Below are 114,332 nucleotides of genomic sequence, written 5' to 3' on the forward strand. Positions count from 1 at the left end.
CATACAGCCAAGATCTTCAAACCGGATATCTTCCTCGTTGACAAAGAGCCCACCGGGCTGCGTGGAGAGATCAAGCCGACGCTGGAGCATCTGAAGACCACAGACACCCGTCTGATTCTCGGGCTGCGTGACGTTCTGGATGATTCAGAACAATTACAGGAAGAATGGACGCGGAAAGGTGCCTTTGAGGCACTCAATCTTTATGACGATATCTGGGTCTACGGCCTGTCTTCCATCCATAACCCCCTCGAAGGGACCGAAGTCACACAGAGCACCTATGACAAGGTTCTTTATACAGGTTATCTGAAACGCGGGCTGATCCGCTCTTCCGTTCCTGATGAACCCGATCCGTTTGGTGGCGATCCCTTCATTCTTGTTACACCAGGCGGTGGCGGCGATGGTGTTGAGCTGTGCGATTGGGTCATGCGGGCCTATGAAGCCCGCGAAGCGCCGCTCTATCCTGCCCTTCTGGTCCTCGGCCCATTCATGGATACCGATCATCAGTCAGAATTTGAACGTCGCGCCCAGGAGCTCCGCAATGTGAAGGTCATCCGCTTCACGCCCAACATTGAGCTGCTGATGCAGAAGGCCATGGCGATTGTCGGCATGGGTGGATACAACATTTTCTGTGAAATCCTGTCCTTCAACAAACCGACTGTACTGGTTCCCCGTGTTGTCCCCCGCAGAGAGCAGTCCATCAGGGCCGCACGGGCCAAGGCAGCAGGTCTTGTCAATGTCCTGCCTATCGATGCCTATCCGGATGTGGAACCCATGATCGAGGCTCTGGTTGGTCTTCCTCAACAGGCCCCCCCGCTTTCATCAGGCCTGAATGGACTGATGAACGGTCTGGATGTCATCAACCAGGAAACAGCTCGTATTCTGGAAACCCGGCAGCAATGTGCAGCCCAGTAACATCGTTTGGCAACCTGGTCCGCCTCAGAAGAATTCCAATCGAAAGCAAGACGCTATGAAACGTATCGCAGTTGTGGTCAAAGGCTACCCCCGCCTGTCGGAAACCTTTATCGCACAGGAATTGCTGGGCCTTGAGCAACGCGGTTTCAAGCTGCTTATCGTCTCGCTTCGTCATCCCACGGACCCTGCAATCCATGACCTTCACCGGGAAATCAAGGCGGATGTGCTCTATTTGCCTGAATATCTGAAAGATGATCCGAAGCGGGTCCGCGCTGCACGCAAATGGGCTGAGGCACAGCCGGGCTACAAGGCACTCGAGAAGGTTTTTCAAGAGGATCTGTCACGGGATAAGACAGCCAACCGCTGGCGTCGGCTGGGTCAGGCCTGTGTTCTTGCTCATGAATTGCCCGAAGATATCGAATGGATATACACCCATTTCCTTCATACGCCCTGTTCTGTGGGGCGTTATGCGGCCATGCTACGCGGTATGCAATGGTCCTTCGCCGCTCATGCCAAGGATATCTGGACATCCCCCGAATGGGAACTCAGGGAAAAAATACAGGACTGTGCCTGGGGCGTAACCTGCACCCAGGTCAATACGGACTACCTCAACAGCCTTGCTGATCGCCCGGACAAGGTGGAACTTGTCTATCACGGGCTGGAACTGGATCGCTTTCCCGACCCTAACATCCGCCCACAGAAGAACGCGGCAGACACGAATGAGCCCTTCCGCATCCTGTCTGTTGGTCGTGCCGTGGAGAAAAAGGGATATGACGACCTGCTCCGGGCGCTTGCAAAGCTGCCGGGAAACCTCAACTGGCATTTCGACCATATCGGCGGTGGTGCACTGAAGGACAAGCTTAAAGCGCAGGCTGAGAAACTGGGTATCGATCAGAACATCACCTGGCATGGCTCGAAAGACAGAGACTTCGTTATCGATTCCTGCAGACAGGCGGACCTGTTTGTTCTGCCAAGCAGGATCATAAAAAACGGCGACAGGGACGGCCTTCCCAATGTTCTGATGGAAGCTCAGGCCGTCGGGCTCTGCTGTCTGTCCACATCTGTGTCGGCTATTCCGGAACTCATCATTGATGGAGAGACAGGCAGGCTCTGCCCGGAGCGGGATTCGAAAGCTCTGGCCGAGACGATGGAAGAGCTGATGACCGACCCCAAGATCCGCATCCGTCTTGGCCTAGCCGGGTCCGCGCGCCTGAGACAATCCTTTGCCTCAACACCCAACCTGGATCGTCTGACACAGAAGTTCGAAGCAAGTCTGGCGGAGGTCCGAAATGGCAGGCTGAAATCGGCCTGAGTTCGGTCTGAGTTCGGCCCGACCCCAGCATGACGCAAACCCGGAAGACAGGCCATGCGCGCCGCATTCTATGCTCCACTCAAACCGCTTGATCACCCGCAGCCATCCGGCGACAGGGAAATCGGACGGCTAATCAAAAGAGCCCTGACAGATAACGGTGTTGATGTGGAGATTGCCTCCCGCCTGCGAAGCTGGATGCGCTCCCCCGACACAGAACAATATCGGCCCCTGAAAAATGAAGCCACGCGGGAGGCATCAGGCCTTATAGAGCGCTGGCGACCCTCACCGCCGGATGTCTGGGTAACCTACCATCTCTATCACAAGGCACCGGACTGGATTGGCCCAGCAGTATCAAAGGCGCTCGGCATTCCCTATGTTGCGATAGAAGCCAGCCGATCATTGAAACGTCAGAACGATGGCTGGGCTCAATGGTTCGAAGATGCTGATATCGGCATCCATCATGCAGATACCCTAATCTGTTTTCACGACAAGGATCTGAATGGCCTGAAAACAGCTGTGCCAGCATCTCGCCTGCACAAAATTGCTCCGTTCATCGATACAGAACTGTATAGGCCGCGGACGCGGAAACCAGGGACATCCCGATCAATTCACCTCATCACCGTGGCCATGATGCGCGAGGGAGACAAGGCGGCCTCCTATCGCTGTCTGGCAGAAGCTCTTGCGTCCCTCCAGGATCTGGACTGGTCTCTGACCATTATCGGCGACGGCCCGGCTCGTGCCAATCTGGAGCCCCTTTTTCCGAAAGGTCGTTGCCAGTTTCTGGGCGCCCGCTCGCCCGAAGACATCCCCGATCTCTTGCGTCAGGCAGATCTGTTCATCTGGCCTGCAATCAATGAGGCATTTGGCATGGTCTTTCTGGAAGCTCAGGCCGCAGGGCTCCCTGTTCTTGCAGGCCGGACGGGAGGCGTGCCGGATATTGTCCGAGACGGAGAGACCGGTTTTCTATCCGCTGTCGGTGATGCAGATGCACTTGCAGCCAATCTGCGAAAACTGATCAGTGAGCCTGACACCCGCAACAGGCTGTCACACAATGCCATAGATCATATCGAGGATAATCACAGTCTGGCGACCACCGGCCGCACCCTCGCCGACTGCATCAAAGGGAGTGCCTCTGTCTGATGCGCGTCTATATCCATGTTCAGCATCTGCTCGGCACCGGCCATGTGGTCCGGGCTGCCGCTCTCGGTCGCGCTCTTGTGGAGGCAGGGTGCCAAGTCCGCCTTGCGTCGGGAAATACAATTCCGCCAACAGTGGATCTGACTGGTCTGGATGTTTATCTACTGCCTAAAGCCCGCAGCGCCGATGCCCATTTTTCGGCCATTCTGGACGAAAATGATGACCCGATTTCCGAGGATTGGAAAGCCGCACGGAAGGACAATCTCCGGTCTGATGTCCTTGCCTTTCAGCCTGACATTCTCCTGACTGAGACTTTTCCATTCGGACGTAGGGCTTTCCGTTTCGAGCTTCTCCCCCTGCTTGAAGAACTCAATGCGCAAGCAAATCCTCCGCTGATCGCCGCCTCAATCCGCGATATCCTCGTGCGCAAGGATGATCCCAAAAAAGAACGCGGTATGGCAGAGCTGTTTCTCAAGCACTATGATCTGCTGCTTGTGCATAGCGATCCAGCCTTTACACGGCTCGAAGACAGCTTTGCAGCAACAGATCTGATCTCCGACAAACTCGCCTATACAGGCTATATTCACGGAGCTTCCTCCATACCAGCCCGAAACGAAGACGGCTCGGATGAAATCCTCATTTCCTGTGGTGGTGGTGCCGTCGGTCTCAATCTCCTGAAGACAGCACTGGTTGCCAGACAGCATTCAAAGGCAGCCTGCGACAAGACATGGCGCCTGCTGGTCGGCAAGGATATCCTGGACGCTGATCTTGCGGCCCTGCGAACCGATGCTCATGAAGGACTGATCGTTGAACGCGCGCGCCCTGACTTCCCCGCCTTGCTACACCGGGTTGCCCTGTCGGTCAGCCAGACCGGTTACAACACAGCCCTCGATATTCTGGCGGCGGGATGCCGCGCGCTTTTCATTCCGTTTGCAACAGGTGATGAAACCGAGCAGACACAGCGGGCGGAAGCGCTTTGTGCCCGGGGCTTCAGCCATCTGTTGCCTGAGACCTCGCTGACGCCGGTCACCCTGGCATCGGCCATCGACAAGGCTCTTGCCGCACCGGTGAAAAAGGCCCATCTGGATACCAATGGCTCTGAGAAGAGTGCCGAGATCCTGATCCGTGCCAGAGAAAACCAGCGCATCCAAGCAAAAGGCTGACCAACCGAATGACTGACCAAGTGACCAGCCGCCAAGCCTTTGAATCATTATTGTCAGACCTGCTCAACAGAGCAAATCATCCCATAATTCTTTGGTGGCGGGATGATGATGCCATCGAAGATACGGATACTCTTCAAACCATGTTGGCCCTGCAGGAACGGCACGCGGTTCCTCTGGGTCTCGCAGTTATTCCAAAGACAGCGACCCAATCACTGGTCGACAGTATAAGAGACAGAAATCAGGTCACGGTTCTCCAGCATGGCTGGCAGCATGTGAACCACGCGCCCATTACCGAGAAGAAACGGGAACTGGGCCTGCACCGCGGGCTGGACGCAGCCATCAGCGATCTGCACGAGGGCAAGAGCCGGCTCAGCAGGATGTTCGGTGATCAGTTCGCCCCTATCCTGACACCGCCATGGAACAGAATTTCAGAAGAGGTCGTGCAAGCCGCAGAAAGTACTGTCGGTCTTCCAGGCCTCACCACGTTCAACAAGGCACCCCCTCACAAGCCCCATCAATGCAACACCCATGTGGACATCATTGACTGGCGGGGATCCCGTGGCTTTGTCGGCTGGCAGGCACTAGCAGATATCATGACGCGTGAGATTGAGGATCGGATGGTTTCAGGTTCTGACGAGCCGATCGGCATCCTGTCCCACCATCTGGTGCATGATGACGGATGCTGGCAGGCGCTGGATGCAATTTTCTCTGTCGCCCGGAGGCACGGTACTGTCAGCTTCCCCGATATCCCAACACTCTTCCAGCTCTGAAGCCTACTTGTATGGGTCTGCTGCGTCCCGCAATCCGTCACCGAGGAAGTTGAAGGCAAGCACCACAATGATGACCGGGATAACCGGTGCCATCAGCCACGGATAGATGGTCACAACCGTCAGATTCTGGGCTTCATTCAACAGAACGCCCCAGCTCACAGCCGGACGCCGCAGGCCGAGATCAAGGAAAGACAGGGCCGTTTCCCCAAGGATCATGCTTGGAATGGACAGCGTCACACTGGCAATCACATGGCTGGCAAAACCAGGCAGCAAATGCTTGCGGATAACGCGACCGGGCTTGGCACCCATCAGCACCGCAGCTTTCGCATATTCCTCTTCCCGCAAGGCCAGCAGCTTTGACCGGACCGCCCGGGCAAGGCCCGGCCAGTCGAGCAGCCCCAGAATAACGGTGATGCCGAAATAGATCTTGATCGGGCTCCAAGTCACAGGAAGCGCTGCAGACAAAGCCATCCACAAGGGCAGCTCGGGCAAGGATCTCAGAATTTCGATCATCCGCTGAACGGCAGAATCAATCAGGCCACCGAAGTAACCTGCAATCCCGCCAAAGAACAGACCCAGCACCAGGCCAATGGTCACCCCGACAAGGCCGATGGTCAAAGACAGACGCGCACCATAGACGATGCCGGACAGGAGATCCCGTCCAAGGCGATCTGTTCCGAGCAGATAGAGCGTTCCCCCTTCCGCCGGGCACATCAGGTGGAAGCTGGCATCAAACAATCCCCAGAAGGAATAGGTATCCCCCTGGCAGAAAAAACGGATCGGATAGACCTTGGTCCGGTCTTCCACATAGTTCCATTTCAGAATCTCAAGGTCCACCGTACCGCGGGTGCCATAGACAAAGGGACCGACAAAATCCCCGTCATGGAACAGGTGAATAGCCTGTGGCGGCGCATAGAGGTTTTCGTTGTCCCGCGTATTGGCTTCATAAGGTGCAATCACCTCGGCAAACGGAACTGTCAGGTAGAGAAAGAACAAGACAACAGCAGACCAGACAGCCAGTTTGTGGCGCTTGAGCTTCCACCACATAATCTGCCATTGCGACGCGCTGTAATACCGCTCCTGCTCCTCTGTCAGCGCTTCAATGGAATGCGCGTCAAATGGAGCCGGATTGACGTAATGTGCCGAACGTTCGCGATTGTCTTCTGTCATACGTATTACCTTATCGCGCAGCCTCGGCACCCAGACGGATGCGTGGATCAAGAACAGCCAGCAGAAGATCGGAAATCAGCATCCCGATCAGGGTCAGAACAGCCACAAACAAGAGAATGAACCCGGCAAGGAACTGATCCTGAGATTGCAAGGCTGTCAACAGGATGGGCCCGACCGTGGGCAGGTTCAGCACCACAGATACAATCACAGAACCGGACACCAGGGACGGGATCAGGTTGCCGATATCAGCAACAAATGGATTGAGCGCCATCCGCAAAGGATATTTGAACAGAAGCTTGCCATTCGACAACCCCTTGGCCTTGCCTGTTTCCACATATTGCTTGTGAAGTTCATCCAGCAGGTTCGCCCGCAGACGACGGATCATACCTGCGGTCCCTGATGTGCCGATAACGATCGTTGGAATAATCAGATGCAGCAGAATGGACTTGAACTTGTCGAACGACATGGGCTGGTCGATATATTTCGGATCCATCAGGCCACCGACAGACAGACCAAAATATCGGTTGGATATGTAAAGCAACACCAGTCCAAGCAGGAAGTTCGGTGTCGCCAGCCCCAGATAGCCAATCAGCGTGAACCCGTGATCCCCCCAGCTGTACTGGCGGGTTGCGGAGTAAATGCCGATTGGAAAGGACATGATGTAAACAAACAGGATGGTCGCGAAATTAAGCACCACCGTCAGGATCAATGTGGACCCGACAACATCGAGAACCGGCTGGTCAAACTCAAACGACCAGCCGAAATTACCCTGCAGGAGCCCGGAGAATCCGTTGGGTCCTGGCCAGGCTCCAATCCAGATCAGGTAACGTTCAAAAAACGGCCGATCGAGCGCAAATTCCTTTTTCAGAAACTCGATCTTCGCAATACTGGCTTCCTCACCCTGAGCCCGGAGCTGCGCAATCTGGTTGCTCAGATAATCACCAGGCGGCAGTTCGATAATCAGAAATGTCAGAAAGCTGATCACCAGCAAAGTGGGGACCATGGTCAGTATGCGACGGCCGATATAGATCCACATAGAGTTACCTTATTGCCGGACGTCGTCGGCCAACACTTCAAGTGCGCCTTCAAGCCAGAATTCATCCATTCGATGCAATCCGAAATGTGCCCCCGGATCCCAACCATAAATCCCTTCCACAGGGACGTTCTTTAGCCGGTTGGACGCAACGACAGGCTGTCTGACAAGACTGACCAGACCAATCGAAAACGTATTCTCGGCATGTATTTCAAGAATGTCATGCCAGATCCGCATGCGCATTTCATCACCGGTCGCCAGTTTCCACTCTTTATAGAGCTCGACCAGCTTCACAGCTTCTTCCAGATCCGGCTTTTCACCACGTGTTCCGTGGCTTTCAAAATACTCGCCCCAACGCGGCCAGTAGAGCGCTTCACTGGAGATCGGAACCAGTTCGCCCGGATCAGACGCCGGCGTCGGAATACCATTGTCATAGCCGGACCAGACCGACATCACCAACTGACCAGAGAACGCCCTGTCCCGCATGACATCTCTCTGGGATGGCTTGGCAAAAAGCTTGACACCGATATCCCGCCAGGTCTCGCCGATCAGAGCCAGAATATCGATCTGCTCCTTGCTCTCGCCTGCTGTCTCCACAATGATTTCAAGCGGTTCGCCATTTGGCAAAAGACGGATTCCATCGCCGCGCCGTTTGTCCAGACCCATTTCATCCAGAAGCCTGTTGGCGGTTTCTTTGTCATAACGGGCCCAGCGGTCGCGATAGTCATCCTTGTAGAGCGGGCTCTGCGGCAGAACCGTATTGTTTGATTCCGTGGCAAGGCCGAAGAAAAGCAGCTGATTGATCATTCTCCGGTCGATACCCAGAGACAATGCATGCCGGAAGCGTTTGTCACGTACCAGCTCGCGCCACACAGGATTAGACGTGGTCAGATTGGGATAGAGGGCAATATGAGCGCCCTTTGCGATCGGCCACAGTCGGGTCTTGTATTTGTGCTGCGCCTCACCGGACTTGAGCACAGTGACATCAGAAAACGCCAGGCTCCTTGCCTGCAAGTCCACCTCACCAGCCTGGGACTTTGTCGCAATCAACCGACCATCAGCAACCGTCATGATGACTTTGTCGACATAGGGAAGCTGCCGACCCTTGGTATCAACACGGTGATAATAGGGGTTCCGGATCATCACGAACCGACGGCTTTTCTTGCCGCTTGTGGTGATCCAGGGCTGCAGGCTCGGCAGGTCAGGATTGATAGCGCGATACATCCGGTCCAGATTGTGATGGACAGCTGTCCACTTGCTGGATTTTTTCTCTTTCACCAGCTTGGCAATATAGTCCGGATCTCCATAGTTGATATGGAACTGCTTTAGATAGTGCGCAGGTCTGTAGATAAATGGCGGGCGTGCCTGCGCCAGAGTCTGCAGGAAGACCGGATTTGGCTTTGACCAGGAATACCGCACACTTTTCGGCGACAGCACTTCAAACGTTGCCACTTCACCATCAACCCGCAGGAAGGATTCAGGTCCCGGAGGCGTCAACTCTTTGTTGTTGACGATGTCTTCCCAATAATACCGGAAATCCTCAGCCGTGAACGGATGTCCATCAGACCATTTATGGCCCTCGCGCAAATGAAGCGTAAAGATACGCCCCTCTTCCACCTCGACGTCCTTGAGAATATCCGGCTTGAGATTGAGTGCCTCGTCATAACCGACCAGTCTGGCATAACCCCAGACATTGATCAGGCGTGCATCCTTCGATTTGGGGATCAGCGTACGGATATCACCGCCATGCTTTCCGGCTGACCGGCCACGTCGGGACAGATCAACCACCATGGGCTCGGACGGCACCCGTTCTTCAACACCGGGCAGTTTCGCAGTGTCATGCGTCCTGGATAATGTGGGTGTTTCCTGCAGCTCCACCGCATAGGCAGCAGCAGAAAGCCCCGCCAATAATCCAACAGCCCCCAAAAGTCTTGAGGGCAGAGCAAAAAGCGAACGTATAGGGACCATCATGCGGCCTTTCCGTTGTAGCTGTCAGCGCTCGCCCCCGGCGCGCAAACAAAGTGATCATCACCAACCTGAACCAGATTGGGCACCGTATCGTTATCAAGCCTGTAAGGATCCGGCCACTCATCGGGCTCAGACCCACCACCGGCTTTCAAGGCATCAAAATCAAGCGGATTATCCAGATCCGCCTCAGGAACCGCAGACAGAAGAGCCTTTGTGTAAGGATGCTGCGGATTGTTCACGATTGCTGCAGACGGCCCAACTTCCACCAGCCGACCGCGGCACATCACAGCGATCCGGTCTGCGATGTAGTCAACCACGGCAAGGTTGTGACTGACGAAAACATAGGTCAGGCCGAGCTTGCTCTGGAGATCCTTCAGCAGGTTCAGGATCTGTGCCTGAACCGATACATCAAGCGCCGAAACAGGCTCGTCACAGAGGATCAGTTCCGGCAGCAGCGCCAGGGCCCGCGCGATGCCGATCCGCTGCCTCTGACCACCGGAAAAAGAATGCGGGTAGCGACGGAGGAATCTCGGGTCAAGACCAACCAGAGACATCAGCTCCTTGATCCGCTCATTCCGCTCCTTTTCCGTGCCGATATTATGCACAACAAACGGCTCGGACAGGATTTCATAGATTGTCATGCGTGGATTGAGCGATGAAAACGGATCCTGAAAAATCAGCTGCACCTGCTTTCGATAGTCCAGAAGGGCCTCTCCCTCCAGATCCAGAATATTCCGCTCGGTCTCTCCTCCGTGATAGTGGATGGTCCCGGAATCAAGCTCAATAGCCCTCAGCATGGCCTTGGCGGCTGTCGTTTTGCCAGAACCTGATTCCCCGACAACACCCAGACATTCCCCGCGGCGCACAGTCAGGTTGATCATATCAAGCGCTTTGGTGACATTATCCTCACCGCCGCCAAACCAACCCGAATTCCGTTGCCGGAAAGTCTTGCAGACATTCTCGAGCTTCAGCAACGGTGTGCCAGCTGCACTGAGCACCCTCTTCTCAGCCTCAACAAAAAGGCTACCGTCTGTATTCGGCTTAACCGGGCGAATGGGAATAAGTCTTTCGCTGTCTCCCATGTCAAACCGGGGAACAGCATTCAGAAGCGCCTTCAGATAATCATGCTGCGGATCACGGAAAATAGTATCAACCGGACCGGATTCCATGATCTCGCCGTGATAGATCACCACCACATCATCAGCCACATTGGCGACAACGCCAAAATCATGGGTGATCATCAGGACAGACATATCCAGCTCATCCTGAAGTTCCCGTATGAGCTTCAGAATTTCAGCCTGAATAGTGACATCCAGCGCGGTTGTCGGCTCATCTGCAATCAACAGGGCCGGACGACAGATCAGGGCCATGGCTATCATGGCTCTCTGCCGCAGCCCGCCCGACAATTCGAACGGATACATGCTCAGCGCACGATCAGGATTCGGGAATCGCACCAGGCGCAGAATCTCGGCCGTCAGTGCAAGGGCCTCCTTGCGCCCCATGCCACGATGCAGTCTGGCGGCTTCTGAAACCTGATCGCCGATTGTGTGAAGCGGAGAAAGGGACGTCATCGGTTCCTGAAAAATAATACCGATGCGGTTTCCCCTGAGCGCCCGATAATGATCACTGTCCTGGGGTAATTTTGTCAGATCAGTCACATCGCCCGGCGTTGCCGGGTCGGCAAAGAGCATCTGTCCCCGGGTAATCTGCGCCTTGTCCGGCAAAAGCCCCATAATGGCCTTTGATACCACAGTCTTGCCGGACCCTGATTCCCCCACCAGGGCCACAGTCCGCTTGCGATGGACGTCAAACGATATTCCGTTGACAGCACAGACACGCCCTTCATCAGACAGAAAGTCTATGGCCAGGTCTCTGACTGATAGAAGTGTCAAGCCTTCCTCCAGAAGCGATGCGAATATCAGGGCTTATCTTATCTGCGTAGCAGGTGAATGATACACTGCCGACGACACATATGATAAAAAAAATGTGTCTGAGGCAACACCACAGGGAACGTTTTCGAGAGCATAAATAAGCTATTCAGTCTCCAGGCCGTTTTCCTGAAGCGAATAGAGGCGGATCGGGGCCGATCGCCCTCGTAAAGACTGGGTGCCGAGGCACTGGACATCAGAAGCTGTAATGCCTGATTTTTCAAGCGTGTCTTCGCTGATCATGACAGCTATTTCCTGCCCGTCCAGAAGCGAGCGACCCGCATCCTGGATACGCTGGCAGACATTCACAGCATCGCCAACGATCGTGTAGTTCACACGGCCTGGCGCACCGATATTGCCAACCGTTACCGCACCGGAGTGAAGTCCGATACGCATCCTCAAGGCTGGCAAACCTGCAGCGACGCGACGCTTGTTTCGCTCTTTGACAGACTTAATGATCTGACGTGCGGCAGCGATAGCCTGCACAGCATCATTATCCACACGGTCAGGCGCTCCCCAAAAGGCCATCAGACCATCACCCATGAACTTGTCGACCGTGCCCTGATGCTGTTCAATCGCCTGACAGAGATCACTGAAATGCTGATTGAGAATATCCGCTGTTTCCAGCGCGCTCAGATTTTCTGACAGGGTTGTAAACCCGACAATATCGGTGAACATGATTGTCAGGTCTCGTTGCTGGAACTGTACCCCTTCATGGCGTCCCTGGCCGACAAGCTGATGAACGAGACGGCGTGGCACATAGGTCGAGAAAGCCCTGAGACCATCGACCATGCGGTTAAATGCAATAGCCTGGTCATCAAATTCCCGAACACGGCTGCGCGGCAGCATATCCACCTTTTCAAGCTCAAGGCTGGATACCTGCTGGGCATTCTCAGCCAGCGTTCTGATTGGTCGTGAGATCCGCTTCCCGAGAACCCAGGCGACAACGATGGCTGCCAACAAGGCCGCCAACCCGGCCACGAACGACAGCATCAGCCGTCGGACCTCTTCTCCGGCCTGCCCCCGATTAAGATAGCCTGCCACGGTCCAGGGCTGGGTATCAAACCCCCGGATATCCGTACTGATGACAATGAGAAAACCATCTTTCTCCCGCTCGATCCGCCGAACATTGACGCCGAATTTGGCTGCGAATTCAAAGCCATCCACGTCTCCCTGACGATCAAAGTCACGAAGCACGGGATCCTTGTAGAGCCGTCGGTCCACCAGGCCAAAATAAGTTTCCCCTGGCTCCTGGAGCAATTCATTGACGCCAGATGTGGCAATAACCGCACCATTATCCCGAAGCAGCAACATGGTTGCTTCAGTGGTCTCTGACACAGCCTTCAGCTCTTCAGCGAGAATTGACACGGGGATCGCTGCTACAACAAATCCGCCTAACTGGCCGTCGCGCTCCAGGCGTGCTGCCACCGTGACAAATGTCGCAGGCCCGGCCTGCAAGAAGCCGCCCCATTGAATAGGCTTGTCTGCAACTGCCAAAGTCTTCAAGAGCACTTTGGCGCGTTCCGGAACAGCGAGATCAGGGGCCAACGGGACAACCGTGTTTGCCTCGCCAAGATAAAGCCCCTGATGCCTGAACTGCGTATCAAAAACCATCAGCACAGCCGTCGACGTGTCAGCTCCGATTGCACCACGCAGGATGTGATCAAGCGCTGCATTCTTTTGGTTGATACCAAACGTGTCGCGCTCATAAAGCTCAGACAGATATTCAACGGTTCGCTGTGCCTGCATAAGCCGGGAGGTCAAGCGAGTGTTCACATTGTCAATTAGCAACAATGATGTCTGGTTGAGCAGAGAGAATGTGTTGGAGACATTGGCAGACAACGAAACAGCCAGAACAAGCCCCACAGCCACGGTTACGAGCGCGCTGATACTCCCGATAAGCACTGTCTTGATTGATGGCCGGAAAAGCCAACCAAGACTCAGAAATGACCTGATAAATTTGGATGGCATTTGCAAGTCCGGCTTCCAGTCTCATAAACAATCACGTCTTGTGATTGCGAGATCGGACACTAGAACGGACAGGCCTCCGCAGGCAAGACATCCTTGCAGCTGGAACTGCGTCGGAAATCATCTACATGCAGGGTCCAGGGTATCTCATTACCCTCCCGATATGGCCCAACCTTGAAATACTGGTTTGGTCCAAGATTACGATGTCCGATAGCCCCGGTTACGGTGGCAATATGCTTGCCGTTGGTAAAAAACTCAATGCGTCCATTCCCCTCAGGATCCGGTTCAACGTAGACAGAGTAATCAACCCAACCGGATTCTGCGTCAGGAATCTCGAAACCGTTCCTGCTCACCGTAACCTGATCGGTGCAGGCAGAATATTCATCAAGGCGCATCAGATACATGGCAGGATTAGCTGCAACAAAAATCCTGGACTGTCCGTCTTCCGGGCGATTCCAGATTCGCGCTTCTCCGGGGTCGCAAACACGTTTGATGGACCCATCGGGATTTTTCAAAGGCTCCAGCAGATGTGTCTCTGCTGTTGCGTAGATAATACCTTCACGCATCCGTATGGCAAAGAAGGGACTGCTGTTGCGTCCTGATGGCCTGTCAATCGCCCTCTTCCACTGCGCAAGAACATGACGAATGTTATCCTTCGGCACAGGCTTTGCCACATTGATGCTGAAGCCGTACCAGGTGCCGGTTCCATAAGGCAGACGCAGGTCATTGCGCTCCCATAGTTCTGCCCGTTCACTGCACCCCTTGTCATGGTCAGCGCATCGTTGTTCGACCATCAGGCTGATCGACTGCTTTCCAGATCGAACAACCTTGCTCTGGAATTCATATCGCCCGGCACGCTGCTCTTCGTTATCCTTGTAGAAAAGTACACCGTCCGGAGTAAAGCCTGTGCCCTCAAATGTTTCATGCAGCACGTCAGAGTGACCCGTGCCCGGAAAAATGCTCAAAAGCGATAATCCGAAAGTCAGACCAAGACACAATTTTCCGAGGCGTGAAACATGCTTTTTCATTGAGACCTTCCGTCAAATATGAACGATGGAGAAAAGCAAACCTGTTATCCGATGAATTTAGTTAGCACGCACATAGACATAAACGAAGAGTTGGGAAGATTGATGACAATCTTTTTACAAGACGAAACCGACAGGAAACTCCTCGCCCTGCTGCGGCTCAATGCGCGTGAATCCACGGCATCCCTCGGTCGAAAACTGGGTATCGCCCGATCAACGGTTCAGGATCGGATCAACCGGCTGATCGACCGCAACGTCATTGAAGGCTTCACAATCCGCGAAGCCCCCCGAACCGACGAAACAGTTCGTGCCCATGTTGGCCTCAGTGTCGACCAGAAACAATCCGGCCAGGTCGTTGCAGAACTGAAGACTTATCCCGAGATCACCGTGTGTCATGCGGTCAGCGGGCGCTACGATCTTTTTCTCTCTGTTGAAGCCGAGACCCTGGAGCGGCTGGACGATGTGCTGGATCGAATCTCAGCAACCCCGGGGATAGAACGCTCGCATTCGTGGATCGTCCTAGCTTCCAAGTTTTCTCGTCAAAACAACGGCTAATCCGTTATTATTACGAATTATCCTATTTAAACCGTCAATCAGGTTACAGAATCCGCGTTCCTCCGACCCTATCCTTACAGAAGCACCTGTTTTGGAGAGGGGAATATGATCAAAACCAATGTTCTGTTGATTGGAGCCGGCAAAATCGGCCAGATGATTGCCAGCCTGCTCGTCAACACTGGCGATTACAGTGTCACTGTCATTGATGCGAACAAAGCCGCGCTCGATAGTTTCAAACGGATTGGCTGCAATACAGTCCAGTGTGATGTAGCAGACGATCAGTCGCTTACCGCGCTCATGGCCGATTATCAGGTGGTTCTGAATGCCACCCCCTTCCATCTGACGGCCACAATCGCCAAAGCGGCCGCAGCCTCTGACGTACATTATTTTGACCTGACAGAAGATGTGGCCAGCACCAGGCAGGTCAAAGCCTATGCCGCCGAGAGCAAGCGGGTCTTCATGCCGCAATGCGGATTGGCTCCGGGCTTCATTTCCATTGCCGCCGCTGATCTGGCTCACCGGTTTGAAACACTGGATTCACTTCACCTGCGTGTTGGCGCGTTGCCTCTCTATCCGACCAATGCTCTCAAATATAACCTGACCTGGAGCACGGACGGCCTCATCAACGAGTACTGCAATCCGTGTGAAGCCATTGTCGACGGACATCAGGTCTCGGTTGCCCCTCTTGAAGGCGAAGAGCATTTCTCTCTGGACGGCGTGGAATATGAAGCGTTCAACACGTCAGGCGGCCTTGGTTCCCTCTGCGAAACTCTAGACAGCAAGGTGCGAGCCCTTGATTACAAGACAGTTCGCTATCCCGGACATCTCGAGATATGTCGCCTGCTGGTCAATGAACTGCGCCTGAAAGATCGGCGTGATATCCTGAAGGATGTTCTTGAAACAGCGGTCCCCATGACCCGTCAGGATGTTGTTCTGGTCTTTGTGACCGCCTCAGGCCACAGAGACGGACGTTTCGAGCAGGAGAGCTTCACAGTCAAGGTCTATGCCGACGAGCTATACGGCGAAGTCTGGAGCGCTATTCAGATCACAACAGCGGCAGGCATCTGCGCGGTTATGGATATGGTCGTCACAGGTATCCTGCCCGGCCAGGGCTATCTGAAACAGGAAGATGTTCCGCTCGATCTGTTCCTGCAAAACCGGTTTGGCCGTCTCTATCAGACCGAAATCTCATCTGAAGAGTTGCCCATCGCTGCAGAATAGATCTCATATACCAGTCAAACGGCCACCAAAAAGCCGGGGTTCTGAGAACCCCGGCTTCTTCATTTCAACAATCCGGCTAAAGCATGTTGGATGAAATCCATTGAGCTCAACTTGCTTTAATGCCCGATGTCAGACAGCAGCATCCACTGCCCTCTTAGCCATAACAGTGACCAGATTGGCACGATATTCCTGGGTTCCATGGATATCCCCAAGCATGTCATCTGCTGAAACAGAGAAAGATGCAATCGCATCCGCTGACCAGTTGGCGGCAAGTGCTGCTTCCATTTCAGCAACGCGGAACACCCCGTCATTGCCGGCACCGGTAACAGCCACGCGAACCGAACCATCTGCAAGCTGTGCGACGAAGACGCCGGTCATCGCGTAACGGGAGGCCGGGTTTGGAAACTTCGCGTATCCGGCCCTTTGCGGTTTGGCAAAGGTGATGGATTCGATGATTTCATCCTCATCCAGAGCCGTTTCGAACAGACCTGAGAAGAACTCATCAGCAGCAATGGTCCGCTTGTTGGTGTTCACAGACGCATTCAGCCCGAGAACAGCCGCTGGATAGTCTGCAGCCGGATCGTTATTGGCCACAGATCCGCCAATCGTACCGCGATTGCGCACATGTGGGTCACCAATCCCCGCAGCCAGACACGCCAGAGACGGAATGGTGGACTGAACACCATCATCGGACGAGACCGACGCATGAGTCGCCATGGCGCCGATGGTCACGCTCGTCCCATCAGACGAGATGTTATCCAGGCCATCAATCCTGCCGAGATCAACCAGGTCTGACGGAGCCGCCAGACGCTGTTTCATTGTGGGGATCAGGGTCTGGCCACCTGCAAGCAGCTTGCCGTCATCTGAGCTTGTGAGCTTCGAGGCCGCATCCGCAACCGAAGAAGCCTTGTGATATGTGGTTTCATACATAAGTCAGCCTCCCGATTATTCCGCAGCGGCCTTGGCCGCACCGACAGCCTGCCAGACCCGCATGGGCGTAGCCGGCATGTTCAGATCATTAATGCCGATGGCATCCGTGATAGCATTGATCACAGCAGGCGGCGAGCCGATGGCTCCCGCTTCACCGCAGCCTTTCATCCCAAGCGGGTTACCCGGACAGACCGTTTCCGTGGTGGAGACCTGGAAGGATGGCAGATCATCTGCACGCGGCATGCAGTAATCCATGAAAGAGCCGGTCAGGAGCTGACCGCTTTCCGGATCATAGGAGCAGCCCTCCAGCAGCGCCTGGCCGATACCCTGTGCCAGACCACCATGAACCTGACCTTCCACAATCATCGGATTGATGATCGTGCCAAAGTCATCGGCTGCCACAAACTGGATGATTTCGGTTTTACCGGTCTCCGGGTCCACCTCCACTTCACAGACATACGACCCTGCCGGGAAGGTGAAGTTAGTCGGATCATAGAACGCGCCTTCCTTGAGGCCTGGCTCCATGCCTTCCGGCAGATTGTGGCCGGTATAAGCAGCCAGAGCCACCTCATGGAAACCAAGAACCTTATCCGTTCCGGCAACCTTTACCTCACCGCCTTCAATGACGATATCGGCTTCTGAGGCTTCCAGCAGATGGGCGGCAATCTTCTTGGCCTTGGCTTCCACCTTGTCGAGTGCCTTGGAGATGGCAGACATACCCACGGCACCGGAACGGGAGCCATAAGTTCCCATACCGAACTGAACCTTGTCCGTATCCCCATGCACGATCTGTACATTGCCTGTCGGTACGCCAAGACGCTGAGACACCAGCTGGGCGAAGGTCGTTTCGTGTCCCTGCCCGTGGCTGTGAGAACCGGTCAGAACCTCAATCGTGCCAACCGGGTTCACCCGCACCTCAGCCGATTCCCAGAGACCGACACCAGCCCCCAGAGATCCGACCGCCTGAGACGGAGCAATACCGCAGGCCTCGATATAACAGGAAAGGCCGATACCGCGCAGTTTGCCACGCCCTGCCGCTTCTGCCCGACGGGCCGGGAAACCGGCATAATCAGCAGCAGCAAGTGCAGAATCGAGCGAAGCATCATAATCGCCAGCGTCATAGCACATGATCACCGGTGTCTGATGCGGGAAGGATCGGACGAAGTTCTTCCGTCGCAGGTCCGCAGGATCAACACCAAGCTGACGGGCCGAGGTCTCCATCATCCGTTCAACCACATAAGTGGCTTCCGGACGTCCTGCACCACGATAAGCATCAACCGGTGCCGTATTGGTGTAGACCGCCTGCACTTCTGCATGGATATTCGGGATATTGTACTGTCCCGACAGAAGCGTCGCATAGAGATAGGTCGGCACGGATGACGAGAATGTCGACATGTAAGCGCCGATATTCGCTATCGTGCTGACCCGCAGACCGGTGACGATATTATTGGCGTCAAAGGCCATCTCTGCCTTTGTGACATGATCACGGCCATGGGCATCAACCAGGAAGGCTTCCGTGCGGTCTGCCGTCCATTTGACCGGACGACCGCCGATGCGTTTGGACGCCCAGAGACAGGCTGTCTCTTCGGGGTAGATAAAGATCTTGGAGCCGAAACCACCGCCAACATCCGGAGCCACAACGCGCAGCTTGTGTTCAGGTGCAATGCCGACAAAAGCAGAGAGCACCAGACGGGCCACATGAGGGTTCTGGGATGTATTGTAAAGCGAATAGGCCTCTTCAGCCGGGTCATAAGACCCGATGGCCGCCCGTGGCTCCAGAGCATTCGGAACAAGACGGTTGTTCAGAATATCCATGGAAACGATATTAGCAGCAGACGCAAACGCTGCATCTGTTTCAGCCTTGTTGCCGATTTCCCAGTCATAGATCAGATTGTTGACAGCTTCTGGATGAATCTGCGGTGCACCAGCTGCCTGAGCCTGGGCCGGATCAACCACAGCATCCAGCTCTTCATAGTCGACCTCAACCAGCTCTACGGCATCCCGTGCCTGCGCTCTGGTTTCGGCAATCACCATGGCAACCTGATCACCCACATGTTTGGCAACATCAGCGGCAATCGCCGGATGCGCTCCCGCATGCATGGGGGTGCCATCCTTTGAGTGGATCATCCACCCGCAGATCAGTCCGCCAATCTGGTCATTGGCCAGATCACGTCCGGTCAGAACAGCAATAACGCCCGGTGCCTCCAGTGCGGCACTGGCGTCAATCGACCTGATCTTCGCATGCGCATGGGGTGAACGGACAAAGGCCGCATGGGTCGTATCTTTCAGTTCGATATCATCCGTATACCGACCACGGCCTGTAATGAATCTCTTGTCTTCCTTTCGGAGCACGCGCGCTCCGATGCCTTCAGCACTCATGGTATCCTCCCGATGAATGGCTTCGGTTCGCGATTATTCAGCAGCAGCTGCAGGAGCCATTTCGGCAGCAGCGGCTTGAATGGCTTTGACAATATTGTGGTAGCCGGTACAGCGGCAGATATTGCCTTCAAGATTGTCGCGAATGGTTTCCTCGGTCAGCGATGATCCGTGTTTGGCAATCATCTCTGTGGCCGCCATGATCATGCCCGGTGTGCAGAAACCGCACTGCAAGCCATGATGCTCGCGGAAAGCCGCCTGCACCGGATGCAGGTTATCACCATCAGCCAGACCTTCAATCGTCGTGACAGACGTGCCATCAGCCTGAGCAGCCAGAGCTGTACACGACTTCACCGCTTGCCCGTCAATGTGGACCACACAGGCCCCGCACTGGGATGTATCACATCCCACATGGGTTCCGGTCAGTCCAAGGTTTTCACGAAGAAACTGAGACAGAAGCGTGCGGTCCTCAACGTCCGCCGACACCTCTTTCCCGTTCACGGTCATAGACACGTGAGCCATCATTGTCCTCCCATTTCCACTCTCTTAAATGCGGCGCTGGCTTCCAGGACAAGCGCCACACTCTCACAATCATTAAACTCCTAAATGAAGATGGCCAGAAGCACGACCAAAGCAGCAATTGCAATCCAGCCCCACATCATGCTTCCGCCCAGAAAACCTTTTGCAGCAGCCACTTCGGCCTTCTCCTCAAGATCTTGTGCCGCATGCACGACTGTTTCCACTACGCCTTCTTCATGCGCCGTTTCTGACGTGTCGCTCTCATCCGCACCGCCCCCGGCTGCCGCTTTCTTGGCAACGATACGGCTGAATTCGCTGAAAAACTGATCCGCCATCTTCTTGGCTGTTGAGTCGATCAAACGTGACCCGAGCTGGGCGAGCTTGCCCCCGACCTTGGCATGCGCCTCATAGGTCAGAATGGTCTCATGGCCATCTTCCGCAAGACGCACCGTTGCTCCACCATTGGCAAATCCGGCTACGCCGCCTTTTCCCTCACCTGAGATAACATAACTTTCCGGCGGATTAAGCTCTGACAGGGTAACCGAGCCTTTGAACTTGGCTTTTACCGGGCCGATTTTCGATGTGACATCCGCCTCAAGCTCGGTATCAGAAACCTTGTCCAGTCTCTCGCATCCCGGAATGGATGCGCGCAAAACATCCGGATCATTCAGAGCATCCCAGACCGCCTCACGGCTTGCCGGAATTCTGTATTCCCCCTTCATGTCCATGTCTCAAAGTCTCCCCGACACTCATGGAGCGCTTCTTGCGAGCGCGTAATTTCAATCAACACGTCAACATATTAGACTGTCGGACAAATTTAATGACCCCCGACCTTTTGGCATAGAGTGGAACATGATTGCCAAAGCCCGACAAGGGTTGATAGACAGCATGCAGAATTATTGCAGGAACCGGGAGCAATGATGCAGCACGGTGGAGATTTGGCAGCGGCCAGTTTGACATATGGTACGCCGGAGCAGGGCTGGCTTGACCTCTCGACCGGGATCAGCCCACACAGCTATCCCTTTTCAAGCGACTGTCTTTCAGAGGCCCTTATCCGGGAGCTGCCGGATTCCGGTCCTTATCAACGGCTCGCAGAAACCGCCGCCCGGACTTATCAGGCCAAAACCTCGTCACAGCTTGCCCTGGCATCCGGATCTCAGGGCGTCATTCAGACGCTTCCGTCCATACTGCCCGGCAAGAACATCATCATCCTCTCCCCAACCTATAACGAGCATGCAAAAGCCTGGGGAAAAGCAGGGTGGACTGTCAAACCGGAGCCTGATCTGGAACCGGAACCCGACAGCGATGTGATTCTGATCGTCAATCCGAACAATCCCACCGGCAGACTGTTCAACCAGACAGACCTCCTCTCTCTGGCGGATAAGCTCACCGAAAAAGGCCGCTGGCTGATCATTGATGAGGCCTTTGGTGATCTGGTCCCCGACCAAAGTCTCGTGCCACATGTAGCTGGACGAAACCTGATTGTGTTGAAATCCATCGGCAAGTTCTATGGCCTTGCAGGCCTGAGGGTTGGCTTTGCTGTTGCGGACGAATCCATCGTGGAGCAGCTGAAAGACAGGATTGGCCCATGGCCCATAACAGGGCCATCACTTGTTCTGGCCGAACAAGCCCTGTCCGATCATGGTTGGCAGGCAGAACAGTCTACCCGCCTGCGGATATTGAGAGAGCGCCTTGATACCATTCTGGATCGGCACGGCCTCTCTCCCATCGGTGGAACCGACCTGTTTCAACTGATTGAGACAGACGGGGCAAAAACACTGCATGACCATCTGGCCAGACGCGGCATCTGGACCCGCATTTTCGACTATGCACCCACATGGATGCGGATTGGTTTGCCGGATGAACGTCAAAACGGCTTTGATCGGTTTGAGCAAGCCTTGAGCGAATGGAGCAGCACCCATGCTTCTTGACCCGACAATCCTCTGGATGGTTCTGGGGGCCATCGCACTGGATGCCTGGCTCGGCGAACCACCCTGGCTCTGGTCGCGACTATCCCATCCTGTTGTTATCATCGGTAATCTGATCGACAGACTGGATAAACGGTTCAACACAGCGCGGTTTTCTCAAACAAGGCGCAAGCTGAATGGCATCCTGACCCTATTGACGCTGATTACGATCTCTCTTGTTATCGGCGGCGGGCTCCATGCCCTGTTTGACGACGGGCTGATCGGCATCATTCTGGGCAGCATGGCTGGTGCAACACTGATTGCCCAGAGAAGTCTCTATGACCATGTAAAAGCCGTTGCCGATGGTCTCGATCGAGGCCTCAGCGAAGGACGCCACGCTGTTTCCATGATCGTCGGTCGCAATCCGGATAAGCTGGACAAGGCCGGTGTCTCTCGTGCAGCGATTGAATCCTGCGCCGAGAATTTTTCTGATGGCGTCACCGCCCCGCTGTTCTGGTTCGCGCTTCTGGGATTGCCCGGCCTTATTCTCTACAAGGCCGTCAACACCGCCGACAGCATGATCGGTCATCGCTCAGACAGGTATCGCAAATTCGGCTGGGCGTCCGCACGGTTTGATGATCTGCTGAATTACGTGCCATCCCGGCTGACCGGCCTGCTGTTTACGCTGCTTGCGCCATTGCATGGAAAATCTCCGCTGACGGTTCTGTCCGTTATGCTGCGAGATGCGCCACGGCACAAATCCCCCAGTGCCGGATGGCCGGAATCCTCCATGGCCGCCCTGCTCGGTCTGGCGTTGGCCGGCCCCCGCCAATATGGCTCCGAGCTGGTCGACGATCCCTATATGAACGATGGTGGAAAACGCGACGCCACAGCCCTGGATATCCGGCGGTCGCTCAAAATCCTCGTCCAGACTGCCTGCCTGATCACTGGTCTTGTTGGAAGTCTTCTGTTGCTAACGGCTTGAGGCAATCCGGATTAGCGCGTCCACATCCAGATGCGCTTCCACATGCTCTGCCAGACGGTCCAGTGTGTCATCAACAGTCTGCTCATAGGCGAGATCAGAGGCGACACCCGGTTTCAATCCGTTCAACACATGGCGCCGCAGAGCATCGTCCCCGAAAAAGCCGTGCAGATAGGTACCGACAATCCGTCCATCTGCAGATATGGCCCCGTCGGATATCCCTGCAATCTCGGCAACAGGGCGCGCGCAGTCCGGCCCTGTTGTCTCACCAAGGTGGATTTCATAACCCTGAACGGCCAGACCACTCGGACAATGAACACCTGAGACCAGCCGGGTCTGCTTTGTCTCAGTCAGTTCGGTCTCAACATCCAGAAGTCCCAGTCCTTCAGTGCTGCCAGCAGGGCCTTCAATCCCGTTCGGATCGTGGATCATGCGACCAAGCATCTGATAACCGCCACAAAGTCCCAGCACTGCGCCACCACGGCGGGCATGGGCTTTGATATCAATATCCCATCCTGCTTCTTTCACGGCGTTGAAATCAGCAATTGTCGACTTCGAACCTGGCAGAATGATCAGGTCGGTATCGGCAGGAATGGGGTCACCAGCCTCAACCAGTGTCACGCTCACATTATCTTCCAGATGAAGCGGGTCCAGATCATCGAAATTGGCAATACGGGGCAAGCGCGGCACGGCAATACGGAACGTCGCATGCGCCTTTTCCCGACTTGTATCCAGATCCACCGAATCCTCAGCAGGCAATTTTCCCGCAGCCGAAAACCAGGGCAGAACACCAAGGTTATCCCACCCGGTCCGCTCACTGATAAAAAGCGCGCCCTCATCAAACAACGTCGGGTCACCACGAAATTTATTGATGAGAAAGCCCTTGATCAGCGCCCTGTCACTGTCCGAGACAATACCATGGGTGCCCACAAGACTGGCAATCACGCCCCCCCGGTCAATATCGCCGATCAGAACAACCGGCACCCGGGCGGCTTCCGCAAAACCCATATTGGCAATGTCACCGGCTCGGAGATTGACCTCGGCAGCGCTGCCTGCACCCTCAACCACGACGATGTCAGCCCCGTCTGACAGCGTTTCAAAGGATTCGAGGACAGAAGACAGCAACTGTCCTTTGTTGCGGAAATAATCCCGCGCCTTCATAGTGCCGAAGCGTTTGCCCTGAACAATAACCTGCGAACCCTGGTCACTCTCAGGTTTCAGCAGAACCGGGTTCATATGCACATTGGTGGGAATGTTGCAGGCGCGAGCCTGAAGAGCCTGCGCCCGGCCGATCTCACCACCATCATCAGTGGCAGCCGCATTGTTCGACATGTTCTGCGGCTTGAACGGACGCACGTTGTAGCCGCGCTTCAGCAAGGCCCGACAAAGCCCGGCAACCAGCATGGACTTGCCCACATTGGAGCCCGTCCCCTGCAACATGATCGCCGGAACCTGTTTCATAGTTCTGAGCCTTCAAAACCTAGAATTCAATCCCGGCCTGGGCTTTCACACCAGCACGGAACGGATGCTTGACCAGGGTCATTTCGGTGGCCAGATCAGCGATCTCGAGCAGCTCATCCTTGGCGTTACGGCCCGTGATCACCACGTGGGTGTTTTCCGGCTTCTGATTCTGCATGAAATCAATCACCTCGTTGATATCCACATAGTCATAACGCAGGGCAATATTCAGCTCATCCAGGAGCACCATCTTGATGCCCGGATCGAGGATAAGTTCCTTGGCCTTTTCCCACGCGGCCTGAGCCAGTTCAATATCCCGTTCCCGGTCCTGGGTCTCCCAGGTAAACCCTTCGCCCATGGCGTGGAACTCGCAGAGATGGGAGAAATGCTCCTTGATCAGGGCCTTCTCGCCCGTATCCATGCCGCCCTTGATAAACTGCACCACGGCAGACGGGAACTCATGAGCAATACAGCGGAAGACCATTCCGAAAGCAGCCGTCGACTTGCCCTTGCCCTTACCGGTGTGAACGACCAGAAGGCCTTTCTCATCGATCTTGGTGGACATGATCTTGTCGCGGGCTTCTTTCTTCTTCTTCATCTTCTCCGCATGGCGGGCATTGGCCTCTTCTTCCGTCATTTCACGCGCCATTCGGTATTCCTCCCTGTTTCAGTTCCATCAAAAGACCATAGGCCGAATTCCGTCTCGGTGCCCAGAGGTCCCTGTCAATTGCTTCAAGAAAACGATCAGTCATTTCGACCAATGCCGGTGGATTCTCACGGGCAATAAAGTCCCGCACCTCCTCATCATCCAGATAGGCCTCAAAGAGCTGATCGTAATGATGATCTTTCACCGCATCTGTGGTCGCCGAAAATGCAAAAAGATAATCAACCGTCGCCGCCATCTCGAACGCACCTTTGTAGCCATGGCGCATCACACCGGCGATCCATTTCGGGTTTGACGCCCTGCCGCGCACCACCCGCGCAATCTCTTCCTCAAGAGTGCGGATAACCGGCCGTTCAGGGCGAGAATGGTCATTATGATAGCTCTTCGGCGCAGAGCCTTTCAGATGCGAGACAGTCGCTGCAAGACCACCCTCAAACTGATAGTAATCATCTGAATCGAGCAGGTCATGCTCCCGGTTATCCTGGTTTTGAACCACCGCGTCCACTGTCTTCAGACGATCTTCCAGAAGACCGCGGGCTTCATCCCCTTCAGCACCCGCCCCATAGGCAAAACCACCCCAGGAGAGAAAAGCATCGGCAAAATCGGATTTGTCAGACCAGATCTTCTCATCAATCAGGGCCTGCAGCCCTGCACCATAGGCACCAGGCATAGAACCGAACACACGGAATGCGGCGCGCTTGTCTGCTGCAGTCTCTTCAATCCCTTCCGCCTTCAAGCGTGCCCGCTCTTCTTTGACACGCGCTGCAATCGGGTTGGCATCGTCCGGCTCATCCAGACCGGCAATCATCCGCACTGCGCTGTCAAACAGGTCAATCTGATGCGGGAAAGCATCCCGGAAGAAACCGGAAATCCGCAAGGTCACATCAATACGGGGCCGTTTCAATTCGGACAGAGGAATAACCTCAAACCCTGTCACGCGCCCCGATCCGGCCTCCCAGACCGGCTTTGCACCGATAAGAGCCAGCGCCTGAGCGATATCATCGCCGCCGGTGCGCATATTGGACGTACCCCAGGCCGTCAGGGCGATGGAGCTTGGCCAATCCCCTTCATCCTGGAAATACCGTTCGGCCAGACGTTCCGCCGACAGTCTGCCAAGCGCCCAGGCACTTTCGGTCGGCACAGACCGCACATCGACGGAATAGAAATTCTTGCCTGTTGGCAACACTTCCGGCCTGCCGCGGGTCGGTGCCCCGGACGCTCCCGGAGGCACAAACCGCCCGCTCAATCCGGACAGCACGGCTTCAATCTCAGACCTGCCGGATTGATCGACAGACGGCGCAAAGCGGGTCTGGACTTCCTGAAGAACGGCCTGCGTCGCGGCCCAGTTTTCATCTGGCTCTGAATCGCCTGAAACCAAAGCCGTCGCAAGTACTTCAACCCGTTCAACCGTATCACCATTGGACCGCCAAAGGCTGTTATCCAAAGACGCCAGTGCCTCGGGCTTGGGACCGCTATAGGTTTCAGCCATCTCACAATCGAGCGGATCAATGGACAGACCAAGGTCCAGGGCAATTGCCCGCTGCAGAGACTGGTGACGCGGATCATCACCGGGGCGTGGAACACGCGCAATCGCCGTCAGCAAATCACGGCGCTGAACACCGTCAGGGGAACTGCCGAGAATATGCAGACCATCCCGGATCTGCAGCTCTTTCAGGTCACAGAGATGCGCATCGATCTTCTGAAGCTGATCGTCTTCATCCTCATCACGCTCAATCCCGCAATCCAGATCAAGCCCGTGACGGGCTGATAGGTTCAGAATTTCCTTCCGGAGATAAGCCACCCGACGGGGGTCGACACCAGTCGCCAGATAATATTCATCCAGCAGAGCTTCGAGCTCCAGAGCGGGTCCATGAGCCTCTGCCCGGGTCATCGGCGGTGTCAGATGGTCAATGATGACAGCAGAAGTCCGGCGCTTGGCCTGGGTCCCCTCGCCCGGGTCATTGACGATGAAGGGATAGAGATGGGGCACAGGGCCCAGCATCGCCTCAGGGAAACACGTATCCGATAGGGCAATCGCCTTGCCCGGCAGCCATTCCAGATTGCCATGCTTACCCACATGCACAATGGCATGGATGCCAAACTGCTCTCTCAGCCAGATATAAAAGGCAAAATAATTGTGCGGAGGCACCAGATCCGGCGAGTGATAAGTCTCTTTTGGATCAATGTTGTAGCCACGGGCAGGCTGGATGCCGACCACCGCATTGCCAAACCGATGAATGGCCAGCCGGAATCGACCATCAACCACAAACGGATCTGCGTCCGGTGTACCCCAGCGCTCGGTCATGCGGTCTCTGACATTCACTGGTAGCGCATCAAAAGCCACCTGATACGCATCCAGAGACAATTCAGCGTCACCATTAATCCGCTCACCAAGCGCATTGGTCGGACCGGCCATCAGCCTGTCCATCAGCGCCTTGGCATCATCCGGTCGACCAGTGGTATCATACCCGTTCTCAGCCAGAGCATGGAGGATGGACACGGCACTGGCTGGCGTATCAAGACCGACACCATTGGCGAGGCGTCCATCCTTGTTCGGATAGTTCGCCAGCACCAGCGCCACACGCCGCTCATCAACCTCGGCATGGCGCAGTTTTGCCCAGTTAGCAGTCAGTTTCGCGGTAAAGGTGATCCGGGTCGGTTCCGGTTTGTAGGTCACAGGGCGGGATTCCGTCAGCGGATCAAGATCCCCCTGCTCCTTAAACGATACAGCACGGGTCAGAACCTTGCCGTCAAGCTCCGGCATAACCACATTCATGGCCAGATCGCGGATGGACAATCCCCGGTCACTCTCCGCCCATGCCTCCCGGTCAGTACCGGAAAAGACAATCTGCAGAACCTGCGCAGCAGTGGCATCAAGTGGTGTCGGCTGATGTTCCGCACCCGCCTTGGACAGTGCAAAACCGGTGCTGTTCAGAACCACAGCCGGATCAAGGGCCTGAAACAGACCGTTGACCAGACCGGCAGACACATCTTCCTTCAGGCTTGAAACAAATAGGGGCAGCGCATTGATGCCTTCATCCCGCAAGGCACCGACCAGTTCATCAACCGGGTCAAGAGAACCACCCTGCATAAGAGCCCGGTAGAAGATGATAACCGCAACCGGAGCATCCTGGAGCCATCGCGCCTGAATGTCTTCAAGCTTCACCTGCCCGGCACCCGGCCAGTAGATCCCGGCCTTGTCCAAAGGTTGAGGCTCAGGCAGATCATCATTCGACGGGTAACCGATCAGACCAGCCATCCGCCTCAGAGCATTGGCAAGATTGTTTGGACCACCATGCACGCAATAGGACCAGAGCGCGTCTGTTGCCTCGTCATCCAGCGTCGAATAGGTTTTCAGAACCGGATCAACCTTGTCATCACCCGGTACGATTGCCAGTTTGAAGGCACCGCCACGGGCAAGCTCGGACAGGCGCTCAATACCGTAGGTCCAGTAGTTGACCCCACCAAGAACCCGAACAAAAACGAGCTTTGCTCCGCTCAAGGTCTGATCCGCATAGAGATCGACCGAAAACGGGTGGTTGAGCGTCATCAGATTGGCAAGGCGAAGGGATGGAAACCCGTCCTCCATGCCAGTCCGCACCTTGGAGAAACCGGCAAGCTCAGTATCGGCCGCCGACAGGATGACGATATCACCGGGAGACTGACCGAGATCAACAGCCTCGTCGCCAGCATCAATCCGTCCACCCTGGGCCTGAAGAATATGCACGGGTCAGTCTGTCCCTATGCAGCCAGCGTGGCCTGGATGGCAGACCGGTCAAGTCCACGCAGGCCGATCACCACCAGATGCGGCTCACGCTGCTCCACAACGCGATCAAAATAGGTCTCCACACGCGCACCCACGGCCTGGACAACCAGTGGAGCGGCTTTGCCATCCACTTTCACAAGGCCCTTGATCCGCAGAACACCAGGCAAGCCCATGGCCTTCTCAACCCGTGCCTTCATATTGGCAGGATCATTCTTGTTGCCGGGGCGCACAATGAAGGTCTCAAATTCATCATGATCGTGGTCATGATGATGGTGGTGATGATCATCGTCGTCATGATAGTCATCATCATGGTCGTGGTGGTGTTGCTCGTGATGGCTTAGACGTACTGCGATATCGTCCTCAGCACCTGCCTCAATTCCGAGAACCACACTCGGAGACAGCGTGCCTTTGTGAGATGTCACAATCCGCACACTCGAACGGGTTTCACCGTCAAGTCTGGACCGCAGGCCTTCCAGAACCTCAGGGCTGACCAGATCAGACTTGTTGACCACCACAAGGTCAGCACAGGTCAACTGATCTTCAAACAGCTCCTCAATCGGGCTTTCATGATCCAGCGCCTCGTCCTCGGCACGCTGCTTTGCGACCGCCTCCTCATCAACAGCAACCCTGCCTTCTGCAAGAGCCGCTGCATCAACGACCGTTACGACACCATCAACAGTCACACGGGTCTTGATGGTCGGCCAGGAAAAGGCACGCACGAGCGGCTGCGGCAGTGCAAGACCGGATGTTTCGATGATGATATGCTCTGGCGCTTCATCCCGATCGAGCAGCTTTTCAATAGTTGGCAGGAAATCATCCGCAACCGTGCAGCAGATACAGCCATTGGTCAGCTCGACAATATCATCTTCACCGCATTTCGGGTTGCCACAGGCTTTCAGCATATCGCCATCAAAGCCCAGATCTCCAAATTCGTTGACGATCAGCGCAATACGGCGGTCCTGAACATTGGTCAGCAGAGACCGGATCAGAGTGGTTTTTCCTGCTCCAAGAAAACCGGTCACAATCGTTGCCGGAATTTTTGACCCTAGACTCATGGTATGATCTCCGCATGCGGTTGAGGCTTGATCTGAAGCGGTTGTCCGGCGACCACCAGCACAACACGTTCACAAACCTCTGCAATTAAACGATTAACGCGCCCCTGGTTGTCACGAAACCGACGGGCAAGCGCATTTTCCGGGACAATGGACAGTCCCACTTCATTACTGACAAAAACGACCGGACCGGCAAGCTGAGGTATAGCCTCACACAAATTGCCAACAGCCTCATCAAATATGATGTCCTGTTCCATCAGATTGAACAGCCAGAAGGTCAGACAATCCACCAGAAACACCTTGTCCGACGCTGTTTGTTCTTTCAGGGTTTTAAGGAGGTTGATCGGTTCTTCGATCGTGTGCCACTCGGCCCCGCGTCTGTCCTTGTGCAGCTTGACCCTTTCAGCCATCTCACCATCGCCAACCGTACCTGTTGCCAGATAAACAGGCGACAGACCGGATCTCAAAATGAGATCTTCGGCAAACTGGCTCTTGCCGGACCGGGCACCCCCGAGCACAAGTGAGGACTGGATCAAGCCCTTCTCCCTTCAAACGCGTTACCGGCGGACATAAGCCGGATCAACAAGGCTTACAAGCTCAATTCCACAGGATCGAACCCGGAACAACACCTTTTCGGAACAAAGATATGAGCGCGCCAGTGCTTGCTGTCTGGTTTCACGATCATCCACAGATCAAGGCCCGGATTTCCGCCACATGGGAATTTTGTCACAAAACGATTGCAAAAAGGACTTGGCAAGCGGTGAAAGCCTCTGCTATACGCTCGCCATCGCTAACGCGGTACCGAGTTTTCCCCGGTAGCTCAGTTGGTAGAGCAAGCGGCTGTTAACCGCTGGGTCGCTGGTTCGAGTCCGGCCCGGGGAGCCATAATCAAACGGTCAGAACTTTCGAGTTCTGGCCGTTTTGTTTTTCCAGGCATAGCCACATGAAGAAAAGCCCCGACATGACTGTCAGGGCTGCATAATTGGCCAAACCGGTTCCCACTTTGGCGCAGTACGCTTTAATCACAAAACATGTCGTAAACCAGAGCAAGCATCCGCTCGACCTTCGGGTCACTGATGCGATAATAGAGCGTCTTGCCATCCCGACGATAATCCACCAGCCCATCCAGGCGCAAACGAGACAGCTGCTGGCTCACCGCAGACTGCCGCGTCGCCAGAAGTCTCTCAAGCTCTGTTACTGATTTCTCTCCTGAAACCAGATGACAGAGAATCATCAGTCGCCCTTCATGAGTCAGAGCTTTCATGAACTCGGTCGCCAGTTTGGCATTCGCCGTCATGCGTCCAAGTTCAGCCTCGTCCATTGAAGGGAGAAGTCTTTGCAACTCCATAAGAATCGTCCCGCTTTCCCTTGCCCTGTCTCATTTAACCGATATGACACGGGCGGCGAAACAAACACCGGTTCACAGTACCGCGATGAGATTGTGAAGGCTGGATGTAAAAAGCACATCCATATCGCGGCGCGATTGATGAACCGAATCGATAAAATTTTAACGATTCCCTAGGAAACTGGTCTCTCTTGTATTGAGTATCGGAGACTGGGTCATGTCAGTGTTGAGTCTGCCCCGTAATGCCCGCCGCCGCCTTGCTGTTCTGGGAATAGCTGCCATTGCTCTGGGGTCGTGTTCCTCCCTGCCCGGATCCGGCTGGTTCAGCTCTTCATCCCGCGTAGCCTATAACGACACCAAATGGTGTGTGCCATCGAAACTGAAACGCGTTGTGGAACGGGTAGCAGACCGGTTTGGGCCCGTGACCGTGACCTCAACCAACAGATGGTGGCTGGAAAACTGGTGGAAAGGTGGCGCATCAAGCTCCTATCATCTGGATTGCGAGGCCGTTGATTTTGTCGTGCGCGGCAACCCGAAAGAGGTGGTCGCTTTCCTGAAATCCCAGCCTGCGGTCGGTGGTTACAAATATTACAGATCCGGTCACTACCACATTGATGTGGGCCCGCGCCGAACCTGGTAATCAGGAACACGCATTTTTCGCGTGTCTTTTCTGAGCAAATCCCGGCCTTCCCCTTGCAGGCGACGACGGCACCTATTAGCTTCGTGAGACAGTTCACAGGGAAGCGGAACACCGTCGAATCATGACCATTCGTGCAAGCGTTATTGAAGCCATTGGCAACACGCCACTTATTCGCCTGAATGCCGTCTCGGAAGCCACCGGCTGCGAGATCTACGGCAAGGCTGAATTCATGAACCCGGGCCAGTCTGTGAAGGACCGTGCCGCCCTCTCTATCATCCAGCATGCCGTCAAATCCGGAGCGCTGCAGCCAGGTGGCGTGATTGTTGAGGGCACAGCGGGCAATACCGGCATTGGCATTGCGCTGGTTGGCAACGCCCTCGGGTTCAGAAGCGTCATCGTGATTCCCGAAACCCAGACCCAGGAAAAGAAAGACATGCTGCGTCTGGCAGGCGCAGAGCTTGTCGAAGTGCCTGCGGCTCCCTATCGCAATCCGAACAATTATGTACGCCTTTCCGGCCGTCTCGCCGAACAGATCGCCAAATCCGAAGCCAACGGTGCCATCTGGGCCAACCAGTTCGACAATGTGGCCAACCGTCAGGCCCATATCGACACCACGGGCCCGGAAATCTGGGATCAGACAGACGGCAAGATTGACGGTTTCATCTGTGCTGTTGGCAGCGGCGGAACACTCGCCGGTGTTGGCATGGCGCTGAAAGAGCGCAACAAGGACGTCAAGATCGGCATTGCAGACCCAATGGGCGCAGCTCTCTATAATTTCTATGCCAATGGCGAGCTGAAAGCCGAAGGGTCTTCCATCACAGAGGGCATCGGCCAGGGCCGTATTACCGCGAACCTTGAAGACGCCCCGGTTGATATGCCATTCCAGATCCCGGATGCAGAAGGCATTCCATACGTCTTCGACCTTCTGGAAAAGGAAGGCCTCTGTCTGGGCAGCTCGTCCGGCATCAATGTTGCCGGTGCCGTCCGCATGGCCAGGGAAATGGGACCAGGTCATACCATCGTGACCGTGCTCTGTGACTATGGCACCCGCTATCAGTCGAAACTGTTCAATCCCGATTTCCTCAGATCGAAGAATCTGCCCGTGCCGGCCTGGCTCGAGCGCCAGAGCGATATCAGCGTTCCATTCGAGGCCGTTGACTGACATGGCATTTGAGACAGATCCGCTGTTCCGGGATGACGCCTATCTGAGGAGCTGTGAGGCCACTGTTGCAGCCGTGAACGAGCGGAACGGCATCATTCTGGATCGCACGATCTTCTATGCAACCGGCGGCGGGCAGCCAGGAGACACCGGCGAGCTGGAACTGGCCGACGGAACCCGCATTGCTATCGCAACCACCGTTTACGGCGAGGACAAATCAGAGATTGTCCATGTTCCTGCTTCCGACGAGCACATGCCAAAGGCAGGTGACAAGGTTGTCGTCCATGTGAACTGGGCCCAGCGCTATGACAGGATGCGGATGCACACAGCTCTGCACCTCCTGTCAGCCATTCTCCCCTACCCGGTCACCGGCGGACAGATTGGTGATGGCAGCGGGCGACTTGATTTCGATGTCCCCGAAGCCACCCTGGACAAGGCGGACATTACCGAAAAGCTGATGGCCCTTGTCAACGGTGCTCATGAGACAGCAACCCGCTGGATTACCGATGAAGAGCTTGAGGCCAATCCGGGGCTCGTGAAAACCATGAGCGTCAAGCCTCCGATGGGTTCGGGCAAGGTGCGCCTTGTTTCCATTGGCAATGACAGTGTCGACCTGCAGCCATGCGGTGGCACCCATGTGGCGAATACGCAGGAAATCAGCGATATCTACGTCTCCAAGATCGAAAAGAAGGGACGGCAGAACCGACGGGTCCGCCTTACCTTTGGCACACCTGCCTGACAGATTGACAAACCCTAGAGGAAGCAGCCGGTATGACATCACGCGACCAGAACCTCGTTTCAACCGAATGGCTTGAAGATCATCTGGACGCTCCGGATGTGATCATTCTGGATGCATCATGGTATCTGCCGACCGAGGAGCGCGACGCTCAGGCGGAGTATCGACAGGAGCACATCCCTGGCGCAGTCTTCTTTGACATTGACGCGCACAGTGACCGCAGCTCCGATCTGCCGCATATGCTGCCAAACACCGTTGCCTTCTCAAGTGCCATGCGAAAGCTGGGCGTCGGCGATGGCCAGAAAATCGTGATCTATGATGGCGCAGGTCTTTTCTCCGCAGCACGCGTCTGGTGGACCTTCAAGACCATGGGCGCATCGGATGTTGTTGTTCTTGATGGCGGTCTGCCGAAGTGGAAGGCCGAAGGCCGGGCACTGGACAGTGGCACTGAGAAGAAGATGGAACGCCATTTCACAGCCCGCCTTGATCATGGCCGCGTTCGGGATCTGGGAGAAATGAAACGGAACGTGGAAACCACCCGGGAGCAGGTCATCGATGCCCGCCCCGCAGCCCGTTTCAAAGGCGAGGCAGCGGAGCCACGACCAAATACACGTTCCGGCCATATGCCAGGCAGCATCAACATACCCTTCAACCTGCTTCTTGATGACCAGCGTTGCTTCAAATCAAACGCAGATATCAAAGCGGTCTTTGATGGTGCGGGCGTTGACTTGTCCAGGCCGATCACGGCCTCCTGCGGGTCTGGTGTCACTGCCGCGGTTCTGGCTTTGGGGCTGGAGCTCATCGGGATCGATTCCTACGGGCTTTACGACGGCTCCTGGAGCGAATGGGGACAGGACAACCTCGATACACCGGTCGTCACCGGATAGCCCCGAAGGGCGGAACAGGATGGAAGGCATGCGGCGAAGGCTCAGATCATACCTGGCAGTGGCGCTTGCTTCTCTTCTGCCCGGCGCTGCAATGGCCCAGGTTCTGACCAGCGATCAGATTTTCAATCGGCTCAATACGCCCGTTGAGGTCCATGTGGACCTGTTTGATGACCGTCTCTATTCCGCAGACGATATCAAACGGGACTGGCGCATCCGGCGGCATCTGCCCAATGTGAATCTGAACACCATCAATTTCGAATTCAATTCCAGCAGCATCCCCCGTGAAGAGCGCAGAAAGCTAAGACGACTGGCACGCGCACTGGACCGTTTCCTTCTGCGCAATCCAGACGAGGTCTTTCTGATCGAAGGACATACGGACGCAGTGGGCGATGCCCATTACAATCGCGAACTTTCAGAGGACCGGGCTTATCAGGTTCGCCGCGTCCTTGTGGAGTTTTTCGACATCCCGCCCTACGCGCTTGAGACGGCAGGTTATGGCGAGGAGTTTCTGCTGATCCAGACCGGCGACGAAGACTGGCGCAACCGCCGCGTCACCGTTCGACGTCTGACAGAGATCGTCTCGCGCTCCCTCTCCCGCCCGGACAGGCTGGACGATGACACAATCTACGATCTGGACGACATCCCCAGATCCAGCGTGACGGTGGATTAGCAACTCTTCCCATACATACAAAAAGGCGGCCCGGAAGCCGCCTTTCTATCTCGGGAACAGAGCCTGCTATGATTAGTGCAGGATCTGGCTGAGGAACAGTTTCGTCCGCTCGTGCTGCGGATTGGTGAAGAACTCTTCCGGCTCGTTCTGCTCAACAATCTGGCCTGCATCCATGAAGATCACCCGGTTGGCCACCTGGCGTGCAAAGCCCATCTCGTGGGTCACACACAACATGGTCATGCCATCTTCCGCCAGACCAACCATGGTCTCCAGCACTTCCTTGATCATCTCAGGATCAAGTGCTGATGTCGGCTCATCAAACAGCATGATGCGCGGGTTCATGCAGAGCGAGCGGGCAATGGCCACACGCTGCTGCTGACCACCGGAAAGCTGACCTGGATATTTCAGTGCCTGCTCAGGAATTTTCACCCGCTCAAGGAAATGCATCGCGATTTCCTCGGCTTCCTTCTTCGGCATCTTGCGCACCCAGATCGGCGCCAGGGTGCAGTTTTCCAGAATGGTCAGATGCGGGAACAGGTTAAAGTGCTGGAACACCATCCCCACTTCCCGGCGCACTTCATCAATCTTCTTGAGGTCAGAGCTCAGCTCGATACCGTCAACGACGATCTTGCCTTCCTGATGTTCCTCAAGACGGTTGATGCAGCGGATCATGGTGGATTTACCCGAACCGGATGGCCCGGCGATCACAATACGCTCGCCCTTCTGAACTTTGAGGTTGATATCTTTCAGAACGTGGAACTCACCGTACCACTTGTTCATGCCGGTAATTTCAATGGCGACCTCATCAGACACGTGCATCTTGGCACGGTTGGCGTGAAGGTCTTTTGCGTCTACTGCATTCTCAGACATGATTTTTCCTTTGCAGCACGATTAGCGTTTGTGGCCGGTGTCGAGCTTCCGCTCCAGATACATGGAGTATCGGGACATCGGGAAACAACACAGGAAGAAGAACAGCGCAACGAAGCCATAAAGCTCCACCACAATACCGTTCCACGCCTGATCGGCACGAATGGGAGTGATGATACCGAGCGGATCGAGAAGACCGATCACGGACACAAGGGTTGTATCCTTGTAGAGACCGATAAACGTGTTCACGATACCCGGGATCGAAATCTTGAGCGCTTGCGGCATGATGATCAGCCGCGTTGCCTGCCAGTAGTTGAGGCCGAGAGCATCAGCCGCCTCGTACTGGCCTTTTGGCAGAGCAGCGAGACCGCCGCGGATCACTTCCGCCATATAGGCTGAAGCAAACAGCGTCACCATGATCAGAACACGCAGGATGATGTCAAACGTTGTGCCCGGTGGCAGGAAGTAGTTCAACAGAGTTGACGCCACAAACAGCAGGGTGATCAGCGGAACGCCACGGATGAACTCGATAAAGCCCACACAGATCGCTTTGATGAAGATCAGGTTCGACTGACGGCCAAGCGCCAGAAGAATTCCTATCGGCAGTGACATGGTAATGCCGGTCACACCGATGATCACCGTCAGCAGGAAACCGCCAAACCGGTCCGAAGCCACAGGTTCCAGTCCCAGGCCGCCCCACAGCAGGAAGAAGGCCACGATCGGATAGGCAAGCGAGAACAGCAGAAGCGGTTTTCTGAACGGCACATGCTCAAACAGAACAGGTGCAATTGCCACAACCATCAGGATGAAGGCCAGATTAGGCCGCCAGCGCAGATGTTCCGGATAGAAGCCATAGATAAACTGCGGCAAACGCTCGTTGATCACAGCGAGGCAGGCACCTTCGCGGGAAATCTCCCGGCACTGCTTCAGGGAATCGGCATTCCAGACCGACTTGAACAGAAGCCAGTCAGCAATACCCGGAAGTGTCCAGGCCAGAAACAGCAAGGACAGAAGGGTCAAGGCCGAGTTCAATGGCGATGAAAAGAGGTTGGCACGTGCCCATCCCACAAAGCCGGTCGTATTGGCCGGTGCCGGCCGCGCTGGCAGATCCTCTTTGGCGATATAGTGAATGCTGGAGTGTGTATCTGTCATATCAACGCTCCACCAGTTTGACACGTTCATTATACATGTTCATCACCCCGGAGATCGTCAGGGAAATCAACAGATAGAACGCCATCAGCAAAAGGATACATTCCATCTCACGACCGGTCTGGTTCAGGGTGATGCCACCCAGAGTGCCTGTCGCATCCATGTATCCGACCGCAATCGCCAGAGACGAGTTCTTGGTCAGGTTGAGATACTGGCTGATCAGCGGTGGAATGATAACCCGAAGAGCCTGCGGCAGGATAACCAGGTTCATCGTCCTTTTCGGGCGAAGTCCCAACGCATATGCCGCCTCGGTCTGTCCATGGCTAACGGCAAGAATACCAGCACGGACGTTCTCGGCAATAAAGGCACCAGTATAGACAGAAAGAGCCAGCCACAGAGCAACAAGCGAGTTTCTCGCGTGAAGACCACCTTTGTAGTTGAAGCCCTTCAATTCCGGATATTCAAGGCTGATCGGTGAGCCCATTGCAAAGAAAGTCAACAGGGCCGGCACAATCAGAATACCAAGTGAAATCCACAGCGTCGGCAACTGCTGCCCCGTCGCCATCTGTCGTTGCTTCGCCCACCGTCTGAACACGACCGTTGCAACAATCGCAATCAGCAGAACAATACCGACAACTCCAGAACCATTCTCGTAGACAAAGGACGGAATGTAGAAACCACGGTTTGTCGGAACAAGAGCTCCGCCAAGCATGGCTTCTGCCTGACGCGGTGCAGGAAGCACTTCAATGAAGATCGCGTACCAGAGCAGAATCTGGATAAGCAGCGGGATATTCCGGGTGCCCTCGATATAAACCGCCATAAGACGGGATACGATCCAGTTCTTGGACAGGCGTAGAACACCTGCTGCCACCCCGATAAAGGTTGCTGCAATACATCCGAGAATAGCAATCAGCAGAGTATTGAGAATACCGACCAGAGCCGCTTTCCAATGTGGAGAACGTGAGGTGTATTCGATCAAACGCTGATTGATATCATAAGATGCCGGGTCTTTTAGAAACCCGAAATTGAAGTCTTTTCCAAGGGCTTCCAGATTCTGGATCGTATTACTGATCAGCCAGGCGAAAACCAGCATGAAAATGAAAAGCGCGATAACCTGAATGGTCGTGGACCTGTATCGCGTATCGGACAGGAGCATACCAATCCGAAACGCCTCGCTATTGGAAGGCGTAGCAGCAACACTCATAGGAATGTCCGCCTTTGTCTGAACACATCGGGGAACAGAGATGTGGTTTCCCGCCCCGGCAGTGCGATAAAACCAATCCGGAGGAGCCGCACCGTTTTGTGATGCTCGTCAAAACTCCGGCATTTGTTATGACAGGAGCGCGCCTCGTTTACGAAACGCGCTCCCGAGTTCGCCTAACTCATCCGATCAACGGAACGGAGGAGAATACAGCAGACCACCTTTGGTCCACTGAGCGTTCAGACCACGCTCAAGACCAATATCGGTGTTCTTGCCGAGATTGGTCTCGAACAGCTCACCATAGTTGCCGCCAGCTTTAATGGCATGCACAGCCCAGTCTTTGCTCAGACCAAGCATTGCACCATACTCACCTTCATTGCCGAGCAGACGGTTGATCTCAGGGTCTTTTGTACCCTTAGCCATTTCTTCGACATTGGCAGCAGTCACGCCTTTTTCCTCGGCGATGATCAGCGCGTTGAGAACCCAACGTGCGATATCACCCCACTGGTCGTCACCATGACGGGTCAACGGGCCGAGCGGCTCTTTCGAAATGATTTCCGGAAGAACAACGTGGTCAGCCGGATTTTCGAAGGTTGCGCGTGTCGCAGCCAAGCCAGATGCATCGGTGGTGTACACGTCACATGCATTGGCAAGATAGTTCTGCTGAGCTTCAGCATTGGTTTCAATCGGAACCGGCTCATATTCCATGTTATTGGCACGGAAGTAATCAGCCAGGTTCAGCTCGGTGGTTGTGCCGGTCTGGATACAAACCGTAGCACCGCTCAGCTCAAGCGCTGAAGCAACGCCGAGAGATTTGCGAACCATGAAGCCCTGACCGTCATAATAGTTGACGCCAGCAAATGTGAACTTCAGATCGACGTCGCGGCTATAGGTCCATGTCGTGTTCCGAGCCAGCAGATCGATTTCACCGGATGCAAGAGCGGTAAAACGTGTTTTGCCGGTCGTCGGGGTGAATTTAACAGCTTTGGCATCGCCAAAAACAGCGGCAGCAACCGCCCGGCAAACGCCAACGTCAAAACCCTGCCACTCACCCTTGTCGTCGGTGAATGCGAAACCGGCGAGGCCGGTTGTGACACCACACTGAAGGTGACCTTTAGCCTTAACATCATCAAGCGTTGCCGCTGACGCTGCCGTACCCATCACACCCAGGGAGGCGCCCAGGACCAACGGAAGAATCTTCTTATTCATGATGCAGCCTTTTTCTATTGCCCTACAGGAAATGTCACTGAAGGCGCACTAAGGCCGTAAAAATGAGAATACACGCGATTTCCTCCTCGCTTATTTGTTTTCTCTTTGGCAAATTGCCTGAGCCCGGTTTGCCCGTGACCATCGCATCAGAAAGAATTCTGCTCTGCTGGTCAAGTGCTTGAGGGAATAAATTAGTATTTCGTAGAGTATGGTCGACTGCACACCCGCAAAACAGAAGAATCTTATGATGAAAAGTTCAAATGACAAAGAATCTTCGGCATCACACCCGGAGACGCTGTTAACAACCCTTGGCCGTGACCCCCACAATTTCCACGGATTTGTTAATCCGCCGGTCGTTCATGCGTCGACAGTTCTGTATGCAGATGCGGATACATTTTTCTCCAAGAATCAAACCTATTCCTATGCAAGACGCGGCACACCCACATCAGATGCCCTCGAGCAGGCGCTCACCGTTCTGGAAGGTGCTGCCGGTACTGTGCTGACCCCTTCAGGTCTTTCTGCCTGCTCAACGGCTATCCTGTCTGTGGTGTCCGCAGGTGATCATCTGCTGGTTGTCGACACGATCTATCAGCCCACCCGTCACTTCTGTGAAACGGTTCTCAAACGCATGGGTGTGGAGACAACCTACTATGATCCGGCGCTTGGTGAGGATATTGCCAGCCTGTTCAAGCCGAATACCAAAGCCATCTTTACCGAAGCTCCAGGATCCCAAACCTTCGAGATGCAGGACATCAAGGCGGTTACCCGTGCGGCCCGTAACCACGATATCTTTGTGCTGATGGACAACACCTGGGCGACACCGCTGTTCTTCCAGCCGATCAAGCATGGAGTTGATCTCTCCATTCAGGCAGGCACGAAATATATTGTTGGCCATTCTGATGTGATGCTCGGCACCATTGCTGCGAGTGAGCGCGCCTGGCCTCTCCTGCAGGAAACGCATGGCAATATGGGCCTTTGCGCCGGGCCTGACGACATTTACCTGGCCCTGCGCGGCCTCAGGACGATGGGAACACGCCTCAAGCAGCACCAGACCAATGCTCTTGAGATGGCTCGCTGGCTTGAAGGCCACGCCGAGGTTGCCCGAGTCCTTCACCCGGGCCTTGAAAGCAATCCGGGGCACGAACTCTGGAAGAGGGATTTCACCGGCGCGTCCGGCCTGTTCGGCATCATCCTGCAGCCTGGCTCGATTAACGCTGTAAAAGCCTTCCTTGACGCACTCACCCTCTACGGCATGGGTTATTCCTGGGGCGGTTTTGAAAGCCTGGCCATCTATGCAAATCCGTCGTCCTACAGAACGGCAACAAAATGGGAAGCTGAAGGTCCCCTTATCCGCCTTCATATCGGCCTTGAACATTTTGACGATCTGAAAGCTGACCTAGAAAACGGCCTGAAGGCCTACGCAGCAGCACGATAACAAAAAGGGCGTGTCCTGTATTTCAAGGACACGCCCTTTTTGAATGGCGACTCCGGCAGGATTCGAACCTGCGACCATCGGCTTAGAAGGCCGGTGCTCTATCCAGCTGAGCTACGGAGCCGAACCGGTAAAACCGGGCAGCGGTTTAGAAGATGCACACTAGTGCGTCCAGTTCCCATCCACACGGTTGAATTTGAAATTGTCAGAATAGGCGACCTGACGGCGCTTGCGTTCCTTGGGCTCCGTCACACGATATGGCAGATCATTCCGCTCGGCGTAGGAGATAGCGTCTTCACGCGTCTCGAATGAAAGACGAACCTGCTGGTTCATATCGGTGGAAGATGTCCAGCCCATGAGTGGCTCTACCGATTTGGCAGAGGATGGTTCGAACTCAACAACCCATCGCTGGGTTTTGGCCTGACCGGACTGCATGGCTGTTTTGGCCGGACGGTAGATGCGGACAGCGCCTGTGCTCATAGCCATATGCCTTTCGCTTGTCTTACCGCCGGAGATCATGGTCGGAGCGGCAGGATTCGAACCTGCGACCCTCTGGTCCCAAACCAGATGCGCTACCAGGCTGCGCTACGCTCCGTAACCGTGACCTTCGGCGAACCTTCTATGCGTACCATAACCAAAAGGCAAGAGGGTAAAAACCAAATCCTCAGGTTTTTTCCACATATGGTTCAAAGTCGTTTTTATCAGCTCAGGGTCAAGACTCATTGCTCATGCCCATTCTGTTCATCAGGGAAATTCATAATGGGTAGAAACAAGAGCGCAGGACAGGTAGACCCTATTCAAGCTGTTGTTTGTGGTCAGGCTGAACTTCCCTGATGAACCCGATGGGCGGGGGCATTTTACCGCCCGGCTTTGTTGGAGATCCTTGAAAACCAGAAGGTTTCCTGCGGACCTCCGCCGCGTCGGACGAAAAAATGACTACCGCAGAATGGACGTGAGCAATGAGTCTTGACCCTAAAACCGTCCTTCCCCCTTCGCTACGCGCAATACGAGTTCATGCTTTGTTAGTCGCCGATCATTATTATACCACCTCAGGCACAGATGTTATTCTACACTAAGGTAGACAACCTTGATCGGTCTGAAAGCAAAACATGTCGTACTGATTGCCGATGACAGTGCAACTGTTCGACATATTCTTCGATCAATACTTGAGAGAGAAGACCGCGATCTGGAAATCCTGGAAGCGAGCAATGGCGATGAGTGCTCGCGCCTGCTGCAGTCAGGTCAGATCGACATCGCCTTTATCGATCAGTACATGCCGGGCATGAATGGTATTGATGCCATCCGGCAGACTGACTGTGCAAACAAGTCTGCCTTTATTGTGGTTATGTCGGCAAATGCAACGGACGCTGACATCGAAAACGCCCGGAAAGCCGGTGTCTACGAATTCCTCAAAAAACCGTTTCAGGCATCGGATGTTCAGCAGCTTCTGGCCCAGCACGATCATATCTCCATCATGCGTCCGATTCTGATCGTCGATGATTCAAAAGTTGTCCGGAAACTGGTCAGACAGGTTCTGGAAAACAGCCAGTTCAATCTGTCGGTCAGCGAAGCGGCACACTCAGATACAGCCTGCCAGCTGGCAAGCCGAATCCCCTTCAACCTCGCACTGATCGATTTCAACATGCCCGGCAAAAATGGGCTCGAAACCGCACGTCTCATCAGATCCCTTCAGCCACAGGCGAGAATCATTCTGATGACAAGTGAGGCAACGCCTGAGCTGGTGGCACGCGCCAGACAGGATCGTCTGGCTGGTTTCCTCAAAAAACCGTTTTATCGCGAGGAGTTGGACCAGATTCTGCACCTGGTCCTGGGCCTGCAGGCACCACGGTTCGACAATTCAACCCCGGAAGAAGAACCAGATGACGTTGTGATGCTTTAGCCATCACGGAGACCGGTTCCTCAGCTGGCTTCAAGGCTTGATCACTGGATGGACGATTCTGTCTCCGGTGACCAGCCCGAGACGCCGCGCTGTACCGGCCACCACTTCCAGCACATACCGCACCGGCTGACCTGACGGAATAATTGTTTCTGATTGCGGAACCGCATCATGGTGGATATGCGCAATCGCACCATCAGATTTCACAAAAATCATATCCAGAGGTACAAAGGTATTTTTCATCCAGAAGAAGACCGGCTGTTCGGACCGGAAATCAAACAGCATGCTGTCATCTGCAGCCATTGATCGGCGAAACATCAGCCCCCTCGCCCGCCTGTCATCTGTATCCGCCACCGTTGTACGGAATACGTGCTCACCGCCTTTCGTCAGAATGCGAACCTCATCAGCATTGGCGAACACAGGATTCCCGGACGAGATCACCGTCATCAGTAACAGCAGCATTCCAGAAATGTAGACTGACCAGGGCCTGACTTTGCACATCATGAAACATTTCCCCAAAGAACGGCGAATATAAGAGCTCGACTATATGGCACAAAAAAGAAAGGCCCACAGCAGGCTGCAGGCCATCTTCAAATCAAATCGTGCCTAAATCATTTCTCACAGAATGGACATCAGCAACGCGTTTTGTCCTTAGTGAGCACTTGGCCCGGATGCTCCGGCAACAGGGCGAATTTCAGTCGCCATCTTGCCTTTGGGGCCATCTCCATAGCGGACAAGAACCACCTGCCCGGGACGCAGCTCTGCGATGCCGTATCGCCGAAGCGTTTCCATATGAACAAAGATATCCTGGCTGTCGTCGCCCTGGGTCAGAAAACCGAAGCCGCGAATGCGGTTGAACCATTTGACGGTAGCCGTCTCCAGATCACTGGTCGGCGTCACATCAATAAATGGCTGCATCTGAGGCTGTTCAGTCGGCAATGTCGCGCTTGAATCATCCATACTCAGAATGCGGAAAGCCTGAAGACCACGTGGCCGGTTCAAGACCTCGCACACAATGCGCGCGCCCTCATAAGCAGTCTGGTATCCGTCCCGCCTCAAACAGGTGACATGCAGCAAGACATCGGGAAGATCTGCATCAGGGATGATAAAGCCATATCCCTTCGCAACATCGAACCATTTGATAACACCGGAGATTTCCAAGACATCAACTGCGGCCTCTTCAGAGAAGCCATCGTCCGGTCTCGACTCAGGCGAGTATTTCGCCCCCATAATACTGCCCCGTTCGTTTACCGCCTATACACAGAATCGCGTGACCCGATTCACGAGGCAAGGATAACATCGGTGTCGACCAGCGCCATATTTTTTTTAAAGAATTAACCAAGTGTTTGTGAATACAGCCGTTATTGGGGCGTTTCCATTCAGCCAATCATTCATTTTCTGCCAGTGCATCAAACACCGGCCCGATCTGACCGTGAATCACACAGTCGGCGAGATCATCCAGCGGTGTTTCCTCACCATTCACAAGGGCCAGCCGGGCACCACCCTGTTTTGCAACAAGAGGCAATGAGGCAGCCGGTTGTACCTGCAGGCTGGAGCCAACTGCAATAAACAGATCACAATCTGAGGAATAGTTGATCGCTTTATGGAGGTCCTGTTCAGACAGGGCCTGACCAAACGAGATAACCGCAGCCTTGTGGAGTTCACCGCACGTCTCACAACGCGGAGACAAACCGGTCTCATCAACGATGCGCTGCATATCGTCCAGCTCCGCCCTTTCCCCGCAACCAAGACAACGGGAGAAAGTGCCGTGCCCATGAAGAGCCACCACCCGGTCGGGCGACACACCGGAGCGCTCATGCAAACCGTCAATATTCTGAGTTATAGCAGCCGACGCACGCCCCTGCCTGATCAGATCCGCCATGAACGTATGAGCTTTGCCGGGTTCGGCTTCAGAGAAGACAGCCTGCATCATGAAGCGACGGCTCCAATCCTCAAGACGGGCGTCCTCCGAAGCGATGAAATCCTGATATGGAATTGGCTGCATTCTGGTCCACAGCCCGCCCGGGCTGCGATAGTCGGGAATGCCTGACTCTGTTGAAATACCGGCGCCGGTAAAAAACACAATCCGGCCCGCCTCTTCAATCATCGACCGAAGCAGAGAAACCGGATCAGCAGTCATCAGACAGGTTCCGAACCCAGTAACCAGTCAACAGACGCACAGACTTCATCCAGCGCCGTTTTTACCCGGTGGGACATATGACGCGCCCTGACATAGCCATGGACCAGCTCCGCGTCATTTCTCAACCGGCAGGGAATGCCGGCTTCATGCAGCCGTTCAGCAAACTGACTACCATCATCCCGAAGCGGATCGATATCAGCCGTAAACACCGCCGCGCGTGGAAAGATACTGAAATCCGGCTGGTAAAGTGGGGCAAACTCCGGTGAAGCCTCAAAGCGTTCAAACTCGGACTCGCCATAGATCCGAAAGTAATATTCGCAATCCTCGCGGGTCAACATCGGCGCATGCGCATGCTCTTCATAAGACGGAGCGGTACGATCACCGCCAAAGCCGGGATAAATATGCAGCTGGCCATCCGGTCCCTGTGTTCCAAGCCGGTGACAACGGACAACAACCTCAACCAGATCAACCATGTCAACAGCGTGCTGCAGCGCTATGCCATCAACTTCCGTGGCAGTGTACATGATCGAGCGATCGAACTGAGGGACGTGGTCCTTTGGACCAATGAAGAGCAGTCTCAATCAGCCATATCGTCAATCGCCAGTCTGAAAGCATTTTATGCAGAGTCTGATGAGCGCATGCGTGATTTGCTGGGCAAGCACAAGCCGAGCAAGGAGAGCGAGCCGCTTATTCAGGCAATCCGTGATATCGAAGCTCGTACCGAACCTTTGATCAGTAAAATCATTGAACTCAGGGAAACCGGTAATCAGGATCAGGCCAAATTGATGCTGATGCAGGATGCCCGACCCGCCTTCATTGACTGGCTTGCAAGTATCAACGCCTATATCGATTATCAGGAAGCGCAAAACCAGAAGATCGGCTCTTCGGTCAACGATGTAATCGGTGGTTTTCAGATGATTATGCTGATCGTCAGTTTTGTCGCCGTACTGATCGGTCTGATGACGGCTGCGTGGTGTTTTGTTTCAATCCGGGCCCTGACCCCGCTTACGAATATCGTAACGCGCCTTGCAGAAGGTGATCTTGCCGTACAGGTCCCGCAGAAAGATGCCAAAGACGAGGTTTCTGCTATTTACAGAGCCGTATCGGTTCTGAAGACGTGCAGTGTTGAAGCACGAGAGGCGCAGGAAGTCCAAAGTCTCAAAGACAGCGAAGACGCTGAAAGCCGTAGTCGGGAACTTGCGGAGATGGCCGAGACATTGAAGCAGTCCGTCGGACTGATTGCCAATGAGCTTCAGCAGTCAACGCGCAATCTCATGATTGAGGCCGATTCTCTTGCGGATACAGCGTCAACAACCAGTGGCCGTCTCAATGCGGCCGCAGAAGCTGCGGAAGTGGCAACATCTAACGTACAGACTGTTGCAAGTGCAGCAGAAGAAATGTCTGTCAGTAACAGGCAGATTGCTGACCAGATGGTTCAATCATCACGGTTATCACAATCGGCAACAGCAGAAAGTGAAAGCACAACGGTTACGGCTGGCCAATTGAACACCGTCGTTGGCCGCGTTGCCGATGTGACGAACCTCATTCAGGAGATCGCGGAGCAGACGAACCTCCTGGCACTCAATGCAACCATTGAGGCCGCTCGTGCCGGGGATACCGGAAAAGGATTTGCCGTTGTCGCTGCCGAGGTGAAACAGCTTGCTGACCAGACATCCAAGGCGACCGAAGAGATTAAATCCCAGATTGAAGAGATGACACGTGCCTCAGTTCATACGGTTGAGGCTGTGTCAGCTATCACCGGCGCTATTCGGGAGATAAGTGAAGTGGGTGAAGCTGTCGCCAATGCGTCCGAGGAGCAGAAGGCCGCGACTGATGAAATCGCCAAGGCCTCCGACACGGCTTATCAGGGCGCGATGGAGCTCAAGAACAGTGTTGATGATGCGACCGCAATGGCCAGACAATCAGGCGATACGGCAGAGAAATTCAAAAGCGCAGCCGCAAACCTGACCGGCCGCACAGAAGAGCTTCTGAATTCGATCGACGATTTCACAAAGAAGGTGCTCGCAGCTTAAAAGAATACTGGGCGGGCTGACGCCCGCCTTTTCCCTGTTGAGACTGATTGTGGAACCAGCCCCCACGCCACCGCCTCGCCTCCCGCTGGCTGGCCGAAAAACCCCGGTCTTTGACGACACAAGAAAACTCCTGGGTGCCTGCCTGCTGGTGCTGGAGGAGTGAGCGGGCAGACTTTTCTCCAAACATTTCAAACGTTCGATATTTATCCCAAACTGATCAGGCCTACGATAGCGGATACATTTGATACCCATGTTGTGATCGCAGTTCCGAGCGGGATCGGGAATGTTGGTGTTGATCTCAGGTTTGCCAGCACGCAGGCTTGTTCATCAAGCGTTTGATAATCCGTATGGTTTTTGGGCGAGTCTCCCATCTGGATATTCGGCCCCGCAAGCGAAGTTCTTATATGGGCAATTTCTTTCTCGAGGCGCTCTATAAATGGATCGACCTGCTCTTTACGAGCCTCCTTCATCTTTTGCCGTATATAATAGGACGGGATAAGCCAGATAAGCATGAAGATAATCAGGTTGAAAACGATCAATCGAACAAAGTGATCGAACCAGATGAAAGCTCTCTGGTTTGCTTCACAGGTCGTGGAATCGTAATGACCATTCTCGCACTGAACGTACCTTTCAAGAATGTTATTAAGTTGCGGATTTTTGGGGTCCCGGTTTTCAATGGCAGCCTCAACACGCTCCACGAGTTCACTTCGCTCCAGCTGACCCATATTGATGCTGACAAGCACGATCCAGAAAACCATGTAGACAGCTGGTAGCAATAACACCAAGGCTTGCTCAAAATAAAAATACCCAAGATGTCCGAAGCCAGATGAACGGTCCGGGTGAGACGGACTGAGGAGAAAGATGGCTGATTTGTGCGATAGTTTTGCGGCTGCAATGCCGGTTGCGACACCATACGCAAAGCGTGTGGAGATCATCCATACGCCCAGAAAACTCCCTGCCAGCAAATGTATCTTTGCTTCTTCCAGGCTATCGGTCCAGTAAATTCCGAGAAGAGCCAGTGGTATCAGGGTTCCTGCGATACATAGGAATGACCGTTCCGCGACTTTGTGAAACCAGTCAATAAATGCGTCATGGGTTTTGAATTCCGTCTGAATGGCCCCGCTTGAGGTCATAAGCCGGACTTTACGAAAGAAGGCACGTTGTATTAGCTTAGCAAGCAGAATGCCAGCAAGCAGTATCGCAAAACCGAAGACTGACATTGGATCTTCAGCCAGTGGTTGGTTCATGATTTTCAACGGAAAAAGCAGGAAGAGGACATAGTAGCAGAGACCTGAAAGCCAGAATATATTCTCTAAGCCATTAATCCTGTGCCAGCACATCACTCTTGCCCCCCTCTTTTTATTTGGTGGTATTTATATTAGTCATGCAACTAAAATTTGCAATTCCTGAAATTCAAAATACAACAGGCATGCCCCTCCCCATCCATGTTTAGACTTTCGTCGTAATGCATTAGACCGATCGGTCTAATAAACTGTGCTAGAGTAAATGGCCTCTAGCCTTCTCCGTTGGGAGGCGGGGAAGGCTTGTCGGGTCTGAGCGTTGTTCTGAAGGGCTGAATGTTTTTCAGGGAGGAATGCGCTCCCAAACCGATGAAAGAGAGCATTGGGAGTGGTTTGACGCTCACCGGAAATGCTCCGCTGTATTGAAGACCATCATTGGGGGAAGGAATAGACGAGGAGGAACCCGTCCGGCTTTGGACGGGGCCATATTGGGAGGAGAGAGAATGACCAAAGACCTGAGAACCCGCCGGGCGTTTCTGAAAGGAAGCGCACTGGCAGGTGCAGCCACCCTTGCTGCTCCGGCGATTGCCACGGCAGCGGGTGAGACCACCACCTGGAAAGTGCAGACATCCTGGCCCGGAGGCCTCGGCCTTCAGGTGTTCAAGGACTGGTGCGGCTCGATCAAGGAAAAGACCGGCGGCCAGCTTGAGTTCATTCCGTTCGGCGCGAAAGACGTGGTTGGTGACTTCCAGCTGTTTGATGCCGTGAAGAACGGCGTGCTGCAGGCGATGAACCCCTTTACCCTCTATTGGGCAGGCCGGATGCCGGCAGCCGTGTTCCTCAGCTCCTATCCGATGGGTCTGCGCAACCCGCATGAATGGGATGTGTTCTATTACGGTCTTGGCGGCCTTGAAATCGCCCGTGAACTGTTCGCCCGCGAAGGGCTCTATTATGTGGGCCCGATCCATCACGGCCCGAATATCATTCATTCCAAGGTGCCTATCCGGTCTGTCGATGACTTCCGCGGCCGCAAGATGCGCCTGCCGGGCGGCATGGTGGCTGAGGTGTTCCAGGAACTGGGCGCGAAAACCACGCTTCTGCCGGGCTCTGAGATTTTCCCCGCCCTTGAGAAAGGCACCATTGATGTGGCCGACTTCGTTGGCCCGGCCATCAACTATGCCCTCGGATTCCACCAGGTGACCAAATATATTTCCATGGGCCCTCCGGGCTTCATGTCGCTCTATCAGCCGGTTGACCTGATGGACCTGACGGTTGGCATGGACGCCTGGAATGCTTTGGCACCCGAGATGAAGCAGTTCGTCGAGATGGAAACCAAGGCCTATTCCGTCCATCATCATGCGGCCATCCAGAAGGCCGATCAGGAGGCCTGGGTCAAATTCGAGGAAGCCGGTACAGAGGTCACCCGCCTCAGCCAGGATGATGTGGAAGCGGTCACCGAAGTGGCTGTGCCGCGCTGGTTTGCCTGGGCCAACAAGGACAAGGACGCGGCCCGTGTCTTCCAGATCCAGCTTGAATACATGAAGTCCGGCTCACTTGGCTATGTGACCGACGACATGATCGATGGTCAGGAACTGAAGCTCTAAATCCTGAAGCACGCTGTATATCTGCTGTGTGTCATATCTGCCGTGTGTCCGGGCCTTTTGGTCCGGGCACATGCGATATGCGCAGCTCGCCGTATGCCATTCTGATTTGGAGCGCCCATGCCTAGTATCGGATTTGTTCTGCCCCACTGGCTTTATTGGCTGGGGCTTGCGGTTTTCCCGCTTATTGCCATGGCCCTGGCCCGGACGCAGAAGCCTGCGGCCACGGATGCCTATTCCACGCCGACAGCCTATTTCGTCTGGCTGGTGGGCGGCTTTCTCGGCCTGCACCGGCTTTACCTGAAAAATGTCTGGGGCATGCTCTACTGGCCTCTGTTTGCCATCATCCTGTTTGCATCCGGTGTGGAGCGGGATGAGCGGGTGATCGTCTCTGATGCCCGGTCTGAGCTGGAAGTGGTGGACAGTTCCATTGCCCGCAACGAGCGGCGGATTGAAAAATCCCGCAAGGCGGTGACGGATGCGGAAAGCCAGCTGACGGAGCTGACCGCAGACGATGAGCGGCGCAAGAAACGGCTTGAGCGCAAGATCAGGAAAGAAAGCGACCGCATCACCAAGGCGGAAGACACCATTGCCCGGATCAAGGGAGACATCTCCCAGCTGCAGATCAATCTGGCCGAGGCTGAGAAATCGCAAGGATTCTGGTCATCTGTGGCCCGGTATACCTTCTTCGGCGTACTGCTGTTCCTGCTGATTGACCTTCTGCTGATCCCCCGCATGAAACGGCAGGGAGACGCCAAACTGGCGGCCAATCCCGGCCATGTGGTGGAGCGGGAAACCCTGCCTGATGATCGCAAGCTGGCCGGGACCGGGCTTGCCGGACTGTTCGATCGCATCTCGCTGTTTGCGGGTGAATATGTGGCGTTCTGGTCGGTGCTGGCGGTGTTCACCTATTACTATGAGGTGCTGGTGCGTTACGTCTTCAACTCGCCGACCAACTGGGCCCATGAGAGCATGTTCCTGATGTTCGGCATGCAATATCTGGTGGCCGGTTCTTATGCCATGCTGACAGAAAGCCATGTGCGGGTGGATATTTTCTATGCCCGCATGTCCCGCCGCGGCAAGGCGTTCATCGACCTGCTGACCAGTGTCTTCTTCTTCATCTTCGCAGGCACCCTTTTGGTGACGGGCTGGATTTTCGCGTCCGATGCCATGCAGGGCACCAACTGGGAGGTGAGCTTTACCGAATGGGCCATTCAGTACTGGCCGGTGAAAATCGTCATCGGTGTCGGCGCGCTGCTCCTGATCCTGCAGGGCCTCAGCAAGGTGCTCAAGGATCTGGCGGTGCTTGTGGGCCCCGCTGATGATCTGACCAGCGGGAGGACTGTCTGATGGGTCTCGAGATTGAAATCGGCTGGTTGACGCTGATCATGTTCGGCAGTCTGCTGGCGCTTCTTGCCGCCGGTCTGCCACTGGCCTTTGTCACGGGCGGTCTGGCTTGCGTGTTCCTGTTCATTCTGGGAGACGCAAAGACGCTCAACATTGTCCCCAGTCGGATTTTCCCGCTGATGACCGACTATCAGCTCTCAGCCATTCCGCTGTTCATCTTCATGGCGGCCATGCTGGAACGGGCCGGGATCATCAAGGAGATGTTCGACGTCATCTACAAGCTTCTGGGCGGCCTCAAGGGTGGCCTGGCCAGCGCTACCATCATTGCCTCCACCATTCTGGCGGCCATGGTCGGGGTGATTGGCGCGGCTGTGGTGACCATGGGCATTATTGCGCTTCCGGCCATGCTGCGACGGAACTATGACACCAAGATTGCCATGGGGTCGATCATGGCAGGCGGCACGCTCGGCATTCTCATTCCGCCCTCCATTCTGGCCATCATTTACGCGGTGGTGGCGGAACAGTCGGTCGGTGAGCTGTTCATCGGTGCGGTTATTCCGGGCCTGATGCTGTCGGGCTTCTATATCCTCTATGTCACCATCCGCTGCTATATCAACCCCGAGCTCGGGCCTCCCATTCCGGTGGCCGAGCGGGTCAGCACTCGCGAGAAGATGCAGCTTCTGCAGCAGATGGCCGCGCCTATTATCCTGATCATGGTGGTGTTCACGGTGCTGTTTTCCGGCGCCGCAACCCCGGTTGAAGCGGCGGGGATTGGCACCTTTGGGGCGTTTATCGTGGCGGCCCTTCACCGGCAACTTGACTGGCCGACCATCCGCGAGGCCTGTATCACCACGCTGAAAGCCAGCTCAATGGTGATCTGGATCATGTTCGGGGCCACCATCTTTGTGGGTCTCTATGTGCTGGAAGGCGGGCAGCAATTCGTCACCGGAGCCATTGCCGCAACCGGCCTTGGCCCCTGGGGCGTGCTGATCCTGATGCAGGTCATTCTGGTGGTGCTCGGCATGTTCCTCGACTGGGTGGGCATCCTGCTGCTCTGCGTGCCGATTTTCGTGCCGATCATCAAAGGGCTCGGGGCACATTTCTTCGGCCTCGACAGCTCGACCGATCTGGCGCTCTGGTTCGGCGTGCTCTATCTGGTCAACATGCAGATGAGCTTCCTGTCACCGCCATTCGGCTATGCGCTCTTCTACCTGCGTGGTGTGGCTCCGCCGGAAATCCCCATGTCGGACATCTTCAAATCCGCCCTGCCCTTCCTGTCCCTGCAGATCCTCGGCCTCAGCTTCTGCATGCTGTTCCCCGATCTGATCCTGTGGCTGCCACGGCTGGTTTACGGGTGATGCAATAATCCCTGAGCCGCGGTGTGTGGCTCGGGGGCTGGCAGGTGTCCAGATAGGGTAAGGGTAGACGTGACCCAGCCGTTCGGACTGAGTTGAAGAACCATGGTCACTTCAATTTTCCGGTAAAGTAGTAAGCTAGGGCTGTAATAGTTAGGATAATTGGATAGATCATAACTATATCTAATCTTATTATTGGGCCGTCATTTGCAATTGACCACGTGTGAACATAGTATTCATACATCCCTGATATTATAATAAAAACAAATATTGTTATAATAATTCTGGTATTTTTCTTCATTATATCGAATTCCTTGGCTGGCAATCAGAGTCTGACCCGCAAAAATATAAGGCGGGATTTTGCAAATTCTTATCTGAGAGATTTTGGGCTATTTGATGGAACTGTAACGCTCCGAGTGGAGATTATTTTCCAGTTATGCGAAGCGGTTGTCCGTTTAAGTTCAACCCGGGTTCCTTTCGCCTGGATAGGCCGTTTTACATCGGGGCTCTGCAATAGCGTATCAGCTCCGGGTGCCGATAGGCGTCCGGATAGGGCATGGGCAGAAGCGGACCCAGAGGGATGACGCCGTTCCAGGAGCGGCCAAAATAGCCCTGGCGACAGTGGACAAGCGATCCGGCCTCGGCAACGCCATCAAGTGCATAGACCCGGCAGAGCCAGCGCCACAGGTTCGGATAGTCGAGGATGCGCGCGCCGTTCAGCTTCATGCGCAGGGTATAGACCGGATCATGCCGGTAGAGCGTGGGGAACAGGCGCAGGTCGGCCTCTGTGAAAGTGTCACCTGTCAGGAACGGGCGACCATCGGAGAGCAGGCCTTCGAGCCAGGCCAGCGTTTCAAAATAGGCCTCGAATGCCTGGGCGTAGACGGTCTGGTCAGACGAAAATCCGGCTTTGTAGGCCCCGTTGTTGATGGTCGTGTAGATGCGTTCGTTCAGGGCATCGAGTTCGCCCTTCAGGTCAGGATCGTCGGGCCGGAGGCGCGGGTGGTCTCTACGCTCTGGCTCTCCTGCCAGAGCACCTGTCAGAGCTTCTGTATGGGCGTCGAGCATACGGATGATCTCGGCGCTTTCATTGTTGACGATCCGGCCTGCGACTTTGTCATAGAGAATAGGGACTGATTGCTCTTCAGAGCCCTCGCGCTGATAGATCTGTTTGGCAAGCCGCAGGCCCTCACCCGTCCCTGTCTCCAACGTGCATTCCGGCAAAGGCGCACCGGTCAGGCTGGCCTTACGGTGAGGGGCGAATTCCCACAGGTTCGGACCGTCCGGGTCATCCTCTCCCGTCCGGTTGGGAAAGGCCACATCCATCGTGATGCTGTCCTCAAGTCCGAGCACGGCGCGGGCCAGAGTGACCCGGTGACACCAGGGGCAATTCAGCGCCACAAACAGATGATACCGCCCCGGTTCTGCCGGAAAGTCAGCATCCCCGAGCAGATGACGAAACCCGGAGACCCCACGCACAAACTCACCCCGTGCCCGACGGTCCCTGATATCAGACTGATCTTCTTCGGTTGAGATGTCCTTGGTCATGCGGCTGCCCAACTGGTGATAGGTGGTAAGTTATATAATCTGACCCTACAGCATCAGGCCTCTAATCTGAATTGGTCTTGACCCTAGGAGTTTATTTCTGGGTGAGCTTTTATCCGAAAAACCTATCAACTTGTCAGAAATACGCTGTAGGAAATGTCCCTCAAAGTTGCATTATCTGTTTTCAGAAACTCAGATTAGGTAGTATGGCTCAACAGGTATCAGTCAGCCGCCGTGCACCAAAGGGAACGCATCCAGAATGCAGCCAGAAAATCGAACAGACGTCGTCAGGAAGATTGCTGCTGCAATCTGTTGTCTTCCCCAAGACAGACCTTTGCGCGTAGCGGTGAATGGCCGTATCGCATCAGGCAAGACAACACTGGCAAGAGAAGTGACCGACGCTATTGTAGCCAATGGTCGCTCTGTTCGGCATGTTGGTGTTGATGGATTTCATAACCCGCGCGCAATCAGATACAGGCAGGGCCGCGCGTCAGCACGTGGGTACTATGAAGATGCCTATGACCTCGATGCGCTTGCAACTTTACTCCTTAAGCCTCTGGGGTACGCAGCAAGAGGACAAAACACAGAATGGACAATCCGTACAGCATCCTTTGATCTGGAAGCCGATTTGCCAGTCCACATGCCAGAAGAAATGCTCAGTGCCGACTGTATTGTCATTGTCGACGGAAGTTTTCTGCTTCGGACTGAACTACGCGGGCTTTGGGACTATACCATTTTCCTTGATGTCGATCGCGAGGTCGCACAGGAGCGCGGAGCGCATCGTGATGCGGATCAGCTCGGCGGGGTCAAAGAAGCGCGTCGCCTGCATGACGAACGTTACCAGGCTGCCTGCGATCTCTACCTGCAAGAAAACAAACCGCGCGAAATCGCCGATGCTATCGTCCAGAATGCGCAAATTGACAGGCCAACCTTAACGTTCCGGCATAACTCCCTTTAAAGTACCAGACCTTTAACCTGAATTGGCAGTGGTGCTTTAAGAGTTTGTTTCTGCGCGAGCTTTTATCCGAAAAATCTATCAACTTTTCAGAAGCACGCTGTAGGGTGTCATTGCTCCTTGATCCGGAACAGATCCCAGCAAGTTGGTAACGGTGTATTAGCGGGAAAGAAACGCAGCCGGAGGAGGGGGATGGGTGTTTGACCAGGGTTGACTTTTGTCTTTATTCGACTGCGGCCAACAGGCACTCCGGCTGCGTCTGTGGGTGCGGGAGACGGGCCGCCGCACCCTAACGGTCGGTTGGGGTGAGAGCTTCTTTCATGTCATCAAGGTCCGGGCTGTGAAACAGACGTGCTGCCATCAGCCACGGAAAAAGATAAATCATCGGTCTTTCCTTTCCTTAGCTCAGGTGGCTGACAGCCCCGAGAGACTGGTGCTGTGGGTTTGCAGTCGCTGGGCCGCATAAAGCGAATCTTTCAGGCTCAGGCGTTCTCTCTTGAGCCTGCTCACCAGGTTTGTATCAGGGCGCGGGCGCATCTGTTCCGCCTCGATCAGGGCATGAATGTCCTGATGCTTGCGGCTCAAGGCGTGAATTCGAGCTGTGAGAGCGGTCGCTGATACGGTCCTTTTGTTCACTGTCATCTCCTTGATCTGTGCGAGCCCGTGTCTGGGCCGCTGATGAAGATATCGGTGTGAGTGGAAGAAAAATAAATCCAATTCATCCTGAAAATCTGATTGGAAAAACCTATCTAATGACGGATAGATTCTGGAGGATACCCTTGGCCCAGGATATTACACTTCGACAGTTGCGGTACTTCGTGGCTCTGGCTGATACACGCCATTTCCGCAAAGCTGCGGAGCAAATTGGCGTTAGCCAGCCCTCTCTCAGTCAGCAGATTGTCGGCCTCGAGGCTGCACTTGGTCTGGATCTGGTAGAGCGCGGCAGGCGTGGTGCGGTTCTGACACCGGGCGGCCGCGATGTGCTGGAGCAGGCACGTGTTATTCTGGATGATATTGAAGGGTTGAAGACGTCCGCTCAAGGGGCAAGAGAGGGTATCAGCGGCACATTGCGACTGGGCTCTACGCCAACATTGGGGCCTTATTTCCTGCCCCAGGTGATGCGCCGGATTCATCAGGCCTATCCGTCCCTTAAGGTGATCGTGCGAGATGCTGCACCAGCGGTCTTGAAGGAAGAGCTCCTGCAGGGGCGCCATGATTTTATCCTGACACAATTGCCCTTTCGGTCTGCGGATGTGGCGGTTCAACGTCTGTTCCGGGAGCCTCTGGTTCTGGCTGTCGCACAGGATCATGCCCTGGCCCGGCAATCAGACGCGAGTGATGACGATCTGTCTGGTCAGGATGTTCTGACCCTGTCGAAAGCCTACACTCTTCATGACCAGATTGCCTCGCTCTGTGATGAGCTGGGGGCTCACCTGAGGTCGGATTATGAGGGCACAAGCCTTGATGCCATCCGCCATATGGTAGCGCTGAACATGGGTGTGTCTTTCCTCCCCGCACTCTACGCCAAGTCAGAGGTCCCCAAGGGTGAGTCTGATGTGGCTGTTCTGCGGTTTCGCAAAAATCAGCTCACCCGGTCCATCGGTATGGTGTGGCGGAAGCGGTCGCCACATGGGGGCGCTCTGAAACGGCTGACGCGGATCGTCAAAGATGTGGCGCGTGAGAATTTTTCCGGGCAGGTGACCGTGGAATGAGCCGGAAAGTGGGCCGTTTTACCCGTTCCTGTTACTGCTTCCCTGCGGGATTATTTCGCCAGATCAAAGTACAGCAGCTCGGCTTCCCGCCCCTGATGGAGTGTCAGGCTCCCCTCCCCTTCGATCGCGAGGCCATCGCCCTGGTTCAGTACCATGTCGTTGACCTGAAGACTGCCGCAGACGACCTGAAGCCAGCTCTTGCGGTGCCTGTCCTGGGGGATGGATATGGATTGATCACCGCTCAGCGTGGCCGCATAGACACTGGCATCGGCCCGTGTTGTCATCGACCCGTCGCGGCCATCCGGTGACAGGAACAAGGCCAGTTTCCCGTCCTTGTCGGCCGCAGCGAGATCGCACGTGTCATAGGCAGGCGGGGTGTCCGCTTTTTCGGGCAGCAGCCAGACCTGCAGAAAACGCACCTCATCAGTCTCTGACGGATTGAATTCCGAGTGCATGACGCCCGACCCGGCACTCATATACTGGATGCCACCGGCGCTGACTACAGAGCCGTTGCCCATGCTATCCTTATGCTCAAGGGCACCATGGGTAACATAGGAGAAGATCTCCGCATTGCGATGCGGATGTGCGCCGAACCCCTTGCCCCCGGCAACCTGATCCTCATTGATCACCCTGAGATTGCCAAACCCCATATGGCTCGGGTCATAATATTCCCCGAAGCTGAAGCTATGGGCTGACTTGAGCCAACCGAAATCGGCCTGGCCCCGCTCTGCCGCAGGTCGTCGTGTCAATGTAAGTGAGACGAGTTTCATACTCCGCTTCTCCAAACTGCAAAACATGAGGGCGTGCTTGCCAGCTACCGATGATAGAGTCTCTGGCAAGCAAGGAAGTCGGTCTGCCTGTTGCTGCAATCAGCTACTCAGGCTTTCAAGGCCGCTGGAATGAAGGGATCGACCACGGGCAGCTTTTTAAGTGCAAAGGCACCGCCGCCCTGTACCGTGACGGTTGCGGCCAGTACGACCAGCAGCAAGGGGAATTCCCAACCGCCGCCTTCTGAACTGAACACCCAGCCATTGCCTGCATGTGCCCATAGTGCACCAAGCAGAAGCGGGATTGAAAGAAGTGCAGCAAGGCGGGTGTAAGTGCCGAGGATAATGGCCGTTCCGCCAACAATTTCCGCAAAAATTGTCAGATAGGCAGCAATGGCAGGCAGGCCGAGACTGGCGAAATAACCCACAGTGCCGGGAATGGTGAAAACAGCGACCTTCAGGATTCCGTGGGAGAGAAGGATTGTGCCGAGTGAAAGACGGGTCAGCGTGGCTCCAAGTGCCAGAGATGTGTTCTGGGAGGTATCCTGTGTCATATCTGGGCTCCATGTTCGTGTATCTGAACCGGATATGGATGATTGACATCAAGTTGATAATATAGATATTTAGAACATCATTAGTTCCATTTAATTGTCAATTACCATGGATCATCTGTCACGCATTGCTATTTTTGTCGCTGTTTTACAGGAACGGAGCTTTGCGGGCGCTGCCCGGAAACTGGGCATAACCGGCTCTGCTGTCTCAAAGCAGATCCAGAATCTGGAGCATGATCTTCAGGTCAAGCTTCTGAACCGGACAACACGCAGTGTCACTCCGACGGAAGAAGGTGCGGTTTACTTTGATCGTGCAAAACAGGCACTGGACGATCTGAAGGAGGCCCGGGAGGAGTTGCTTGAGCTCAAATCGCGGCCTCATGGGCCTCTCAAGATAGGGCTGCCACATAGTCTGGGCATCAAATATCTGACGGATTGTGTGGCCCGGTTTGCGGATGAATACCCGGAGGTCGCTCTGGATGTGAATCTGGATGACCGCTATGTTGATCTTGTCAACGAGGGATATGATGTTGTTGTCCGGATCGGGGCGCTGAAGGATACATCTCTTGTTGCGCGTCGTCTGGCGTCCTGCCCGCTCTTTCTGTGTGCCAGTCCGGCCTATCTAAAACGGCATGGTGTGCCTGATAAACCGGCTGACCTGGCTGATCACAATGTTCTCGCCTACACCGCTAACTCCGCCATTCATGAATGGCGCTACAGAACGCCCGAACAGGAAAGAGGACAGGTTTCGCTAAGCGGAACGTTTCGCTCAAATTCCGGCGATATTCTCTGCCAGTCAGCTGTTGAAGGGGTGGGCATTGTGATGCTGCCCGTCTTCTATTTGGCAGAACACCTGAAGCAGGGTCGTCTGGTCCGCCTGTTTCCAGATTACACGACCTGGCCGGAGCGGGATATCCATGCCGTTTTCCGTCCCAACAGATATCAGTCAGCCCGCCTGCGTCTGTTCATTGATCATCTGGTCGCGGCCTGCAGGGGGCTGCCCTGGTAGCGGTGATCTGCAGTAATGTCGGTCGATCAGAAATAGTGTGAAGCAGAGGATCTCTGCCACACCTCATCTCGCTCACATCCGCCTGTAGGTAAAGTCCGTATCGGCGTCATCCCCGGCGAGGGTCAGCAGGTTGGTGACGGTTTTGTGGTGGGGGGATTTGCTGCAGACGGGATCTGTGGCACCGGCGTCTCCGGCAAGTGCCATGGCCTGGCATCGGCAGCCGCCGAAATCCACCTCCCGGCGCTCGCAGGACTGGCAGGGTGCGGGCAGCCAGTCGGTGCCGCGATAGGCGTTGAATGACGGGCTGTCATACCAGATTCCGGACAGAGGCGTATCGCGCACATTCTCGAAGGTCAGGTGCGGAATGGTCTCGGCTGCATGGCAGGGCAGCACTGTGCCGTTCGGGGTGATGTTAAGCCCCGCGGACCCCCAGCCGCCCATGCAGGCCTTGGGATAATCCGCATAATAATCCGGCGGCACAAAGTCGATGGCCAGCGTGCCAAGAAGGCGCCTGCGGGCGTCGGTCACGATGCGCTTGGCATTGTCTGTCTGTGTGCGGGTCGGCAGCAATTGAGCCCGGTTGCGGTTGGCCCAGCCGTGAAACTGCACACAGGCCACTTCCAGACGGCGGGCACCCATATCAATTGCCATCTGAATGGTGGCCTCCAGGTCATCCAGATTGTGCCGATGCATCACCGCGTTGAGGGTGAGCGGAATGCCGCGCTCCCTGATATCAGCGGCAAGGGTCATCTTGCGGTCAAAACCGCCTTTATATCCGCCGACCTTGTCGGCCAGGTCTGCACTGGTGCCCTGAAGGGACAGCTGGATGTGATCGAGTCCGGCCTCTTCCAGCTGATCCAGCCGTGCGGGTGTAAGCCCGATGCCGCTGGTGATGAGATTTGTATAGAGGTCTGCGTCCCGGGCGGCCCGGGTCAGGGCAACCAGATCAGGCCGGGAAGCCGGTTCCCCGCCAGAGAGATGCAGTTGCAGGACGCCAAGCCTTGAGGCCTGATGAAACACATCGGCCCAGATCTCTGTATCAAGTTCCTGCTCCCGACCCAGCAGGTCAGTCGGATTGGAGCAATAGGGACAGGCCAGCGGGCAACGATGGGTCAGCTCTGCCAGCATAGCGATGGGGGGCGGTGCTTTGGGTTTTGTTCCAGCCTCTGTCATTCCATCACCGCCACGACCATGCGGGCCCTGAGGCCTGAGAGAAAGGTCTGCACATCACCTGCGATCTGTTCAGCCGGTGCATTGTAGGTCCGGGCCAGATCCTCGATGATGGCACCGAAGGTCGCCTCCCCGTCGAGGCGGGACAGGATAGCCTCGCCTATCGGATCAAGCGCCACGGCCTTCTCGGGTGCCAGAAGCACCTTGCCACCGCGCACCCGGTCATCCACCACGCGCACGCCGCGGGGCAGATAGGGGCGGTCATTGGCGGAAAGCGGCGTCATTGATCCCCTTCCCCTGCCTGTGCTCCTTCCCCTGCTTCTGGCCCTGCTTCTGTCTTCAGAAGTCCCTCGCCCGGCTGCCAGGCCCCCGGCGGAATACGCCCGGACTCCACATAGGCTCCCCACAGGGCGTCAAGCTGGGCCCAGAGCACATCGGTCTTGAAGATCAGCGCCTCGCAGACCGCGTCCTGCTTTTCGGGCGTATCCGCGTGCTCAAGCACCCAGGCCAGGCCGAACTGCACATCCTTGGGCGCTTCTGTCAGCCGCTTGCGGAAATAGGAAAGGCTGTCCGCATTGGCAAAGGCGTAATGCTCCAGAAGCCCCTCAATCCGCCGCTCATGAATGGCCGGTGCAAAGAGCTCGGTTAGTGATGAGGCGACAGCCTGCAGCAGCGGCTTCTCACGCACATAATGGATATAGGCTTCAACGGCAAAACGGGTGGCAGGCAGAATACCCCTGCCGGACGCCACATAATCGGGATCAAGGCCCACGGCCTCCGCCAGTTTCAGCCAGCGCCTGAGACCGCCGCCAGCCTCTGCATCGCCGTCATGGTCTTCAATGCGGCTGCGCCATTCCCGTCGCATCTGCGGATCATCGCAGCGGGACAGAAAGGCCGCATCCTTCATCGGAATAGCCGCCTGGTAAGCCCACCGGTTGATCACCCAGGCCCGGACCTGATCCGGGCTGCATGCACCGCCATGAAGCCTGTGATGGAAGGGATGCCGGTCGTGATAGCGCTCCTTACCGATTGCCCGGAGGCGCGCTTCCAGTGGTGACAGAGTATCGGATGGCTGATTGGCAGTGCTCATAGAGTGATCTCCATCCCGTCTGCGGCAATGGTCCAGCCCTGCGCCAGCACATAAGCCCGTTCGGCGCTGTCTGGCTGCCAGACCGGATTGGTATTGTTGATATGGATGAAGGTCTTGCCGCAGTGAAGTTCCTTGAGCGCTTCAATCGATCCTTCCGGTCCGCTGATGGAGATATGTCCCATGCGCTGGCCGGTCTTGATGCCGGTGCCGGAGCGGATCATCTCGTCGTCCTGCCAGAGTGTACCATCAAAGAACAAATGGTCCGCATCGCTGATCTGTTGCAGAAGCCCGTCGGTCACCCGTGCGCAGCCGGGAATGTAATAGGCGACGGTCTTACCGTCATCGAGGCGGACGCCGACGGTCTGCTCTCCCTCAAGGTCGGTCTGAATGGTGCTGCCGGTGTCTTCCATAAAAAGAGGGACTTTGCCTGGAACCGGGAAAACAAGGGCCTGGAGGGCAGGAAGCAGCGGGAAAGGCTCACCGATCACCAGCGGGTGCCGGGTGACTTTCTCCGGGTTCATCACATCAAAGACCCGGTTTGAGGACAGAAGGCTCAGAATTTCCCGCGTCCCGAACAGGGTAAAAGGCGTCTGTTCACGCAGGGACAGAAGCCCGGCAATATGGTCGATGTCGCCATTGGTCACGAGCACGGACTGAAGGGGTGTGTCTCTCAATGTGCGCGGGAAGAGCGGTCTGGCCACCTGCATCTGCATGCGCAGGTCGGGGGATGTATTCAGGATGGCCCAGCGTTCGCCATCTGCAGAGACCGCAAGGGATGACTGGCTTGATGGCGCAATCTTTCCTGAGCGGGCATCCTGACAATTCGGACAACCGCAATTCCATTGCGGCAGGCCTCCGCCAGCCGCAGCGCCAAGAACCAGAAATCGCATTGTCGATAATCCGCGAAAAAGACAGTCCGTTGACCTTTGGTTCAAAACCGGTTGATCAGACTATCCTGTGCCAGAAGTCAGGTCTGCGGGACCGGGATCAGCTGACCCTCATGCCCCGCAAGACAGATCATGTCAGAGGGATCAGAACAGATCGCGCTCTGTCTCGTCCTCGGACGGTGCGTACATGTTGATTTCCATGCCGCAATTGACTTCTTTGATTTTCGGTGTCGTCCAGGCCATTTTTCTCCTCCGTTGGCTAGTCGTTCAAAGCGTAGCAATGCCCCGGTTTTCTGCGTATTGTCCTTTGGTCGTAACTTTATGGAACTGGTATCAGACCCACCCGACCATGGTCGAATAGTGGCAGCTTGCATCTCTCGCTTACGCTCTCCTCATGCACTGGCCACAGTCAAAAAGTCTTGTCCGAAACCGGGATCGGGTCAAGCGCCTTGGGGTCGTAGATCCGCGAGGCCTTTCGGCCGTGCTGTTTGTCTGGCTCTTTCTTGTCATGGGTGCCGTTGGGCCCGGAGCCGTTATTTCACCTGCCCTCGCCCTTGAGCGTGACAAGCTGGCCGAGCTGATTGTCCCGCCTTTCTCTCTTGGCGAACCGTTGAATGACAGAGGCGTCTACAGCCTTCTGAATTCAGGCGGAGCGGAGGCCGGTTATGTCTTTGAAACCGAGCCGCTTGCTCCCCTGCCCGGCTTTTCCGGCGCGCCCATCAATCTGCTGGTGGTGCTGGATCTGGAAGGTCGGTTTCACGAGGTGCGGCTGATCGAACATAATGAGCCGATTTTTGTTTCAGGCCTTGGCGAGGCTCCGTTTCACAAATTTTTTGAACAATATCCCGGCCTGTCGATCTCATCTTCCATTGTGGTGGGGACACCATATGGGGATGGAGACGCGGGCAGCTCCCTTGTCTATCTGGACGGGGTTACCAAGGCCACTGCGTCCGTGCGGATTGCCCATGAATCGGTGATGGCCGCTGCACTGGCGGTTGCCCGCGAAAAGATGCAGGGCATTGCCTCCGGACCACCTGCCCACCCCGACCGGACACATGAGGAAGATCTCGACTGGGCCGCTTTGGTTGAACAGGGTCTTGTGAAGCGGACCACCCTCAGCAATGCCGAGGTGGACGCGCTTTTCAAGGGAACCATCTGGGAGGATGACGACCCGGGCGCCAGGGACAATCCGGGAGAGCCCTATCTTGATCTCTGGGTGGTGGATCTGGGTCCGCCTTCGATTGCAAAGGCTGTGCTCTCCAGGGATGGATATGAGGAACTGCAGGATTTTCTCGCCATCTCTCCGGATGATGAGCCGATCCTTCTGATCGAAACAGCCCGTCATGGCCTTGTGAGTGAGGATTTTGTCCGGAATACAGCGCCGGACTGGCTGTCTGCCGAGCAACATGGTCTGCCGGTTGCCCTGCGGGACAGTGACCTGCTGGTCGACCTCTCCGATGATGTGCCTGACGCACTTCATGACGGGGTGATGATGATCCTCAGAACAGACAGGCGGCTCGGGTTTGATCCGTCCCGTGACTGGACCCTGAAAGTGGCCGCCGTGCGGGAGCATGGCATGTTCCAGCCGGAAGTGGGTTCAGTGTCGCTGCCTGTCAGCCATGTGACCGATGAGCGGTTCTTCTCCCGGCCTGAGGTGATCAAACCGGCCCCGCCCTGGCTTGAGGCTCTGCGCGGCAGGCAGGGTGATATGATCGTGCTGGCCCTTTTTCTTTCAGGTCTCACGGCCCTCTTGTTCTTCAGCCAGAACAGGCTGGCGGACAGCCCTCTGTTCACCCCCTGGCGTCTCGGATTTCTGGCTGTGATGACTGGCTTTGTCGGCTGGTGGGGACAGGGGCAGTTGTCCGTTGTCACTGTGCTTGGTGTGATCCGCACAGCCTACGAAGGCGGGTCTTATGCCTTTCTGGTCTATGATCCGTTTTCTCTGCTTGTGTGGGCTTTTGCCATTCTCGGCTTTGTGCTTTGGGGGCGAGGATATTTCTGCGGATGGCTCTGCCCGTTCGGAGCCCTTCAGGAGTTTGCCCATCATCTGGGACGTCTTCTGCGTCTGCCGCAATATGAACCGACAGCCCTGTGGGACAATCGCTTGAAGCTGCTGAAATATGGTCTTCTGGCCGGCCTTGTCGCCCTTGTCTTTATCGCGCCCGACCGGGTTGATACGGCAGCTGAGGTGGAGCCGTTCAAGACCGCGATCACCACTTATTTTGTACGGGAATGGTTCTATGTGGCCTATGCAATCGCCTGGCTTCTGGCGGGCATGGTGTTGTTCAAGGGGTTCTGCCGCTATGTCTGTCCACTGGGTGCAGTGATGGCCATTGGCGGCCTGCTGCGCGGCCGCAAGTGGATTGACCGGCGGGCGGAATGCGGCTCTCCCTGTCAGCTCTGCAAGGTCAAATGCGGCTATGGGGCCATCAGGCCGAGCGGTGAAATCCAGTATTCGGAATGCTTTGGCTGTCTGGATTGCGTAACCATCCATAATGACAAGGCCCAGTGTGTCCCGCTCGTTCTTGCCGCGAAAGGCAAGGCCCGGCTGCAGGCTGCGGAATAAACAGCCTTTCTCTCCATTCTCACCCTCTGTCCACCCTTGCCTTTGCGAAGAGACTTTTTCGGAAAATCTGGCAATAGGGTCGGGAAAATCTGCTATTCAGAAGAAAGGTTTAACAGTTCTCGGATTTGGCAGCATGCGGCATACTTATTACGCACCCAGGGGCGGGCTCCCGCCGCAGACGGATCTTCTGACAGATCGGGCCATGTTCACCGAAGCCTATGCGGTGATCCCCAAGGGGACGTTCTCCGATATCGTCACCAGCGCCCTGCCCTTCTGGGAAGGCGCGCGGTTCTGGGTTCTGTCGCGGCCGCTCTCAGGCTTTGCTGAAACGTTCTCGCAATATATCGCCGAAGTTCAACCGGGTGGCGGCAGCAAGAGGCCGGAGACGGAAAAGGGCGTGGAAGCGGTGCTGTTTGTGGTGGAGGGTGAAATCACTCTTCAGATCGATGGCAAGACCCACCGGCTTGGCGAAGGCGGCTATGCCTATCTGCCACCGGACAAGGCCTATGAACTCCACAATGGCTCAGACAAGGCGGCCCGGTTCCACTGGATCAGGAAAGCCTATCAGGCCGTGGACGGCCTTGATCTGCCGGATGTGCTGATCGCAAACGAGAATGATGTGGCACCGACCCCGATGCCGGACACCAACGGCGCCTGGGCCACAACCCGGTTTGTCGACCCGGCAGACCTGCGCCACGACATGCATGTGACCATTGTCACCTTTCAGCCCGGTGCGGTTATCCCCTTTGCTGAAACCCATGTGATGGAGCATGGTCTTTATGTGCTGGAAGGAAAGGCGGTCTACAGGCTCAACCAGGATTGGGTGGAAGTGGAAGCCGGCGACTACATGTGGCTCCGCGCGTTCTGCCCGCAGGCCTGCTACGCAGGCGGCCCCGGCCCGTTCCGCTATCTGCTTTACAAGGACGTCAACCGCCATATGGGATTTGGCCGGGCGGGTGTGTGACCCTAGTCCCCAGAGTTCTTCTGAAGTCGGGTGATGATCTCTGACAGCGTTGACTGGCTGTCATAATAGCCCGTTGTCTCTGTCTCAACGATGCCGCGCACTTCCTCCGCCAGCCGTTCTGCCAGAGTGAAGATGCCTTGCTTGTCCCCGGCTGCGGTCAGCTTCAGGGACTCAATGTGGCTGATCTCGACCAGAGCCTCCAGTCGCAATTGAGTAATCCGGTGACTTTCCCAGGCTGAGCCCCATTCAAAGAAACCGGCGGCTGCAACCGACAGGGCGCTGATGGCGGCGAGGGCCGCAATAACATAACCTGTCCTGAAGGCACCGATCTTCTGATCCGGACGGTTCATGGTGGCAGACAGGAAGGTGATCAGGATGGATGCACAGATGGCCACCAGGCCCACGCCCCGATAAAGCAGATGTTTCATGTCAGCACTGGATTCGTACCAAATGATCTGCTTTGTCGCATAAGCGACTGCAACCTGATAGGCGGCAAGTGCCTCTTCCATTCGCGTCTTCCCCATAACCCATATGAAAACCCGGCCTGCTCATTGTGAACCGCCGGGCTTTTGTCTTTTGCTCAGGTCCGCCTGATCGTCGAGGGCTGTATCAGCCGACGATCATCTGTTTCATGCGCAGGGCTTCGTATTCCACTTCCTTCAGGCGATAGTTGACCACGTCGCCAATGGTGATGATGCCGCAGAGCTTGTTTTCAGTGACCACAGGCATGTGGCGGAAGCGGCCTTCCGTCATGCGTTTCAGGACGTCTGTCAGCGGGTCGGACGGCGTGCAGGTGACCACATCGCTTGTCATCAGCGCTTCCACAGACTGATCCATGATGCCGTCGGCCTGGTCCGCGAGCTGGCGCACGATATCGCGCTCGGACAGGATGCCCTTCAGCATGCCGTTCTGGTCGGTGACCACCAGCGCGCCGATATGTTTCTCCTTAAGCAGGCCCACCACATGGTCTATGGTGTCGTTCGGACGAATCGAGAAAACGGCATCTCCCTTGCCCTCGAGCAGCTTGGATACGGGTGTTTTCGAGCTCGACAGGTTTGAGCTTGTGGTCTGGCTGTAGGTTGTCTTGTCAGCCTTGTCGCCGCGAGTTGATGCCTGGTATGAGGCAGGTGCCATGCGGAATTCCTCCTGTCCGATATGGATTCTCCAGCCTCCATCTTACTCAGGGATGGCCATCTGGAAAGGGGTATTTTGTTGAAGATGATAGGTAATTGGAGCGTATTGCCGTGTTTGACAGTCTCTATCTGACCCCGTTTACCGGCACGATGATCGTGTTTCTGGTGGTGATTTGCGGTCATTGCTATCGTCGGGTCTGGAAAACAGAGCCGGAGAATGCCCGGCTGAAAGCCTGGCTTTATGGCGTGCCAGCGGCAATCGGGCTGATGGCGCTGGCTTTTCTGCCGCTCAAGTTCTGATCGCCCGGACCACCGCTATGCGCCTGCTTTCCCATCTGCGTTCCCGCCTGCTGCCGCGTCTGTTAATCATCCTGCCCGTTTTGCTGCTGACAGCCTGTTGGCCAGAATCTGAATCTGGATCTGAATCCGGGTCTGAGGTTCTGCGTCTGTCAGGCCACACCATGGGCACCAGCTACAATGTGACGGCCATTGGTTCTGATCTCGACAGCGCGATGATTGCCGACAGCATCAAGAACACGCTCGACCGGGTGAATGGCTCCATGTCGAACTGGGACCCGCAGTCGGAAGTCTCGACCTTCTCGGCCTCCGGCGATCTCAACCCGGTGTCCATCTCTGATGATTTTCTCACCGTGATGGCCACCGCCGATGAGGTTCACAGCAAATCCGGTGGCGTCTTTGATGTGACCCTCGGCCCGTTGATTGAGCTGTGGGGCTTCGGCCCGCGTAAGCCGGGAGACCCGGTGCCATCGGACAAGGCCATTGACGAGGCGCTTGAGGCGGTTGGTCAGGCCCGGCTGCTAAGTCTGGACGAAACCCGGAAAACCCTGGCCAAGGCGCAGCCTGGCACCGGTATCAATCTCGGGGCCATTGCCAAAGGCTATGGTGTGGATGCCATTGCCCGGGCGCTGGAGAGCCACGGTGTCACCCGTTACATGGTGGAGATTGGCGGGGATCTGGTGACGAAGGGTGCCAATCCGCGCGGAGAAGGTTGGCGCATCGGTATCGAAAAGCCGGAGACCGGCAGCCAGTCCATCCAGATGATTGTGCCGGTCAGCAATCGCGGCATGGCCACATCCGGCGATTACCGGAATTTCTTCGAGCATGAGGGCAAGCGCTACTCGCATATTCTCGACCCCCTCACCGGCCGTCCTGTGACCCATCGCACCACATCGGTTACGGTGATTGCCGAGAATGCCATGCTGGCCGATGCCTGGGCCACGGCCATGCTGGTTCTGGGCCGCGAACGGGGTCTCGCGGTGGCAAAAACCCATCAACTGGCCGTGTTTTTTATCGAAAGGGATAGCCAGACCGGGTCTGAATCCTATATCACAACCGAGAGCCCGGCCTTCAGAGCCATGCCGGGCGACCAGTGACACCCAGAGGACCGCATCACTATGACGACCTTTTTTCTGGCATTCTTCATTCTGCTGCTCGTGATGGTGGGCATGTCGCTGGGCGTGATGCTGATGGGTAAACGCATCAAGGGCAGCTGCGGCGGCCTCAATGCCATCTCCGGTGCCGACAAATGCGTGGTCTGCTCCAAGGAAATCGATCCCAACAGCCCCTTGCGCGACAAACTCCAATGCCGCCGCGCCCGCATGGCTGCAGAGAGCGAACAGGCGTCTGCTTGAGGGGAGAGGCTCCTCCCTTTTATCCGATTATAGAAGATTACTCTCCGCATCCATTGCTGCCAAAGCGATTAAAGCCTCAGACTGTGTTGCGTCTCGCATTTCTTTGTAGGCGAACAGATCATCTGTACGTATTCGTCTGTGACGGCCCGCTATTTCTTTAGCTCGGAATTGACTGGCAACATCCTGAACCCATGTCTGAGAGGCAATGAGTTGCGCCCCATGCAAAGGATACCTTGCCAAATCGCGCGCAAAAGAACATAATGTGAACATTGCTTGTTTTATGTGAGGCTAATCAATGGAAGACATTGCGCATTATCTGCCGGGCATTCTGCTGTCATACGGGGCATTTCTTATGGCGATAGCAAGCCCGGGTCCCAACGTTCTGGCTGTGATCGGGACGTCTATGGCGGCGAGCCGCCGTTCCGGGATGGCCCTGGCAATGGGGGTTGCAACCGGGACATTGACATGGGCTCTTCTCACGGCGGTCGGCCTGTCTGCCCTGCTTGCGACCTATGCGTCTGCGCTCTTCATAATCAAGGTGTTTGGTGGTCTCTATCTGCTTTTTCTTGCCTATAAGGCGTTTCGGTCCGCAGCATCCGCACACGATATTGAAGCGACAGAACTGTCAGGGGGACGGCGCACCTCATGGGGCTACTTGCGGAGAGGGTATATCATCCAGATGACCAATCCGAAGGCGGCCCTTGCATGGATTGCAATCATCTCACTCGGGCTTGTGCCCGATGCACCTCTTTGGGTCGCAGGGGCAATCGTGGCCGGGACGTTTCTTTTGTCTGTGGCCATTCACCTGCTCTATGCGGTGGCGTTTTCTACGCCAATCATGGTCAGGATATACGGCGGTGCACGCCGTTTTATTCAAGGCGCTCTTGGCACGTTCTTCGGCCTTGCCGGCCTCAGATTGCTGACAGACCGGAGTTGAGTCAACAGGCAGACAACAATCAGGAGCGGCTTCCGAACCGCTCCTGCACCCTGTACTCAAGAGGCAAAGATGGTCCGTGTGTGAGGGACTTTTGGTTGCGCAGCAATCAGTCCTGTTGGGGGTCCAGCAGATCTTCAAAGAACCAGGCCGCCAGTTCGTTTCGCCCTGTTACGCCAGCTTTGCGGTAGACGCTGGAAGCCTGTTGACGGACGGTCTTTTCGCGCGTGTTACGCAATTGTGCGATTTCCTGAAACGAAAGGCCTTTCAGCAGCATGATCACCACATTCTGTTCGCTTTCGGTCAATTGCCACACATCAAACTGATGCTGCATGACGGCCCTGTACTGATTGCCGATTTTCACGGTCTTCGGCTCCAGACGGGACAGGCCGCTTTTGAATCCGATGAGTTGCTCTTTCAACCTGTGAACGGCCTTTCTCTGAGCCCGGTATTCGTAAGCTAACATCAAGAATACGGCCACGCCCAGAGACAGGCGGCCTATATCGTCGAACATCTCGGAGAGAGTTTCCCCCGCTGCAAATTCCGAGACAATCTCATGGATGCTCGTAGCAAAGACAAAGAGCAAGAAGACTGCGAATAAAATCTGCCGCCTGGGCAGTTCAGTAATCGAATCCAGCATATCGGTCTTTCAGAATCCTCTCTGCGATCTGCCAGGGTTTGTGCCGGACATTGACCTTATGTCCCATCGCCTGACCCCTATTTCGGGCATTCGTCCGATGGACGGACCTCAGCCGCCCCAATACAAAAAGGGCATTGCCACCCGTCTCTCAAGTGTAGAATAGGAAAGTCGGAATGTCCTTCAAACTTACACGCCGTCAGGTGCTGGCCGGAAGCGGTGCCGTCCTTTCAGCTGGACTGATCCGCCCCGTATGGGCGAAAACTCCCTCAAGCAGGCTACCTATTCCAAAACTTGTAGACGCAACGGACGGCAATCCGGTCGACCTCCGGATTGGTGAAGGTCAAATGGCGTTCCTGTCGGGTGTTTCAACACGCACATTGGGGATCAGTCAGAACTATCTGGGCCCTACAATTCGGACCCGCAAGGGCACGACTTTGGCTCTTCACTATCAGAATACGCTTTCAGAAGGCGTTGCCATTCACGGTCACGGCCTTCATGTGCCGGGAGATGTTGATGGTGGCCCCCAATCTGAAATCGCGCCGGGTGCGGAATGGAAGCCACGTCTCTCAATTGTTCAGCCTGCTGCAACCTGCTGGTATCACTCACACACCCATGGCAAATCCGGGGAGCAGGTTTATCGCGGTCTGGCCGGGATGACGATCATTGATGACGAGGAAAGTGACGGGCTGGAACTCCCGAACCGGTACGGTGTGGATGACCTGCCGGTTATTATTCAGGATCGGACATTCGATACCAGCGGCCAGTTTGTCTATTCACTGACTGAGGCGCCAGAGGACGGCTGGTATGGTGATACAGTTCTTATAAACGGCGCAATAAACCCCTATGCCAATGTTCCCGCAGGGAAAATCAGACTTAGGGTGCTCAATGGTGCCAATGCGCGGTTTTACATTGTGGCATTCGCTGATGGCCGGTCATTCTTCAAGATTGCTTCAGACGGTGGACTGTTGTCCGCACCCGTCGAAATGACCGAAATGGAAATGTCGCCGGGTGAACGGTGCGAGATCATTGTCGATCTTGAAGACGGGAAGACGGCAGAACTCCTGACGCTGTTTGAAGATGACTATGATGCAGAAGGCATCGGTGGCAGCCTGATCCAGAGCCTTCTGGGCATCGGGCGACCTGCCCCTGCCCCCGCCTTGACATTGAAGGCAGACCCTTCTCTCAAGGCGCATACCGGCCCGCTGCCAAAATCACTGGTCACCATTCACCGTCCAGGCGAAGGCGAAATTGCCAGGACACGTGATTTCATACTCGATATGAGCCATGCGGATGACACGTCCCACACGGGGCACACGTCTCATACTGGCCATGCAATGATGGACATGACCATCAATGGTGCGGCCATGAATATGGATGTCATCAACGAACGGGTTTCCCGCGGTGTGTGGGAGCGCTGGCGTATCCGCTCCAATCAGGGCGAGCATCCGTTCCACGTTCATGGATGCTCGTTCCTGATAGACAAAATCTCGGGCGCTCCCCCGCCGCCAGATCAGCAGGGATGGAAAGACACATTGGTCCTGGATGATGATGGCTGGTCAGAAATGATCGTCCGGTTCGACCATCTGGCGACAGAGCAATTCCCGTACATGTATCATTGTCACATTCTGGAGCATGAGGATCGTGGCATGATGGGGCAGTTTACGGTCAGCTGACACCCCGCTCGTAGAACCCTTGCTGTTCTCCCGCAGAGAATATCACGTCTCAGCATTTCTTTGATGCAGTGAATGTCAACTTTGAGTCCAAAGTCAGCGGCATTGGTCCGGTCATATTCGCGAGTGCAGCATCAGCTTCTCAGTTGGGGGCGACCCATTCCTGCCATTCTTTGATATCTTCTCCTATATCTCGAAACTCTCATAAGCGGATATTCACCGGAGATTATCGAGTGAAAAAGCAGTCAACTTTTTAGATCTCTAAAGGCAGCTAATGCTCTCGCTCCGTATACGGCAGCTGGGCCCCCTCCCATTTCTACCGCAACAGCAATTGTTTCTGCAATTTCCCTCTCGGTGGCTCCATGCTGAAGTGCCGAGCGGCAATGATACACAATACAATCTTCACACCGGGAGGTGATAGATATGGCAACTGCCATCAATTCTTTCGTTTTGGAATCTATTTCTCCAGGAGAGGAAGCTGCCTGCACCAGGCCACCGTAAGCCTGCATCGGCTTGGCTGCGGTTTTATAAAGCTGGCCTAACCGCTGGTCTAAATCATCTGCGTAGGTTTTATAGGTCATTGGTTCGTTGCCTTTACATGATCCAGAATTGCATCATTGATGTCATTTGACGCTTCCATTTGGGGGATATGCCCCGCATCAGGTATGAGCTTTACCGTGCACTCTTCAGGCATCTGCAATGCTTGGCTTGACGGGATGATGGCATCCTTTTCACCCCATAGAACGAGCGTTGGTTTCAGTGAAAGGGAAGGTCTCAGATCATGCTGCTGACGGTTTCCTTGAAAGTTAGCGTCGATGAGAGTTTGTAAGGCTTCAGGAACACCATCCAGGCGCTTTAACTTAAGAACATCTTCAACCATTTCCCGGCCAATGAGCTCAGGGTCAGCGACAAGAAGTTGTAAAACTGGCTGAAGGGCCTTGCGCCGTTTCGCCGTCAGGAAACCATTCAAAAAGTCGCCATTGATTTCTGCTCCAACCCCCGCCGGAGCAATCAGCGAGAGCGAAGTCACATCTGCGCGCTCGGCGAGTGCAAGGGCAATGCCACCTCCCAGAGAATGCCCAACCAGATGAACGCGTTGGAGGTTCAGCTCATCAAGCATCTGGCTGATTATTTGGGCCAACCCTTGAATGCTGCCTTCGCCAACCCTTTTGCTCGACTTCCCATGACCTGGCAGATCGACCGATATCGTTCGCATATGTTCTGACAAGGCTGTCTGGTTAAACAGCCAGCCATTGCTGTCAGCGCCGAACCCATGAATCAGGAAGATGGCGTCGCCATCATCCGGTCCGACATCCAAATAGGACAGTTCGATCTCTCCAACGCTGAGACGTTTTGGCTCGGGTCCAGTATCGCTGTCGGTTTCCTCGGGCACGAAGTTCGATTGAAACTCTGTGATGAATGCTTTGATTTCATCTGTATTCGTGCCTTCTGCGCTCATCACAGCGATGAGGGCACCGACGGGAAGTGTCTCTCCAATTTGAGCAACGTGATGGATCGTTCCCGTAATGGATGCTTCAAACACATTGGCAATCTTAGTTGTTTCAATTTCTGCAATCTCAGTGCCCTGTTCGACCTGACTACCGTCCTCGACAAGCCAGGTTGTTAGGTCACCTTCCTGCATGGCCAGTCCCCATTTGGGCATGACGATTGGTGTGATATCAGAGGTCATCTGTCACTCCTGTTATTTTTATTTTCAATGAAGATCCAGCCCCAGCATGTCAGCGCTGGGACCAGCCCGTTCGGAAGATTAAGCAAAGGTCGCGCGAACAGCGGCTTCGATCTTAGCTGTGCTCGGCACGTAAAGGTCCTCAAGCTCCGGTGCAAAAGGTACCGGTGTATGGGGGGCTGTCACCATTTTGATAGGCGCTTTGAGAGCCCCAAACGCATCCTGTGCTATCATCGACGAAATATCGGACGCCATGGAACAACGCGGATTACTTTCATCCACCACCACAACGCGACCGGTCTCTTCAACACATTCCATCAAGGTTTCCGTATCGAAAGGCGAGGTTGTTCGCGGATCCAGCACGGTGCAGCTGATGCCTTCCTTTTCGAGTTTATCGGCGACCTGATTGGCAAACCCAACCATACGTCCAAGTGCAACAATAGTAACATCGTCTCCTTCACGGGTGAGGTTTGCTTCGCCAAACGGGATTGTATAAGGATCGTCCGGCACTTCTTCTTCTTCATCATACATAACCTTGTGCTCGAAGAAGATAACAGGGTCATCATCGCGAATGGCCTGGATCATCAATCCCTTTGCTTCGTATGGTGAAGACGGAACGACAACCTTCAGTCCCGGCACATGGGTAAACAAGGAATATAAGCACTGACTGTGCTGACTGGCTGCGCGAAATCCAGCCCCATACATGGTCCGAACCACGAGAGGCGTCACCGCTTTGCCGCCAAACATATATCTGAACTTGGCTGCCTGATTGAAAATCTGGTCAAAACAGACGCCCATGAAATCTGCGAACATCAATTCAACAACAGGCCGAAGGCCGGTTGCAGCCGCACCAGCTGCAGCACCCACAAAGGCGCTTTCGCTAATCGGCGTATCCAACACTCGATCAGGGCCGAATTCCGGATAAAGGCCTTTCGTTACGCCCAGCACGCCGCCCCAGGCGTCATCCTCACCTTTAGCACCGGCACCACCAGCATTATCTTCACCCCAAAGGAGTACATTTTCATCGCGGCGCATTTCCTGGGCAATTGCTTCATTGATTGCCTGACGATACGATTTTTTCGCCATTTTTTCTCTCCCTTAGTAGGTCACATACACATCAGTAAGAAGATCAGCTTCGCTTGGTGCTGCGGCGTTCTCTGATTCTTTGACACATTGATCAATCAATGCCGCAACCTGAGCATCAATCTCATCAAGTTGAGCATCCTCCAGGAGAGCCATCTCTGTTACGCGAGCGCGAAAGATTTTCAGGCTGTCTCGTTCAGCTCGGACACGCTGAATTTCTCCCTCTTCGCGATACGTCATCGCATCGCCTTCAAAATGTCCGAAGAAACGGTTGAGTTTTACGTGCATCAGGCTGGGTCCATCGCCATTACGTGCGCGGTCAATACACTCGCTGGCAGCCTCATGGACGGCAAAAAAATCATGCCCATCTACTTCAACACCCGGCATGCCAAAACCTTTAGCCCGGTCTAGCTGAGTGCCCGAGACGGACCAGCCGGAAGCGGTGGATTCCGCATATCCGTTGTCTTCGACAACAAAGATAACCGGGAGGTTCCAAACGTTCGCAAGGTTGTAGCTTTCAAGTGTTGTCCCCTGGTTTGAGCCACCATCACCAACGAATGCAACTGCGACACCACCCGTTTTCTTGTATTTTGCGGTCATGGCAGCCCCACAAATCAAGGGCGGGCCGCCGCCAACAATACCATTCGCGCCCATCATCCCTTTCGACAGATCAGCAATATGCATGGAACCACCTTTGCCACCGCATACACCGTTTCGACGGCCATAAATTTCCATCATCATCCCAGGCACATCGACGCCTTTCGCGATACAATGGCCGTGACCGCGGTGCGTACTTGCAATCATGTCGCGATTATCCAAATGCGAGCAGATGCCAACTGCTGACGCTTCTTCACCTGCGTAAAGGTGAACGAAACCTGGTATGCCGCCGCCTGAAAATTCTTCATGAACCCGTTCCTCGAAATCTCGAATCGTCCGCATCGAACGATATGCTTCAAGCAACTGTTCTCGATTGAACTGCATTGGCTTTCCTCCCTTTGCTTGTCGTCTCAAGCGCCCATGAATGTTGTGTCACTGGGCATGTGGTAGGATATTGGGAGGAATAGCTTCTCGCAGCGAACGACAAATGTGATCAATGGCGGGCAAATTGAAAATACTTATGCCAAAGTGCTGCACCCTGTGTTGCAGGGTGTTGCGCTTGCAACAACGTAGTCGAACTTGAGCAAATTATCCCTCAGTGAGGGCGGACCAGACCTTCGCGTTTTATACGCCTGTGGATGGTGCTGCGATCCACGCCAAGCTGACGTGCCACCCGAGAAAGGTTCCAGTTAAAACCATCAAGCAATGTTTTTAAATCTTCAGTCTCTTGCTTTAGGTCCGTTTCAGGGAACGCCGGAGCGGGAAGATCCTCAACATCAATAACCGCGTGATCAGATAAGGCGACAGCCACCTCGAGAACGCCGCGCAATTCACGGATGTTCCCTGGCCATTGTCTGGAGGAAAGGTCAGCTAGGGCCGCTGCTGTTAACTGCCAATGCTCAGAATGTGTAATTGTAATTTCTCGCAAGATTCTGGTTGCGATCGTGCCTATGTCGTTTCGGGTTCGCAAGGCAGGCAGCTTCAATGTGGCAGGTGCTAGACGGAAATACAGATCACTCCTGAATGCACCTTCCCGAACCATCTCAACCAAACTACGTTGTGTTGCCGAGACAAGCTTAATTTTTACAGGTGTCGAGACGGCAGAACCTACCGGTTGTACAGTTTCGTTAGCAAGAAGACGGAGGAGACGAGCCTGAACAGCCAAAGACATATCCCCGATCTCGTCCAAAAACAGTGTTCCACCATTTGCCGCTTCAACAAGCCCGTGTCTGGCATTCTTCCCGCTGACACCAAAGAGTTCCTCCTCAAGCATCATTTCTGGAATAGAAGCACAATTGACAGCGACAAAAGGTCGATCTTTGCCGGTTATTGTATGGATCGCACGAGCGAGGCGTTCCTTGCCTGTCCCGGTCTCTCCCTCAATCAGGATAGGTACCCGGCTTCTGGCCAGTCGCTCAGCTTGTTCGGCAAGTCCGGAAACAATCTGATCATCGTCGCCCAAAGCAATACGGGTCGGGGACTTTTGTAGCGATTTTTCCAGTAATCTGCTCTGAGGGGCAATCGCATGCCCGAACAGGGCTTCCCCGTTCCGCAGAAAGATGATCCGTTCCTCGGTGGGTCTCGCCCGTGTGAGGTTTGGCATTTCATCAATCGTTAGATCAAAAAAAGTATTCAGATTCTGGCCAACAATTTTGTCAGGGTTGCGCCAATTCAATCCGCTCGCCCGCGCCAAGATCTTGGATGCACCGTTTGTGATACCGATAATGCGGCCGGAGCCATCAAGGGCAATGCCTGCCTCGGGATCGACATCAAGAAATTCCGGCAAACTGGAAAACCTTAAAACCCAGTCACTGCGTGTGCGTGCCATTAAGTTGGCAAGTTCTATACGCCTGACGGATGTCTGTACAAGCTGAAGTGCCAGACTCTGACTGACCTTGGGTTGAGGTGATCGCAACAGCGATATATCAAGCACGGCAGATAACATGCCATTCGTATCGAAAATGGGGGCTGCTGTGCAACTCAGCGGAACGTGTGCGATATTAAAATGGTCGGATTGATGCACCGTTCCTGCTTCACCAGACATGATAACGGCACCCACACCACATGTGCCGGCATTTTCTTCCGACCAATCGGATCCCAGATAAAGGCCAGCTGAGCGCAGATCATCCTCGAATGTAGGATCGCCAAAATAATCAATGGTGACACCGGCGTTATCAGCAAGCAGCAAAACATAGTTCTGACCGGCAACCTGGCGAAATAGTGTTTGTAGTCCGCTACGTGCGATGCGGATCAGGTGTTCGGATTGTTCCCGGTGCTCACGCAATTTTTCAGCTGAAACGATATTGGACGAATTAGGACGCATAGGATCAAGGCCATGGCTGTCCACGCAACGCCGCCAGCTTTCTACCACGAAAGGGTCTCGATTATTGGTTGAACCGGCCAACGCCTGATCAATGACATCATAATGATTGTACGGCATTACCTCCCACCAGAGTTTGCCCCGGATAAGAAAGTTTACTGGTTTGTTTTTGCGGGAGTCAAATGATGCACTCTTCAATCTTGAGACATCCGTCTCAAGAACAGAGATTTGCGATAGAAGTAATCAGTCCGACTCTTAGTCAACATTGATCATTGGGAGCGACTATTGCACAGCACTTTTGTCCTGATCTCGAAACCGTCAAAGCTGAGTTGCTTACCGCAAGTTTGTTCTTCGATGATCAGTGAGTGCCTTGCCTTGGAAGTCTATCCCATACGGCAAGTGGTGCTGTCGGTTTCGCTAGATACTTGTTCGCCTTACATTTACCAGCTTAGTGATGAACGGCTGCTAATGGAATGAATTATTTGCAAGTTTGCGCCGCATAGTTGCTCGTGGTGGAACTGCTTCTGAGCTGCTCTCCCCCACCCGGCAGTCGACCCTGCGCCGGATCACATCTCCGCATTTCTTTGATGCCACGAATGCCAGCTTTGAGCTCAGAGTGCCGGATGCTGTCCTCTGTATGAACGGAGGCTTTTCGGCTCAGGCAACACGAAGAGGGATTGCTCGGCGAACATCGCGGGAGATTTCCTGAGCCAGTGCCAACACAGCTTCATTACGGGTCTTCGGCAGAATGCGAACAATGTATGAGATTGCCGGGGGCTCGGGAAACAAGTCCTCAATGATCTCAAACTCGGGTGACAGATGCAGCTTGTTTAACACTGCTACTCCAAGCCCTGACCGCACACATGATAGCATCCCCGATGCACTTGGACATTCCATGACAACGTCAAACCGGTGCCCGAACCGGCTGCCTTCGCCTTGCGCCCAGTGTTTGTAGATGCAGTTGCTGTCAAAAGCGATGAGCGGGACCGGTCGAACGAGGTTCAGCCGCATGTCTGGCGCTTTGATCCAGTGCAGGTTGTCTTCAAAAAGTACCAAGTCATTCTTTTGCACATCGCGGGTAAAGACCTGCATCACTGCAATATCAATTTCGCTTTCTTTCAGCCAACCAGACAACGCCAGACTTTGACTGATACGCGTACGGACCTGGATATCCGGATAGCCGCGTGTGAAGCGGCCCAATATGCGCGCAATGTCGCCACCTGTGGTGTCTTCTGTCATGCCAAGCCGGATGGTGCCAGACAAAGGTTTCTTGCCTAGCACAGCTAAGGCTTCGTCATGCAGGTCCATCATGCGCCCGGCGTAGGTAAGCAAGAGCTCCCCGGCCTCAGTGAACAGAGGTCCGCCTGAACGGCGCGCCAAAAGATCGCAATCCAGCGCCGTCTCCAGCCGCTTAATCTTATGACTGACAGCAGGTTGAGATAGTGCCAGATGCTCGGCGGCGCGAGTCACCCCGCCGTGAGCAGAGATCGCTAGCAACGCGCGCAGGCCTTCGATATCCAGTCTTTCTGACATTCTAAATTTCTATTGTTTCATGACAATCATTCATTTGATTGATAGTCTATCTGGAAGGTAGTGTCATGGAAAGACCTAAAATCGGATCGGACCCATGACGAAAGACTTGAACAAAACTCTTGAATGGGGCGGCGCTACCTTGTCGATTGCCTATTCTCTGCTCATTGCGTCCAACACAGGCTATGAGGTTTTTTCCTTTGTCTTCTTCCTGCTGGCCGCCTTGCTGCTGTTCACGCTGGCGGTGCGAAAACGCATGTGGGGCTGGACGACAATGCAGGCATTCTACATTGCGACAGGTGTCTATGGCATCTACGCTTGGAGTACGTAGAAGAAGACTTAATATCGGTCGTTAAAAATGGATATCTGAATAGCCGCCTCGCCCACCTAACCGCTCTTGATGGAGCAGATTCCGAACCCCTCCCCGCCTTATCCCGCCGTTCGCCCGTAGAACCCTTTCTGCTCTTCTGCTGAGAACATCACACCGGGTGTTTCGTAATAGGAGAAGATTGCGGTGATGCGGTCGCGGGGGCCCTGGACGGGGACGACGCGGTGCGGGGTGTTGACGCCGCGGAAGACGTTGAGGGCACCGGGTTCGGGCATGATCTGTCTGACGTCCGGGTCTTCCCCTGCGAGAAGCGCGGCGACACCGTCATAATTGGGATTGTCTGCGGTGCGCAGGTCCTTGCGGTATTCCAGCTGCCCTCCGATTTCAGGGGCCTGTAACAGGATTGTCGTGGTGAACTCTGACCGGTCGAAATGCCAGTTCAGTCCCTCTCCCGCCCGTGTGGCCTGCACATTCACCCGGGCCATTCTGTCCGCCATCTGATAGAGCTGCGGCTTTCCCATGGTGGCGGCCAGAAAGTCGGCAAAGGGCTGCCATTCATAGACTTCGAGAACCGGGTTCCCCTCCAGCTGATCCGCCGTGAGGGTGTGATTGACGGTCTGCGACTGCACCATTGCGGGATGATTGGTCTCAATCCCCGGCATGTCATCCCTGAAATAGACATTGTGCCAGCGCGCATGCCGGAAGGACACGGTCTCCATGGCCGGCGTTGCCGCATCCGCCGCCTTCTGCGCCACACCCTCCTTCAGGAAACCGGGCAGGTTGAACATGCCATGGGTTGCCAGATCAGCGCGGCACCGTTCAACCAGTGCGGCATAGCCGGGGCTGTCAGGACGATCCAGCGGATAAGTTTCAAGATCAAGCAGATGGTTCATGTGATGTCCTCCCTGCCCGTATTGTTCATTGTTTTCAAGGCGTGACAACCAGATTAATTATTGGGTATCATAAGAAAAAGTAGAGGCAATATGATCAACCTTCCCTCTCTCACCGGCCTGCGTGCATTTGAAGCGGCGGCGCGATGCGGCAGTTTTGTGCTTGCAGGTCAGGAGCTTGGTGTCAGCTCCGCTGCTGTCAGTCTGCAGATAAAGAATCTGGAAGAGCATCTGGAAAAGAAGCTGTTCGTTCGCAAAGGCAACCGGATCTATCTGACAGATGCGGGCGAGATGATGTATCCCAGACTGGCCCGCGCCTTTGGTGAGCTGTCTGATGCGGCCAGACTTGTCCGGAATGAACGGCACAGCCGACAGCTGGTCATCAGTGTTCTGCCTGCGCTCGCGGATCTCTGGTTTCTGCCGAGAGCGACGGCTTTTCGCGAGAAAACCGGAATTGCGTTGGATATTCGTGTTGAAGATGACCCGGTTGACTTTGAACGTGAGGCCATCGACGTCCGCCTCACATACAGGTCGGCACTTTATGCCGGATATCACCATCAGACATTGTTCTCGGATGTGGCTGTCCCGGTCTGCACACCTGCGTTTCGGGATCAGCATGCGGGAGTGGATGGCACGTTGAACACTATTCCGGACGCATACCTGATCCACATCAGATGGGGTCCGGGCTATGCCAGTGAACCTCTCTGGCAGGAATGGCGGCGCGTTGCAGGCTGTTCAGAGGCTGATTTGTCCGATGCCGGCCTGTGTACCAACGATATCTCGCTGGCAATTTCTCTGGCCCGTCGCGGCGCTGGCATTGCGCTTGTGCCCTCTGTCCTCGCACAGCCGGACATCGCCGCCGGAGCACTCGTCGTGCCGTCGCCGCATCATCTGCCGATGAAAAAAGACTATGTCTGTGTTCTGTCCAACGCCCGGCTCGAGAGCCCGATGGTTCGCTCGTTCCTGACGGTGCTTGCTTCCGGTTAGGGCATGTCCGGTCTCTCCCCGTTGATCCGCCCCATGATCTCTGACAGGCGGGACCAGTCCTGCAGGCTGGCGGGGAGGATGAGGGCGGCTTCTACGAATTCCCATGAGTAGGAGATGATGGCAAAGAGCGTGCCGGTACTGGCTTTGGTGGCGGTGGCCGCGAACCAGAGATTGAACAGGATGAAGCCGAGAAGCACCGCAAAGATCAGGCCATAGACCACGGCTTCGGTATCCGACAGTTTGACCTCGATCTGTCTCAGGCGCTGGAAATGCGCGAGGATGGCCCTTGGGGATTTCCGTTCCAGAATCTGCACCTGCTGCTCGGTCTGCTGGTTATGGGCTCCGTTCAGGCGGAAAAATAGCCGGTGAAACAGACTGTAGAGCCCGATCATGCCGGCGGTTGCGACGAGCGCCGAAAGCGCCAGCATGGGATCAAACGCGTAGAGGATAACCAGCGATACGACCAGCTGGACGGCTGAGACCATCAGCGCGGGGACATTCTCCTCGATGAAATCCACCAGCTCCCGCCCCATGCCGAGACGGGCATTGAGCCGGGAGACGGGCATATCGCCTGACCGCTTTACCAATGCCTGGCCGACCTCCACCCGGATTGTGCCATAGGCGCGGGTGTCATAGATCCGCCGGATCACCGCCACCACGATAAGCCCGGCAAGAAGTGCTGCAAGCTGAACAAAAGCTGTGGTGTCATCGGACAGGAGCCCGTCAATGGCGAAGCCAATGAACAACGGCACCAGAGCGGTGAGTGCCGTCTCGCACAGGGTCAACAGCCAGGTCAGGCTGATCCGTTTCAGGAAGACGGTCAGAAGGCTCTGAATGGTGATGGATCTACCGGTCAGCATGATGTGTTTCCTGCCGCCTCTCTGCTGCAAACAGCCCTTTCACATCTTCCGTCATGACAATCAGCACCGGCATCAGAACCAGCATCAGCGCGGTTGAGAATAACTCGCCGAACGCCAGAGATGCGGCGGCGGGGATGAGATATTGTGCCTGCTCTGAGGTTTCCGTCAGAAGCGGGGTGAGACCGATGACCGTTGTGGCGGTGGTGAGGAAAATCGCCCGGAACCGGCCTGTGCCTGCTTCTTCTATTGCATCTGCCACGGACAACCCGTCGCCGCGGGCCTGATTGTAGCGGGTCATCATCACCAGACTGTCATTGATCACCACACCGGTGAGCGCCAGCATGCCGAAGAACGAGAACAGCGACAGGCTCAGATCCATGATCAGATGGCCGATGGCTGCGCCAATAAACCCGAATGGCACAATGGCCAGAATAAGCACCGGCTGGAAATAGGATTTCAGCGGAATGGCCATCAGCACATAGATTAGCACAGCGGCCACCAGCAGCGCCTCGACCATGCCGCCCCGGATTTCGCCCATTTCCTCAAGTTCTCCGGCCCGCTTGATCTCGACGGTCGGGTATTTGGCCTGAAGTTTCGGGGCAAGTTGCTCGAAGACGGCCTGTGCCACTTCGTCCGGGATGGCCCGGTTGCGGTCGATACTGGCGGCAATGGTGTTGACCCGCTTGCCATTCTGCCGGTGGATGATGCCCGCCACATAGCCGCCATGGATATCAGCGACCGATTGCAGAGGAATCCAGTCCCCGGCCCTGTTTCTGAGGCGCGTCTGCAGCAGGTCGTCAATGGTGTCCCGTGCCTCGCTGCTGTTCTGGACCAGTACCCGCAGCTCGGTGCCGTCGCGGTTGATTTTCTGCACCTCGGCACCGCCAAAGGCATAGCCGATACGGGCTGCCAGGGTTGCCGTATCAAACCCCAGAGACCGGGCCTCGGGTTTCAGGCGGATATCAAGCTGCGGTTCGCCGGTTGAGAGTGTTTCGCGCAGGTTTCCAACCCCGTCTATGGTCTGAAGAAAAGCCCGCACCTCATCGCTGGCCCGGGCCAGCAGAACCGGGTCTTTGGAGAAAAGACGGATACGGAAGCCGCCCGCCAGTTCTTCTGAGCCGGTGACATCCAGCTCGGTTGCCCCCTCCACCTGGCCGATGCGGTCCCGCCAGAGTGCCACAACATCGGTCACCGCTACGCCGGGGCGTTCGGCCACTGGCAGGAGTTCGGCATAGAGCTGGGCCGACTTGGCGCTCTCGATGATGAGGAACTGCGCCCGGATTGGTGGTGTTGACAGGTTGTGCCGGTCTGCAAGCTCCCGGTTCAGACTGTTGCCGATGGCCTCGAACCGCTCCATATGGCTGCGGGTCAGGGCAAAGGGCGCACGGGCATCCATTTTCAGGTTGATGGTGATGACCTGCCCCGGCACTTCGGGGAAGAAGACCGTTTTCACCTTGCCGAGCCCGATCAGCCCGAGCCCCAACGTGCCAGAGGCGATAAACAGGATAAACACCGCATAACGCTGGCGGATGGCTGCCCGCAGCAACGGCGCGTAGAGCCTGTCCCGTACCCACAGGAGACCCGTTTGCGCGCCATTCTGGATGCCACCCCAGAGACGCGCCAGCGGAAAGCGCGGTCGCGCGTCAAGAGATGTGGCCGCCAGATGGGCCGGCAGAATGAACTTGCTTTCCAGAAGCGAGAAAATCAACGCCAGGATCACAATGCCGGAAAACCCCGCCAGCACCTTACCCAGCGGATTATCCAGCAGCAGCATGGGATAGAAGGCGGCAATGGTGGTCAGAACGCCAAAGACGGTGGCTGTTGCCACTTTGTCGACGCCCCGTTCTGTGCCGAGAAACCGGTCCGGGGTTTTCTGTCGCTCCTCATGGACGCTCTCCCCCACCACGACCGCATCATCCACCAGAATGCCAAGAGCGATGATCAGGCCGAATGTGGTGACATCATTGAGCGAGTAATCCACCCATTTTGACCCGGCCACAGCCAGAGCTCCCATCACGGAAATAGGGATGCCCATGGCCACCCAGAAAGCCAGGCGCAGATTGAGAAACAGCGCCAGCACCACAAGAACCAGAAACAGGCCCTGGACCCCGTTGGTGCGCAGCAGGCTGAGCCGGTCAGAGATGTAGCCGGACGCGTCTCCCCAGATGGTCACATGCACATCGGGAGGCAATTGCGGGCGGAAATGCTCGGCCACCTCCTCAACCACGCGGGAGATTTTCAGAAGATTTTCCTTCTGTCCGACCAGAACCTCCATCCCTGCCGTGGGCGCGCCGTTGAAACGGAACAGGGTGTCTCCCTCGCGGAAGGTGTCTTTCACCCGGGCGATATCGCCCAGCGGCACGACGCTGCCATCTTTCCGCTCAAGCACCGGAATGGCCTCATACTGGCTGGCGAACCGGGCCTTGTCGTCGGTGCGGAGCGCAATGGTGCCACCACTGGTGCGCAGGCTGCCGGACTGGAAATCAAGCGAGCTCTTGCGGATGAGCGCGACCACATCGGAAATGGTCAGGTTGAACCGTTCCAGTGCCTGTGGCTCAACCTCTATCCGCATTTCCCGGTCATGTAGCCCCCAGATCCTGAGGCGCGACAGCTCCGGCCGGGCCAGAAGAGCCTCGCGAAACCGCTCGGCCAGAATCTGCAGGCTCAGAGGATCAGTCCTGCCATGCAGGTTGACGTAGAGCGCGGGGAAGTCAAAACCGCCGGTCTCAATCACCGGTCGCCTGACGCTCTGGGGGAAATCGGCAATGCCATCTATGCGCAGGCGGACCTTGTCGAGCAGGATCTGCAGGTCCTGCCCCCCGGCCCGGCGGACAATCACCACCGACAGCTCCTCATGAGACCGGGCGGTGATGCTGCGCACACCCTCCAAGCCCTCCAGTGCCTTTTCAATGCGGCGACTGACCAGTTCATCAACCTGGGCCGTGGATGACCCGAGCGCTGTTGTGGTGATGATGACGCTTTCCGGCGGCACACGCGGAAAGCCCTCAATACGGATCGTCAGCGCGGTCTTGATGCCGAGAAACAGGATCAGCACCATCACAAGATTGGCGGCAACGGGATTGCGGATAAACCAGCCGGTGAGCGCATGCATGGCCTAACGGGCCTCCCCGTCTGTATCCGTATCCGCCTCGGTGGGCGCAACTTTCTGTCCGGGAAGGAACGAAATCAGAGGCATTGTGGCCACCCGCAGACTGTCTGTCCCTTCCGGTGCCCTGATGATCAGCCGGTTTTCCCGCCGGGTGAGAATGTCAGGTGTCAGACGCCGGAGCCTGTCTTTATCATCCAGATGCCACAGGAACCCGTCCTGACTGAGGGCGGAGGCGGGCAGGTCAAGGGCGTGGCTGACAGTGCTGCCTTTCAGGACAACCCGGACAAAATCCCCGCCCAGCACCTTGGCGGCATCATCTCCCTCAACAACCAGGAACACCTTGTATTGCCGCGTGGTTTCATCGAGAAACCCGCCGCCCTGGCGCACTTTGGCTTGGGCGATGGGGGCACCGGACTTGTCGACAATCTCCGCCATCTGCCCCGCAAGCGAGGCTTCAAGCAGGCCCCAGTCCCGCGCGCCGAGCTCAACGGTCAGCTCGAACCGGCTGTCATCAGCCAGGGTCACCAGAGGATCGCCCACGCTGACGCTCTGGCCCGGACTGACGAACCGTGCGGTCACAAAGCCTGAAAACGGCGCTGTGATAATCGTATCCGCCAATTGCTGGCGGGCGGCTGCAACCTGGGCCTCGGCTGAAGTGACCGCGCGTCTGGCAATATCAAGCTGTGGCAGTTTCAATGCCAGGTCATTGGCCGGCTTGGTGCCGGTGCGTTCAAACTCCCGTCGGGCCAGATAGGTGGCATTCCGGGCCTGCAGAAGGGTCAGCTCGGCGGTTGCAAGAGCCTGCTCGGCTGCGGCCAGGTCCGCCTTGTAGCGGCTGCCCTCAATCACCAGAAGCTCTGTCCCGGCGACCACCCGCTCGCCTGCCAGCGCCGTATCATTCACCCGCAACACCCGACCAGAGACCGCAGCCCGCACCTCAGCCATCCAGCGCGGCCGGATTTCAGAGAACGCCGAGACGGTGACTGTTTCAGGCGCAACAGGAACAGACGTCACAGAGACCAATGGCAAGGGAGGCGGGGTGTCACGGGTGGTGACATCAACCGTGTCTTCCATCTCGTCGAGGATCACGAGAACCCCGAACAGAACAGCCATCGCGCCCAGAATCCAGAGCGATCGGGACAGCCAGGATGTCCGGCCATGAGAGTGTCGATTATGAGAGGGCCGATCACGAGAGGTCTCGGTCTCTGCCCCCTCTCCATTCTCTGCTGCATTTTCTGCCGTATTGTCCGGTCGATCGGCCCCAACCACGTCTCGAGCCATATCCTGCCTCACATAAATGAATGAACGTCCGTTCATTATGTAAGACGCATGCGATACGGTGGCAAGAGCGAATGACGGGAAAACAGACCTCAGGATAACTTTCCAACTCATCGTCAATGAGCTTGCCCGGCCGACCAGCGCGTGCGCTTTGTCCCTTCTTGCTGAATGAACTGCCAGGCATCGATCAGGAGGCCAGCCAAAACGGGATATGCTCTATATCTCCCGATTGGGTATGGCCAGCTTTTCCAGAAGATAATTGGCCACGAGTGAGACATGAGATTCCCCTGCCCCCTGACGATGGACGGAGATAGCCACGTTGGCTGGTGGGGGAAATCCCTTCTGTCTGTCGATGATCTTAAGGCTGTCGGGGATGACTGATGCTTCCATCATCGAGACACCGGAATTTTCGAGAATGGCTTTCTCCATCAGTCCGATGCTCCGGGTGGAATAAGCCACGTGCCATGGCCGTTCAATGCGTTTCAACGCGTCCAGCGCAATCTGACGACAGACGCATCCGGTTGGGAACAGGACGAGTGACAGCGGCTTTGTAGGGTCGTCGACATAGTCCGGGGCGGCGACCCAGTGCAGCGGCTCATAGCGTGCAATCTCCCCAGCTACAGAGTTCATCGGATGAGTGGCCACAACGATGTCAAGCGATCCATTGCCCAGCTGTGGGAGCAGATCACAGGTATTGTCGCAAATAACCTCCAGTTGAAGCCGGGGATATTCCTTGTTAATGGCCGACAGGATAGGAGGCAGCAGGAATGTTACATAGTCATCCGGAGCCCCTATCCGGACGACACCGGCTGCCTCCGGGCGCTGGATATGGGAAAGTGCTGCATCATTCATGGTGAGGATACGGTTGGCATAAACCAGCAGTGTTTCTCCTGCATGCGTCATCACCACAGACTGACGGCTCCGCTCGAAGAGGCCTTTTCCGACGATTTCCTCAAGCCTCTTGATCTGCAGGCTAACCGCTGACTGGGTTCGACCAATTGCATTCGCTGCCTGTGTGAAATTGAGGTGGGTTGAGACGGCCACAAAAGATCTCAAAAGGTCTATTTCAAGGTCACGTTTCATAGGATAATCATAAGAAAAATTCATCATGATTAGCAAATTAATTCGTTTGTGAAATTATCTGAAGCACCTCTACCCTGATTGTGGAGGTGATCATAATGTTGGATATTCTTGCACGAAGCATGTTTGCAGCAACACGCATGTCATCAGTGGCAATAGAGAAGCAGGAAACGGACTGGCAAACACGTCAAATCCGGAGATCGGAAAAAACCTCTCTTGATCTCAAGGCGCAGAGTCAGTCAATCCAGCCGACGGCACATGGACGAAAACTTGCAGAATTTGCCCGCCTTCATCGTGAGGCCGGTGCGTTCCTGATGCCTAACGCCTGGGACGCCGGAACGGCTCGAATTCTGGAAAAGCTGGGCTTTCCGGCTTTGGCCACCACCAGCGCAGGGCTTGCAATCTCAATGGGAGTGCGGGATTCGAGTGGCAGTCTGTCGCGCCGTCAGGTTCTGGATAACGCGCGTTCCATTGTTGCAGCAACGTCCCTCCCCGTTTCGGCTGATCTGGAAAACGGCTTTGGTTCGAGGCCGGAGGATGTGGCGCAGACCATTCGTGAAGCGGAGGCAATCGGGTTATGTGGTGGTGCGATTGAAGATTCGACCGGGGATCCGGAGGACCCGATCTACAGCTTTGAATTGGCCGTTGAGCGGATACGTGCGGCTGTCGCGGCCAAATCCATGAAGGCATTCCTGATCACGGCAAGGTCTGAGAACTTCATCTGTGGTCGGCCGGATCTTGCTGACACGATTTGCCGGCTGAAGGCATTCGAGGATGCAGGAGCCGATGTGGTTTATGCGCCCGGCCTTCCCGATATTGAAGCGGTTCGTGCAGTGTGCGAAGCGGTCACGGTTCCTGTTAATGTAGTCGTTGGGCTGACCAGTGCCTCATGCTCAATAGGCGATCTGTCGATGGCTGGCGTTCGCCGCGTTAGCACAGGCGGATCTTTGGCGCGCGCCGGGCTTGGCGAGATGATACGAGCGGCGACAGAGCTGAAAGAACGTGGGACCTCAGACTATGCGGAGAGGGCGATATCGGATGCGGATGTAAGCAGTCAGATGGTGAGTGAGCGTCAGATTGCAGGCTGAGATCCAGCAGAATTGCCACTTGCCCTCATATCGCATAGCACTGCCATATGGCATGATATAAAACTTATATTAGGCCATATTAGAGCTTTGTCATGGTGCTGCATCCGTTGGTATTATTCCCTGTCCAGCTCGGCCACGAAGGCGGCGAGGGTGTCCGGGGTGACTTTTGCGGCGTGGTCGGCGGTCGGGAAGCCGCCGGACAGGACGTCTTCATGGAACGCGGTCAGGGCCTTGATCCGTTCAGCCTGGGCCTCCTTCAGGATGGCTGCGAGGTTGCCATAGGATTTTGCATGCCGGGGCAGTGTCTCGGTCTCTCCGCAGATATCATTGGTGTAGAGGAAAATAACATCCGCACCGGCGCCTGCGCCAATGGAGAAGGTCACAAGGCTGGAGCGTTTTGAAATCTCCGCCAGTGTCTCTCCGGCTATCAGCTCCACCTCGACCCCGAAGGCTCCGGCATCCTCAAGCTGGCGGAAGCGGCGTTGAACCTCCTTGGCGCTTTCGACAGTCTTGCCCACGGCCTTCATGCCGCCATAGCGGGTGGAATGACGCGGGCTGACGCCAATATGGCTCATGACGCTGAACCCCTCGTGCGCCAGTTTCTCAATACTGCGGAGGCCGCGGGTGGTGAACAGGGCATCGCTGCCCCGCTCCATGACCGAAAGTGCCGCCCTCAGGATCTCCTCGTCTGTGGCAAACTGGGTCGGAGGCAAGGCGGTGATGATCAGCGCGTTTGGAGCCCCGGCCCGCACCACATCGTAATCATCATAGTCGCACGAAATGGTGTGGATGCCTGCAGCGGCACAGGCCTCGGCCTCATCCCGGCTGATGGCGGTTGCCATGGAATATTTGCGGATGCCCTTGTTGTCCTGAAGATCCTTGATGGTCAGCAGACGCTGAGTGGGCTGCATGCCGTAGGTATACATGTTTTTCACAAGGTCTCTCCCTGACGACGGTTGCCTGCCTTATCTGCCCAGGCCCGGTAAAGGTCGTGGAAGTGGCGCATGGCATGCTCTGAAATGCCGTGATCACCTGGGTCATTCACATACCAGCCGTTTTTGAACCCGCGCTGGTTCATGCCGCGCTGGACATTTTCGCACAGTTCCTTGTCCTCAACCGAGACCACAGTGGTGGTCCAGATAGAGCGTAGTCGTTCCCGTTCCGCAGCACCCGGATCAGTGGGCTCTTTTGGCTTCAGCGACAGCGTGTAGCGTGAGGTCCGGCCTGGCTCCAGCGGATCGAACCGCGAGACATAGAAATTGCGGGTGCCCGGAAACTGGCCAAAGACAATGTTGGGGAACATCCACCAGAACTCACCGACCAGCACATCATGATCCAGATCCAGCGGAAAGGCCGCATTATCGGCTTTCATCCGGGTCGGGGCATTCTGATAGGTGTAGTTCGGGAACATTGAGAAGGTGCTGCTGCCGATATCCATCATCTCGTTGAATTCAGGATGGGCCATCTGGCAGTGATAGCACTCCAGATAATTGTCGAGCATGATTTTCCAGTTGGCATCGCACAGATAGGTGTGACCAAATTCAGCCCCATCCCGGTTGACCACATAATCGGCGAGATCCGGGCAGGCGCGCAGCATCTGGGCAGCCATCCCCGGCGCATAATCCGCCAGGGGCTGAATATCCGGATTGGCCGAGACAAAGACCAGGCCCAGCAACACATCCACCCGGATCGGGATCAACTGATGGCGCTCCGGACTGGCTTTCCGGTCAACGCCGCGCGCACCGCGCAGATTGCCGTCAAGCCCGAAGGTCCAGGCATGATAGGGGCAGGTGATAACGGATTTGCGGCCGGACCCGTTGACCAGCCTGTGCCCGCGGTGGGGGCAGACATTGTGATAGCCCTTCAGGTCACCATCTGTGGTGCGGGTCAGAAAATACTCCTGCCCCTGCAGGCTGAAGGCGTAGAAATCCTTCGGTTCGGCAATGTCCGAGACGTGGCAGACAAACTGCCAGCTGTTATAGAGCAGATCATTGACCTCTGCTTCCATAACCTTTTGATCCGTGTAGTAATACGCAGCAAGTGTATCCTTGCGCCCGTCCGGATCATGGGCGATCTCGTGCAGCATGGCATGATCAGCAGACATATTGGCCCTCCTCCTGGGAGTAGGTCTTATAATTATTACCCCCGATTAGTGTGAGCGCCATATCCGGCACCCGGCTCCAGGAACAGTAAGCCGGAGAACGACACGGATTGACAGCACAAAAAATTTTGCAGACCATAACAAAATTATAGTGGAGAGAATGGGAGCCTGTCATGGCGGGACTGAAAGACACATTGCCGCCAGCCAACGCCCTTGTGGTGTTTGAGGCCGCTGCCCGTCATCTGAATTTCACCCGCGCCAGCCGTGAGTTGAAGATTGCCCAGCCAGCGGTCACCCGCCAGATCAGAAACCTTGAGGCTGATCTTCAGATACGGCTGTTCCACCGCAATAACAACCAGCTGACCCTGACGGCTGAAGGCGAGCAGATGCAGCAGGTGGTGAGCGAGGCGTTACAGAGAATCTCGGCCTTGTCGGAGATTTTCAGGAACACCGGCACTGAGAAGCTGCTCATAGGCTCCACCTTCGCCTTTGCCAATCTGTGGCTGGTTCCCCGCTTGCCCGCCTTGCGCAAGGCACTTGATGGTGCGCATCTTAATCTGCTGATTTCTGAGGATTACGAGGATTTCAGCACCAGCAATCCGGATTTTTCTATCCGGTTTGGCCGCGGGCACTGGCCGGGCATGATGGCCCACCGGCTGTTTGCCGAGGAAGTCTACCCTGTCGCCACTGCCGAGCTTGTGGAGACCCATGATCTGCACTCAGCTGAAACCTGGCAGACTGTGACGTTGCTTGATCAACCAACGGACGCACGGCACGAGCCGTGGATGACATGGTCCGAGTGGCGCAAGCGGTCTCCCGCACCTGATCTCAGCACCTGTAACGTCACGGCCTTCGACAATTATCTCTATGTGCTGGACGCCGCCTGCAATGGCGAGGGGGTTGCACTCGGGATGACCGGCCTGACCGACGCGTTTGAAGCCCAGCATGGTCTGGTCCGTATCGGTTCCCGTTCGGTGACCAGCCAGGCGGGATATTACCTGGTCTACCCCGAATGGTATCCCCGCCCCCGCACCATTACCGCCCTTCTGTCGATTCTCAAGGAAGGCGGCCCTTAGCGGCTTGCATCTACGAATAGGAATAAAATCCTATCCGAACAGGGCTGTGAAACCGATTGCGGCCAGGTTGAGGGTGAGGCTGTAGAGGATCAGAAGGCGCGCCACATCGAACCGGCCTCCTGTATCAGCCTGCAGGGTCTGTCCGTTTGCCGTGGCTTTGGCCTCGGGGGCCCGAAGTGCCCAGCCAAGAAACAGGAACAGAATGGGCAGCCAGTCCAGCGTATAGCGCTGCACATTGACCTGGGTATAACCGTTTGAGTGATAGAACAGGGTGATGCCGGTAATCAGCGCAATCACCAGCCAGCCCACGACCATCTCCCGCCGGACAGGTGCCAGCAGTGCCAGGAGCACAAAAGGACTTCCGGCCAGAAGCGAGGTGCCGAAGCGATCCATGCCCACAGGTGTCAGGGCAACGGGGCCGGTGAAATCCAGGTGGAACCCCTGCAGGAACAGATACACCGTGTTGAACAGGACATAATCGGTTGAGAACAGCCCGATCGTGTTCAGTCGGCTGGCGATAATATCGCCCTCCACAAGACCCAGATTGGGATCAATCAGATAGCGGTAACCGGTTTCTGTCACAGAACCGAAACGCACCCAGTTATAGCCGAAATAGGCCAGAATGGCCGCAGCTATAGGCAACCCGATCAGGAGGGTCTTCCAGAGAACTTCCCGGTCGATGCGGAATACGGTCCGGCCGGGGTCCATGACCATGACCAGCATCAGCGGGGCGTAGAAAACAGACATCTGCCGGGTGAGAAAGGCAAGCCCGATATAGAGGCCGATGAGCAGCAGGCGTTTTCTGTGCAGCGCTTCATAAAGGGCTGCTGTGACCAGAAGAAAGGCAATGGACTGGGCGTAGAACCACACCATGTCAGCCCGAAGCACCACAAACAGCACCGGGGAGCCGAAAATAAGGGCCGCCGTCAGCCAGAGGCTGCCGCGCCTGTTGAGGCCAAGCGACAGGAATATCCGCCGCCACAGGAGGCTCGCCAGAAAGACAGCGGCTAATGCAATCAGGTGGAAGCCGGAAAAGCCTGCTCCGAACAGGGCCACAAACGGCATGGTCACCAGGGCCGGGAAAGGCGGGAAGATGACCCAGTTGCGCCCGTCAGGGCCGGTGGCGCAATCCACATCGAAACAGCGGTCCACATCAAGCCGTCCATCCAGAAAGGAGGCCGCCAGAGCCGCGTAAGAATTGGTGCCGCCAACCTCGCTGGCCGTCAGGTAGAAGAGCGGGCCAAGAAGCGCGAGAACCAGACCGGCAAGCAGGCTGTCCATCAGATAATCGGGTAATCGAGCTGGGACGGTGAACCCTTGAAAACCGGCCTGTGAACGGGTGCTGGTATCAGACATGAAATCCTACCGGAATGTATAAAACTTGTGGCCGATATAACTGGAGAACGCCGGGGTTGCGACGCCGATGAAATGGGCAATGTCTTCCGCGTGCCATGTCCAGCCGATGGCGGGGAAACCGTAGTCCGCAAGGCCCCAGCTGATGAGATAGACCTGGGTAATCCCCACCGCATGAACCACAAGGAAGCGGCGCACCTGCCCGGCTGTGTCGCGGTTTCCGGCCCGGAAGATAACCCTCTGGAACATCAGGAAGGCGACCACCATGCCAATCAGATAGGCCAGAACAACGGCCGCCTCAAAAGGCATCACATGGTTCAGGAGCCAGCGTGAGAACAGATTGACAAAGGCTGCAACGCTGCCGCTCAGCACAAAGCGGGTGAATTCGACGGCAAGGCTGCGGAGTGCCGCGATCAGCCTCCCCTCCTGGCCCCTCTCCTGTCTCCCCTTCCCGGGCTCTTTTTTCAGAGAAATGTCTGTGCTCATGGGGTTACACCAGCGTTGCCGCAGCCATTGCGAGGGCCAGAAGGCCGCCGAGCGCAAGGCTGGTTCTGTCTTTTACGGCGAAGGTGACCGGGTCATCATCCAGCGCGCCGCGATGAGCCAGCAGCCAGACCCGCAACAGCCAGAGCGGGATCATCACCGGCGCGGCCCAGAGAAAGCCGGTGGCCGTATAAATACCGGCCGGCATGGCCTCGAACACCAGATAGAACACCAGAACCTGAATTGAGGCCGCCGCAGACGCCAGGCCAAGGCCAAGGGTCAGGATCGCATCGCTGGCATGGTAACCGCGACCGGCAATGGTCTGCTTCTTTTGCTGCCTGTTGCGCTCAAGCTCCACATGGCGCTTGGCCGGTGCCAGAGAGAAGAAAAAGAACATGGAAAACGTCAGCAGCCACTGAGACGGGGTTACCCCTGCAAGCACGCCGCCCATGGCAATCCGCAGGGTGAAAAGCCCGCCAATAATCATGGTATCCAGTAGGGCCACCCGCTTGAGGCGCCAGGAATAGGCCAGCGTCATCACGAGATAGACAAGAAGGCTGCCCGCAAAGACCGGCGACAGGGCAAAACCGGCAATCAGACCTGTGAGGATTGCAACGGGTCCAACAACAAGACCGTCTGAAAGACTGAGTGTGCCGGAGGCAAAGGGCCGGTTGCGTTTCGTCGGATGGGCGCGATCGGCATCAAGGTCCGACAGGTCGTTGAGAATATAGGTGCCGGATGCCACCAGGCCGAGCGCAAACATGCCTGCAAGAACGGTCAGGATCACGGCGGGGTCTGTATAAGCCGCGCCTAGGATCATCGGCACGAACAGAAGGGCGCTCTTGCTCCACTGATGCAGCCGCGCTGCCTTGACCCACAGCCATAGACGAGAACTGGTGCTGCCCGCCTAGTCCGGGAAATGCCGGGTGATCGGCTTGTTAAGCCTGACAGCGGACCGGTTTGCAGCAGGATTGTTGCCAGCGAGCAGGATCTCGTCTGCCTCGCGCCATACGGTCACGTCTGCCGTGCTGTCGCCGATATAGGCGAAGCCGTCGGGGAAGCGGTCCTTCAGGTAGCGGGCTTTCGCGGCACCTTTGAGATTAATCGTCCCCTTGCTGCCCGCGCAGGAATCAAAGATCCCGAGCCAGGAGGCAATGGCCGTGACAATGGACTGATCCGCAGCACTGACCAGATGAATTTGCCGCCCCCGCTGCTTTTCCTCATGCAGATAAGCCAGAAGGTCATCCCGATAGGGAAGGTTTTCCGGGCGACCTGCATCGAGCTGGTGTGCCAGAACCTGTTTGAAACGGGCCTTGCCCTGCGCAAGCGCAAACAGAGCGCGCAGAGCAACAAACGGGCGGCTGAACAGGGTTACAACAAAGGCTTCAAACAGCATGTCTGTCTGCACCTAAGTGCCGTCAAGATCTACAATAAGGGGTTGCATCAAGGCCTCGAATAAACGTGTAAAATCCGAAAAAACAACCGGACTTCGACCTTAGGTAAAATAAAAGAGAGCTGAATTTAAAGGGAAATTTTCGACAAAACACGCATATGGTTATTATATAAAATTCTACATATAATAATTGTGGTAATGTATGCTGAGGCTGATGTGGAGTATGGCAATAGTGGGGTCAGTTGCATAGAGGGGCGAAATCCTGCGCCAAGCTCTCGGCGGTGCGGAAAATGGCAGCTTCGAGTCCATATTGACCGATGCTGCAGTGTGGCCCAAAGTCAGCTTACTCAAAACCGGGTGAGGTAATGATCAACCATAGTACTGCTGCGGTCAGATGTTATCGTCTTGCTGGTGTGGTCAATTCGTAAAGAAGGTCCGCTAATGTCATTCAGCCTTTCTTCAACCATGTCACTCTTTAACCTACTATCGAGCGCCATAGGATTGGTGCAAGACGGCTCTGGTGGGGTTTCGGCTCTTTCGAAACTCCTTTCGAAGCAAAAACAAGAGCAGTTGAACACCAAGATTCGAGAACTCTACTTTGTTCCCACCGGAATGCTTGGCACGCTTAGAAAGCTAGAGAAGAGCCCAAAAGTTGAGTTAGTTGAGGTGCTTAGATCGCAGTACGAGGATAGTAGAGAAGCTACGCACACTGCGTTAGTAGAAATCCGAACTTTCTTCGAAGAAGTTGGCCGTGAGTCTTTGCGCCAATATGACCAGCTTATTGAAATCACGGATGGATTTTTGGGAAAGGACGCCATTCGAAGCGAGATACGAATGATTCTCGATGACCCTAGTATGCTGGAACACCCCCTCAATCGTGACGGCTTTTTGGATGAAGTACGTAGATTAATAGTAAAGATTGAGGCATTCAATGAAGCACTCATAGTGTTCCATGATCGGCGATTGATTAGTCGGCACGACGTATGAAAAGTTGTCAAGCAGACATTGGAGCAGTTGCGACAAAAGCTCACTTCGTCCTCACAGCCGACCTCCGTGTCCCAGTTGAACAACGGTCTATCTTGGTCGAAAACGCTGTGAGGCAGATCAAAGGTTTGCGGGTTGGACTATCCTGCAAGTTCAAGTGGGGCTGAGACCACGAAATTGCTTAGCGCAGGATTTCGCCCCTATATGCAACTGACCCCATAGTCTGCGCGTTACGCCTGCAAAACAGGCTATGAGTCTGCTCTGTCCGGTTATGCATCTCCGGGGTAAGACTCTGTTAACCAAAAAAAACTGGACAGAATCGCCGAAAGTCATAAAGCTGTTCGCGACGCTTTAGAGCGTTAATTGAGGTTTTTTCCGTCATGGTGCGGTAGATAGCCAGAAGCGATCAGGAATGACAGTGGATACGGATCAGGCATTTGAGAGCCCTTCGCAGCAGATTGAACGCTATGCGTCGCTGTTGTCAACGCAGCTGAATGCCCTGCGTGAACGGATGTATCCGCCTCAGGCGCAGAAAAACCTGCGCAAGTTCTCAGCCCCTGAATCAGCCCGTCTGCTGGGCATTGCCGAGAGCACGATCCGGCAGATGTCACTGGATGGAGAAGGGCCTGACCCGGAGCGCCTGCCGAATGGGCGCCGGATTTATTCCCTCAAAGAAATCAACGAGCTGCGGGATATTCTCGCGAGCAAGCGGCCAGCAGACGCTTTGCGTTTTCGGCCCAGGCGGCAGGCGGGGGACCGGCTGCAGGTCATTTCGGTTTCGAATTTCAAGGGCGGGTCGGCCAAGACGACAAGCAGCGTGCATCTGGCACATTTCCTGGCGCTTCAGGGATACCGGGTGCTGGCTGTGGATCTGGACCCGCAGGCCTCCATGAGCGCCATGTTCGGTGCCCAGCCGGAGCTGGACGTGGCCAGCAATGAGACCCTGTGGGCGGCCATTCGCTACGATGAGGAGCGCAAGCCCTTCCGGTCCGTGATTCGAAAAACCTATTTCGACGGGCTCGATCTGGTGCCGGCGAATCTGGAGCTGATGGAGTTCGAGCATGCCACGCCGCAGGCGATAGCCACCGGTCAGGCACGGGGGCAGGACGTATTTTTCCGCCGGATCGCCAATGTGATTGCTGAAGTGGAGGACGATTATGATGTGGTGGTGTTCGATACACCCCCGCAGCTCGGTTATCTGACACTGGGGGCTCTGTTTGCCTCAACCGGTCTTCTGGTCACCGTTCATCCGGCCATGCTGGATGTGGCCTCCATGAACCAGTTTCTGCTGATGCTCAGCGATCTGATGGCGGTGATTGAAGCCGCCGGCGGCACCATGAACATGGATTTCATGCGGTTTCTCATCACACGGCACAATCCCAATGATGCGCCCCAGCAGCAGGTTGTCGGACTGTTGCGGATGCTGTTTGGCGAAGATGTGCTGACCAATGCGGTGTTTGAGACAACAGCCATTGCCAATGCCGGGCTCGACAAGCGCTCGCTTTATGAGATTGAGGCCAGTTCCATGTCCCGGGATACCTATAAGCGCGCCATTGAAAGCGCGGATGCGGTGAATTTCGAGATTCTTGACCTGCTCAAACGCTGTTGGGGACGGGAGACATGACCAAGAAGCCGTCACGGACGCAATTGTTCAGCTCCATTGTCAGCTCGATGGCTGACGATCTGGAACAGGGGAGCAAGACACCCTCCCCTGCCCCCGCTGGTGGGGCTGCGCAGCGTGTGGGCTCTGGCGTAATCTCGGCGACCAAGGACACGGTTATCTCGGAGCTGCGTGAGGAACGGGACCGGCTGAAGACGGAACTGGACAGTGCAGCCGCCACCGGCGTCAGTACTCTTGATCCGGCCCTGATAGACCCCTCCCCTTTCCCGGACAGGCTGGTGGATAGCGGCGCTGAGGAGGCCTTTGAGCTTCTGAAGCAGTCTATTGCAGCCGAAGGGCAGCAGATTCCGGTTCTGGTTCGTCCTTCTGCTGACAATGAAGGCCGTTATCAGGTGGCTTATGGCCATCGTCGTCTCCGGGCCGTGCAGGAACTGGGTGACAGGCCCGTCAGGGCGATTATCCGGGACCTCACTGATGCGGAACTGGTTCAGGCCCAGGGGCTTGAGAATTCGGCCCGTGAGAATCTCAGCTATATCGAGCGGGTTCTGTTTGCGGCGCATGTAAGGGCGCTGACGGATGACCCGGCTGAAGAGGTGGCGCGGGTCAAGCTGGCCCTGTCGGTTACCGATGCCGAAGCCTCCTACATGAAGCGGATCAAGACAGGGATAAACGAAAAACTTATCCTCGCCATCGGTCCTGCCCCTAAGATTGGCCGACCGCGCTGGATGAAGCTTGTGAGTCTGGTGGAGGAGGAAGACGCAGAAAAAAGCGCCCTCGCCTATATCCGGTCGGCCGGGTTTGGCCAGATTGACGGCTCGGACCAGCGCTTTCTGGCCGTGCTCGATCATCTGACGGCACGTGCCGCCCGGGATGAAGCAAGGAGCGGATCGCCAGAGAGTGATACGCAGGAGACAACTGAGATCACGATTGACGGCCAGATGGTGGGGTTGTTGAAGAAATCGGGACGTAAAGCGTTGTTAACGCTGGAGAATAAAGAGTTTGCGGATTATCTGGCAGACCAGATACCTGCCCTGCTGGCGCGATTTGAAGCGGAGCAATAGCAGGTAGAGTTCGAGCGGTGACAGCGTGACCTGTCATCGGAACCGGAGCAATGATCGAGAGATATTGCCCATAGAATGGAGACAGAGAGCAAAGAAAAAGGCCTCCAGGCAGTATGACCACCCAGAAGCCCTGTATCATTTAGCACCTGCTACAGAATCAGCTTCTCATCTTTGTGTCAAGGTTTAGCACGCCGTTTTGCGTGGATAATTTCTCTTTGCCTGATGACAGACCATCATGACAGACATTGCGGTATCCGCGCCCTTTGGGGCTGCCGGGCTGACAGCGCGTGCGCTGAAAGGCCAGGCTCTGGCCGGGTCTTGTCCGGATTCTGCCCGGGCAGACAAATGGCAGATCCTGCGGGATCTTACCGACACGCGGCATGATTACGGCCTTTCTGACCGGGCTGTTGCTGTGTTGTCGGCTCTTTTATCCTTTTATCCAGACGATGAGCTTGCGGGTGATGGCAATCTGATTGTCTTTCCGTCCAATCAGTCGCTCTGCTCCCGTGCCCACGGCATTTCCGAACCGACCCTGCGGCGGCATCTGACCAGTCTCGTACAGTCCGGCCTCCTGGTCCGGCGCGACAGCCCCAATGGCAAGCGTTATGCCCGTCGGGATGGTGATGGCGAGATCACAAAGGCCTTTGGTTTCGATCTCTCGGCTCTTCTGGCTCATGCCAGCCAGCTGAGGGAAAAGGCCAAAGTCATGCGTCAGGAACGCCGCCTGTGTCAGGACCTCAGGGAGCAGATCACCCTGCTGCGCCGCGACGTCTGCAAGACCATTGAGTTTGCTATTGAGGAAGCGCTCCCTGGCCCCTGGGCGCAGTTGCTGGAGGATTATGCACGCCTGGCGGCCCCACTGAAGCGGAGAGCGAGCCTCGAGGAGCTTCAGGCGGCATATCAGGCGATCTTCTCACTCAACGAAACCGTTCATAAGAATCTGAAACTGAAGATAAATTTTAAGAATATGAACGGCAATGCCGCTAATTCTGAGCGACACAAACAAGATTCAAAACCGATTCCCTATTCTGACTCTGAAAAAAGCTCACCAGATTGGAATGAAGACGCTTCGCCGGATGATAACAAAGACCCTCAGCATTCAGATGAAGCGCCCTATTCCCGATCCCAGGAGAAGACAGATGATGGAGGTATAAAGTCACCTTCCCCTGAAGCGAGAAGCACTCTTCGAGGTGAAAGTCCGGGAAGCTCGCCATCGAACAAGTGGATGGACATGAAGCTTCATCTGAAGACCGTTCTAGATGCCTGCCCTCAACTTCAGGCCTGTCAACCGGATCCCATCATATCCTGGGCTGGTTTGGTGGAAGCGGCCGATCGCGCCTGTCTGGCACTCGGTATCAGTGAAAGCGCCTGGACTGAAGCGCGGAACAGGATGGGTGTTTATGCAGCGGCTGTAACAATTGCCACAATCGTGCAGCGGGCCGATGTTATCCAATCCCCGGGCGGATATCTGCGCGCCCTCACCGCCAAGGACGGCTTTACGCCTCTGGCCGCCATTGAGGCGTTGATGCGCAAGAAGGTGAAACCGGATGTTTGATGAGGCTTGGATTATGGGTCGAGTGGTTTTAACAGCTGTTAAAACACCAAACCTTTAACCTGAATTGGCAGCGGTGCTTTAACAGTATGTTTCTGCGCGAGCTTTTATCCGAAAAGTCTATCAACTTTTCAGAAGCACGCTGTAAATAGCCGGACGTGGAATATTGGGTGACATTTAGCCGACTTGATTTTAACAGCTGTTAAAACAGCAATGTCGAGATTGAGATCAAGCATGATAGAAGCAGACCATAACACCCCCTGCCCTTGCGGCTCAGACCGGTCTCTGGCTGACTGCTGCGGCCGGTTCCTGAATGGTGAGGCGGTGCCACAAACGGCGGAACACTTGATGCGTTCCCGCTACACCGCTCATGTTCTGGTGGCTGTTGACTATCTGAAAGAGACGCTTTGGCCAAAGCATCAGCCTTATTTTGATCCGGTGGCTGTGGGTGAATGGGCAGCCCGGAACCATTGGGCCGGACTCACGGTAATTGCGACCAATCTGGGATCCGAGAAGGATCGGGATGGTACAGTTCTGTTTGAAGCGCGCTATCTTGCCAATGGGCGGTTGGATACCCATCGAGAGCTCAGCCGGTTTCGAAAAAAAGCGGGCCGCTGGTACTATGTGGAAGCCCTCCCCGAGTAAAAGATAAAATTGCCGGTTTCCCGGTCAGAGGCATTTAACGCTTCTTCCGCTTGGCGTTTGTCCCAGAGAATTTGCAGCGATAGAACCGCATCGGGTGTTTGAAGTAAGGAGTTCTCCGGTGCAGTTCCTGAGACAGGATTATCAGTTTCTTTTGTTTGAATTTGAAGGCCGTATTTCCCGATTGCAGTTTTGGGTCGGGCTGAGCGTTATGGCTGCGGCGTATGCGAGCCTCTTCATGCTGATATCAATGATGCTGCCGGATCTGGTAAGCGCTGCCCTGATTGTGCCGATGATCGTATTTGCTGTGACCATGCCGGTGGCGCTTGTCATCAAACGATTGCATGACAGTAACCGAAGCGGATGGTGGTATCCGGGCTTTCTGATTTTAACAGCTGCGCTGGACGTCTGTCTGTTTCTGCTTCTCAAGCCGCAATTCGCCATGATCGGTTCGGGTGTGGTGACAGCCCTGTTGAATCTCTGGCTTCTGGTCGAGCTGGGATTTCGCACAGGAACCCGGGGGCCAAATCAATACGGACATCGGCACGTGGCTGAGAAAAGTCGCGGGCATGCCTTTGTTTAAAGACCCGCTGCCTTTGTCAGATTGATCTTGAACCGGTCGCGGATCTGCTGGTAGCGCCGGGTCATTTGCGGTGACGCATGGCCCAGTTGCTTCTGAATATGACGTTCGTCAATCTCCGCACTTGAAGCAAGGCCTGAGCGAAGAGAATGACCGGAAAACAAGCGAAGCCGCTCTGTTTCTGGTAACTCTTGTCTGATGCCGGAAGCCAGAACAGTCTTCTTCACCAGTCGTGCCACATGCTTGTCTGACAGGCGGTTGCCGCTAATGGCGCGATTATCCCTCAGGATTGAGCGAAAAACAGGGCCATGAGCCAGTTTTGCAAAATGAATCCAGGTCTCAAGAGCTTTAACCGGGCAACTCGCTTCTGATGATCCCCTGCCGATAACAGCGTCTCGCCAGCCTGTTTTGCTGCGAAATGTCAGAAGAGCGCCCTGCTCTACAAGTTCAATCCAGCCGGATCCGTCATCCGTGTCGTCGGGATTGAGATCAAGCCCGACAATCTCGGACCGTCTCAGGCCTCCGGCGAACCCCAGAAGCAGAATGGCTCGATCCCGGAGGCCTCTCAGCGAATGGTCCAGCGTGCCGACCATGGCGAGAATATCATCTGCAAAAATGGCTTCCTTCTTGCGCGGTGGTCGGCCATGTTTGCGCCGGATTCCGGCCAGAACACCGGCTATGTGCCGGTCGCTTCGATCCAGCCTGTAGCCTTTCTGCTGGTAGACCCAGGCAAGGCCCGACAGACGTCGCTCAATTGTTGCCACCGACAGGGTCTCGCTCTGGCCTGATGGAGAGTTGAGGCTGGCACAGTCGGTGATGTAAAGGCCGATTAGCTCGGGAGAGACAGGGTCTTCCGGCGATGAGGGGAGGGGATCCAGTCCCTTCATCCGACACCACCGGCTGAAATGGGACCAGTCCGCAGCATAGGCACGGTTTGTGGTGTCGGCTTTCGCCTGTCTTGCATAGTCCCGCGCCTGATCCACAAGCCGGTCGAGGGTACCGGAACTGGCCGCAAGCTCGGGAAGGCGAGGGGAGGGGAGCCCGGACTCTTCAGCATTTTCCGTAATAAAGGGCGTTGCCGCGCTGCGTTGCTTGCCTGCCATGTCCGCGATAGCCTTCTCAAGCCTGATCGATTCGCACATAGTGTAGGACAAAATGAGTCAACATGCAGAATTCGCCGGAAATCCAGCCGATGAGGCAAAGATTATCTGGTTGTCTGATCCACATTTCATCGCTGACGGGCTGGTTCTGGGGCATGATCCCCGGCAGCGCCTCAGCGCAGTAATTTCCCATATCAATGCGCATCATTCCGATGCCGCGTTCTGTGTCATCTCAGGTGATATGGTGAACCGTGGCAGCCCCGAGGACTATGCAGCTCTGGCCGAGCATCTTCAACAGCTGACAATTCCTTATTACCCTCTTGTTGGAAATCATGATGACAGGGCGCTGTTTCGGGCCAGCCTTGCGCTTCCGGCGTCTGTGACAGATGACTTCATTCAATACGAAGTCGAGGTTGGTAACCGGCTGATCCTTGCGCTGGACACGCAGAAAGCCGGGTCGGGCGCGGGGCTTTATTGTGAAGAACGGCAGGCCTGGTTGCGTCAGACCCTGGAGAGGGCAGGGGACCGTCGGGTTATCCTGTTCATGCATCATCACCCGGTGCCGCTCGGGCTTCCCATGCAGGATACGGAAGGCCTCGAAAATGGCGCCGAGTTTATGGAGCTTCTTTCAGCCTATCGGGACCGGATTGACTATCTTTGCATTGGTCATGTGCACAGGCCGATAACAGGCATAGTCAACGGCTTTCCCCTGGCGACGATGCGGTCTGTGCTCTATCAGGCCCCGGCGCCAGAACCTGCCTGGGACTGGAACAGTTTCAGACCGGCAGAAGAAGCGCCGAATATGGGTGTTCTCCGCCTGTCCAGCACAGGTGTCCTGCTGCATTATCACCAGTTCTGCCCGTACGGCCTGGGAACCTGACAGGACGGGTCTGCCCGATTGCAAACCTCAGAAAACCGGGGTTTCTATGGTTAACACTTTCTAAACCGGAGTAGATTCCGGTTGGCGCCAAAGGGGAGCTCTCTAATCCGAAAGGGCCAATCGCAAGCCGAGAAAGCTGAATGCTCCCGCGAAGCAGCGTTTGATCCAGTTCAGCACAACAGGGCGCTTGATGATGTAGTCCCGGGCGGCGGCTGCAAAGGCTCCGTAGCCGACAAACACGACGAACGTCATCAGCATGAAAATTCCGGCCAGATTAATCAGCTCCAACGTGACGTGGGTTGATTGAGCGGAGACAAACTGTGGCAGAAAGGCGAGAAAGAAGAGGGACAGTTTGGGATTCAGGACGTTTATCAGCATTGCGGAGAGTGCTGTTCTCGCAAAACTCCTCACTTCCTTTTCCTCTTTTACATCCATGGTCCCGCCGTCTCTGAGGATATTCCAGGCCATATAGAAGAGGTACAGGACCCCGAGATATTTGATGATCTGAAAGGCGACAGCGCTTGTGTGAAGCAGGGCGGCGAGGCCGACGATGCTGGCCAGCGCTGCGGGGATAATGCCGAATGTGCAGCCCAGGGCGGCTGCGACACTCGCCTTGAAGCCGCGGCTCAGCCCAATAGCCAGAGTGTAAAGAACGCCCGTGCCCGGCAACAGGACAACGACTAAAGAGGTCAACAGAAATTCGAGTGACATGGCATTAATCCAGGATACATCGCGTTAGGTTTCAGACTCATGTGGAACTATCAGGGGTGAGAATCGACCTCCTATTCCGGCCCCTTGTGATGAGCCCGGGAGTCAGCGGGAGCGTTATCCCGTGATGTCAGTCCGTAATCCCTGAGAACACCTGCCACACGCAGGCGGTAGTCCCTGAACACGCCATTCCGTCCTTCTGTCTGGGCCTGCCGGTGCTCGGCCAGCCTGCGCCACTCTGCAACGGCCTCCTCGTCGCGCCAGAAAGACAGGGAAAGGAGCCTTTTGCTGTCCGTAAGAGACTGGAACCGCTCGATTGAGATGAAACCGTCAATATCACTTAGCAACGGCCTCAGGTCTGCTGCGATGTCGAGATAATGGTCGCGCTGACCGTCTGCGGGTTCAAACTCGAAGATCACGGCAATCATCGGACGGCCTCGCGGGACTTCCTGTGAGGGTGGTCTGACATGATATCCTCCATCAGCATGCCTGTAGCTTGTAGCCTGTAGCGCTTCTGCGCTGTTGTTCAGGCTTTTTATACAGGATGCACAGGCTGGCACTCAAAAGTCGACCGAAAAGGGCAGGGGCGTATATCCACGCCGGGTTTTCTGACGCGCAAGAGCCTGCATCCGGGTCTCGGCCTCGGAGAAATGGTCGAAGAGTTCGGCTCTGCCGGACCCGTTACGGCCGATCCGGCCCCAGTAACGCAGAAGGCTGATGCCGCCGAACAGATTGGGCTGTAGCGCGAGCTGGTAATACCGGTGCATGTTCTGCTCCGGCGCTATGCGGTAAAGGGTAAGACAGACGTTAGGGGGCGGCTTTCTCATAGGCGCAATCTCGAGGATTACAGGCCGCAGGTCCAATGAGAGATTTGAATCGAACGCAGGGGATCGATTCATGGGCTTGATGGGTCTAAAATCCGATGATGAGGCTTGTCTTTGATCTATGTCCGATAATGGAAGATTATCGGACATAGAATTAACCATAACAGTACGGCGGTTTTGTTGGCTATAAACGTGATAAACGCCGTTTGTTTTAAGCGTCGTAACAGGATGCAGAACTGCAGCAGACCGCTTCTGACCGTCCCAGCCGACCGGGGTGGCTTGTCGAGCTGTCTTAACGCACCAGACTTTAACCTGAATTGCTAGCGGTGCTTTAAAGGTTTGTTATTGCGCGAGCTTTTGTCTGAAAAGTCTATCAACTTTTCAGAAGCACGCTGGAGGGTTGGGTGAAGCCGCCGCAAGTGCGGTCATCTTGCCGGGCCTGCTTGCAGGTGACCTAGCGCTGCACGTCAAACCCTGCCCAGGCGGCATCAAAAAAGGCCCGTTCCAGCGCGACTGCACGGGAGAACATGCTGGTAACCTCTGAGCGGGCGGTCTCATCAAGGCCGGTCCAGGCCGTGTCGAGCTGGCCTCGCAGATAGGCGACCACATCTGCGAACCCCGCACCGGAATGAAGCGTAATCCATTCGCCCAGCCAGAACGGCAGATCATCGGCACGATCCTCGAACGGAGTGGCCCAGTCGAGATAGACCCACTCCGCCACCACCAGAACGGCAAGCATCAGCTCGTAGCGACCGGAATTGCGCGCCTCGTCCATGAGGGATTGGAAGGCCCGGGTCTCAGCGACGGGTGTTGCGGAGCTTGGAACCTCCAAAGCGTCCATTGCGCGCAGGAAGTAGGTGTTTTCCGGCCCGCAAATGAGCCCGAGGAACCGGGCACCCGGTACGGCATCGGCAAGGCTTGGTGCGTGGGCGACTGCGGAAGCCAGAAGTCGTACGAAGCCCTCGATGAACTGGTAGTCCTGTTGCAGGTATCCGGCCATCTTTTCAGGCGCCAGTGATCCGTCCGCAAGCGCATTGGTAAAGGCATGGGTCGTGGCGGCGTGCCAGTCGTCCGAAGCTTGTGATTTCAGAGTGTCTGTAGCGCTCATTGTCTCTGCCTTTGCAAAAGGTTGGCCTGTGTCTGCACCGCGCGTCGAACCGGATTCGGGCCAGGGTGACCAGAGGGGCGGCCTCACCCAGGTTCTGAGCGTCCGGGTTTTGAGGCTGAGCCACGCAGTGCGGAAGTGGTGGATGAAGAAAAGATAAGTGTGTTCGAGGTCATTCAGGATAAGTGTGACGGGCAGGTTACCATCGCCCGGACCTGGCGCAAAGATGTGGTGTGTATAACTCGACCCCGGAATGTCCATCTCTCGTCTGAAAGGGGCCTGGAAGACCCATACAAAACAGCCAGCGCCCATAGGCGCTGGCTTTGATCAACCGGGGTGAGACGGATTACTCTCCCGCTGCAACGCCTGGATTGTTCGGGTGGGTTGTCCAGTTTGCGTACGGTCTGACAGGTTCGCCGGTTCGTTCATCGGTGGCTCCCATCGGCAGCTCCCGCATGGTGATGCAATTCTCCACCGGGCAGACATTGACGCAGAGATTACAGGCCACGCATTCATCATCCTTGACCGTGAACACCCGGTCCTCTGACATTGCGATGGCCTGGTGGGACGTGTCCTCGCAGGAGGCATAGCAGCGACCACACTTGATACAGAGGTCCTGATTGATTTCGGCCTTGGTCACGTAGTTCAGGTTCAGATCCTGCCAGTCCTTGGCTTTCGGGACAGCCTTGCCAACGATCTCATCAATCGATGCAATGCCCTTCTCATCCATGTACTGGCTAAGGCCTGAAATCATTTCCTGTACGATCTTGAAGCCATAGGTCATGGCTGCCGTGCATACCTGCACATTGCCCGCACCCAATGCCATGAATTCGACCGCGTCACGCCAGGTTGTCACGCCGCCAATGCCGCTGATGGGCAGTCTGGCGGTGTCCGGATTGCGCGCGATTTCCGCGACCATGTTCAGGGCTATTGGCTTGACCGCCGGTCCGCAATAGCCACCATGGGCACCCCATCCATCGATGGACGGCTCCGGTGAAAAGGTATCCAGGTTGACAGAGGTGATGGAGTTTATGGTGTTGATCAGTGAGACCGCATCCGCTCCGCCCTCAAGGGCCGCGCGCGCCGGATGGAGAATATTGGTGATGTTGGGCGTCAGCTTGACAATGCACGGCAGGTCGGAGTGCTTCTTGACCCATTCGGTAACCATCTGGATATATTCGGGCACCTGACCGACAGCGGAACCCATGCCACGTTCGGCCATCCCGTGTGGACAGCCGAAGTTCAGCTCTACGCCGTCGGCACCGGTATCCTCGATCCTGTTCAGGATGTCCCGCCACGGTCCCTCTTCGCAGGGCACCATGAGGCTGACAATCATGGCCCGATCGGGATAGTCTTTCTTGACGCGGGTGATTTCCTCGATGTTGACCTCAAGGGGGCGGTCGGTGATCAACTCAATATTGTTGAGCCCGAGCAAGCGCCGGTCTGCGCCAAAAATCGCCCCATAGCGGGGCCCGTTTACATTCACCACCGGAGGCCCGGCTTCGCCCAGGGTTTTCCAGACAACCCCGCCCCAGCCTGCTTCAAAGGCGCGGCGGACATTGTATTCCTTGTCTGTTGGGGGGGCAGATGCCAGCCAGAACGGGTTCGGGGATTTGATTCCAATGAAATTGCTTGTCAAATCGGCCATAGCTTATGCTCCTCCCATGAGGTGGTGATGGATATCCTCTGCCGCATCCCGTCCCTGGGCCACAGCGGTGACCGTCAGATCTTCACCACCTGAGGCGCAATCGCCACCCGCCCAGATGCCGGTGACAGAGCTGCGCCCGTTGTCGTCTGTCCTGATCTTTCCGCCTTCAAGCGCAATGCTGTCGGGCGCCCCGTCGAGGGTCTGGCCGATGGCACGCATGACCTGGTCGGCGGGCAGGGTGATCTCTTCATCAGATCCGGTCCGGGTAAAGGTGATGGACCCCTCAGAAACGGATTTGGGCGTTGCATTGAACAGGAGGTGGACACCCTTGGACGTTGCCAGATCCTGCTCATAGCGGGAGGCTGACATGTTCTCCTGGCCGCGGCGATAGGCGATTGTTACGGTTTCGGCCCCGAGCAGGCGGGCCTGAACCGCCGCATCGACAGCCGTCATGCCGCCGCCGATCACCACAACATCGCGACCAACCGCAATGTCTGTCTTGTCAGCGGACTGGCGCATGTCAGCGATCCAGTCCACCGCGTCAATGACTGAGGCATGGCGACCTTCCAGCGACAGGGCGTTGACCCCGGCAAGGCCGATGCTCAGGAAGATGGCATCATAGTCAGCCTGCAGGTCTGCCAGCGCAATGTCAGAGCCCAGCGCCTTGCCGGTTTCAATCGTAATGCCACCAATCGAAAGCAGCCAGTTTAGTTCGTCCTGTGCGAAATTGTTCGGTGCCTTGTAGGCTGCAATTCCAAACTCGTTCAGACCACCGGCCTTGTTGCGGCTGTCAAACACTGTGACAGCGTGCCCGTGCATCGCCAGCCTGTGTGCACAGGCCAGACCGGCGGGCCCGGCACCTGCGACGGCAATCCTCTTGCCGGTATCCGGAGCTCGGGTATAGGGATGCGGCTGAGACATGACGCTGTCGGTGGCGAACCGCTGCAAGAGGCCGATTTCCACCGGTTTCCCCTCGGCAGCCTCGCGCACACAGGCCTGTTCACAGAGCGTTTCCGTCGGGCATACACGCGCGCACATGCCACCGAGAATATTCTGATCGAAGATTGTCTTTGCCGCCGCATTTTCGGTGCCGGTTGCGATCTGGCGAATGAACAATGGAATATCGATCGATGTTGGGCAGGCCGTCATGCAGGGTGCATCATGGCAAAAATAACAGCGGTCTGCGGCGACGAATGCTTCGTGTGCAGTAAGCGGCGGGTGCAGATCAGAGAAATTCTCCTCTATGACCTCTGCTGCCTGCCTGCCTGCGGTCACTCCTGCAGCCGGGGAATGCTGAGACATTAATTCTTCCTCCCGTTGGAAAGCGGCCAGTTTAGAACAAATATAATTTTTATCAACTAGTAAAAAAATCTTCAGAATCTTATTATACCAGACCTTGAGCAACCGGTTTGATTGAGGCTGTGATCCATGTAAGGTCACTCCGTTGACCGGTGGTCGGCAAGACAAAGAGCGAAGCAAGAATGTCCGTGACTGAAACCCGAAAACTGAGCCGTATTCAAAAGGAACGACGCAAGGAAATCCTGGCCGCAGCTCTGGATGTCTTTTCCAGGGATGGTTTCCGGGGGGCTTCAATCAATACCATCGCAAAAGAGGCGGAGATGTCGACGCCCCGGCTTCTCTATCATTTCAGCGGCAAAGAGGAGCTCTATCACGAGCTGCTGAAGTCGGTTCTGCTGCTTTGGCTGGGCCCTCTGAACCAGATAGACGCTTCGGGTCAGCCGGTTGAGGAGATCCTCGACTACATTCGGCGCAAGCTCAGAATGTCACAACACCATCCGCGCGAAAGCCGGTTGTTTGCGTCTGCGGTTCTGCTGGGCGCGCAGCGTGCGCATGCGGAAGTCTTTGATTCGTTCCGGGTGATTTTTGATGACAAGATTTCCCTGCTGTCCCAATGGATGGATGACGGCAAGCTCGCCCGGCAAGACCCGCATCATCTGATTTACTCAATCTGGGCAACGACCCAGCATTATGCGGATTTCGAGGTGCAGATTGTAGAACTCTCGCCTGAAAAGATGGACAGCCTTTTCACCGATGCAGAGGCTTATCTTGTGCCGATGTACCGCAAGCTGCTGACACCGGACACATGAACCGCGAGAAGGCTGCAGGCCACGGTGCGATGCTTCTGTTTTCCGCGCTGGTGGCATTTTCTTTCACCTTCGGCAAACTGGTTGCCACGGATATCGAGCCCGCAGTGATCACGCTGTTCAGATTTGTGATTGCCGCGCTCACCATGACGGCGCTGGCCGTGTTCTGGCGAAACGATCTGTCCCGTCTCAAAAGGAATCTCTGGCGCTGGCTGCTCGTCGGCGGCTGCATGGCTGCCTATTTCATTCTGATGTTCGAGGCGCTACGCCTGACAACGTCGCTGGCCACATCTGCAGTCTTTACGCTGACGCCGTTGATGGCCGCTCTTTTCGGCTGGCTGTTTATGGCCATACCGGTCGGGCGGATGACACTGGTCGCATTGCTGACCGGTGCGGCTGGCGCACTTTGGGTGATCTTCCGCGGAGATCTGGATAAGGCTCTTGCTCTGGATATAGGGCAGGGGGAGGCGCTCTTTTTTCTGGGGGCGGTGGCTCATGCCGTTGTTCCGGCCCTGACCCGGCGGCTGTGTCCGGGCTCCACAGCCTATGAGGCTGCTTTCGGGACTGTGCTGGGCGCACTTGCGGTCACCATGGCTTACACTGTTCTCACGGCGCAGGCGGTCGACCCCGGTAGCCTGAGTGTGGCAGTGTGGTGGGTCGCGCTCTACCTTGGCATCGTCACCACTGCGGGCACATCCGTACTGTTGCAGATTGCCATCCCGCGCATCGCGCCGGGAAAGGTCATGGCCTATACCTATCTGGTGCCAAGCTGGGTTGTTCTGCACGAGCTTGTAATGGGGCAGGCTGCTTTCGGGCCGCTCTATATTGGCGTGCTGATCACCCTTGTCGCTCTGGGCCTGCTCCTGTTCACTGACAAGCTTGGCTAGAGTGGATGTTTTCTAGCGACAGGTAACGCCCCGGATCAGAATGTCCTTAACGCCCTGTTTTGTCTCGGCCCACTGCGCCTCGGTCAGCTCCTGATCGTTGTTCAGGGTCTGGATCTGGTGTGTGAAGTCGGCATAGTGCTGGGTTGTGGCCCAGATGGCGTAGAGAAGGCTGCGGGAATTGATGGGTCGAATACGCCCCTCGGCAATCCACCCGTCGATGATTTTAATCCGGTCTTCCGTCCAGGTGCGCAGTTCGCTTTCCAGATAATCCTGCACGATTGGCGCGCGCTGAATGATCTCATTGGCCCAGACCTTCGAGCCAAAAGGGCGCGTGCGGGCAAGCTCGAGCTTGGTATCAATGTAATCCGACAGCGCCTGTTCAGGATTGTTGTCAGGCTGGATAGCATCGGCGGCCTGCCGCCAGATGTTGAAGATGTTCTCGACCACCAGACGGTAGAGTTTGAGCTTGGTCTCGAAATAATAGACGATGTTTGATTTTGGCAGTTCGGCTTCGGTCGCAATACGGCTGAAGGATGCGCCTTCATATCCGTATTCTGCAAAAACACGTTCGGCGGCAGACAGAATCCGTTCTCGCGTTTCTTCCCGATGACGCGCCTGTACGCCTGTCGTCAACCGTCCCATGTGGTCATTACCTCAGTCTGTCTTCACTTTGCTTAAATAATGGAATTCAATGAACTTGAACAGACGTGGGCGGTAAAATGTTGCACGGTCGTGCAGAAAAAAGTTGACCGACTGTGCAAAGTTTTCCTAGCGTACCGTCAAACAAGGTTTGGGAGGACCTATGACTTTCGGAAAAAATTTGCGGATTGACCCGGACAGATTATGGGACAGCCTGATGGAGATGGCCCGGATAGGCCCGGGTGTTGCGGGAGGCAACAATCGCCAGACCCTGACGGACGAGGACGCTGAGGGCCGGGCGCTGTTTCAGTCCTGGTGTGAGGCAGCGGGCATGACCATGGGCGTTGATACTATGGGCAACATGTTTGCCACACGCCCGGGCGAAGATCCTGACGCGTTGCCGGTCTATATGGGCTCTCACCTGGATACCCAGCCCACCGGCGGCAAGTATGACGGGGTGCTCGGTGTTCTGGGTGGTCTGGAAGTGATCCGGACCCTCAACGACATGGGCGTTAAGACCAAACATCCGATTGTTGTTGCGAACTGGACCAATGAAGAGGGCACGCGGTTTGCTCCGCCAATGCTGGCCTCGGGGGTTTTCGCAGGCAAGCATACGCAGGACTGGGCCTATGACCGGGTCGATTCCGAAGGCATGCGGTTCGGGGATGAACTTCAGCGCATCGGCTGGGTGGGCGATGAGCCTGTTGGTGCCCGGAAGATGCATGCCATGTTTGAGCTGCATATCGAACAGGGCCCGATCCTCGAAGCGGAAAGCAAGGATATCGGTGTTGTCACCCATGGTCAGGGCTTGCGCTGGATTGAATGCACGGTCACCGGCAAGGAAAGCCATACGGGCTCGACCCCGATGCATATGCGCAGGAATGCCGGGCGCGGTCTGGCGCTTATCACTGAGCTGGTGCACGACATTGCAATGAAGAACCAGCCCAATGCCGTTGGGGCTATCGGTCATGTGGATGTTTATCCCAACAGTCGCAATATCATTCCGGGCAAGGTTGTGTTCACGGTCGATATGCGGACGCATCTGCTGGACAAGCTGAATGGCATGGTTGCCGAGTTCATGGAGCGTGCGCCGGAACTGTGTGCGGAGATCGGGACCGAGTTTTCCTGTGAGATTGTCGGCCAGTTCGATCCTCCCGCCTTTGATGAGACCTGTGTAACCGCCGTGCGCAATGCGGCGCGGGATCTGGGCTACAGCCATATGGACATCGTTTCGGGAGCCGGGCACGATGCCTGCTGGATTAATGATGTTGCGCCCACGGCCATGATCATGTGTCCCTGTGTGGACGGGCTCAGCCATAATGAGGCTGAAGACATCAGCAGGGAGTGGGCGCAGGCGGGCACGGATGTTCTGCTGCATGCGGTGCTGGAAACGGCTGAGGTCGTCCAACAGGATTAGGGGGAGTAGTCATGTCTACAGTGATAAAGAACGGCACCATCGTAACCCATGATCTGACATATGCGGCGGATGTGCTGATTGAAGACGGGACCATTGTTGAAATCGGACCGGGCCTGAAGGGTGACACGGAGCTGGACGCAACCGGCTGCTATGTGATGCCGGGCGGGATCGATCCGCACGTCCATCTCGAAATGCCCTTCATGGGGACTTATTCCAGCGATGACTTTGAAAGCGGCACGCGGGCAGCCCTGTCTGGCGGCACCACGATGGTGGTGGACTTCTGCCTGCCCAATCAGGGTGAAAGTCTGCTTGAAGCCATCAAACGGTGGGACAACAAATCAACCCGCGCCAATTGTGACTATTCCTTCCACATGGCTGTGACCTGGTGGGGCGAGCAGGTTTTCAATGACATGAAAACCGTTGTCGAGCAGCGCGGCATCAACACGTTCAAGCACTTCCTTGCTTATAAGGGCGCGCTGATGGTGAATGATGATGAACTGTTCTCAAGCTTCAAGCGTCTGGCGGAACTGGGCGCAACCGCGATGGTCCATGCCGAGAACGGAGACATTGTCGCGGAGATGACCGCCAAGCTTCTGGCGGAAGGCAATACAGGGCCTGAGGCGCACGCTTATTCACGGCCCAGCCAGGTTGAGGGGGAAGCGACCAACCGCGCCATCATGATTGCGGATATGGCGGGTGTGCCGCTTTATGTGGTGCACACCTCCTGTGAAGAAGCCCATGAGGCTATCCGACGGGCGCGCCAGAACGGCAAGCGTGTCTGGGGTGAGCCTTTGATCCAGCATCTTACGCTGGATGAAAGTGAATATTTCCACCATGACTGGGACCATGCGGCGCGGCGGGTCATGTCACCGCCATTCCGGAACAAAAAGCACCAGGACAGTCTCTGGGCTGGCTTGCAGGCGGGGTCTCTCAGTGTTGTCGCGACCGACCACTGTGCCTTCACCACGGAACAGAAGCGCTCTGGCATCGGCGATTTTTCCAAGATTCCAAATGGCACCGGCGGGCTCGAAGACCGTATGCCCATGCTCTGGACCCATGGCGTTGAGACCGGTCGTTTGACACCCAATGAATTTGTTGCCGTGACTTCGACCAACATTGCCAAGATCCTGAACTGCTATCCCCGGAAGGGCGCCATACTGGTTGGCGCGGATGCGGATCTGGTGGTCTGGGATCCCGAGAAGACCAAGACCATTACCGCAGGCACACAGCAATCTGCCATCGACTACAATGTCTTTGAAGGGCACAAGGTCAAGGGGCTGCCGCGCTTCACCCTGACACGGGGACATGTTGCCGTTCATGACGGCGAAGTCCGGACGCAGGAAGGGCATGGCAAGTTCGTGGAACG

107 protein-coding genes, 3 tRNA genes and 2 pseudogenes (2 of these 112 only partly in view) are annotated in these 114,332 nt (G+C 55.6%); 47 read left to right on the forward strand and 65 right to left on the reverse strand.

Annotation, left to right across the window (positions count from 1 at the left end):
- The 5 genes in view from RA157_RS16345 to RA157_RS16365 are tightly spaced (at most 55 nt apart) and all read left to right on the forward strand, a layout consistent with a single transcriptional unit that may run on beyond the window.
- Positions 1-912, forward strand: partial view of a glycosyltransferase family protein gene (locus RA157_RS16345; RefSeq protein ID WP_350334185.1) — the 3' portion only. Its footprint begins 282 nt before the window's first position; 912 of the gene's 1,194 nt are visible here — the last part of the coding sequence; its start codon lies off the left edge, out of view; the stop codon is at positions 910-912.
- Positions 913-967: 55 nt separating this feature from the next.
- Positions 968-2,224, forward strand: a complete 1,257-nt coding sequence (locus RA157_RS16350; protein ID WP_350334186.1) for a glycosyltransferase family 4 protein — start codon at positions 968-970, stop codon at positions 2,222-2,224.
- A gap of 54 nt (positions 2,225-2,278) precedes the next feature.
- Positions 2,279-3,364: a glycosyltransferase family 4 protein gene (locus RA157_RS16355; protein WP_350334187.1), complete on the forward strand. Its 1,086-nt coding sequence runs from the start codon at positions 2,279-2,281 to the stop codon at positions 3,362-3,364.
- Positions 3,364-4,524 carry a glycosyltransferase family protein gene (locus tag RA157_RS16360; RefSeq protein WP_350334188.1) on the forward strand — a complete coding sequence of 387 codons (1,161 nt, stop codon included), beginning with the start codon at positions 3,364-3,366 and terminating at the stop codon, positions 4,522-4,524. The genes RA157_RS16355 and RA157_RS16360 overlap by 1 nt, the downstream gene beginning before the upstream one ends.
- 8 nt (positions 4,525-4,532) lie before the next feature.
- Positions 4,533-5,294, forward strand: coding sequence for a polysaccharide deacetylase family protein (locus RA157_RS16365; protein ID WP_350334189.1), 762 nt, complete (start codon positions 4,533-4,535; stop codon positions 5,292-5,294).
- A 3-nt stretch (positions 5,295-5,297) separates the two neighbouring features.
- Here RA157_RS16365 and RA157_RS16370 read toward each other — a convergent pair whose 3' ends face one another.
- The 6 genes from RA157_RS16370 to RA157_RS16395 all read right to left on the reverse strand — a co-directional run bounded on the left by RA157_RS16370 (position 5,298) and on the right by RA157_RS16395 (position 14,326).
- Positions 5,298-6,464: an ABC transporter permease gene (locus RA157_RS16370; RefSeq protein ID WP_350334190.1), complete on the reverse strand. Its 1,167-nt coding sequence runs from the start codon at positions 6,462-6,464 to the stop codon at positions 5,298-5,300.
- 10 nt (positions 6,465-6,474) lie between these two features.
- Positions 6,475-7,500: an ABC transporter permease gene (locus RA157_RS16375; protein WP_350334191.1), complete on the reverse strand. Its 1,026-nt coding sequence runs from the start codon at positions 7,498-7,500 to the stop codon at positions 6,475-6,477.
- 9 nt (positions 7,501-7,509) lie between these two features.
- A complete protein-coding gene (locus RA157_RS16380) occupies positions 7,510-9,468 on the reverse strand; it encodes an ABC transporter substrate-binding protein (protein WP_350334192.1) in 1,959 nt (652 codons plus the stop codon).
- Positions 9,465-11,357, reverse strand: coding sequence for an ABC transporter ATP-binding protein (locus tag RA157_RS16385; protein WP_350334193.1), 1,893 nt, complete (start codon positions 11,355-11,357; stop codon positions 9,465-9,467). The genes RA157_RS16380 and RA157_RS16385 overlap by 4 nt, the downstream gene beginning before the upstream one ends.
- Positions 11,358-11,498: 141 nt before the next feature.
- On the reverse strand, positions 11,499-13,364 hold the full coding sequence (locus tag RA157_RS16390) for an adenylate/guanylate cyclase domain-containing protein (RefSeq protein ID WP_350334194.1): 1,866 nt from the start codon (positions 13,362-13,364) through the stop codon (positions 11,499-11,501).
- 59 nt (positions 13,365-13,423) lie between these two features.
- Complete coding sequence (locus tag RA157_RS16395) at positions 13,424-14,326, reverse strand: polysaccharide lyase family 20 protein (protein ID WP_350334195.1); 903 nt, start codon at positions 14,324-14,326, stop codon at positions 13,424-13,426.
- A 165-nt stretch (positions 14,327-14,491) separates the two neighbouring features.
- On the opposite strand from RA157_RS16395, the gene RA157_RS16400 reads away from it, so the two are divergent.
- Both RA157_RS16400 and RA157_RS16405 read left to right on the forward strand, forming a co-directional pair.
- Positions 14,492-14,941, forward strand: coding sequence for an Lrp/AsnC family transcriptional regulator (locus RA157_RS16400; RefSeq protein ID WP_350336231.1), 450 nt, complete (start codon positions 14,492-14,494; stop codon positions 14,939-14,941).
- Between the two features lie 105 nt (positions 14,942-15,046).
- Positions 15,047-16,162 carry a saccharopine dehydrogenase family protein gene (locus RA157_RS16405; protein ID WP_350334196.1) on the forward strand — a complete coding sequence of 372 codons (1,116 nt, stop codon included), beginning with the start codon at positions 15,047-15,049 and terminating at the stop codon, positions 16,160-16,162.
- A gap of 129 nt (positions 16,163-16,291) precedes the next feature.
- Here the strand turns inward: RA157_RS16405 and RA157_RS16410 are convergent, their stop codons facing one another.
- From RA157_RS16410 to RA157_RS16425, 4 genes are all read right to left on the reverse strand, one after another.
- Positions 16,292-17,092, reverse strand: coding sequence for an FAD binding domain-containing protein (locus RA157_RS16410; RefSeq protein ID WP_350334197.1), 801 nt, complete (start codon positions 17,090-17,092; stop codon positions 16,292-16,294).
- A 15-nt stretch (positions 17,093-17,107) separates the two neighbouring features.
- Positions 17,108-19,471, reverse strand: coding sequence for a xanthine dehydrogenase family protein molybdopterin-binding subunit (locus RA157_RS16415; RefSeq protein WP_350334198.1), 2,364 nt, complete (start codon positions 19,469-19,471; stop codon positions 17,108-17,110).
- Between the two features lie 33 nt (positions 19,472-19,504).
- A complete protein-coding gene (locus RA157_RS16420; protein ID WP_350334199.1) occupies positions 19,505-19,990 on the reverse strand; it encodes a (2Fe-2S)-binding protein in 486 nt (161 codons plus the stop codon).
- Between the two features lie 80 nt (positions 19,991-20,070).
- Positions 20,071-20,715: an SRPBCC family protein gene (locus RA157_RS16425; RefSeq protein ID WP_350334200.1), complete on the reverse strand. Its 645-nt coding sequence runs from the start codon at positions 20,713-20,715 to the stop codon at positions 20,071-20,073.
- Positions 20,716-20,904: 189 nt separating this feature from the next.
- Here RA157_RS16425 and cobD point away from each other — a divergent pair, with 189 nt between their 5' ends.
- Both cobD and cbiB read left to right on the forward strand, forming a co-directional pair.
- Positions 20,905-21,918 (forward strand): threonine-phosphate decarboxylase CobD, encoded by a 1,014-nt coding sequence (gene cobD / locus RA157_RS16430; protein ID WP_350334201.1) that lies wholly within the window; start codon positions 20,905-20,907, stop codon positions 21,916-21,918.
- Positions 21,908-22,879 (forward strand): adenosylcobinamide-phosphate synthase CbiB, encoded by a 972-nt coding sequence (gene cbiB, locus RA157_RS16435; protein WP_350334202.1) that lies wholly within the window; start codon positions 21,908-21,910, stop codon positions 22,877-22,879. Before cobD ends, cbiB begins: the two co-directional genes overlap by 11 nt.
- Here the strand turns inward: cbiB and RA157_RS16440 are convergent.
- From RA157_RS16440 to cobU, 5 genes are read right to left on the reverse strand one after another with little or no spacing between them, the layout of a single operon-like run.
- Positions 22,868-24,337 carry a cobyric acid synthase gene (locus RA157_RS16440; protein WP_350334203.1) on the reverse strand — a complete coding sequence of 490 codons (1,470 nt, stop codon included), beginning with the start codon at positions 24,335-24,337 and terminating at the stop codon, positions 22,868-22,870. The genes cbiB and RA157_RS16440 overlap by 12 nt on opposite strands.
- A gap of 19 nt (positions 24,338-24,356) precedes the next feature.
- A complete protein-coding gene (gene cobO, locus RA157_RS16445) occupies positions 24,357-24,983 on the reverse strand; it encodes a cob(I)yrinic acid a,c-diamide adenosyltransferase (RefSeq protein ID WP_350334204.1) in 627 nt (208 codons plus the stop codon).
- A complete protein-coding gene (gene cobN, locus RA157_RS16450) occupies positions 24,973-28,725 on the reverse strand; it encodes a cobaltochelatase subunit CobN (protein ID WP_350334205.1) in 3,753 nt (1,250 codons plus the stop codon). Before cobN ends, cobO begins: the two co-directional genes overlap by 11 nt.
- Positions 28,726-28,739: 14 nt before the next feature.
- On the reverse strand, positions 28,740-29,819 hold the full coding sequence (gene cobW, locus RA157_RS16455) for a cobalamin biosynthesis protein CobW (RefSeq protein ID WP_350334206.1): 1,080 nt from the start codon (positions 29,817-29,819) through the stop codon (positions 28,740-28,742).
- On the reverse strand, positions 29,816-30,352 hold the full coding sequence (gene cobU / locus RA157_RS16460; protein ID WP_350334207.1) for a bifunctional adenosylcobinamide kinase/adenosylcobinamide-phosphate guanylyltransferase: 537 nt from the start codon (positions 30,350-30,352) through the stop codon (positions 29,816-29,818). Before cobU ends, cobW begins: the two co-directional genes overlap by 4 nt.
- A 273-nt stretch (positions 30,353-30,625) precedes the next feature.
- Here cobU and RA157_RS16465 point away from each other — a divergent pair.
- Positions 30,626-30,701: transfer RNA gene (locus RA157_RS16465), tRNA-Asn, on the forward strand.
- 133 nt (positions 30,702-30,834) lie between these two features.
- Here the strand turns inward: RA157_RS16465 and RA157_RS16470 are convergent.
- A complete protein-coding gene (locus tag RA157_RS16470; protein ID WP_350334208.1) occupies positions 30,835-31,164 on the reverse strand; it encodes an ArsR/SmtB family transcription factor in 330 nt (109 codons plus the stop codon).
- Positions 31,165-31,378: 214 nt separating this feature from the next.
- Here RA157_RS16470 and RA157_RS16475 point away from each other — a divergent pair, with 214 nt between their 5' ends.
- The 5 genes from RA157_RS16475 (at position 31,379) to RA157_RS16495 (ending at position 35,253) form a co-directional block, all read left to right on the forward strand.
- Positions 31,379-31,801 (forward strand): YcbK family protein, encoded by a 423-nt coding sequence (locus RA157_RS16475; protein ID WP_350334209.1) that lies wholly within the window; start codon positions 31,379-31,381, stop codon positions 31,799-31,801.
- 121 nt (positions 31,802-31,922) lie between these two features.
- Positions 31,923-32,963, forward strand: a complete 1,041-nt coding sequence (locus RA157_RS16480; RefSeq protein ID WP_350334210.1) for a cysteine synthase A — start codon at positions 31,923-31,925, stop codon at positions 32,961-32,963.
- A gap of 1 nt (position 32,964) precedes the next feature.
- On the forward strand, positions 32,965-33,699 hold the full coding sequence (locus tag RA157_RS16485; RefSeq protein WP_350334211.1) for an alanyl-tRNA editing protein: 735 nt from the start codon (positions 32,965-32,967) through the stop codon (positions 33,697-33,699).
- 32 nt (positions 33,700-33,731) lie between these two features.
- A complete protein-coding gene (sseA, locus tag RA157_RS16490) occupies positions 33,732-34,583 on the forward strand; it encodes a 3-mercaptopyruvate sulfurtransferase (protein ID WP_350334212.1) in 852 nt (283 codons plus the stop codon).
- Between the two features lie 28 nt (positions 34,584-34,611).
- Positions 34,612-35,253 carry an OmpA family protein gene (locus RA157_RS16495; RefSeq protein ID WP_350334213.1) on the forward strand — a complete coding sequence of 214 codons (642 nt, stop codon included), beginning with the start codon at positions 34,612-34,614 and terminating at the stop codon, positions 35,251-35,253.
- A gap of 72 nt (positions 35,254-35,325) precedes the next feature.
- Here RA157_RS16495 and RA157_RS16500 read toward each other — a convergent pair whose 3' ends face one another.
- The 4 genes from RA157_RS16500 to RA157_RS16515 form a co-directional block, all read right to left on the reverse strand.
- The gene (locus RA157_RS16500) at positions 35,326-36,123 is read right to left on the reverse strand and encodes an amino acid ABC transporter ATP-binding protein (protein WP_350334214.1); all 798 of its coding nucleotides are present in this window, start codon (positions 36,121-36,123) and stop codon (positions 35,326-35,328) included.
- A 21-nt stretch (positions 36,124-36,144) separates the two neighbouring features.
- On the reverse strand, positions 36,145-37,272 hold the full coding sequence (locus RA157_RS16505) for an amino acid ABC transporter permease (protein ID WP_350334215.1): 1,128 nt from the start codon (positions 37,270-37,272) through the stop codon (positions 36,145-36,147).
- A 1-nt stretch (position 37,273) separates the two neighbouring features.
- Entirely contained in the window at positions 37,274-38,473 is a 1,200-nt protein-coding gene (locus tag RA157_RS16510) for an amino acid ABC transporter permease (RefSeq protein WP_350334216.1), read from the reverse strand.
- 186 nt (positions 38,474-38,659) lie between these two features.
- On the reverse strand, positions 38,660-39,679 hold the full coding sequence (locus RA157_RS16515) for an amino acid ABC transporter substrate-binding protein (protein ID WP_350334217.1): 1,020 nt from the start codon (positions 39,677-39,679) through the stop codon (positions 38,660-38,662).
- 247 nt (positions 39,680-39,926) lie between these two features.
- Here RA157_RS16515 and metC point away from each other — a divergent pair, with 247 nt between their 5' ends.
- A complete protein-coding gene (metC, locus tag RA157_RS16520; RefSeq protein WP_350336232.1) occupies positions 39,927-41,114 on the forward strand; it encodes a cystathionine beta-lyase in 1,188 nt (395 codons plus the stop codon).
- A 44-nt stretch (positions 41,115-41,158) separates the two neighbouring features.
- Here metC and RA157_RS16525 read toward each other — a convergent pair.
- From RA157_RS16525 to RA157_RS16535, 3 genes are all read right to left on the reverse strand, one after another.
- Positions 41,159-41,235, reverse strand: a tRNA-Arg gene (locus tag RA157_RS16525).
- Positions 41,236-41,273: 38 nt separating this feature from the next.
- Positions 41,274-41,597, reverse strand: coding sequence for an ETC complex I subunit (locus tag RA157_RS16530; RefSeq protein WP_350334218.1), 324 nt, complete (start codon positions 41,595-41,597; stop codon positions 41,274-41,276).
- Between the two features lie 32 nt (positions 41,598-41,629).
- Positions 41,630-41,706: transfer RNA gene (locus tag RA157_RS16535), tRNA-Pro, on the reverse strand.
- A 492-nt stretch (positions 41,707-42,198) separates the two neighbouring features.
- Between RA157_RS16535 and RA157_RS16540 the strand changes: the two genes are divergently transcribed.
- Positions 42,199-43,011, forward strand: coding sequence for a response regulator (locus tag RA157_RS16540; protein ID WP_350334219.1), 813 nt, complete (start codon positions 42,199-42,201; stop codon positions 43,009-43,011).
- A gap of 30 nt (positions 43,012-43,041) precedes the next feature.
- Here RA157_RS16540 and RA157_RS16545 read toward each other — a convergent pair whose 3' ends face one another.
- The 4 genes from RA157_RS16545 to RA157_RS16560 form a co-directional block, all read right to left on the reverse strand.
- Positions 43,042-43,470 (reverse strand): DUF192 domain-containing protein, encoded by a 429-nt coding sequence (locus RA157_RS16545; protein ID WP_350334220.1) that lies wholly within the window; start codon positions 43,468-43,470, stop codon positions 43,042-43,044.
- 189 nt (positions 43,471-43,659) lie between these two features.
- Positions 43,660-44,238, reverse strand: a complete 579-nt coding sequence (locus tag RA157_RS16550; protein ID WP_350334221.1) for a cold-shock protein — start codon at positions 44,236-44,238, stop codon at positions 43,660-43,662.
- A 157-nt stretch (positions 44,239-44,395) separates the two neighbouring features.
- Complete coding sequence (locus RA157_RS16555; protein ID WP_350334222.1) at positions 44,396-45,148, reverse strand: SIR2 family NAD-dependent protein deacylase; 753 nt, start codon at positions 45,146-45,148, stop codon at positions 44,396-44,398.
- Complete coding sequence (locus RA157_RS16560; protein WP_350334223.1) at positions 45,148-45,672, reverse strand: alpha/beta hydrolase fold domain-containing protein; 525 nt, start codon at positions 45,670-45,672, stop codon at positions 45,148-45,150. The genes RA157_RS16555 and RA157_RS16560 overlap by 1 nt, the downstream gene beginning before the upstream one ends.
- Before the next feature lie 114 nt (positions 45,673-45,786).
- On the opposite strand from RA157_RS16560, the gene RA157_RS16565 reads away from it, so the two are divergent.
- The gene (locus RA157_RS16565) at positions 45,787-47,181 is read left to right on the forward strand and encodes a methyl-accepting chemotaxis protein (RefSeq protein WP_350334224.1); all 1,395 of its coding nucleotides are present in this window, start codon (positions 45,787-45,789) and stop codon (positions 47,179-47,181) included.
- 203 nt (positions 47,182-47,384) lie between these two features.
- Here RA157_RS16565 and RA157_RS16570 read toward each other — a convergent pair whose 3' ends face one another.
- A complete protein-coding gene (locus tag RA157_RS16570; protein WP_350334225.1) occupies positions 47,385-48,521 on the reverse strand; it encodes a hypothetical protein in 1,137 nt (378 codons plus the stop codon).
- A 404-nt stretch (positions 48,522-48,925) separates the two neighbouring features.
- On the opposite strand from RA157_RS16570, the gene dctP reads away from it, so the two are divergent.
- The 3 genes from dctP (at position 48,926) to RA157_RS16585 (ending at position 52,728) form a co-directional block, all read left to right on the forward strand.
- Positions 48,926-50,026: a TRAP transporter substrate-binding protein DctP gene (gene dctP, locus RA157_RS16575; RefSeq protein ID WP_350334226.1), complete on the forward strand. Its 1,101-nt coding sequence runs from the start codon at positions 48,926-48,928 to the stop codon at positions 50,024-50,026.
- Between the two features lie 117 nt (positions 50,027-50,143).
- Positions 50,144-51,373: a TRAP transporter small permease subunit gene (locus RA157_RS16580; RefSeq protein ID WP_350334227.1), complete on the forward strand. Its 1,230-nt coding sequence runs from the start codon at positions 50,144-50,146 to the stop codon at positions 51,371-51,373.
- Positions 51,373-52,728: a TRAP transporter large permease gene (locus RA157_RS16585; protein ID WP_350334228.1), complete on the forward strand. Its 1,356-nt coding sequence runs from the start codon at positions 51,373-51,375 to the stop codon at positions 52,726-52,728. Before RA157_RS16580 ends, RA157_RS16585 begins: the two co-directional genes overlap by 1 nt.
- A gap of 492 nt (positions 52,729-53,220) precedes the next feature.
- Here the strand turns inward: RA157_RS16585 and RA157_RS16590 are convergent, their stop codons facing one another.
- The gene (locus tag RA157_RS16590; RefSeq protein ID WP_350334229.1) at positions 53,221-54,273 is read right to left on the reverse strand and encodes a glutathione S-transferase C-terminal domain-containing protein; all 1,053 of its coding nucleotides are present in this window, start codon (positions 54,271-54,273) and stop codon (positions 53,221-53,223) included.
- A gap of 331 nt (positions 54,274-54,604) precedes the next feature.
- Here RA157_RS16590 and RA157_RS16595 point away from each other — a divergent pair, with 331 nt between their 5' ends.
- The gene (locus tag RA157_RS16595; protein ID WP_350334230.1) at positions 54,605-55,228 is read left to right on the forward strand and encodes a nucleoside/nucleotide kinase family protein; all 624 of its coding nucleotides are present in this window, start codon (positions 54,605-54,607) and stop codon (positions 55,226-55,228) included.
- A gap of 402 nt (positions 55,229-55,630) precedes the next feature.
- Here the strand turns inward: RA157_RS16595 and RA157_RS16600 are convergent, their stop codons facing one another.
- On the reverse strand, positions 55,631-55,861 hold the full coding sequence (locus RA157_RS16600) for a YdcH family protein (RefSeq protein ID WP_350334231.1): 231 nt from the start codon (positions 55,859-55,861) through the stop codon (positions 55,631-55,633).
- Between the two features lie 143 nt (positions 55,862-56,004).
- On the opposite strand from RA157_RS16600, the gene RA157_RS16605 reads away from it, so the two are divergent.
- Positions 56,005-56,937: a hydrogen peroxide-inducible genes activator gene (locus tag RA157_RS16605; RefSeq protein WP_350334232.1), complete on the forward strand. Its 933-nt coding sequence runs from the start codon at positions 56,005-56,007 to the stop codon at positions 56,935-56,937.
- A 50-nt stretch (positions 56,938-56,987) separates the two neighbouring features.
- Here RA157_RS16605 and RA157_RS16610 read toward each other — a convergent pair whose 3' ends face one another.
- Together RA157_RS16610 and RA157_RS16615 are read right to left on the reverse strand one after the other, a co-directional pair.
- Positions 56,988-57,707, reverse strand: coding sequence for a pirin family protein (locus tag RA157_RS16610; RefSeq protein ID WP_350334233.1), 720 nt, complete (start codon positions 57,705-57,707; stop codon positions 56,988-56,990).
- Between the two features lie 107 nt (positions 57,708-57,814).
- Complete coding sequence (locus RA157_RS16615; protein WP_350334234.1) at positions 57,815-58,258, reverse strand: DoxX family protein; 444 nt, start codon at positions 58,256-58,258, stop codon at positions 57,815-57,817.
- 106 nt (positions 58,259-58,364) lie between these two features.
- On the opposite strand from RA157_RS16615, the gene RA157_RS16620 reads away from it, so the two are divergent.
- Complete coding sequence (locus RA157_RS16620) at positions 58,365-59,264, forward strand: LysR family transcriptional regulator (RefSeq protein ID WP_350334235.1); 900 nt, start codon at positions 58,365-58,367, stop codon at positions 59,262-59,264.
- A gap of 72 nt (positions 59,265-59,336) precedes the next feature.
- Here RA157_RS16620 and pqqE read toward each other — a convergent pair whose 3' ends face one another.
- From pqqE to pqqA, 5 genes are all read right to left on the reverse strand, one after another.
- Positions 59,337-60,437, reverse strand: coding sequence for a pyrroloquinoline quinone biosynthesis protein PqqE (pqqE, locus tag RA157_RS16625; protein ID WP_350334236.1), 1,101 nt, complete (start codon positions 60,435-60,437; stop codon positions 59,337-59,339).
- Entirely contained in the window at positions 60,434-60,718 is a 285-nt protein-coding gene (gene pqqD, locus RA157_RS16630) for a pyrroloquinoline quinone biosynthesis peptide chaperone PqqD (protein WP_350334237.1), read from the reverse strand. The genes pqqE and pqqD overlap by 4 nt, the downstream gene beginning before the upstream one ends.
- Positions 60,715-61,524 carry a pyrroloquinoline-quinone synthase PqqC gene (gene pqqC / locus RA157_RS16635; protein ID WP_350334238.1) on the reverse strand — a complete coding sequence of 270 codons (810 nt, stop codon included), beginning with the start codon at positions 61,522-61,524 and terminating at the stop codon, positions 60,715-60,717. Before pqqC ends, pqqD begins: the two co-directional genes overlap by 4 nt.
- A complete protein-coding gene (pqqB, locus tag RA157_RS16640) occupies positions 61,521-62,414 on the reverse strand; it encodes a pyrroloquinoline quinone biosynthesis protein PqqB (protein WP_350334239.1) in 894 nt (297 codons plus the stop codon). Before pqqB ends, pqqC begins: the two co-directional genes overlap by 4 nt.
- Before the next feature lie 141 nt (positions 62,415-62,555).
- A complete protein-coding gene (pqqA, locus tag RA157_RS16645) occupies positions 62,556-62,654 on the reverse strand; it encodes a pyrroloquinoline quinone precursor peptide PqqA (protein ID WP_350334240.1) in 99 nt (32 codons plus the stop codon).
- 151 nt (positions 62,655-62,805) lie between these two features.
- Between pqqA and RA157_RS16650 the strand changes: the two genes are divergently transcribed.
- Both RA157_RS16650 and RA157_RS16655 read left to right on the forward strand, forming a co-directional pair.
- Positions 62,806-64,977 (forward strand): 4Fe-4S binding protein, encoded by a 2,172-nt coding sequence (locus RA157_RS16650; protein WP_350334241.1) that lies wholly within the window; start codon positions 62,806-62,808, stop codon positions 64,975-64,977.
- Between the two features lie 133 nt (positions 64,978-65,110).
- On the forward strand, positions 65,111-65,941 hold the full coding sequence (locus tag RA157_RS16655) for a bifunctional allantoicase/(S)-ureidoglycine aminohydrolase (protein WP_350334242.1): 831 nt from the start codon (positions 65,111-65,113) through the stop codon (positions 65,939-65,941).
- 2 nt (positions 65,942-65,943) lie between these two features.
- Here the strand turns inward: RA157_RS16655 and RA157_RS16660 are convergent, their stop codons facing one another.
- Together RA157_RS16660 and RA157_RS16665 are read right to left on the reverse strand one after the other, a co-directional pair.
- On the reverse strand, positions 65,944-66,450 hold the full coding sequence (locus tag RA157_RS16660; RefSeq protein WP_350334243.1) for a DUF4231 domain-containing protein: 507 nt from the start codon (positions 66,448-66,450) through the stop codon (positions 65,944-65,946).
- Positions 66,451-66,550: 100 nt separating this feature from the next.
- Entirely contained in the window at positions 66,551-67,075 is a 525-nt protein-coding gene (locus RA157_RS16665) for a CBS domain-containing protein (protein ID WP_350334244.1), read from the reverse strand.
- A gap of 95 nt (positions 67,076-67,170) precedes the next feature.
- Between RA157_RS16665 and RA157_RS16670 the strand changes: the two genes are divergently transcribed.
- The 4 genes from RA157_RS16670 (at position 67,171) to RA157_RS16685 (ending at position 69,663) form a co-directional block, all read left to right on the forward strand.
- Positions 67,171-67,374 (forward strand): hypothetical protein, encoded by a 204-nt coding sequence (locus RA157_RS16670; RefSeq protein ID WP_350334245.1) that lies wholly within the window; start codon positions 67,171-67,173, stop codon positions 67,372-67,374.
- A 17-nt stretch (positions 67,375-67,391) separates the two neighbouring features.
- Positions 67,392-68,468, forward strand: coding sequence for an FAD:protein FMN transferase (locus RA157_RS16675; protein WP_350334246.1), 1,077 nt, complete (start codon positions 67,392-67,394; stop codon positions 68,466-68,468).
- 21 nt (positions 68,469-68,489) lie between these two features.
- The gene (nqrM, locus tag RA157_RS16680; RefSeq protein ID WP_350334247.1) at positions 68,490-68,726 is read left to right on the forward strand and encodes a (Na+)-NQR maturation NqrM; all 237 of its coding nucleotides are present in this window, start codon (positions 68,490-68,492) and stop codon (positions 68,724-68,726) included.
- Between the two features lie 295 nt (positions 68,727-69,021).
- Complete coding sequence (locus RA157_RS16685; protein WP_350334248.1) at positions 69,022-69,663, forward strand: LysE family translocator; 642 nt, start codon at positions 69,022-69,024, stop codon at positions 69,661-69,663.
- Between the two features lie 106 nt (positions 69,664-69,769).
- Here RA157_RS16685 and RA157_RS16690 read toward each other — a convergent pair whose 3' ends face one another.
- Positions 69,770-70,300, reverse strand: coding sequence for a helix-turn-helix transcriptional regulator (locus RA157_RS16690; protein ID WP_350334249.1), 531 nt, complete (start codon positions 70,298-70,300; stop codon positions 69,770-69,772).
- 173 nt (positions 70,301-70,473) lie between these two features.
- Here RA157_RS16690 and RA157_RS16695 point away from each other — a divergent pair, with 173 nt between their 5' ends.
- Positions 70,474-71,973 carry a multicopper oxidase domain-containing protein gene (locus RA157_RS16695; RefSeq protein WP_350334250.1) on the forward strand — a complete coding sequence of 500 codons (1,500 nt, stop codon included), beginning with the start codon at positions 70,474-70,476 and terminating at the stop codon, positions 71,971-71,973.
- A 242-nt stretch (positions 71,974-72,215) separates the two neighbouring features.
- Here the strand turns inward: RA157_RS16695 and RA157_RS16700 are convergent, their stop codons facing one another.
- The 6 genes from RA157_RS16700 to RA157_RS16725 all read right to left on the reverse strand — a co-directional run bounded on the left by RA157_RS16700 (position 72,216) and on the right by RA157_RS16725 (position 79,190).
- Positions 72,216-72,551 (reverse strand): carboxymuconolactone decarboxylase family protein, encoded by a 336-nt coding sequence (locus RA157_RS16700; protein WP_350334251.1) that lies wholly within the window; start codon positions 72,549-72,551, stop codon positions 72,216-72,218.
- A complete protein-coding gene (locus RA157_RS16705; RefSeq protein ID WP_350334252.1) occupies positions 72,548-73,660 on the reverse strand; it encodes an acetoin dehydrogenase dihydrolipoyllysine-residue acetyltransferase subunit in 1,113 nt (370 codons plus the stop codon). The genes RA157_RS16700 and RA157_RS16705 overlap by 4 nt, the downstream gene beginning before the upstream one ends.
- A gap of 78 nt (positions 73,661-73,738) precedes the next feature.
- Complete coding sequence (locus tag RA157_RS16710) at positions 73,739-74,743, reverse strand: alpha-ketoacid dehydrogenase subunit beta (RefSeq protein WP_350334253.1); 1,005 nt, start codon at positions 74,741-74,743, stop codon at positions 73,739-73,741.
- Positions 74,744-74,755: 12 nt separating this feature from the next.
- Positions 74,756-75,721: a thiamine pyrophosphate-dependent dehydrogenase E1 component subunit alpha gene (locus RA157_RS16715; RefSeq protein ID WP_350334254.1), complete on the reverse strand. Its 966-nt coding sequence runs from the start codon at positions 75,719-75,721 to the stop codon at positions 74,756-74,758.
- A 211-nt stretch (positions 75,722-75,932) separates the two neighbouring features.
- The gene (locus RA157_RS16720; RefSeq protein ID WP_434058511.1) at positions 75,933-77,777 is read right to left on the reverse strand and encodes a sigma-54-dependent Fis family transcriptional regulator; all 1,845 of its coding nucleotides are present in this window, start codon (positions 77,775-77,777) and stop codon (positions 75,933-75,935) included.
- A 537-nt stretch (positions 77,778-78,314) separates the two neighbouring features.
- A complete protein-coding gene (locus RA157_RS16725; RefSeq protein WP_350334256.1) occupies positions 78,315-79,190 on the reverse strand; it encodes a LysR family transcriptional regulator in 876 nt (291 codons plus the stop codon).
- Between the two features lie 94 nt (positions 79,191-79,284).
- On the opposite strand from RA157_RS16725, the gene RA157_RS16730 reads away from it, so the two are divergent.
- Entirely contained in the window at positions 79,285-79,518 is a 234-nt protein-coding gene (locus tag RA157_RS16730) for a hypothetical protein (RefSeq protein WP_350334257.1), read from the forward strand.
- A 98-nt stretch (positions 79,519-79,616) separates the two neighbouring features.
- On the opposite strand, the gene RA157_RS16735 is transcribed toward RA157_RS16730, so the two are convergent.
- Positions 79,617-80,408, reverse strand: coding sequence for a HalD/BesD family halogenase (locus RA157_RS16735; protein WP_350334258.1), 792 nt, complete (start codon positions 80,406-80,408; stop codon positions 79,617-79,619).
- A gap of 90 nt (positions 80,409-80,498) precedes the next feature.
- On the opposite strand from RA157_RS16735, the gene RA157_RS16740 reads away from it, so the two are divergent.
- Positions 80,499-81,392 carry a LysR substrate-binding domain-containing protein gene (locus RA157_RS16740; protein ID WP_350334259.1) on the forward strand — a complete coding sequence of 298 codons (894 nt, stop codon included), beginning with the start codon at positions 80,499-80,501 and terminating at the stop codon, positions 81,390-81,392.
- Here RA157_RS16740 and RA157_RS16745 read toward each other — a convergent pair.
- From RA157_RS16745 to RA157_RS16760, 4 genes are all read right to left on the reverse strand, one after another.
- Positions 81,389-82,252, reverse strand: coding sequence for an ABC transporter six-transmembrane domain-containing protein (locus RA157_RS16745; RefSeq protein WP_350334260.1), 864 nt, complete (start codon positions 82,250-82,252; stop codon positions 81,389-81,391). The genes RA157_RS16740 and RA157_RS16745 overlap by 4 nt on opposite strands.
- Complete coding sequence (locus RA157_RS16750; protein ID WP_350334261.1) at positions 82,239-85,364, reverse strand: efflux RND transporter permease subunit; 3,126 nt, start codon at positions 85,362-85,364, stop codon at positions 82,239-82,241. Before RA157_RS16750 ends, RA157_RS16745 begins: the two co-directional genes overlap by 14 nt.
- A 3-nt stretch (positions 85,365-85,367) precedes the next feature.
- Positions 85,368-86,642 carry an efflux RND transporter periplasmic adaptor subunit gene (locus RA157_RS16755; protein WP_350334262.1) on the reverse strand — a complete coding sequence of 425 codons (1,275 nt, stop codon included), beginning with the start codon at positions 86,640-86,642 and terminating at the stop codon, positions 85,368-85,370.
- A gap of 213 nt (positions 86,643-86,855) precedes the next feature.
- Entirely contained in the window at positions 86,856-87,722 is an 867-nt protein-coding gene (locus tag RA157_RS16760; RefSeq protein WP_350334263.1) for a LysR substrate-binding domain-containing protein, read from the reverse strand.
- A 95-nt stretch (positions 87,723-87,817) separates the two neighbouring features.
- On the opposite strand from RA157_RS16760, the gene RA157_RS16765 reads away from it, so the two are divergent.
- The gene (locus RA157_RS16765) at positions 87,818-88,807 is read left to right on the forward strand and encodes an isocitrate lyase/PEP mutase family protein (protein WP_434058453.1); all 990 of its coding nucleotides are present in this window, start codon (positions 87,818-87,820) and stop codon (positions 88,805-88,807) included.
- Positions 88,808-88,920: 113 nt separating this feature from the next.
- On the opposite strand, the gene RA157_RS16770 is transcribed toward RA157_RS16765, so the two are convergent.
- Positions 88,921-89,733, reverse strand: coding sequence for a 3-methyl-2-oxobutanoate hydroxymethyltransferase (locus RA157_RS16770; protein WP_350336234.1), 813 nt, complete (start codon positions 89,731-89,733; stop codon positions 88,921-88,923).
- Between the two features lie 5 nt (positions 89,734-89,738).
- Complete coding sequence (locus RA157_RS16775) at positions 89,739-90,911, reverse strand: aromatic ring-hydroxylating oxygenase subunit alpha (RefSeq protein ID WP_350334264.1); 1,173 nt, start codon at positions 90,909-90,911, stop codon at positions 89,739-89,741.
- Between the two features lie 170 nt (positions 90,912-91,081).
- Here RA157_RS16775 and RA157_RS16780 point away from each other — a divergent pair, with 170 nt between their 5' ends.
- Complete coding sequence (locus RA157_RS16780; protein ID WP_350334265.1) at positions 91,082-91,984, forward strand: LysR family transcriptional regulator; 903 nt, start codon at positions 91,082-91,084, stop codon at positions 91,982-91,984.
- 30 nt (positions 91,985-92,014) lie between these two features.
- On the opposite strand, the gene RA157_RS16785 is transcribed toward RA157_RS16780, so the two are convergent.
- The 4 genes and pseudogenes from RA157_RS16785 to RA157_RS16800 form a co-directional block, all read right to left on the reverse strand.
- A complete protein-coding gene (locus RA157_RS16785; RefSeq protein WP_350334266.1) occupies positions 92,015-93,340 on the reverse strand; it encodes a hypothetical protein in 1,326 nt (441 codons plus the stop codon).
- 6 nt (positions 93,341-93,346) lie between these two features.
- Positions 93,347-93,823, reverse strand: a complete 477-nt coding sequence (locus tag RA157_RS16790; protein ID WP_350334267.1) for a GtrA family protein — start codon at positions 93,821-93,823, stop codon at positions 93,347-93,349.
- 4 nt (positions 93,824-93,827) lie between these two features.
- Positions 93,828-94,703, reverse strand: a pseudogene (locus RA157_RS16795) (UbiA family prenyltransferase); the annotation flags it as partial.
- Positions 94,704-94,727: 24 nt separating this feature from the next.
- Positions 94,728-95,216 (reverse strand): hypothetical protein, encoded by a 489-nt coding sequence (locus RA157_RS16800; RefSeq protein WP_350334268.1) that lies wholly within the window; start codon positions 95,214-95,216, stop codon positions 94,728-94,730.
- Positions 95,217-95,654: 438 nt separating this feature from the next.
- On the opposite strand from RA157_RS16800, the gene RA157_RS16805 reads away from it, so the two are divergent.
- The 7 genes and pseudogenes from RA157_RS16805 (at position 95,655) to RA157_RS16835 (ending at position 101,656) form a co-directional block, all read left to right on the forward strand.
- Positions 95,655-96,200 carry a hypothetical protein gene (locus RA157_RS16805; protein ID WP_350334269.1) on the forward strand — a complete coding sequence of 182 codons (546 nt, stop codon included), beginning with the start codon at positions 95,655-95,657 and terminating at the stop codon, positions 96,198-96,200.
- Between the two features lie 409 nt (positions 96,201-96,609).
- Positions 96,610-97,821, forward strand: coding sequence for a plasmid partitioning protein RepA (gene repA, locus RA157_RS16810; protein WP_350334270.1), 1,212 nt, complete (start codon positions 96,610-96,612; stop codon positions 97,819-97,821).
- Positions 97,818-98,879 carry a plasmid partitioning protein RepB gene (gene repB, locus RA157_RS16815; RefSeq protein WP_350334271.1) on the forward strand — a complete coding sequence of 354 codons (1,062 nt, stop codon included), beginning with the start codon at positions 97,818-97,820 and terminating at the stop codon, positions 98,877-98,879. The genes repA and repB overlap by 4 nt, the downstream gene beginning before the upstream one ends.
- A gap of 235 nt (positions 98,880-99,114) precedes the next feature.
- Positions 99,115-100,434 carry a plasmid replication protein RepC gene (gene repC, locus RA157_RS16820; protein WP_350334272.1) on the forward strand — a complete coding sequence of 440 codons (1,320 nt, stop codon included), beginning with the start codon at positions 99,115-99,117 and terminating at the stop codon, positions 100,432-100,434.
- 231 nt (positions 100,435-100,665) lie between these two features.
- Positions 100,666-100,737 (forward strand): annotated as a pseudogene (locus RA157_RS16825) (SEC-C metal-binding domain-containing protein); the annotation flags it as partial.
- 18 nt (positions 100,738-100,755) lie between these two features.
- Positions 100,756-101,076 (forward strand): YchJ family protein, encoded by a 321-nt coding sequence (locus tag RA157_RS16830; protein WP_350336235.1) that lies wholly within the window; start codon positions 100,756-100,758, stop codon positions 101,074-101,076.
- 118 nt (positions 101,077-101,194) lie between these two features.
- Entirely contained in the window at positions 101,195-101,656 is a 462-nt protein-coding gene (locus tag RA157_RS16835) for a DUF805 domain-containing protein (RefSeq protein WP_350334273.1), read from the forward strand.
- Here RA157_RS16835 and RA157_RS16840 read toward each other — a convergent pair.
- The gene (locus tag RA157_RS16840) at positions 101,653-102,756 is read right to left on the reverse strand and encodes a tyrosine-type recombinase/integrase (protein WP_350334274.1); all 1,104 of its coding nucleotides are present in this window, start codon (positions 102,754-102,756) and stop codon (positions 101,653-101,655) included. The two genes, RA157_RS16835 and RA157_RS16840, sit on opposite strands and share 4 nt — an antisense overlap.
- A gap of 52 nt (positions 102,757-102,808) precedes the next feature.
- Here RA157_RS16840 and RA157_RS16845 point away from each other — a divergent pair, with 52 nt between their 5' ends.
- Positions 102,809-103,633 carry a phosphodiesterase gene (locus RA157_RS16845; protein WP_350334275.1) on the forward strand — a complete coding sequence of 275 codons (825 nt, stop codon included), beginning with the start codon at positions 102,809-102,811 and terminating at the stop codon, positions 103,631-103,633.
- 102 nt (positions 103,634-103,735) lie between these two features.
- On the opposite strand, the gene RA157_RS16850 is transcribed toward RA157_RS16845, so the two are convergent.
- The 6 genes from RA157_RS16850 to RA157_RS16875 form a co-directional block, all read right to left on the reverse strand.
- Positions 103,736-104,344, reverse strand: coding sequence for a LysE family translocator (locus tag RA157_RS16850; protein ID WP_350334276.1), 609 nt, complete (start codon positions 104,342-104,344; stop codon positions 103,736-103,738).
- 71 nt (positions 104,345-104,415) lie between these two features.
- Positions 104,416-104,769: an antibiotic biosynthesis monooxygenase family protein gene (locus RA157_RS16855; RefSeq protein WP_350334277.1), complete on the reverse strand. Its 354-nt coding sequence runs from the start codon at positions 104,767-104,769 to the stop codon at positions 104,416-104,418.
- A 132-nt stretch (positions 104,770-104,901) separates the two neighbouring features.
- Entirely contained in the window at positions 104,902-105,327 is a 426-nt protein-coding gene (locus RA157_RS17705) for a WGR domain-containing protein (protein ID WP_434058454.1), read from the reverse strand.
- Between the two features lie 292 nt (positions 105,328-105,619).
- Positions 105,620-106,273 carry a TenA family protein gene (locus tag RA157_RS16865; RefSeq protein ID WP_350334279.1) on the reverse strand — a complete coding sequence of 218 codons (654 nt, stop codon included), beginning with the start codon at positions 106,271-106,273 and terminating at the stop codon, positions 105,620-105,622.
- A gap of 343 nt (positions 106,274-106,616) precedes the next feature.
- Complete coding sequence (gene preA / locus RA157_RS16870; protein WP_350334280.1) at positions 106,617-107,918, reverse strand: NAD-dependent dihydropyrimidine dehydrogenase subunit PreA; 1,302 nt, start codon at positions 107,916-107,918, stop codon at positions 106,617-106,619.
- A gap of 3 nt (positions 107,919-107,921) precedes the next feature.
- A complete protein-coding gene (locus RA157_RS16875; protein ID WP_350334281.1) occupies positions 107,922-109,220 on the reverse strand; it encodes an NAD(P)-dependent oxidoreductase in 1,299 nt (432 codons plus the stop codon).
- 179 nt (positions 109,221-109,399) lie between these two features.
- Between RA157_RS16875 and RA157_RS16880 the strand changes: the two genes are divergently transcribed.
- On the forward strand, positions 109,400-110,026 hold the full coding sequence (locus RA157_RS16880; RefSeq protein WP_350334282.1) for a TetR family transcriptional regulator C-terminal domain-containing protein: 627 nt from the start codon (positions 109,400-109,402) through the stop codon (positions 110,024-110,026).
- Positions 110,023-110,910 carry a DMT family transporter gene (locus tag RA157_RS16885; RefSeq protein ID WP_350334283.1) on the forward strand — a complete coding sequence of 296 codons (888 nt, stop codon included), beginning with the start codon at positions 110,023-110,025 and terminating at the stop codon, positions 110,908-110,910. The genes RA157_RS16880 and RA157_RS16885 overlap by 4 nt, the downstream gene beginning before the upstream one ends.
- Before the next feature lie 12 nt (positions 110,911-110,922).
- Here the strand turns inward: RA157_RS16885 and RA157_RS16890 are convergent, their stop codons facing one another.
- Positions 110,923-111,552: a TetR family transcriptional regulator C-terminal domain-containing protein gene (locus RA157_RS16890; protein ID WP_350334284.1), complete on the reverse strand. Its 630-nt coding sequence runs from the start codon at positions 111,550-111,552 to the stop codon at positions 110,923-110,925.
- A gap of 160 nt (positions 111,553-111,712) precedes the next feature.
- Between RA157_RS16890 and RA157_RS16895 the strand changes: the two genes are divergently transcribed.
- On the forward strand, positions 111,713-112,966 hold the full coding sequence (locus tag RA157_RS16895) for a Zn-dependent hydrolase (RefSeq protein WP_350334285.1): 1,254 nt from the start codon (positions 111,713-111,715) through the stop codon (positions 112,964-112,966).
- Between the two features lie 11 nt (positions 112,967-112,977).
- Positions 112,978-114,332: the 5' portion of a dihydropyrimidinase gene (gene hydA, locus RA157_RS16900; protein WP_350334286.1), read on the forward strand. 100 nt of this gene lie beyond the right edge of the window; 1,355 of the gene's 1,455 nt are visible here — the first part of the coding sequence; the start codon lies at positions 112,978-112,980; the stop codon falls past the right edge of the window.

This window comes from Coralliovum pocilloporae (assembly GCF_030845175.1).
In the GTDB taxonomy this organism is placed as follows: Bacteria; Pseudomonadota; Alphaproteobacteria; order Rhizobiales; family Cohaesibacteraceae; genus Coralliovum; species Coralliovum pocilloporae.

Excerpts from the sequence above, each read along its gene's own strand:
- RA157_RS16740 (WP_350334259.1), top strand. The coding sequence starts at position 80,499 with ATGATCAACCTTCCCTCTCTCACCGGCCTGCGTGCATTTGAAGCGGCG.
- RA157_RS16805 (WP_350334269.1), top strand. The coding sequence starts at position 95,655 with ATGTCATTCAGCCTTTCTTCAACCATGTCACTCTTTAACCTACTATCG.
- RA157_RS16770 (WP_350336234.1), bottom strand. The coding sequence starts at position 89,733 with ATGTATACCTACGGCATGCAGCCCACTCAGCGTCTGCTGACCATCAAG.
- RA157_RS16590 (WP_350334229.1), bottom strand. The coding sequence starts at position 54,273 with ATGACCAAGGACATCTCAACCGAAGAAGATCAGTCTGATATCAGGGAC.
- cobO (WP_350334204.1), bottom strand. The coding sequence starts at position 24,983 with ATGGCGCGTGAAATGACGGAAGAAGAGGCCAATGCCCGCCATGCGGAG.
- RA157_RS16675 (WP_350334246.1), top strand. The coding sequence starts at position 67,392 with ATGCGCCTGCTTTCCCATCTGCGTTCCCGCCTGCTGCCGCGTCTGTTA.
- pqqD (WP_350334237.1), bottom strand. The coding sequence starts at position 60,718 with ATGACGCCGCTTTCCGCCAATGACCGCCCCTATCTGCCCCGCGGCGTG.
- RA157_RS16850 (WP_350334276.1), bottom strand. The coding sequence starts at position 104,344 with ATGTCACTCGAATTTCTGTTGACCTCTTTAGTCGTTGTCCTGTTGCCG.
- pqqC (WP_350334238.1), bottom strand. The coding sequence starts at position 61,524 with ATGAGCACTGCCAATCAGCCATCCGATACTCTGTCACCACTGGAAGCG.
- RA157_RS16550 (WP_350334221.1), bottom strand. The coding sequence starts at position 44,238 with ATGGGGGCGAAATACTCGCCTGAGTCGAGACCGGACGATGGCTTCTCT.
- RA157_RS16650 (WP_350334241.1), top strand. The coding sequence starts at position 62,806 with ATGCACTGGCCACAGTCAAAAAGTCTTGTCCGAAACCGGGATCGGGTC.
- repC (WP_350334272.1), top strand. The coding sequence starts at position 99,115 with ATGACAGACATTGCGGTATCCGCGCCCTTTGGGGCTGCCGGGCTGACA.
- RA157_RS16440 (WP_350334203.1), bottom strand. The coding sequence starts at position 24,337 with ATGAAACAGGTTCCGGCGATCATGTTGCAGGGGACGGGCTCCAATGTG.
- RA157_RS16710 (WP_350334253.1), bottom strand. The coding sequence starts at position 74,743 with ATGGCGAAAAAATCGTATCGTCAGGCAATCAATGAAGCAATTGCCCAG.
- RA157_RS16615 (WP_350334234.1), bottom strand. The coding sequence starts at position 58,258 with ATGACACAGGATACCTCCCAGAACACATCTCTGGCACTTGGAGCCACG.
- RA157_RS16755 (WP_350334262.1), bottom strand. The coding sequence starts at position 86,642 with ATGGCTCGAGACGTGGTTGGGGCCGATCGACCGGACAATACGGCAGAA.
- RA157_RS16390 (WP_350334194.1), bottom strand. The coding sequence starts at position 13,364 with ATGCCATCCAAATTTATCAGGTCATTTCTGAGTCTTGGTTGGCTTTTC.
- RA157_RS16800 (WP_350334268.1), bottom strand. The coding sequence starts at position 95,216 with ATGCTGTTTGAAGCCTTTGTTGTAACCCTGTTCAGCCGCCCGTTTGTT.
- RA157_RS16895 (WP_350334285.1), top strand. The coding sequence starts at position 111,713 with ATGACTTTCGGAAAAAATTTGCGGATTGACCCGGACAGATTATGGGAC.
- RA157_RS16570 (WP_350334225.1), bottom strand. The coding sequence starts at position 48,521 with ATGTGCTGGCACAGGATTAATGGCTTAGAGAATATATTCTGGCTTTCA.
- RA157_RS16880 (WP_350334282.1), top strand. The coding sequence starts at position 109,400 with ATGTCCGTGACTGAAACCCGAAAACTGAGCCGTATTCAAAAGGAACGA.
- preA (WP_350334280.1), bottom strand. The coding sequence starts at position 107,918 with ATGGCCGATTTGACAAGCAATTTCATTGGAATCAAATCCCCGAACCCG.
- RA157_RS16415 (WP_350334198.1), bottom strand. The coding sequence starts at position 19,471 with ATGAGTGCTGAAGGCATCGGAGCGCGCGTGCTCCGAAAGGAAGACAAG.
- RA157_RS16470 (WP_350334208.1), bottom strand. The coding sequence starts at position 31,164 with ATGGAGTTGCAAAGACTTCTCCCTTCAATGGACGAGGCTGAACTTGGA.
- RA157_RS16845 (WP_350334275.1), top strand. The coding sequence starts at position 102,809 with ATGAGTCAACATGCAGAATTCGCCGGAAATCCAGCCGATGAGGCAAAG.
- RA157_RS16735 (WP_350334258.1), bottom strand. The coding sequence starts at position 80,408 with ATGAACCATCTGCTTGATCTTGAAACTTATCCGCTGGATCGTCCTGAC.
- RA157_RS16500 (WP_350334214.1), bottom strand. The coding sequence starts at position 36,123 with ATGTCTGAGAATGCAGTAGACGCAAAAGACCTTCACGCCAACCGTGCC.
- RA157_RS16660 (WP_350334243.1), bottom strand. The coding sequence starts at position 66,450 with ATGGAAGAGGCACTTGCCGCCTATCAGGTTGCAGTCGCTTATGCGACA.
- RA157_RS16610 (WP_350334233.1), bottom strand. The coding sequence starts at position 57,707 with ATGAAACTCGTCTCACTTACATTGACACGACGACCTGCGGCAGAGCGG.
- RA157_RS16380 (WP_350334192.1), bottom strand. The coding sequence starts at position 9,468 with ATGATGGTCCCTATACGTTCGCTTTTTGCTCTGCCCTCAAGACTTTTG.
- RA157_RS16545 (WP_350334220.1), bottom strand. The coding sequence starts at position 43,470 with ATGCTGCTGTTACTGATGACGGTGATCTCGTCCGGGAATCCTGTGTTC.
- RA157_RS16565 (WP_350334224.1), top strand. The coding sequence starts at position 45,787 with ATGCGTGATTTGCTGGGCAAGCACAAGCCGAGCAAGGAGAGCGAGCCG.
- RA157_RS16405 (WP_350334196.1), top strand. The coding sequence starts at position 15,047 with ATGATCAAAACCAATGTTCTGTTGATTGGAGCCGGCAAAATCGGCCAG.
- RA157_RS16715 (WP_350334254.1), bottom strand. The coding sequence starts at position 75,721 with ATGCAGTTCAATCGAGAACAGTTGCTTGAAGCATATCGTTCGATGCGG.
- RA157_RS16505 (WP_350334215.1), bottom strand. The coding sequence starts at position 37,272 with ATGACAGATACACACTCCAGCATTCACTATATCGCCAAAGAGGATCTG.
- RA157_RS16365 (WP_350334189.1), top strand. The coding sequence starts at position 4,533 with ATGACTGACCAAGTGACCAGCCGCCAAGCCTTTGAATCATTATTGTCA.
- RA157_RS16375 (WP_350334191.1), bottom strand. The coding sequence starts at position 7,500 with ATGTGGATCTATATCGGCCGTCGCATACTGACCATGGTCCCCACTTTG.
- RA157_RS16885 (WP_350334283.1), top strand. The coding sequence starts at position 110,023 with ATGAACCGCGAGAAGGCTGCAGGCCACGGTGCGATGCTTCTGTTTTCC.
- repA (WP_350334270.1), top strand. The coding sequence starts at position 96,610 with ATGACAGTGGATACGGATCAGGCATTTGAGAGCCCTTCGCAGCAGATT.
- RA157_RS16355 (WP_350334187.1), top strand. The coding sequence starts at position 2,279 with ATGCGCGCCGCATTCTATGCTCCACTCAAACCGCTTGATCACCCGCAG.
- nqrM (WP_350334247.1), top strand. The coding sequence starts at position 68,490 with ATGACGACCTTTTTTCTGGCATTCTTCATTCTGCTGCTCGTGATGGTG.
- RA157_RS16840 (WP_350334274.1), bottom strand. The coding sequence starts at position 102,756 with ATGGCAGGCAAGCAACGCAGCGCGGCAACGCCCTTTATTACGGAAAAT.
- RA157_RS16495 (WP_350334213.1), top strand. The coding sequence starts at position 34,612 with ATGCGGCGAAGGCTCAGATCATACCTGGCAGTGGCGCTTGCTTCTCTT.
- RA157_RS16400 (WP_350336231.1), top strand. The coding sequence starts at position 14,492 with ATGACAATCTTTTTACAAGACGAAACCGACAGGAAACTCCTCGCCCTG.
- RA157_RS17705 (WP_434058454.1), bottom strand. The coding sequence starts at position 105,327 with ATGGTTAATTCTATGTCCGATAATCTTCCATTATCGGACATAGATCAA.
- RA157_RS16760 (WP_350334263.1), bottom strand. The coding sequence starts at position 87,722 with ATGAAACGTGACCTTGAAATAGACCTTTTGAGATCTTTTGTGGCCGTC.
- RA157_RS16485 (WP_350334211.1), top strand. The coding sequence starts at position 32,965 with ATGGCATTTGAGACAGATCCGCTGTTCCGGGATGACGCCTATCTGAGG.
- RA157_RS16370 (WP_350334190.1), bottom strand. The coding sequence starts at position 6,464 with ATGACAGAAGACAATCGCGAACGTTCGGCACATTACGTCAATCCGGCT.
- RA157_RS16530 (WP_350334218.1), bottom strand. The coding sequence starts at position 41,597 with ATGGCTATGAGCACAGGCGCTGTCCGCATCTACCGTCCGGCCAAAACA.
- RA157_RS16360 (WP_350334188.1), top strand. The coding sequence starts at position 3,364 with ATGCGCGTCTATATCCATGTTCAGCATCTGCTCGGCACCGGCCATGTG.
- RA157_RS16510 (WP_350334216.1), bottom strand. The coding sequence starts at position 38,473 with ATGAGTGTTGCTGCTACGCCTTCCAATAGCGAGGCGTTTCGGATTGGT.
- RA157_RS16725 (WP_350334256.1), bottom strand. The coding sequence starts at position 79,190 with ATGTCAGAAAGACTGGATATCGAAGGCCTGCGCGCGTTGCTAGCGATC.
- RA157_RS16685 (WP_350334248.1), top strand. The coding sequence starts at position 69,022 with ATGGAAGACATTGCGCATTATCTGCCGGGCATTCTGCTGTCATACGGG.
- RA157_RS16705 (WP_350334252.1), bottom strand. The coding sequence starts at position 73,660 with ATGACCTCTGATATCACACCAATCGTCATGCCCAAATGGGGACTGGCC.
- RA157_RS16480 (WP_350334210.1), top strand. The coding sequence starts at position 31,923 with ATGACCATTCGTGCAAGCGTTATTGAAGCCATTGGCAACACGCCACTT.
- dctP (WP_350334226.1), top strand. The coding sequence starts at position 48,926 with ATGACCAAAGACCTGAGAACCCGCCGGGCGTTTCTGAAAGGAAGCGCA.
- repB (WP_350334271.1), top strand. The coding sequence starts at position 97,818 with ATGACCAAGAAGCCGTCACGGACGCAATTGTTCAGCTCCATTGTCAGC.
- cobW (WP_350334206.1), bottom strand. The coding sequence starts at position 29,819 with ATGAGTCTAGGGTCAAAAATTCCGGCAACGATTGTGACCGGTTTTCTT.
- RA157_RS16765 (WP_434058453.1), top strand. The coding sequence starts at position 87,818 with ATGTTGGATATTCTTGCACGAAGCATGTTTGCAGCAACACGCATGTCA.
- RA157_RS16420 (WP_350334199.1), bottom strand. The coding sequence starts at position 19,990 with ATGGCTCACGTGTCTATGACCGTGAACGGGAAAGAGGTGTCGGCGGAC.
- metC (WP_350336232.1), top strand. The coding sequence starts at position 39,927 with ATGAAAAGTTCAAATGACAAAGAATCTTCGGCATCACACCCGGAGACG.
- RA157_RS16745 (WP_350334260.1), bottom strand. The coding sequence starts at position 82,252 with ATGCTGACCGGTAGATCCATCACCATTCAGAGCCTTCTGACCGTCTTC.
- RA157_RS16555 (WP_350334222.1), bottom strand. The coding sequence starts at position 45,148 with ATGACTGCTGATCCGGTTTCTCTGCTTCGGTCGATGATTGAAGAGGCG.
- RA157_RS16410 (WP_350334197.1), bottom strand. The coding sequence starts at position 17,092 with ATGTATGAAACCACATATCACAAGGCTTCTTCGGTTGCGGATGCGGCC.
- RA157_RS16580 (WP_350334227.1), top strand. The coding sequence starts at position 50,144 with ATGCCTAGTATCGGATTTGTTCTGCCCCACTGGCTTTATTGGCTGGGG.
- cbiB (WP_350334202.1), top strand. The coding sequence starts at position 21,908 with ATGCTTCTTGACCCGACAATCCTCTGGATGGTTCTGGGGGCCATCGCA.
- RA157_RS16890 (WP_350334284.1), bottom strand. The coding sequence starts at position 111,552 with ATGGGACGGTTGACGACAGGCGTACAGGCGCGTCATCGGGAAGAAACG.
- RA157_RS16785 (WP_350334266.1), bottom strand. The coding sequence starts at position 93,340 with ATGTCTGATACCAGCACCCGTTCACAGGCCGGTTTTCAAGGGTTCACC.
- RA157_RS16775 (WP_350334264.1), bottom strand. The coding sequence starts at position 90,911 with ATGTCTGCTGATCATGCCATGCTGCACGAGATCGCCCATGATCCGGAC.
- RA157_RS16780 (WP_350334265.1), top strand. The coding sequence starts at position 91,082 with ATGGCGGGACTGAAAGACACATTGCCGCCAGCCAACGCCCTTGTGGTG.
- RA157_RS16665 (WP_350334244.1), bottom strand. The coding sequence starts at position 67,075 with ATGGCACCTGCCTCATACCAGGCATCAACTCGCGGCGACAAGGCTGAC.
- RA157_RS16475 (WP_350334209.1), top strand. The coding sequence starts at position 31,379 with ATGTCAGTGTTGAGTCTGCCCCGTAATGCCCGCCGCCGCCTTGCTGTT.
- pqqA (WP_350334240.1), bottom strand. The coding sequence starts at position 62,654 with ATGGCCTGGACGACACCGAAAATCAAAGAAGTCAATTGCGGCATGGAA.
- RA157_RS16690 (WP_350334249.1), bottom strand. The coding sequence starts at position 70,300 with ATGCTGGATTCGATTACTGAACTGCCCAGGCGGCAGATTTTATTCGCA.
- RA157_RS16350 (WP_350334186.1), top strand. The coding sequence starts at position 968 with ATGAAACGTATCGCAGTTGTGGTCAAAGGCTACCCCCGCCTGTCGGAA.
- RA157_RS16560 (WP_350334223.1), bottom strand. The coding sequence starts at position 45,672 with ATGTACACTGCCACGGAAGTTGATGGCATAGCGCTGCAGCACGCTGTT.
- RA157_RS16620 (WP_350334235.1), top strand. The coding sequence starts at position 58,365 with ATGGATCATCTGTCACGCATTGCTATTTTTGTCGCTGTTTTACAGGAA.
- pqqE (WP_350334236.1), bottom strand. The coding sequence starts at position 60,437 with ATGACAGAGGCTGGAACAAAACCCAAAGCACCGCCCCCCATCGCTATG.
- RA157_RS16700 (WP_350334251.1), bottom strand. The coding sequence starts at position 72,551 with ATGACCTATAAAACCTACGCAGATGATTTAGACCAGCGGTTAGGCCAG.
- RA157_RS16515 (WP_350334217.1), bottom strand. The coding sequence starts at position 39,679 with ATGAATAAGAAGATTCTTCCGTTGGTCCTGGGCGCCTCCCTGGGTGTG.
- RA157_RS16865 (WP_350334279.1), bottom strand. The coding sequence starts at position 106,273 with ATGAGCGCTACAGACACTCTGAAATCACAAGCTTCGGACGACTGGCAC.
- pqqB (WP_350334239.1), bottom strand. The coding sequence starts at position 62,414 with ATGCGATTTCTGGTTCTTGGCGCTGCGGCTGGCGGAGGCCTGCCGCAA.
- cobD (WP_350334201.1), top strand. The coding sequence starts at position 20,905 with ATGATGCAGCACGGTGGAGATTTGGCAGCGGCCAGTTTGACATATGGT.
- RA157_RS16425 (WP_350334200.1), bottom strand. The coding sequence starts at position 20,715 with ATGGACATGAAGGGGGAATACAGAATTCCGGCAAGCCGTGAGGCGGTC.
- RA157_RS16730 (WP_350334257.1), top strand. The coding sequence starts at position 79,285 with ATGACGAAAGACTTGAACAAAACTCTTGAATGGGGCGGCGCTACCTTG.
- RA157_RS16750 (WP_350334261.1), bottom strand. The coding sequence starts at position 85,364 with ATGCATGCGCTCACCGGCTGGTTTATCCGCAATCCCGTTGCCGCCAAT.
- RA157_RS16855 (WP_350334277.1), bottom strand. The coding sequence starts at position 104,769 with ATGATTGCCGTGATCTTCGAGTTTGAACCCGCAGACGGTCAGCGCGAC.
- RA157_RS16875 (WP_350334281.1), bottom strand. The coding sequence starts at position 109,220 with ATGTCTCAGCATTCCCCGGCTGCAGGAGTGACCGCAGGCAGGCAGGCA.
- RA157_RS16695 (WP_350334250.1), top strand. The coding sequence starts at position 70,474 with ATGTCCTTCAAACTTACACGCCGTCAGGTGCTGGCCGGAAGCGGTGCC.
- RA157_RS16720 (WP_434058511.1), bottom strand. The coding sequence starts at position 77,777 with ATGCCGTACAATCATTATGATGTCATTGATCAGGCGTTGGCCGGTTCA.
- sseA (WP_350334212.1), top strand. The coding sequence starts at position 33,732 with ATGACATCACGCGACCAGAACCTCGTTTCAACCGAATGGCTTGAAGAT.
- RA157_RS16655 (WP_350334242.1), top strand. The coding sequence starts at position 65,111 with ATGCGGCATACTTATTACGCACCCAGGGGCGGGCTCCCGCCGCAGACG.
- RA157_RS16585 (WP_350334228.1), top strand. The coding sequence starts at position 51,373 with ATGGGTCTCGAGATTGAAATCGGCTGGTTGACGCTGATCATGTTCGGC.
- RA157_RS16790 (WP_350334267.1), bottom strand. The coding sequence starts at position 93,823 with ATGAGCACAGACATTTCTCTGAAAAAAGAGCCCGGGAAGGGGAGACAG.